Here is a 111,618-nt window from a genome sequence, read left to right on the forward strand (position 1 = left end):
GGGCTTTGGTCGGGGGCAAGGTGGGCTGTCCTTGAATTCGCAATGAGGAGGTACCGATACCTTGTAAGGCGCGGCGTCCGGTGCAGCGAAGGATACCGCGCGAAGTGCCGTCGACAGAGTGGAATTGCCACTTCGAAATCTACGGGAAAAGCCTAAGTTACCGGTATCTCTTGCGGTGCCAGACTGCGGCATGGCCCCTCCACCCCTGCTGCAGTTCCAGGCCGTCAGCAAGCGCTTCGGCGGCACGCAGGCGGTCGACAGTGTCACGCTCGACGTGTGCGCCGGGGAAATCCTGGCGCTGCTCGGCGAGAACGGCGCGGGCAAGTCGACGCTCATCAAGCTGCTTGCGGGCATCTACCCCGCGGACCAGGGCGAGATCGTGTTCGACGGCCAGCCGCAGGCCGTGTGGCGGCGCAGCGACCGGCGCGAGCAGCCCGTGGCCTTCATCCACCAGGACCTGGGCCTGGTCGAATGGATGACGGTGGCCGAGAACGTGTGCCTGGGCACCGGCTACCCGCGCCGCTTCGGGCTGATCGACTGGCGCGCCGCCCACGAGACGGCACGCCGCGTGATGGCGCGCGTGGGCTGCGACATCGACCCTGGCCGGCGCGTGTTCTCGCTCACGCGCGCCGAGAAATCGCTGCTGGCCATCGGCCGCGCGCTCGAGGTGAAGGCGCGGTTGCTGGTGCTCGACGAGCCCTCGGCCAGCCTGCCGATGAGCGACGTGGAGCGCATGTTCGGCGTGCTGCGCGAACTGCGGCGCCAGGGCATGGCCATGCTCTACGTGTCGCACCGGCTCGACGAGGTGATGGCCATCTCCGACCGCGCGGCCGTCATGCGCGACGGCAAGCTGGTGGCGGTGAAGGCCACGGCGCAAACCAACGAAGGCGAGCTGGTCGGTCTGATCGTCGGCAAGGCGCTGTCGGCCTCGGTGGCCAAGGCCAAGGCGCCCGCGCGCAGCGAGCCCGTGCTGCAGCTCGACGGTGCCGCCAGCGGCAATGCGGGGCCGTTGAGCCTTGCGGTGCATCGCGGCGAGGTGCTGGGCCTGGTCGGCCTGCGCGGCGCGGGCCACGAGGCCATCAGCCGCGCGATCTTCGGGCGCGAGCCGCTGTCGGCCGGCCGCATGCAGCTGCTCGGCAAGCCCTGCGGCTTCACCTGCCCGGCCGATGCCATCCGCGCCGGCGTGGCCTACGTGGCCGGCGAGCGGCTCGAAGAAAACCTCTGCGGCGCGATGAGCGTGCTGGAGAACCTGTTCCCCAACGCCGCGTTGCACGGCGACCGCGGCCTGGCCTTCGACCGGCCGCGCCGCGAGAACGAGCGCGCGCTGGGCCTCATCCGGCGCTTCGGCATCAACCCGCCCGCGCCGTCGGCCGAGGTGCAGCAGCTCTCGGGCGGCAACCAGCAGAAGGTGGTGCTGGCGCGCTGGTTCCACCTCGACAAGCCACTGGTGGTGCTCGAAGAGCCGACCGCGGGCGTGGACGTGGGCGCCAAGCGGCAGATCTACGGCGTGCTGCGCGAGCGCGCGGAGGCCGGCACCGCACTGGTCGTCGTCTCCACCGACTTCGAGGAAATCGCGACCGTGTGCACCCGCGTGCTCGTGTTCCGCGACGGGCTGATCGCCGCGGAACTGACGGGCGAGGCGATCACGGTCGAAAGACTCCTGGCATTGGCAGCAGGCGCGGCAACGCGCGAGGAAGTTTTGACATGAGCAGTTCCATCAAGTCCACCGCGCTGGAGCCCGACAAGTCCCTCGACGGCGAAGCCGCGTCCGTTGCGCAGCGCATCGGCCGGGCGCTGCCGGTCTACGGGCTCGTGATGCTCACGGTGGCGCTGGCGCTGCTGTTCTCGGTGCTGCTGCCCGACACCTTTCCGACGCTCTTCAACCTGCGCGCCATATTGGCCGACAAGTCGGTCATCGCGTTGCTGGCGCTGGCCGCGACCATTCCGATGATCACCGGCAAGATCGACCTCACGGTGGGCTACGGCATCGTGCTGTGGCACATCCTGGCCATCAGCCTGCAGACGCAGCTGGGCCTGCCCTGGCCGGTGGCGGTGCTCGTCGTGCTGCTGTGCGCGGCGCTGTTCGGCGTGCTCAACGGGCTGCTGGTGGAACTCGCGCAGATCGACTCGTTCATCGCCACGCTGGGCACCGGCACCGTGATCTATGCGGTGGCCATGTGGCACAGCGGCGGGCGCCAGGTGGTGGGCGAGCTGCCCGACGGCTTCGTCGGCATCGCGGGCGGCAACCTGCTGGGGTTGCCGGTCGGCGCTTTCTATGTGCTCGCGGTGAGCGTCACGCTGTGGGTGGTCACCGAATTCACGCCGCTGGGCCGCGCGCTGTACGTGATCGGCGCGAACCCGAAGGCGGCGCAGCTCAACGGCATTGCGGTGCGCAAGCATGTGATGGGCGCCTTCGTCGCGTCGGGCCTGCTGTCGGGCTTTGCGGGCGTGCTGCTGGCCTCGCGGCTGCAGATCGGGCAGGCCAGCGTGGGGCTCGAGTTCCTGCTGCCCGCGCTGGTCGGCGCGTTCCTGGGCTCCACCACCATCCGGCCGGGGCGCGTGAACGTGTGGGGCACGCTGGTGGGCGTGGCCATCCTGGCCATCGGCATCTCGGGCATCCAGCAGTTCGGCGGGGCCTTCTATGTGGAGCCGCTCTTCAACGGGCTGACGCTGCTGGTGTCCATCGGCATCGCGGGCTGGGCGCAGCAGCGGCGCAACCGGTCGATCAAGCGGCGCATCGCCGAGCGGCAGCTCGACCAGGCGGACCCCACGGCGCAGGTGCAACCTGTTTCCCCCGCGCCGTCGAAATGACGACGGCGATTCACCACAACGACTGGAGACAAGCAATGAAGAAGAGTGTTCACGCACGCACGGCCGCCGCCGTGCTGGCCCTGTGCGCCGCCACGCTGGCGCCCAAGGCCATGGCCGACGACTTTCTGGACGCCGCGAAGAAGAAGGTCGAGGTCGCGACCATGACCAAGGAGAAGTGGGACGGCCCCACCACCGGCCCCAAGGCCGTGGCCGGCAAGACCATCGTCTTAGTGGCGGGCGACATGAAGAACGGCGGCATCGTGGGCGTGAGCAAGGGCGTGGAGGAGGCGGCGCGCGCCATCGGCTGGACGGTGCGCGTCATCGACGGGCAGGGCACGGTCAGCGGGCGCACCGCGGCGCTCAACCAGGCGCTGGCCGTGAAGCCGGCGGGCATCGTGGTCGGCGGCTTCGACACCACCGAGCAGAAGGCCGCGTTCTCGGGCGCGGCCACCTCGGGCATTCCGCTGGTCGGCTGGCACTCGGGCGAGCAGCCCGGCCCCAACGACAAGGCCGGCCTGTTCGCCAACGTGACCACCGTGACCGACGACGTGGCCGATGTCGCGGCCTCGTGGGTGGTGGCCGACTCGGGCGGCAAGGCGGGCGTGGTGATCTTCACCGACTCGCAGTACGCCATTGCCCTGTACAAGGCGCGCGCCATGGAGGCGGTCATCAAGAAGTGCGGCGGCTGCACGGTGCTGAGCTTCGAGGACAGCCCCATCTCCGAAAGCTCCACGCGCATGCCGCAGCTCACCACCTCGCTGCTGCAGCGCTTCGGCGACAAGTGGACGCATTCGCTGGCCATCAACGACCTGTACTTCGACTTCATGGGCCCCTCGCTCACGTCGGCGGGCAAGAAGGGCGACGGCGCGCCCAAGGCCGTGTCGGCCGGCGACGGCTCCGAGGCCGCCTACCAGCGCATCCGCACGCAGCGCTTCCAGGCCGGCACCGTGCCGGAGCCGCTGAACATGCAGGGCTGGCAGATCGTGGACGAGCTCAACCGCGCGTTCTCCAAGGAGAAGTGGTCGGGCTATGTGCCCAAGGTGCACCTGGTGACGGTGGGCAACGTCGGCAAGGACGGCGGGCCGAAGAACGTGTTCGACCCGGACAACGGGTATCGCAACCAGTACAAGACGGTGTGGGGCAAGTAGGGCGCGCAGCCCGCCTGCTTCGTTAGCGCAGTTCCTCGTGCTCGAACGTGGCGTTGTCGATCACGTCGTGGTGTTCGAGCCCGTTCTTGTCGAACAGCCGGATGTCGGTGGCCGCCGGCGTGTAGTCGAGGATGCCGAAGTTCTCGCGCGTGCCGACGAGCTTGTACTTGGTGACGCAGGCGCCCGAAGAGATGACCTCGAACATCTTCGTGGCGCCCGCCGGCGGCAGGAAGGCGTTCTCGTGGATGTCGCCCGACAGGAAGATGATCTTGCGCCCCTGGATGAGCTGACGAAACCTGGCGTACTCGTCGCGATAGCGCATCCAGCCGTTGCCGGTGGCGCGAATCGGCATGCCCGCGCAGATGAGGATGAAGCCGTTTTCCGCCTGCAGTTCCTGCGCGAGGAACGCGAACTGCGCTTCGCCCAGCAGCGTGTTCTGGTCACCCGGCTCTTCGCTGTACCAGCGCGTGTCGAGAAAGATGGCCCTGCCGATCCGCTGGCCCTCATGGCTCAGCGGCACCGAGTAGTACAGGCCGGCGACCGGCGGGTCGATGTGCATGAACTGCGCGAACAGCGCGCGTGAAATGTCTTTCTTGGTGGTGCTGACTTGCGTGCCGCTCGCGTTGTTCCAGGCAAAGTCATGGTCGTCCCAGGTGCCGTACACGCCGCCTTGCGGGCCTTGTTTCGCGCGCATGCTGGCGAACAGCTCCTTGAAGCCCGGCGTGTTCCATTGCGCGGTGTACTTCTCGGCCATGACCTGCCGGAAGTAGGCGTCGGCCCACTGTCTGGGCTCTCCCAGGTGGGGAAAGAAGTCCATGTAGATCTGGTCGCCGAGCAGAAAGAGGTAGTCGGGCTGGTGTGCCGCGATGCGTTCCCAGACCGCTTGCGCATGGCCGGCTTGGAGGTTCATGCACGAGGCGAAGGCGATTTTCATGGGGCTCCTCTTTCTGCGCTCCGGCCTGCGGGCCGGGGTGAGGCGCATCTTAGGGAGCGGCCGGGCGCTGTCTCTCCGCAGAACATGGGATGGCGGGGGACGGGCTCGTACGGCAACAGGCTGGGTTCAGGGCATGTCCATGCCCTGAAAAAAAAGCCCCCGAAGAACAGGAGCCCCGCAGAACAAGCGCTCAGTGAATCAGAGCCAGTTCCCGCTCTGCGGCATCTGCACCTTCTCCGCCGGATCGTTGCTCGTCACGAAGGAGCCGATGACGATGCTCAGCAGCGAGATGAAGATGCTCGCGAACAGCGCCGTCCAGAAGCCCGACACCCGGAACCCCTTCACCAGCGCCGCCACCAGCAGGATCATCAGCGCGTTGATGACCAGCAGGAACAGCCCGAAGGTCACCAGCGTCAGCGGCAGCGTGAGCACGATCAGCAGCGGCTTCACCACGGCGTTGGCCAGGCCCAGCAGCAGCGCGGACACCACCAGCGCTCCGGTGCTGTCGAACTTCAGTCCGCGAAAGAGATGGCTCGCCACCCAGAGCGAGACGGCCGTGATGGCCCAGTGAATGAGGAAGGGGGTCAGGTTGTTCAGCATGTCGGGGAGGGGCAGGTGTGACGGGAAGGAACCGGGATCAGCCGGGAGCGTGGCAGCAGACACAGAGCTTGTTCCCGTCCGGATCGCGAAAGTACGCGCAATGTCAGCCCCAGCACGGCCATGAGCGGCGAACAGAAGGCGAAGGCACGTTCGAAATCGTTCACGCCGAGGTTGACATGGGACAGCATCAGTGGAATTTTTCGCAAGACGGCCCAGGATTATCACGGGTGGTGTTTGATTGTTACCCGGTGAAACAATGGCGTACAGCCCGTTAAGATCGCCGCTTTCGCGCCCATGGTCGACAGACACGGGGTTTTCTTTGTCGCCTGATCAACAAGGATCGTGCGCCCCATGGCCAATGCGTCGATCGCCAGCTTGACTCCCGCCCCGGCTTCGGCCGACGAGGCTGAATCGTGGGTCCGCGGCGAGCTCATCCGCAGCCTGATGCGCTCCGCGAAGGGGTCGTACCTGGTGTCCGCGCTGCTGATGCCGGCGATGGTCGGGCTGAACTGGGGCTATGCGGCCCGCTGGGAGCTTCTCACCTGGCTGGTGGCCGGCATTCTGGCCACCGCCTGCCGCGCCTGGGGAGCGCGCGTCTACGCAGTGCGTTACGCCGGGCGCAGCGCCCTGGCGCAGCAGCAGTTCACCGAGCGCTACGGCTTCGTCTGGAGCACCAGCGCGGTGGTCTGGGGCTTCTCGGTGCTGCTGTTCTTCGAGCGTTCGCCGCAGGTCAACCAGTTCATGAGCTGGCTCATCGTGGCCGGCGTGGGCACCTTTCCGCTCAACGGGCTGGCGCTGCACCCGCCGCTGCTCAAGCGCTACGTCAACACCCTGTTCATCACGATGCTCGGCGCGGTGGTGCTGCGCATGATCAGCCTGCAGATGCAGCACCCGCAGTTCCAGTACGGCTACCTGATGCCGGTGCTGCCCGTGCTGCACTGGTTCCTGCTGCTGCGTGCCGGCCGGCACATCCACGAGACCGCGCGCAACAGCCTGGAGCTGCTGTTTCACAACCACATCCTGATCAAATCGCTGACCCAGCAGCGGCAGGCGGCGGTGTCGGCCGTGGCCATGAAGAACCGCTTCCTGGCCAGCGCCGCGCACGACATGCGCCAACCGGTGCTGGCGCTGTCGCTGTACGCCGACTGGCTGCGCAACGAGCCGGAGCTGGTGCTGGAACTCGCGCCGAAGATCGTGCGCGCCACGCACGCGGTGAATGCGCTGTTCGACTCGATGTTCGACCTGGCGCGCATCGACTCGGGCCAGGTGCGCCTGCACGTGGAACGGGTCGACGTGCCCGAACTGCTGCACGACCTGGAGCTGCAGTACCGCCCGGTGGCGGAAAGCCGCGGCCTCGACTTCCGCGTGCACGTGTGCGAGGGCTCGTTCCTGACCGACCCGATCCGCGTGCGCCGCATGATCGGCAACCTGCTGGCCAACGCCATCAAATACACGAGTGAAGGCGGCGTGCTGCTGGCCGCGCGCCATACCCGCGACGGCCTGCGCGTGGAGGTGTGGGACACCGGCATCGGCATTGCGCCCGAGCACCTGCGCGACGTGTTCCTGGAGTTCTACAAGGTGGCCGACCATGCCGGCACCTCCGACGGCTTCGGCCTCGGCCTGGCCATCGTGGCGCGGCTGTCGCACGTGCTGGGGCACCCTGTGAGCGTGCGTTCACGCGTGGGCAGCGGCAGCGTGTTCCGCGTGGCGCTGCACGATGCCGACGAGGCCGTGGCGCAGGCGCGGGTGACGGCGTCGGGCGGCTAGCCAGGACAGGAGCGCGCATAAAAAAACCGCGCCGTTGTGCGCGGTTTTTTCTTTCCTGCACCGAGGAGCCGGTTTCGCCGGGGCTCAGGTGGTGCCCCTGCAAGGGGGGCCGGGAGAAGCGATGCGACGCAGCGCGCGAAGCCTGAAGGTCAGGAAAGCAGCCCGTTCGTGCGCGCGTAGTGCAAGGCCTGCGTGCGGCTCTTCACGCCCAGGCGGCGGAACAGGCGCCACAGGTGCACCTTCACCGTGTGTTCGCTGATCTCCAGGTCGGTGGCGATGTCGCGGTTGCTCATGCCCTTGTCGAGCATGGCGATCAGCTGCGTCTGGCGCTTCGACAGCTTGCCGCTGTTGGCGGCCGGTATGTCGGTTTCCTCTTCTTCCGAACCTGCCATCAGCAGGCCGCGAAGGGCGGCCGCCAGCTCGTTGGAGCTGGCCGACTTCTCGATGTAGGTGTCCGCGCCGGCCTCGATGCAGGCGTCTTCCATGTCGGCAGCCGGTGCGGCCGAGTACACGGCGATCGGCACGTTCGGATAGACCTGCTTGACCGCAATCACGCCCGACACGCCGTTGGTGTCCGGCAGCTTCAGGTCCAGGCAGAAGAGCGTGGGCGCGCCACGCTGCTGCACCGAGCCCGCGAGCTTGTCGAGGCGCTCGAGCTCGACGATGTTCTCGGCCGGACGCAGGCGCCGCAGGACCATCACGATCGCGTCGCGCATCAGGGGGTGGTCGTCGATGACATAAATGCTCATGTTTTCTTCCTTTGTGATCGCACCGTCTTCTCTTTTTCTGCTCACCGGCAGGCAAGCCGATGGGCTTGGCCGGGTCAACTCCCTTGGTGGGTGGGCGTTGCCTCCACCAGTGCCTCCAGCGCCTCGGTGATGGCGCGTGTTCCTTCGGTCGTGTCGATGGGTTCCAGCTGGTCGGCCAGCGCGGTCAATGCCTCGCCACGCTGCGCCTGCAAGAGCGCGATGGTACGGCCCGCTTCCTGCGGCGATGCGAACCCACGGCTTTGCAGCAGGGTCTCGCCGCGCGCGTCCAGCAGCTTGAAATAGAAGAGGCCGTCGGCCTTCTCGCGGTACTGCTTGAAGCTGGGCTTTGCAACCTTGGCCGCCTTGGCGCCGGCCTTGTCCTTGCCCGCCGCGAGGTTGCGCAGGCCCACGGCATGGCGCAGGCTCGTCATGAACGGCTTCGACAGCGCGCGGGCCTTCTCGGCACCGATGAGCAGGATGCGCTCGATCTCGGCCGGGTCGTTCATCAGCGCGTCGTAGCGCGCGCGCAGCGGCGCCACTTCGCGGTCGATGCGCTCGAACAGCGTGTGCTTGGCGTCGCCCCAGCCGATGCCCTCGGCGTAGGCCTTGCGCAACGCCTCGGTTTCCTCGGCGCTGGCAAAGGCCTGGTAGATCTGGAACAGGGCCGAGCCTTCGGTGTCCTTGGGCTCGCCGGGCGCGCGCGAGTCGGTCACGATGCTGGCGATCTGCTTTTGCAGCTGCGCGCGCGGCGCAAACAGCGGGATCGTGTTGCCGTAGCTCTTGCTCATCTTGCGGCCGTCCAGGCCGGGCAGGGTGGCGACGGCATCGTCGATCTCGGCATCGGGCAGCGTGAAGTGCTCGCCGTACTGGTGGTTGAAGCGCTGCGCCATGTCGCGCGCCATCTCGATGTGCTGCACCTGGTCGCGTCCCACCGGCACCTTGTGGGCGTTGAACATCAGGATGTCGGCGCCCATCAGCACCGGGTACATGAACAGGCCGGCCGACACGTCGGCGTCGGGGTCCTCGCCCTTGGCCACGTTCTTGTCGAGCTGCGCCTTGTAGGCATGCGCGCGGTTGAGCACGCCCTTGCCGGTGACGCAGGTGAGGAACCAGGTCAGCTCGGGAATCTCGGGAACGTCCGACTGGCGATAGAAGGTCACGCGCTCTGGGTCGAGCCCGCAGGCCAGCCAGCTGGCCGCGATTTCGAGGGTGGAACGCTGGATCAGCGCCGGCTCCTGCACCTTGATGAGCGCGTGGTAGTCGGCCAGGAAGAAGAAGCTCTGCACGCCGGGCGCGACGCTTTGCCGCACCGAGTGGCGGATCGAGCCGACGTAGTTGCCGAGGTGCGGCGTGCCCGACGGGGTGATGCCGGTCAGGACGCGCAGAGGAGCTTGGGAAGACGTAGCCATGGAGCGAAAAAGAAGAACCTAGAGCAGCAATGCCTTGAGCGGGGTGATGAGCATGTTGATGACGTAGTAGCCCACGTCCATCAGCGGGCGCAGCCAGTAGTTGCTGACCACGCCGGCGATGACGAGACCCATCACGATGAAGAAGCCATAGGGCTCGATGCGTGCCAGGAACTGCTGCGCCGGGCCGTTGGGCAGCAGGCCCGCCAGCACGCGGCCGCCGTCGAGCGGGGGCAGCGGGAACAGGTTGAAGGCCCACATCACCAGGTTGACCAGAATGCCGCCCTGCGCCATCTTGATGAAAAAGGTTTCATCGACGCCGGCCGCCACCATGGCGATCAGCGCCACTGCCCACAGGATGGCCTGGATGAAATTGGACACCGGCCCGGCCAGCGCCACCCAGATCATGTCGCGCTTCGGATGGCGCAGCCGCCCGAAGTTGACGGGCACCGGCTTGGCATAGCCGAACAGGAAGGCACCCGAGGTTGCGAAGTACAGCATCAGCGGCATCAGGATGGTGCCGATGGGGTCGATGTGCTTGAGCGGGTTGAGGGTGACGCGTCCCATGACCTCGGCCGTGTTGTCGCCGAAATGGCGCGCCACATAGCCGTGAGCCGCCTCGTGCACGGTGATCGCGAAGATCACCGGCAGTGCGTAGATCAGTACGGTCTGTATCAGATTGGAAATATCCACGGGGCGATTGTGTCAGACGGGAGTGCTTCTCAGCCCCGATTTCAGAGGCCGAGCACGGCCAATGCACCGCGCCCCTGGCGCACCACGACCGGCTCGTCGCCCGTGCCCATGGGCGTGAGGTCGACCACGGTCGTGGGCTGCGACGGACAGGCGCCGGCATCGATGACGCCGCCGATCTGCTTTTCGAAGCGCTCGCGAATCTCGGCGGCGTCGTTCAGTGCCTCGGTCTCGCCGGGCGCGATCAGCGTGGTGGCCAGCAGCGGTGCGCCGTGCAGCGCCAGCAGCTCCAGCAGCACCGTGTGGTCGGGCACGCGCAGGCCGATGGTCTTGCGCTGCGGATGGCTCACGCGGCGCGGCACTTCCTTGGTGGCTTCGAGCAGGAAGGTGTAGGGCCCGGGCGTGGCGGCCTTCAGCAGGCGGTACTGCTTGTTGTCGACGCGCGCGTAGTTGGCCAGTTCGCTCAGGTCGCGGCACAGCAGCGTGAGGTGGTGCTTGTCGTCGACCTGGCGGATGCGGCGCAGCTTGTCGACCGCGTCCTTGTCGTCGAGGTGGCAGGCCAGCGCGTAGCTGGAGTCGGTGGGCACGGCCACGATCTCGCCGCGCGCGAGCAGCGCCACGGCCTGCTTGAGCAGGCGCTGCTGGGGGTTTTCGGGGTGGACTTCGAAGTACTGGGCCATGATTACCTGGAGGAATGGTTGAACATACTTGACCTCGATACGACCGGGAACCGAGCGCCGCCGGGCCGCCCCAAGGCGCGAGCGGCCCCCTTGGGGGGCAGCGAGGACACGAAGTGCCGAGCGTGGGGGCTCATGACTCCGCGGGTTCTATGGGCACGCGGCGCTCGCGCACCGTGAGCCAGGCGCCGGCGGCGCCGCAGACCGCGATCATCGCCATGCCGATGAGCGAGAAGCGGTCGGGCACATGCGAGAAGATGAGCCAGCCGCCCAGCATCGCGAACGCGATCTGCGCATAAAGATAAGGGGTGAGCGTGGACGCCGGCGCGCGCTGGTAGGCCAGGATCAGCATGAAGTGTCCCACCGTGCCCATGAAACCCATGAGACACAGCAGCGCCCACCATTCCCACGAGGGCAGCGCCGTCCACGCGAAGGGCACCGCCACCGAGGCGATCAGCGTGCCGACCCAGCCGGTGTAGAAGTGCATGGTCAGCGGGTTCTCGGTCTGCGCGAGCTTGCTGGTGAGCACCTGGAACCAGGCGTTGGTCAGCACCAGCCCCAGCGGCAGCAGGATGGCCCAGCTGAAGGCGCTGCCGCCCGGGCGAAGAATGACGAGCGTGCCCGCGAAGCCGCCGGCCACCAGCGTCCAGCGCAGCGGCGACACATGTTCCTTGAGCGTGGTCGCTGCCAGCAGCGTGATCACCAGCGGCGCGATCAGCACGATCGACGTGAACTCGGCCAGCGGCATGTAGCGCAGGCTGAAGAAGGCGAAGACGCTCGACGCCAGCAGCAGCGTCCCGCGCAGCACCTGGTAGCGCGGATGGCGCGTGCGCAGCAGTGCGGTGCCGTGCAGCGGCAGCAGCACCAGCGTGGTCGCCACGGCCTGGAAGGCGTAGCGGAACCACACGCCCATGAGGATCGGAACGCCGAGGGTGGAAAACTTGGTGGCGGTGTCGAGCGTGGCAAAGCAGGCCACCGCCAGGATCACCAGGCCGATGCCCGCGAGGATGCGTTCGGACTCCCGGCTGCGGCTTTCCTGCTCGGCGGCGCGTGCATTGGCCAGCGCAACGGTTGCCGCACTGTCGCTGCCGGGCCGCGCGCTCTGGCTCACTGCTGGATGCGGTCGCCGAGCAGTTCCCACACAGGAGTGAGTGCACCGGGCAGCGGCGGCAGCTTGCCCAGGTCGCAGTGGCTTTCGTCGGGGCTGTGGAAATCGCTGCCGCGCGAGGCGGCGAAACCGAACTCGAGCGCCTTGTCGGCGTACTCGACAAATTCAGCCGGCGTATGGCTGCCGGTGACCACCTCGATCGCCTTGCCGCCATGCGCCTGGAATTCGAGGAACAGCGCGTACTCCTCGTTGGCCGTGAACTTGTAGCGGCCCGGGTGCGCGATGACAGCCATGCCCTTGGCGGCCGTGATCCAGTGCACCGCGTCCTTCAGCGAGGCCCAGCGGTGCGGCACGTAGCCGGGCTTGCCCTCGGTGAGGTACTTGCGAAACACCTCGGGGGTGTCGCGGCAGTGGCCTTGTTCGACCAGAAAGCGCGCGAAGTGCGTGCGCGAGATGAGCTCGGGGTTGCCCACGAACCGCAGCGCGCCTTCGTAGGCGCCCTGGATGCCGACCTTGGCCAGCCCCTCGGACATTTCCTGCGCGCGCTTGCCGCGGCCGCCACGCGTGTCGTACAGGCCCTGCGACATGGCAGCGTCGTCGGGGTCGAAACCCAGGCCGACGATGTGCACCGTTTCGTTCGCGAAGGTCACCGAGATCTCCGTGCCCGTGAGGTAGCGCATGCCGTTCGCGCGGGCCGCCGCAGCGGCGCGGTGCTGGCCGCCCACCTCGTCGTGGTCGGTGAGGGCCCAGAGCTCGACCCCGTTGGCGGCTGCGCGCGCGGCCAGTTCCTCGGGCGTCAATGTGCCGTCGGAGACCACGGAGTGGCAGTGAAGATCGGCGTTGAGTATGGAGGACACCCCTGCATTCTATGGGGTCTGGAACATCGGTGCGGGCGCATGGATGCTGCGCCATGTGCTACTAAATAAATAGCATTACCGCACCGCTGCATGCGGCTCAGCGCTTCTTGCGAAAAGCCGCCCATGCCGCCACCGCGGTGAAGGTGGCCACGATGGCGACCACGATCCAGAAGCCGTGCTTGTGATCGGCCAGCGGAATGCCGCCCACGTTCATGCCGAACAGGCCGGCCAGGATGTTGATCGGCAGCGCCAGCACCGTGACCACCGTCAGCACGAACAGGCTGCGGTTGTTGTCCTCGTTCACGTTGGCGGCAATTTCTTCCTGCAGCAGCTTGATGCGCTCCTGCAGCGCCTGCATGTCGCGCAGCACCACCGAGAACTCTTCGGTCGAGCCGCGCAGTTCCTGCGCGTCGGCCTCGGACATCCAGGCCGGCGGGCCCTGCAGCAGGCGGAAGAGGGCGGCCGGCTCGGGTGCCAGCAGGCGCTGCAGCCGCACCAGCAGGCGCCGCAGCACGCCCAAGCGCGCGCGCTTGTGGTCCAGCCGGCCGGCGAGCAGCTCGTCTTCGATGCGGTCGATGCGCGAGGTGACGCCGCGCACGATCTTCACCAGCACGTCGGCCTGTGCGCGCAGCAGGTGTTCGAGCAGCTCGGTGCTCGAGCGCGGCGCGTCGCCCGCCTTCACCGCGGTGCGCAGCGCATCCACCGAGCGCAGCGGCTTGGTGCGCGCCGTGACCACCAGGCGCGGGCCCACGCTGATCCACAGCGTGGAGATGTCCGAGGGCTCGAAGCTGAATTCGAAGTGCACGTCGTTGATGACGGCGATCAGCGAGTCGTCCGCGCGCTCGATGCGTGTGGAGGGCAGGCCTTCGTGCAGCGTCTCGTAGAAGGTGTCCGACAGGTTGGCGTGCCGCAGCAGCCAGCGCTCCGCATGCGCATGGCTCAAATTGAAGTGCAGCCAGACATAGGCCGGATCGTCTGCGGTGCACTCCCGTTCGCGCTCCTGAGCCAGCCACGCCGCGGCCTGCGCCGAGTCGATGGCACGCGCGGGCTCCGGCGCCGAGGCGTCGAACAGGTAGCCGGAAATCAGCCCGGCTTCGTCGCCGCCATAGGACTGGGCGGCGAGGTCATGGAATGCCGACAAGGTGCGTGGTCAGAAAAAGCGGGTGAACAGCCAGTACAGCGACCCCGACAGCAGCATCGCCACCGGCAGCGTCAGCACCCAGGCCAGCGCGAGGTTGCGCAGCGTGGACATCTGCAGGCCCGAACCGCTGGCCGTCATGGTGCCGGCCACGCCGGACGACAGCACGTGCGTGGTCGACACCGGCAGCCCGTACATGTCGGCCGCGCCGATGGTGACCATGGCCACCAGTTCGGCCGAGGCGCCCTGGGCGTAGCTCAGGTGCGTCTTGCCGATCTTCTCGCCCACGGTGACCACGATGCGCTTCCAGCCGATCATCGTGCCCAGGCCCAGCGCAATGGCCACGGCCACCTTGACCCACAGCGGAATGAAGCGCGTGGCGCTGTCCAGCTCCTCGCGGAACGCGTTCACGCGCATCTTCGTCTCGGCGTCGAACTTCGCGGCGCCGCTCTTGTCGAGGTGGCGAATGGCTTCCGAGGCCAGGTACATGTCGTTGCGCACGTTGGCCACGGCCTCGGCCGGCACCGCGGCCAGCGAGCCGTGCCTGCGCACCTGCTCGCCGATGCTGCCGGCGGTGGCGGCCAGCGCGGGCACCACGGCCGGCGTGAACTCGCGGGTGCGCACATAGGTGGAAAGCGTGTCGCGCGCCGCGGCGGGCTGCAGCGCCGGCAGCGAGGTCGGCACGCTGCGGCTCAGCGTGTTCTGCGCCATCTCGGCCACGGCCACGAACTTGATGGTCTCGTCGGCGGGCATCGCGCGGTTCAGCGCATAGGCCATCGGCACCGTGCCCACCAGGATCAGCATGATCAGCCCCATGCCCTTTTGCCCGTCGTTGGAGCCGTGCGCGAACGACACGCCCGTGCAGGTCAGGATCAGCAGGCCGCGGATCCACCACGGCGGCGGCGCGCTGCCCTTGGGTTCCTCGTACAGCGCGCGGTTCTTCACGAAGGCGCGCAGCGCCAGCAGCAGCAACGCGGCGCAGCCGAAGCCCACCAGCGGCGACAGCAGCAGCGAGTAGCCCACCTTGGTGGCCTGTGCCCAGTCGACGCCGCTGGTGCCGTCGCGCCCGTGCATCAGCGCATTGGCCACGCCCACGCCGATGATCGAGCCGATCAGCGTGTGCGAGGAAGAGGCCGGCAGCCCCAGCCACCACGTGCCGAGGTTCCAGATGATGGCGGCAATCAGCAGCGCGAACACCATGGCGAAGCCGGCGCCCGAGCCCACCTGGAGAATCAGCTCCACCGGCAGCAGCGCGATGATGCCGAAGGCCACCGCGCCGCTGGACACCAGCACGCCCAGGAAGTTGAAGAAGCCCGACCACACCACCGCGAAGTTGGGCGGCAGCGAGTGGGTGTAGATGACGGTGGCCACGGCGTTGGCCGTGTCATGGAAGCCGTTGACGAACTCGAAGCCCAGCGCAATCAGCAGCGCCACGCCCAGCAGGATGTAAGGCACCCACGTGGTGACCGGCGCGCCCGAGGCGGTGACGTCGCCCACCAGGCTCCAGGCCGTGAAGAGCAGGCCCGCGGCCAGCAGCCCCACGAAGGTGATCAGCGTGACCGGGCCGGGCTTGGCGTCGAGCTTGGGCCGGTGCGCGGCGGGCGCCGGCGGCATCTCGGCGTGGGGGGCGGCGAGGGTGTTCATGGCGGCATTTTTTAGGCTGTTGGTATGCCGCGGATGGTGTTCCGGCCATATGACAACTTTGTGTCGGGACCTGTAAAAGAGCGTTCGTCCGTCACGCAGCGGTCATATGTGCAGCGCAGCATGCTTTTTCCTTCGCCTTCCCATTCGAGCTTTCCATGATGCTGAACAGCGCCCTCCCGGACCACGAAGACCTGATGCAACGCATCGCCCGCGACCTGATCGACAGCTACGACGAAGAACTCGAGCTGGAAATCGAGGACCGCAACATCGACGGGCTCGACCCCGCCGCCAGCATTGCCAGCAGCAGTGCCGAAAAGGCCGCCCGCCAGGCCTACTTCAAGGAACTGTTCCGCCTGCAGGGCGAGCTGGTCAAGCTGCAGGACTGGGTGCAGCACAGCAAGCAGAAGGTGGTCATTCTTTTCGAAGGCCGCGACGCGGCGGGCAAGGGCGGCGTCATCAAGCGCATCACGCAGCGCCTGAATCCGCGCGTGGCCCGCGTGGCCGCGCTGCCGGCGCCCAACGACCGCGAACGCACGCAGTGGTACTTCCAGCGCTACGCCGCGCACCTGCCGGCGGCGGGCGAAATGGTGCTGTTCGACCGCAGCTGGTACAACCGCGCCGGCGTCGAGCGCGTGATGGGCTTTTGCAGCGACGACGAGTACGAGGAGTTCTTTCGCACCGTGCCCGAGTTCGAGAAGATGCTCGTGCGCTCGGGCATCAAGCTCATCAAGTACTGGTTCTCCATCACCGACGACGAGCAGCACATGCGCTTTCTCGGCCGCATCCACGACCCGCTCAAGCAGTGGAAGCTCAGCCCCATGGACCTGGAAAGCCGCCGCCGCTGGGAGGAATACACCAAGGCGAAGGAAATCATGCTGGAGCGCACCCACATCCCCGAGGCGCCGTGGTGGGTGGTGCAGGCCGTCGACAAGAAGAAGGCGCGCCTGAACTGCATCAGCCACCTGCTGGGCCAGCTGCCCTACAACGAAGTGCCGCACCCGACGGTCGAGTTGCCCGAGCGTGTGCGCCATGCCGATTACCTGCGCCAGCCCGTGCCGGCCAACATGATCGTTCCGGAGATCTACTGAGGCGCACCCCGGCGGGCGGTCGCCGTTAGGCCGGTCGGCGCTTTGCGTTCACACTGCGCCATGGCCCGTCGTTCCACCGCTTCCGTCTTCGCCCGCGCTTACCAGCGCAACCTGCGTGCGCTGACCAAGGTCACGCTGACCAGCAGCAAGCGCATTGCGGGCAAGGTGCAGCGCGCCGCCGCCCAGCGGCTCAAGCCGCCGCCCGGCAAGGGCGACTGGCTCAGCGGCATGGCCATGGGGGCGGGCGGGGCGCGGGGCTATCACCTGTTTCGCCCGGCCGACCTGCAGCTTGCGCCCGGCGAGAAGCTGCCGCTCATGGTCATGCTGCACGGTTGCGGCCAGACCGGGCGCGACTTCGCCGCCAGCACGCGCATGAACGCGCTGGCCGTGCGCCAGCGCTTCCTGGTGCTCTACCCCGAACAGGACCGGCTGGCCCATCCGCAAGGCTGCTGGAACTGGTACGAGCGCCGCTCGGGCAAGGCCGACGCCGAGGCCGCGACGCTGATGGCCGCGGTCGACCAGGCCTGCGTGCTCTACCCGGTGGACCGCGACCGCGTGGCGGTGGTCGGGCTCTCGGCCGGCGCCAGCATGGCAGCGCTGATTGCCACGCGCTATGCGAACCGCTTTCGCGCGGTTGTCATGCACTCTGGCGTGGCGCCCGGGGCTGCCAAGTCGTCGGCCACGGCGCTGGGCGCGATGCGTGGCCAGAACGTGCCGCCCATGCCCACCACCGCGGTCGGCAAGGCCATGGGCGCGGCCGCCGTCTTCGCCACCTTGCCGCCGATGCTGGTGCTGCATGGCGATGCCGACGCCGTGGTGGCGCCGAGCAATGCCGTCAGCAGCGCCGTGGTGTGGGCGACGGCCCTGGGCGCGAAGCCCGGGCCGCCGCGCGGCATGCAGCGCGGCAAGCGGCGCGCGATGCGCGTGACCGATTTCAAGCGCAAGGGCCGCACGGTGGTCACGCTGTGCGAGATCGCGGGGCTGGGCCACTCGTGGAGCGGCGGTGCGTCCACGCTGATGTTCAGCGACCCGACGGGGCCCGACGCCACGCGCATGACGTGGGCGTTTGCGGCTGCGCAGTTCAAGGCTGCGGCGAAGGGCTGAGCGGCGTCAGCCGCTGGGCGGCAACGGGAGCTCGCCCAGCTTCGAGGCCACGCGCTGGCACGCGGCGATCAGGTCGCGAACGATGCGTTCATCCACATTCAGATCGCCTTCGTATTCGCCGAGGTTTCGTATCTCGTGGCCTTTGGCCAGCACGCGCCACACCTCCGGACCGAGCGCCAAGGTAAGCGGCAGCACCTGGAAGACGATGAAGCGGTTGCTCGACCGGTAGCCATGCCAGCGCCGCGCCGCGAGGCACATCGCATGTGCTGCGTTGTAGCCAGATCGAACCGGCCTTCGACGGAGAGTTGCATCACCTGGGCATCCGCCAGGCGCGCGAGGCCGGAGCGCATCAGGCCCGCGAATTCGCGGGCGTCTGGCGGCTCCGCGGCGAGCGGCTTGGTCGGGCCGCAGAGGTTTTCAAGCGGGGAGGGCATCCGCGTTGCCGATGACCCAGAGCTTGGGCTGTTCCATGACGCGCCTCACGAACGATTCGCCATCCTTGTTTTTTCGCATGAGTTCCTTCTGGGTGAACAGGGTCGGGTTCACTGTTCGGCCGAGTTGCGCCGACACTGCGTCGAGCGCAAGAAACAGATCCGAATACGCAAGTTCCTCACTGATCAGCAGCAGGTCGATGTCGCTCGCGGCCGTGTCGCTCTTCTTCGCGACCGAGCCGAACACGAAGGCAGCCTCGATTTTTTCAGCCAATGGTTGCAGCGCTTCGTACAGCGGGCCGGCGAGCCCGAAGGTCTTGCGCACGATGCCGCACAGCTCTTCGTAGATCGGTGCCTGGGCGTTCGCCTGGTAGTGCTTCTGATTGCCGACGCGAGACATCGTGAGCAGCCCGCTGTCCGTCAGTTGCTTGAGCTCGCGCTGCACGGCGCCGGAGCCTGCGCCGGTAAGCTTGATCAATTCGGTGAAGAAGAAGCTTCGATCCGGTTGACCGAAGAGATAGCCGAGCACGCGTTGCTGCGTGGTCGTGAACAGGGCGTCCGCCAGGCCTGCGGATTTCCCGGTCTCCGGCGTCGGTGATGGAGATTTACCCATTTTGGGTAGTTTAAAGCCCAAAATGGGCTTTTGTAACCCCTGCGCACACGAGCCATGACCAACGAATTGCAATCGCTCACCCAAGCCCTGCGCGACTTCGCCCAGGCGCGCAACTGGGAGCCGTACCACTCCCCGAAGAACCTCGCCTCCGCGCTGTCGGTGGAAGCCGCCGAACTGCTCGAACACTTTCAGTGGCTCACCGAGGCGCAGAGCCGCTCGCTGCCGGCCGACAAGCGCGCGGAGATCGGCACCGAGATCGCCGACGTTTTTCTCTACCTGCTGCAGCTGGCCGACAAGCTCGGCATCGACGTGATCGAGGCGGCCAGAAGCAAGATGGTGCTGAACGCGCAGAAGTACCCCGCCCCGCCGCCCGCCTGAATTCGTTGAACGGCGCGAACCGGCTGAGTACCTCCGTGTACGCCACCCGGCGTATTTCACCTTGATGGTGCATTCCGCAGACTCCTCTCCACGCCAGCACAGCGCTGGCGACAGGTTCAACCCACCCCGGAGCAGGAGTCCACATGCAACGTCGTTTCACACTCAAGGCGCTCACCGCCGCCGTCGCGCTGGCCAGCATTTCTGCTGCGCCCGCATTTGCCGCCGACACCATCAAGGTCGGCGTGCTGCACTCGCTGTCGGGCACGATGGCCATCTCGGAAACCGTGCTGAAAGACACGGTGCTGATGGCCATCGAAGACATCAACAAGAAGGGCGGCGTGCTGGGCAAGCAGCTCGAGCCCGTGATCGTCGACCCCGCCTCCAACTGGCCCCTGTTCGCCGAAAAGACCAAGCAGCTGCTCGGCCAGGACAAGGTCTCGGTGATCTTCGGCTGCTGGACCTCGGTGTCGCGCAAGTCGGTGCTGCCGGTGGTCGAGGAAATGAACGGCCTCTTGTTCTACCCCGTGCAGTACGAAGGTGAAGAACTCTCCAAGAACGTGTTCTACACGGGCGCGGCACCCAACCAGCAAGCCATTCCGGCGGTCGACTACCTGATGAGCAAGGAAGGCGGCGGCGCCAAGCGCTGGGTGCTGCTGGGCACCGACTACGTGTACCCCCGCACCACCAACAAGATCCTGCGCGCCTACCTGAAGAGCAAGGGCGTGAAGGACACCGACATCGACGAAAAGTACACCCCCTTCGGCCACAGCGACTACCAGACCATCGTCGCCGACATCAAGAAGTTCTCTGCCGGTGGCAAGACGGCCGTGGTGTCGACCATCAACGGCGACTCCAACGTGCCCTTCTACAAGGAACTCGGCAACGCCGGCCTGAAGGCCAAGGACGTGCCCGTGGTCGCCTTCTCGGTGGGTGAGGAAGAACTGCGCGGCGTGGACACCAAGCCGCTGGTGGGCCACCTGGCCGCATGGAACTACTTCATGTCGATCAAGAACCCGACCAACACCGCGTTCATCAAGCAGTGGAGCGACTACGCCAAGGCCAAGAACATCGCCGGCCACAAGGACAAGCCGCTCACCAACGACCCGATGGAAGCCACCTGGATCGGCATCCACATGTGGAAGCAGGCCGTGGAGAAGGCCAAGTCGACCGACACCGACAAGGTGATCGCCGCCATGGCCGGCCAGACCTTCACGGCCCCCTCGGGCATCGTGTCGAAGATGGACGAGAAGAACCACCACCTGCACAAGAGCGTGTTCATCGGCGAGATCAAGGCCGACGGCCAGTTCAACGTGGTGTGGAAGACGCCCGGCCCGGTCAAGGCCAAGCCGTGGAGCCCGTACATCGAAGGCAACGACAAGAAGCCGGATTACCCGGCTGGCAAGTCGATGTAAGTGTGTTTCTCCCTCCCCCGCTGGGGAGGGCAGGGGTGGGGGCTGCGGCGGTCGATTCGAGCACTGCGCTTGTCCGGGCGCCGCGTGCCCCCACCCCGACCCTCCCCCGGAAGGGGAGGGAGCCAAAACCCAACTTCCACTTTCACCATGCTTCGACGAACCCTTCACTGCGCACTCGCCGCCATGCTGCTCATGGCAACGGCCGCCCACGCGCTGACCGCCGACGAAGCCCGGGCCATCGCCTCCGGCGAGTCCGAAGCCCGCATCGCCGCGCTCAACAAGGCCGTGCTCACGGCCGACGACAAGACCGCCGCCTTCATCCAGGCCATGTCCGACGACGCGGTCAAGTACACCGAAGACAAGGTCTTCGTGATGAAGGACGACAAGGGCTACGACCCCGTCACCGGCACCGAACTGAAGGTGCCCGACACCGCCGAAGACGTCGTCAACAACAACCTCATGCGCGGCGCGCTCGACGCCGCGCAAGCCGCGCTCAAGCTCACCAGCAAGGACGACGCGGTGCGCGCGGAAGCCGCGCAGGCGCTGTTCAAGGACCCCGATGAGTCGCGCATTCCGATGGTCGACAAGGCGCTGGCCGCCGAGACCAACCCGAAGATCCGGGCGCAGCTCGAACTCGTGCGCGCCGTCGGCATGCTCACCAGCGCCGACAAGGCCAAGCGCCTCGCCGCCGCCAAGGAGCTGGGCAACAACCGCAACCCCGACACCAAGCTGCTGCTCAACCAGCGCTTGGCCGACGAGACCGAGGCCGACGTCAAGGCGGCCATCGTCGCCTCCATTGCCAGCATCGACAGCTCGCTGGTCTGGGGCGACCGCATCAACGCCGTCTTCAGCGGCATCAGCCTGGGTTCGGTGCTGCTGCTGGCCGCGCTGGGCCTGGCCATCACCTACGGCCTCATGGGCGTCATCAACATGGCGCACGGCGAGCTGATGATGATCGGCGCCTACGCCACCTATGTGATGCAGGGCATCTTCCAGAAATACCTGCCGGAGTCGGCATTCGGCTGGTACCTGGTGGCCGCCATTCCGGTGTCGTTCATGGCCTCGGCGCTGGTGGGCGCGGTGCTGGAGCGCGGCGTCATCCGCTTCCTGTACGGCCGCCCGCTCGAGACGCTGCTGGCCACCTGGGGCATCAGCCTGATGCTGCAGCAGCTGGTGCGCACGCTGTTCGGTGCGCAGAACGTGGGCGTGGAAAACCCCGGCTGGATGAGCGGCGGCTTCACCATGCTGAGCAACGTCACGCTGCCGTGGAACCGCATCGGCATCATCATCTTCGCGGTGCTGGTGCTGCTCGCCATGGGCTGGCTCATCGGCCGCACGCGCCTGGGCCTGTTCGTGCGCGGCGTCACGCAGAACCGCCCGATCGCTTCCTGCATGGGCGTGAACACCGCCCGCATCGACACCTACGCCTTCGCGCTCGGCTCGGGCATCGCGGGGCTGGCCGGCTGCGCGCTGAGCCAGATCGGCAACGTCGGCCCCGACCTGGGCCAGAGCTACATCGTCGACAGCTTCATGGTGGTCGTGATGGGCGGCGTGGGCCAGCTCGCGGGCACCGTGTATGCGGCGCTGGGGCTGGGCATTCTCAACAAGTTCATCGAAGGCTGGGCGGGCGCGGTGCTCGCCAAGATCGCGGTGCTCGTTTTCATCATCATCTTCATCCAGAAGCGCCCTCAAGGCATCTTCGCGATGAAAGGCCGGAGTGCGGAAGCATGACCGCCCCCAGTCTGCGCGCACTTCGTGTCGCTTCGCCAACCCCCTCGCGGGGGCAACACCTGCGGCCCGGCAAAGCCGGTTCCGCGGTGTTCCTGGACCGATCCATCAAGGCCACGCTTCTATGACCACAGTGACTCTTCCCTCGAAAGGCCCGCTGCTGAGCGGCAAGGGCTGGACGGCCTTCTTCGTCGCGCTGATCGTGGTGTGCGCGGTGGCGCCGGTGCTCAACATCTGGGTACCCGCCGACAGCCCGCTGCACATGAGCGACTACGCCGTGGCGCTGGTCGGCAAGATCATGTGCTACGCCATCTGCGCGCTGGCCATGGACCTGATCTGGGGCTACACCGGCATCCTGTCGCTGGGCCACGGCCTGTTCTTCGCGCTCGGCGGCTACATGATGGGCATGTACCTCATGCGCCAGATCGGGCGCGACGGCAACTACAAGAGCGACCTGCCCGACTTCATGGTGTTCCTCGACTGGAAGGAACTGCCCTGGCACTGGACCTTCAGCGGCAGCTTCGTCATGACGCTGGTGATGATCGTGGCGGTGCCCGGCATCATTGCCTTCGTGTTCGGCTTCTTCGCCTTCCGCTCGCGCATCAAGGGCGTGTATTTCTCGATCATCACGCAGGCCATGACCTTCGCGGCCATGCTGCTGTTCTTTCGCAACGAGACGGGCTTCGGCGGCAACAACGGCTTCACCGACTTCAAGCGCATATTGAACATTCCGATCGCCACGCAGGAAATGCGCATGACGCTGTTCGCCCTCACGGGCATCACGCTGCTGGGCTTCTTCCTGTTCGCCAAATGGCTCATCGGCAGCAAGTTCGGCCGCGTGCTGCAGGCCATTCGCGACGCGGAAACGCGCGTGATGTTCTCGGGCTACAACCCGCTGCCCTACAAGCTCACGATCTGGGTCATCTCGGCCGTCATGTGCGGCGTGGCCGGTGCGCTGTACGTGCCGCAGGTGGGCATCATCAACCCGGGCGAAATGAGCGCGGCGAACTCCATCGAGATCGCGATCTGGGCGGCGGTGGGCGGGCGCGCCACGCTGATCGGGCCGATCATCGGCGCCTTCATCGTCAACGGCGCCAAGAGCTGGCTCACCGTGGCGTACCCGGAGTACTGGCTGTACTTCCTGGGGGCGCTGTTCATTGCTGTCACGCTGTTCCTGCCGAACGGCATCGTGGGGTTGGTCCGCAAGTGGATGTCTCGCGAGAAGACGCCCGCTGCCGCCGTGAGCGATGGGCGCGAAGAAGCGCAACGTGCACTCGCGGCCGCGCAAGGCATGGAGCCTGAGTCGCTGCTCGCGCCGCTGGCCGCCGAACCGAAGGGAGCACGCGCATGACGCCCGATCTGATGGAAGCCGGTGCCGAGCGCGCCGCGCGTGCCCACGGCATGCCTTACGACAGCGGCAGTACCGAGTCGGGCGGCCGCAGCGCCGACTTCGGCCGCCACGTCACGCCGGGCGAGGTGGACGTCACGCACGGCCGCATCCTGTACCTGGAAGACGTGAGCGTGAGCTTCGACGGCTTCAAGGCCATTAACAAGCTGTCGCTCGACATCGCGCCGGGTGAGCTGCGCTGCATCATCGGCCCGAACGGTGCGGGCAAGACCACCATGATGGACATCATCACCGGCAAGACGCGGCCCGACTCGGGCACCGTGTTCTTCGGCAGCACCATCGACCTGCTGCGCCACCGCGAGGCCGACATCGCGCAGCTGGGCATCGGCCGCAAGTTCCAGAAGCCGACGGTGTTCGAGCACCTGACCGTGTTCGAGAACCTCGAGCTTGCTTTGAAGACCAACAAGGGCGTGCGCGCGTCGATGCTCTTCAAGCTCGACTCGGCGCAGAGCGACCGGCTGGCCGAGGTGCTGGAGACCATCCACCTGGCCGACAGCGTGTCGCGGCTGGCGGGCAACCTGAGCCACGGCCAGAAGCAGTGGCTCGAAATCGGCATGCTGCTGATGCAAGACCCCAAGCTGCTGCTGCTCGACGAGCCCGTGGCCGGCATGACCGACGAGGAAACGGCGCGCACGGCGGAGCTGTTCCTCACCCTCAAGGGCAAGCATTCGCTGATGGTGGTGGAGCACGACATGAGCTTCATCCGCACCATCTCCGAGATCGTCACCGTGCTGTGCGACGGCTCGGTGCTGGCGCAGGGCACGCTCGATGAAGTGCAGGCCGACGAGCGCGTGATCGAGGTCTATCTTGGGCGTTGAGCTTTTCGCCGCTGTCAGAGCAGTGGTGCATCCCCTGCCTTGCTCCCTCTCCCCCTGGGAGAGGGCAGGGGTGAGGGCAGACGTCATCAAAGCCACGACAAGCGCCCGGTACGTGGCGCGGTGTGGGCGGTCCCTCTGTGCCGCCGAGGAGCGCAGCGTTTCGCGGACAAGGGCTCGCAGCTGTTTGAGCGAAGCGAGTTCTGCGAGACCCCGCGAAACGCGAGCACCGCAGGGGAGCCCGAAGGGCCGGCATAGTGGGGCCGACCGCGCCGTGCCGCGTACCGGGTGCTCCCCAAACGAAACCAGAGAAGGAGCCCAATAAATGCTGACAGTCAAAAACATCCACCAGTACTACGGCGGCTCCCACATCCTCAGAGACGTGAGCTTCGAAGCCAAACTAGGCAAAGTCACAGTACTGCTGGGCCGCAACGGCGTAGGCAAGACAACACTGCTGAAATCGTTGATGGGCCTGGTCCCCATCAAGAGCGGCAGCATCGAGCTCGAGGGCAAGCCGATCCAGAAGTCGACGCCTTACGACCGCGCCAGAGCCGGCATCGGCTTCGTCCCCCAAGGCCGTGAGATCTTCGCCAGGCTCACCGTCGAGGAAAACCTGCGCATGGGCCTGGCCTACAAGAGCGGCAGCACGCCCATCCCTTCGGAGCTGTACGAGCTGTTCCCCGTGCTCAAGCAGATGATCAACCGAAGAGGCGGCGACCTCTCCGGCGGGCAGCAGCAGCAGTTGGCCATCGCGCGTGCGCTGGCGCCGAAGCCGCGGCTGCTGATCCTCGACGAGCCCACCGAAGGCATCCAGCCCAGCATCATCAAGGACATCGGCCGCGTCATCCGCATGCTGGCCGACCGCGGCGACATGGCCATCGTGCTGTGCGAGCAGTACTACGACTTTGCCCAGGAACTGGCGGACGACTACCTCGTGATGGAGCGCGGCGAAGTCATTGCGCGCGGCCTCGGCAAGGACATGGAAGCGCAGGGCGTTCGCCAGCTGGTGGCCATCTGAGCCGCTTGGCCGGGCTTGCGTCGCCAAGCCGGTACCGGGTTCCTGGCAACTCCGTATCGGCAGAAATTCAGGGTTTACCCTAAAATCCGGCTTCTGCCCGCGGCCGCCGGGCACCTTCCCAGGAGCCTGGCCTTGAACGCCTCCCCACCCGCGCTGGACAGCGCGGACACCGACATTTCCGTTTCTTCCCCTTCCCCTGCCGCACCCGTCAACTTCCTGCGCGCGGTGCTCGCGCTCGGCGTCGGCGGCTTCGCCATCGGCACCGGCGAGTTCGTCATCATGGGCCTGCTGCCCGAAGTGGCGAACGACATCGGCGTGAGCATTCCGCAGGCCGGCCACGTCATCAGCGCCTATGCGCTGGGCGTGGTCATCGGCGCACCGGTGCTCGCGGTGCTGGCCGCGGGATGGCGCCGCCGCGCGCTGCTGATCGCGCTCATGGCCGTGTTCGCCGCGGGCAACTTCGCCAGCGCCGCGGCCCCCACCTACCTGCTGCTGAACCTGCTGCGCTTTGCCACCGGCCTGCCGCACGGCACCTACTTCGGCGTGGCCGCGCTCGTGGCCGCCACCCTCGCACCGCCGGGGCGCCGCGCGCGGGCCGTGGGGCTCGTCATGCTGGGGCTCACCGGCGCCACGCTGGTCGGCGTACCCATCGCCGCCTGGCTGGGCCAGGTCTTCGGCTGGCGCGCGGCCTTCGTGTTCGTCGGCGTCATCGCGCTGGTGGCCATCGTGCTGCTGCGCCGCGACATTCCCGACCTGGCACCGCCGGCCGGCGCCAGCCCCTGGCGCGAGCTCGGTGCGCTCAAGCGCAAGCAGGTGTGGTTCACGCTGGGCATCGGCGCCATCGGCTTCGGCGGCATGTTCGCGGTGTTCAGCTACATCAAGCCCACGCTCATCGAAGTGGCCGGCCTGCCGCTGGGCGGCGTGCCCTTCGTGCTGGCGCTGTTCGGCCTGGGCATGGTCATGGGCAACCTCGTGGGCGCGCGCCTGGCCGACAAGTCGCTGATGCGCACCATCGGCGGCCTGCTGGTCTACGCGGCGGTGGTGCTTGCGCTGTTCACCTTTGCGGCGCACAACGTCTACACCGCGGCCTTCAACGTGTTCCTCATCGGCACCACCGTGGCCATCGGCCCGGCGCTGCAGATCCGCCTGATGGACGTGGCCGGCGACGCGCAGACGCTCGCCGCGGCGCTCAACCACTCGGCCTTCAACATGGCCAATGCGCTCGGTGCCTGGCTCGGCGGCGTGGCCATTGCCTCGGGCCTGGGCTGGACCTCGACCGGCTGGGTCGGCGCCTTGCTGGCGCTGGCGGGCATGGGCGTGTTCGGCTGGGCGGTGACGAGTGCACGCGCCGATGCGCGGCAGCCCGCGGCCATCGCCTGCTGAGCCTTGGTGGAAGCGCCCGCTCGGGGAGCGCATTGCATTGCAGCGCCAGTCCGTGACAGGCTTGGTTGACAGCAGCGAGCGAAGCGAACGACAGTGCCGGGGATGATCTTCTCCACCTTGGCGCGCCAATGAACACATGGCCGCTCTCGCGCCGGCGCCTGCTGTGCGGCGGTCTGGCCGCCGCATCGCTGGGCCACCCCTTCCAGCGGCTGCAAGCGCAACCTGCTTCACGCGAGTTGTTCACGCTGGGCGTGGCTTCGGGCGCGCCGCGTGCCGACGGCTTCGTGCTGTGGACGCGGCTGGCGCCCGATCCGCTGCAGGGCGGCGGCATGGGCGATGTGCCTGTCGAGGTGCGCTGGGAGGTCGCGCACGACGAGACCTTCAGGCGCATCGTGGCGAAGGGCACCGCCACGGCAGCGGCCGAACTCGCGCACGCCGTGCATGTCGAGGTGCAGGGCCTCTTGCCGGGCCGGCCGTACTGGTACCGCTTCACGGCCGCCGGTGCGCGCAGCCCGGTCGGCCGCACGCGCACCGCGCCGGCCGACGCCGACGAATCGGCGCAGGCCGTGCGCTTCGCCGTCGCCTCCTGCCAGCACTACGAGCAGGGCTTCTACGCCGCCTACCGCGACATGGCCGCGCAGCCGTTGGACTTTGTCGTTCACCTGGGCGACTACATCTACGAGAGTTCGCGCGGCGCGGACCGCGTGCGCCAGCACCAGGGCGGCATCCCGACGCAGCTGGCGGGTTTTCGCGAGCGCTACGCGCTCTACAAGACCGACCCGCACCTGCAGGCCGCGCACGCCGCCTGCCCCTGGCTGGTGACCTGGGACGATCACGAGGTGGCCAACGACTACACCAACGACGTGTCGCCGCGCACCCCCGATGCCGCGCGGTTCCTGGCCATTCGCGCCGCGGCCTACCAGGCCTGGTACGAGCACATGCCCGTGCCCGCGAGCATGCGTCCGCGCGGCGCCGACGCGACCATCCACGGGCGCCACCGCTTCGGCCGCATGCTCGACCTGCTGCTGACCGACGGGCGCCAGTACCGCTCGCACCATGCCTGCCTTTCGCGCCGCAGCGCCTCGCCGCTGGCCGACTGCGCCGAGCGCTTCGCGCCCGAGCGCAGCCTGTTCGGCGCGGCGCAGGAGGCCTGGCTGGCGCGCGAGCTCTCGGCGCCGCCCGCACGCTGGACCGTCATCGCGCAGCCCACGCTGCTGGCCGAGGCCGACCGCAAGCGCGGGGCGGAACATGGCTACTGGATGGACGGCTGGGACGGCTACGCCGCGGCCCGCGCGCGCCTGCTCGACGGCATCGCAGCCAACAAGGCGAACGGCGGCAACACGCTGGTGGTCAGCGGCGACGTGCATGCCTTCTGGGCGGCCGACCTGCGGCGCGATGCGCAGGAGCCGGCCATCGCGACCGAGTTCGTCGGCGGCGCCATCACGTCCGAAGGCCCGAGCGCCGCGAGCGTGGCGAACATGCTCGCCAAGAACCCGCACCTGCGCTACGGCCGCGCCGACAGGCGCGGCTACGCGCTCATGACGCTCGATGCGCGCGGCTGCGCGGTCGAGTTCCGTGCGGTGGACGACGAGAAGCTGGCCGACTCGGGCGTGCAGGCCATGGCCCGCTTCAGCGTGGAGCGCGGCGCGCCAGGCGTGCATGCCGAGACGGCCTGAAACCCGCGCCGCCTGCAGGATCGCGCGGCCGTGTCTATGATGGCCGCCGCCCTTTCCCTCACTCTTGCAGAGCGAAAACACCATGAGCATTCCCACCACCCGTCTCGGCCGCACGGGCCTCACCGTGTCGCGCCTGGCCCTCGGCACCATGACCTTCGGCCTGCAGACCGACGAGACGGTGTCGCACCAGATCCTCGACAAGGCGGCCGAAGGCGGTATCAACTTCCTCGACACCGCCGACGTGTACCCGCTGGGCGGCACGGTGGAGACCACCGGCCGCACCGAGGAAATCATCGGCCGCTGGCTGCAGAAGCAGGGCCCCGCGGGGCGCCGCCGCTTCGTCGTCGCCACCAAGGCGGTCGGCAAGGTCGGCCCGAACAGCTGGGACCAGGGCGCGTCGCGCAAGCATTTGCTGGACGCCATCGACGCCTCGCTCAAGCGGCTGCAGACCGACCACGTCGACCTGTACCAGCTGCACAGCGACGACCGCGAGACGCCGCTCGAAGAGAGCCTGGAGGCGCTGGACATCATCGTGAAATCGGGGCGTGCGCGCTACATCGGCGTGTCGAACTTCCTGGCGTACCGGCTGGCGCGCGCGCTGGGCAAGGCCGAGCTGCACAAGCTCACGCGCTACGTGTCGGTGCAGCCGCGCTACAGCCTGCTGTTCCGCGAGATCGAGCGCGAATTGCTGCCGCTGGTGGGCGAAGAGGGCTTGGGCGTGATTCCCTACAACCCGCTGGCCGGTGGGTTGCTGACCGGCAAGTACAAGCCCGGTGCGAAGCCCGAGGAGAACACCCGCTTCACGCTCGGCACCGCCGGCAACATGTACCAGGACCGGTACTGGAACGAGCGCAGCTTCAACACCGTGACGCAGCTGCACAAGCTGGCGGACGAAGCCGGCGTGCCGCTGGCGACGCTGGCGGTGGCGTGGGTGATGGCGAATCCGCTGATCACCGCGCCGTTGCTCGGGGCGAGCCGGCCGAATCAGCTGGACGCGACCCTGGCCGCGGCTGAATACAAGCTGGACCCGGCGTTGAAGCAGAAGCTGGACGACCTGACCGCCGAGTACCGCAAGGGCGACGCGCCCCGCTGATCTCGGGTGTTCCTCCTTCCCCCTTTGGGGGAAGGCCGGGTTGGGGGCAAGCGGCCTCCGCGTGGACGCTGCGCTTATGCAGACGCCGCCGTGCCCCCACCCCAACCCTCCCCCGGAAGGGGAGGGAGGCAATCCGTCTTGCTCCTTCCCCCTTTGGGGGAAGGCTGGGATGGGGGCAAGCGGCCTTCGAAAAGGCGCTGCGTTGTTGCGAGCGCCGCCGTGCCCCCACCCCAACCCTCCCCCAGCGGGGGAGGGAGCAAAAGCCACAACCGGAAACTGTCAGAACTGTCAGTTGACCGACAGCGAGCGGTTCGATGCAGGTACCTAGAGTGCCTTCATCATGGATTCTTCCGCCGCAATTCCCCCATCGCGCAAGGCCTTCGCGCCGTCCGCCATCGCGCTGGCCGCCTTGCTCCTCGCAGGCTGCGCCGTCGGCCCCGACTACGTTCGCCCGCAGATGGACGTGCCGGTCGCCTACAAGGAAACCGGCGGCCCCTGGAAAACCGCCGCCCCGCAGACCATCGACGCCGCCCACCCCTGGTGGGATGCCTACGGCGACAGCACGCTCGGCGACCTGATCGTGCGGGCCAATGCGGCCAACCAGAACATCCGCGTCGCCGAGGCCCAGTACCGCGAGGCGCAGGCCATCACCGCCGCGGCGCGCGCCAGTTTCTTTCCGACCGTCGGCCTGAACGCCGGCGCGAGCCGCGCGCAGACCAACAGCACCGGCACCGTCAAGCTCGGCACCACCGACACCCTGGGCCTGGGCGCAAGCTGGGAGCCCGACATCTGGGGTGCCGTGCGCCGCTCGGTCGAGGCCGGCAGTGCCAGCGAACAGGCCAGCGCCGACGACCTGGCCGGCGCGCGCCTGAGCATCCAGACCACGCTCGCGCAAGACTACCTGCAGGTGCGCGTGATCGACCTGCAGCGCGACCTGTACGCCAGCACCACCGCCGCCTATGCCAAGGCGCTCGAGCTCACGCAGCATCAGTACGCCGCCGGCACCGTGCTGCGCTCCGACGTGGCGCTCGCGGAAAGCCAGCTCAAGACCGCGCAGGCCCAGGCCGTGGACCTCGAGGCCCAGCGCGCGCAGCTCGAACATGCCATCGCGGTGCTCACCGGGCAGGCGCCTTCGTCGTTCTCGCTGGCGCGGCTCGAATCGCCGGCGCAGCCGCCGACGGCCGAGTCGCTGTCTTCTTCCGCCGCGCTGCGCGTGCAGTTGCCGGTCACGCCCACGGGGCTGCCGTCGGATCTGCTCGAACGCCGCCCCGACATCGCCGGCGCCGAGCGCCGTGTGCAGGCCGCCAACGCCAACATCGGCGTGGCCAAGGCCGCGTACTTTCCGCAGATCGTGCTCAGTGCGAGCGGCGGCTTCAGCGCGGCCAGCATGGCCACGCTCTTCAACACGCCCAGCCGCGTGTGGTCGCTGGGCGCCGCGCTGGCGCAGACGGTGTTCGACGGCGGCCTGCGCAAGGCGCACAGCGACCAGGCCGTGGCCGCCTACGACGCGTCCGTCGCGCAATACAAGCAGACCGTGCTCGGCGGCTTCCAGCAGGTGGAAGACAACCTGGCCACGCTGCGCGTGCTCGACAGCGAATCCGCCCTGCAGGCCGACGCCGTGCGCGCCGCGCAACTCGCCGAGCGCCTGGCGCTGAGCCAGTACCGCGCGGGCACCGCCACCTACCTCAGCGTGGTGACCGCGCAGACGCTCTCGCTCACCAACCAGCGCACCGCCGCGCAGGTGCTGGGCCGCCAGCTGGCCGCCAGCGTGTCGCTGATCGCGGCCACGGGCGGCGGCTGGAACGCCGCCGACACAGCCGCCGCCGCCACGACCGCGGCCGCATCCAAGACTTCCGGGAACTGACGCCATGACGACCACCGCAACGCATCCCCTTCTTCAGCGCCGCTCCACCTGGCTCGCCGCCACGCTCGTGGTGCTATTGGGCGGCGGCGCGTGGGCGCTCGCGCCCCATGCGGCCCACGCCGCCAAGCCCGACGCGCCCAAGACGCCGCCGGTGCAGGTGACCACCGCGCGTGTCGCCTCGCAGAGCGTGCAGGTCTACCGCTCGGGCATCGGCACGGTCGCCTCCATGGCCACCGTGACCGTGAAGGCGCGCATCGACGGCCAGCTCGACAAGGTCGGCTTCGTCGAAGGGCAGGACGTGAAGGCCGGCCAGCTGCTCGCGCAGCTCGACCCGCGCACGCTGCAGGCACAGCTCGCGCAGGCGCAGGCCACCAAGGCCAAGGACAGCGCCCAGCTCGCCAACGCGCGCGCCGACCTCCAGCGCTACACCACGCTGCTGGGGCAGGACGCCGCCACGCAGCAGCAGGTCGATACCCAGAAGGCGCTGGTCAACCAGCTGCAGGCGACGGTGCAGAACGACGCCGCGCAGGTGCAGTACGCCGAGGTGCAACTGAGCTTCACGCGCATCGCGGCGCCCATGAACGGGCGTGTGGGTGCGCGGCTGGTGGACCCGGGCAACATCGTCCACGCGACCGACGCCAACGGCCTGGTCGTCATCAACCAGATCGATCCCATCGCCGTGCAGTTCACGCTGCCCGAAGACGCGGTGCAGGACATCAACCGCGTGCAGCAGCAAAGCAACCAGCCGCTCGCGGTGGTGGCCTACGACCGCAGCGGCGCGCAGATGCTGGGCACCGGCAAGCTGATACTGCTGAACAACCAGATCGACACCACCAGCGGCACCGTGCAGCTCAAGGGCAGCTTCGCCAACCCGCAGCACACGCTGTGGCCCGGCCAGTACGTCAACGTGCGGCTGCAGCTCGACCGCCGGGCCGACTCGCTCACCGTGCCCGCGGCCGCCATCCAGCGCGGCCAGGACAACACCTACGTCTGGGTGGTCGATGCCGAGAACAAGGCCGAGAACGTGCCCGTGCACGTGGTGCAGATCGCCGACGGCACGGCCGTGATCGACAAGGGCCTCGCGGCCGGCCAGCGCGTGGTGACCGACGGGCAGTACAAGCTCAAGCCCGGCGTGAGCACGGTCGAGCCGCCACCCGCCGCGAAGAATGCGAACGGCAAGACGCCAGTCGCCGGGAGCGGCAATTGAGCATTTCCGCCGCCTTCATCAAGCGCCCCATCGGCACCACGCTGCTGGCACTGGCCATCCTGCTGGTCGGTGCGGCGGTGTTCCCGCTGCTGCCGGTGGCCCCGCTGCCGCAGGTCGACTTTCCGACCATCCAGGTGTCGGCCAACCTGCCGGGCGCCAGCCCGGAGACCATGGCGTCGAACGTGGCGCAGCCGCTGGAGCGGCAGTTCTCGCTCATTGCGGGCCTGTCGCAGATGACCTCGACCAGCGGCCTGGGCTCCACGCAGATCACGCTGCAGTTCGACCTGGACCGCAGCATCGACGCCGCCGCGCTCGACGTGCAGGCCGCCATCAATGCATCGACCGGCCAGTTGCCCGCCAACCTGCCGAGCCCGCCGACCTTCCGCAAGGTGAACCCGGCCGACTCGCCCATCCTCATCCTTTCGGTGCAGTCCAAGACGCTGCCGCTGACCGAGGTGAACGACTACGCCGACAACATCCTGGCGCAGCAGATCTCGCAGATCTCCGGCGTGGGCCTGGTCAACATCGGCGGCGTGCAGAAGCCGGCCGTGCGCATCCAGGTCGACCCGGCCAAGCTCGCCGCGCTGGGCCTGAGCCTGGAAGACGTGCGCACGGTGCTCGCGTCGGCCACCGTCAACGCGCCCAAGGGCACCATCGACGGGCCCAACCAGAGCTTCACCGTCTACACCAACGACCAGCTGCTGAAGGCGCAGCCGTGGAACGACGTGGTGCTGGCCTACCGCAACGGCGCGCCCATTCGCGTGCGCGACCTGGGCGTGGCGGTGGACGGCCCCGAGAACGCCAAGATCGCCGGCTGGGCCTACGCCGGCGCCGCCGCGCCCGAGGGCAGCACCGTGCAGAACGGCCGCTCCATCGTGCTGGCCATCACCAAGCAGCCGGGCGCCAACGTGATCGAGACGGTGGACCGCATCAACGCGGCGCTGCCGCGGCTGAAGGCCTCGATTCCGCCGACCGTGGAGGTCAACGCCATCATCGACCGCACGCAGACCATCCGCGCGTCGGTGAAGGACGTGGAGTTCACGCTGCTGCTGACCATCGCGCTGGTGGTGGCGGTGATCTTCGTGTTCCTGCGCAACGTGCCCGCCACGCTCATTCCCAGCGTGACGGTGCCGCTCGCGCTGCTGGGCACGGTGGCCGTCATGTACCTGCTGGGCTACAGCCTGGACAACCTCTCGCTCATGGCGCTGACCATCGCGGTGGGCTTCGTCGTGGACGACGCCATCGTGATGCTGGAGAACATCTACCGCTACGTGGAAGAGGGCATGACGGCCATGGAGGCCGCGTACAAGGGGGCGAGCGAAATCGGCTTCACCATCATCTCGATCTCGGTGTCGCTCATCGCGGTGTTCATTCCGCTGCTGCTCATGGGCGGCATCGTGGGGCGGCTGTTCCGCGAGTTCGCCGTCACGGTCACGCTGACCATCGTGGTGAGCGTGGTGATCTCTCTCACGCTCACGCCCATGCTGTGCTCGCGCTTCCTGAAGAACGAGCATGGGCGCCGGCACGGGCGGCTCTACCAGCTGTTCGAGCGCGGCTTCGACGCCCTGCTCAACGGCTACAAGCGCGGGCTGCACGTGGTGCTCGACCACCAGTTCCTCACGCTCATGGTGTTCATCGCCACGGTGGCGGCCACGGGCTTGCTGTTCGTGATCATCCCCAAGGGCTTCTTCCCACAGCAGGACACCGGCTTCATCTCGGGCTTTGCCGAGTCGGCGCAGGACGCGTCCTTCGCTTCCATGAACGCCCGCATGCTGGCGCTGGCCGACGTGGTGCGCAAGGACCCCGACGTGACCGGCTTCGGCATGAACGGCAGCTCGTCCACCTACAACACCGGCAACTTCTTCATCAGCCTGAAGCCGAAGGACGAAGGCCGCACGGCCACGGCCGACGAGATCATCACGCGGCTGCGTCCGCAGCTGGCCAAGGTGCAGGGCGTGAACCTGTTCCTGCAGGCGGGGCAGGACATCCGCGTGGGCGGGCGCTCGTCGCGCACGCAGTACCAGTACACGGTGACCGACGCCAACCTCGACGAGCTCAACACCTGGGCGCCGCAGCTGCTTGCGCGCTTCAAGCAGTTGCCCGAGATCACCGACCTGGCGTCCGACCAGCAGAACGCCGCCGCGTCGGCCGTGCTCACCATCGACCGCGACCGTGCCGCCAGCTTCGGCATCACGCCCGCCACCATCGACGCCACGCTGTACGACGCCATCGGCCAGCGCCAGGTGGCGCAGTACTTCACGCAGCTCAACAGCTACCACGTGGTGCTGGAAGTGACGCCCGCGCTGCAGCAGGACCCGGCGCTGTTCAGCAAGCTGTACCTCAACTCGCCGCTCACCGGCCAGCAGGTGCCGCTGTCGACCTTCGTGAAGGTGGACACCAGCAAGACGGCCTACCTGTCGATCAGCCACCAGGGGCAGTTTCCGGCCGTGACCATCTCGTTCAACCTGGCGCCGGGCCATGCGCTGGGCGACGCGGTGGACGCCATCAACAAGGCGCAGGCCGACATGGGGCTGCCGCAGTCGCTCACCGGCTCGTTCCAGGGCACGGCGCAGGCGTTCCAGGACTCGCTGGCCTCGCAGCCCTACCTGATTGCCGCGGCGCTGGTGGCGGTGTACATCGTGCTGGGCCTGCTGTACGAGAGCTACATCCATCCACTGACCATTCTGTCGACGCTGCCCTCGGCCGGCGTGGGCGCGCTGCTGATCCTGATGGCGGGGGGCTACGACCTGAGCGTGATCGCGCTGATCGGCATCATCCTGCTGATCGGCATCGTGAAGAAGAACGGCATCATGATGATCGACTTCGCGCTCAAGGCCGAGCGCGAGCAGGGCATGTCGCCGCACGACGCCATCTACCAGGCCTGCCTGCTGCGCTTCCGCCCGATCATGATGACCACCATGTGCGCGCTGCTCTCGGGCCTGCCGCTGATGCTGGGCCACGGCTCGGGCTCCGAGCTGCGCCGGCCGCTGGGCTACGCGATGGTGGGCGGGCTGATACTCTCGCAGGCACTCACCCTGTTCACGACCCCGGTGGTCTACCTGTACCTCGACCGCGCCCACTACTGGTACCTGAGCCGCAAGGAAGCGCGCAAGGCCCGCAAGGCCGCCCGGGCCGGCGAGGCCCCGCCGGTGGCCGAAGCGCACGGCTAGATGCCGGCAGGGACGGAGAGAGACAGGAGCACAAGAAATATGAAGATCCTGATTGTCGAAGACGAGCTCAGAACCGCGGACTACCTCTCCAAGGGGTTGACCGAGCAGGGCTGCACGGTCGACACGGCGCACAACGGCATCGACGGCCAGCACCTGGCGCTCACGCACGACTACGACGTGATCGTGCTCGACGTGATGCTGCCCGGGCAGGACGGCTTCTCGGTGCTGCGCGGGCTGCGCGCCGTGAAGCAGACGCCGGTCATCATGCTCACCGCGCGCGACCGCGTGGAAGACCGCATCAAGGGCCTGCACGAGGGCGCGGACGACTACCTCGTCAAGCCCTTCTCGTTCCTGGAGCTGCTTGCGCGCCTGCAGGCGCTGAACCGGCGCGGCCGCAAGCAGGAGCCGATGCAGCTGCGCATGGCCGACCTGCAGGTCGACCTGCTCGCGCGCAAGGCCTTCAGAGGCAGCACCCGCATCGACCTCACGGCCAAGGAGTTCGCGCTGCTGGCCGTGCTGGCAAGGCGGCAGGGCGAAATATTGTCGAAGACCGCCATCGCCGAGCTGGTGTGGGACATGAACTTCGACAGCAACACCAACGTGGTCGAGGTGGCCATCAAGCGGCTGCGCGACAAGATCGACGTGCCCTTCGGCACCAAGCTGCTGCACACCATCCGCGGCATGGGCTATGTGATGGAGGTGCGCGACGGTGGCGAAGGGGAGGGTGCCGCCCTGTGAAGCGCTCCATCACGGCGCGCCTGGTCCTGATGTTCGCGGCGGTGGCGCTGGCCACCTTCGCGCTCACCGGCGCCGCGCTGCACGGCGTGCTGGCACGCGAGCTCGACCGCCACCAGTACGACGAGCTCAAGATCGGGCTCAAGAACATGCAGTACTCCATCGACCGCGTGGGCACCGTCGACCGCTGGGCCCGCGTGCAGGCCAAGATGGACACGCTCACGCCCGAGGACGGCAGCGTGCGCTTCTGGGTGCTGTGCGACGACCCGCGCTTCCAGTACGGCAAGGGCCTGGCCGAGATCGAGCGCATGAGCCACGACGCCGACGGCCGCGGCAGCATCCTGTTGCCGGGCCGCGCGGAGCCGATGCACACTTTGTCGGTGCACATCGAGCCGTTGCTGGACCGCCCGGCCGTGCGCTTGATCGTCGGCAGCGACTCTGCTCCCTACACCCACACGCGGCATGCATTCCTTACCGCGCTGGTGGCACTCGGCCTGGGCGCCGTGCTGGTGGTGGCGCTGGCCGGCTACTGGATCGCCCGCGTCGGGCTGCAGCCGGTGAAGCAGCTCTCGCGCGAGGCCCAGGCTTTGCGGCCCAAGACCTTGTCCCAGCGGTTGCAGTCCGGGGCGCTGCCGGTGGAGCTGTCGGCGCTGGCCGAAGCCTTCAACGGCGCGCTCGGCCGGCTCGAAGAAGCCTACGGCCAGCTCGAGTCGTTCAATGCCGACGTGGCGCACGAGCTGCGCACGCCGCTGGCCAACCTCATCGGCAGCACGCAGGTGGCGCTGTCGCGCCAGCGCAGCGCGGGCGAGTTCCAGGAGGTGCTGCAGGCCAACCTGGAAGACCTGGAGCGGGTGCGCTCCATCGTCAACGACATGCTGTTCCTTGCGCGCGCCGACCGCGGCGAGGTGGCCACCGGGCTGGTGCTCACGCCGGTGGCGCAGGAGGTGCGCAAGACCATCGAGTTCTTCGAGTTCGTGCTCGACGAGACCCGCACGCAGGTGGCCATCGAAGGCGACGTGCTGGCGCAGGCCCGGCTGGAAAGCGCGCTGTTCCGCCGTGCCATGTCCAACCTGCTGCAGAACGCCATCGAGCATTCGAAGCCGGGCGCGCAGATTGCCGTCACGCTGCGCGAGGAGGCCGCCTCGACCTGGATCACCGTGTCCAACCCCGGCGCGCCCATCGACGCGCAGCACCTGCAGCACCTGTTCGACCGCTTCTACCGGGTGGACGCCGCGCGCAACGACGGCGGCGGCGAGCACCATGGCCACGGCCTGGGGCTGGCCATCGTGAAGGCGGTGGCGAGCATGCATGGCGGGCAGGTCTTTGCGTCGAGCGAAGACGGGCTGAATACGTTCGGCTTCAGCGTATCGCGCGCCGCTTGAGAGAGCCGCTGTCCACAGCCGTCCGCCAATGGCCTGCCCCGGGTACGTTCTTGGGCCATGCCGGACAATCGCCGGTGGCATGAACCCCCCACCCATCCCGCGGCATCCCGCCGCACCCCCAGCACTTCCAGGACACCCGGCATGGCACAGCTGATGTCATTGCTCGTGCAGAACGCGATCCTTGTGGTGTTCGCCGTCAGCTTCGCCGCCCGCCTCGGACTGCCGGTGCCGGCCGCGGCGGTGCTGGTGCTCACCGGCGCGCTGCTGGCGGCGGGCGATGTGTCGGTGCCCGGCGTGGTGCTGGCCGCGGTGGTGGCCAACCTGCTGGGCGACGCGGCCTGGTTCTATGCGGGGCGGCGCTTCGGCTATCGCTTCATGCGCATGCTGTGCCGCATCTCGCTGTCGCCCGACACCTGCGTGCGGCGCGGCGAGTCGCTCATCACCGACTGGGGCGGCCTGTCGCTGGTGGCCGCCAAGTTCGTGCCGGGCGTGTCGGTGGTGGCCCCGCCCATGGCCGGGGCGCTGGGCATGTCGGTGCGGCGCTTCATCGGCTTCGACATCGGCGCCGCGTTGGTCTGGACGGGGCTCTTCCTCGGGCTGGGCTGGGTGTTTCGCAACCAGATCCAGGAGGTGCTGGCCGTGATGGCGCAGGCCGGCGGCATCGCCACCATCGCGCTGGCGGTGCTGCTGGTGATCGTTCTGGCGGTGCGCTACTGGCGCCGCCGCGCCTTCATGCGGCTCACCGGCATGCCGCGCATCTCGGTGGACGAGCTGCACGCGCTGCTCGAAGGCGAAACGCCGCCGCTGGTCATCGACGTGCGGGGCAAGGCCGGCACGCAGGTCGACCCGCGCCGCATCCCGGGCGCGCAGTCGTACACGCTCAAGGCGCTGCAGCAGCGCGGGCTCGACCTGTCGCATGCCGAGGGGCGCGACGTGGTGCTGTACTGCAACTGCCCCAACGAGGTGTCGGCCGCGCAGGCCGCCCGCGTGCTGCTGTCGCGTGGCGCCAGGCGGGCGCTGCCGCTCACGGGCGGGCTCGATGCCTGGGTGGCGTCGGGCCGGCCGACCAGCACGGACTGAGCGCCAACGCCCGCCGGCCTGCGCAAAGCGGTCGGCCGTGCTAAGGTGCCCCGGCCCGGGTTAACCCTTGGCCACCCCTCTTTCTCCCGATATTTTCCGACACCCGCCAGCCAGCGAGGCCCTTCGTGCCACTTCCCGACGCCCCCCTTCCCACTGCCGCGCAGAGCGCCCGCGCCGATGCGTCGGACAGGGCCAATGCGCAAGCCCAGGCCCATCACGCGCCCGGTCTCAGCCCGGCCCTCACGCTGGTCTTCGCCATCGCCTGCGGCCTGTGCGTGGCCAACATCTACTACGCCCAGCCGCTGATCGGCCCCATCTCCGAGACGCTGCAGCTGCATGCCGGCCTGGCCGGGCTGATCATGACGCTCACGCAGCTCGGCTACGGCGCCGGCCTGCTGCTGCTGGTGCCACTGGCGGACGTGGTGGAGAACCGCCGGCTCATCGTCGGGGCGCTGTTCGGCGCGGTCATCGGGCTGGTGGGCATTGCGCTGTCGGACTCGGCCGTGACCTTTCTTGCAGCCTCGTTCCTCGTGGGCACGTGCGCCGTGGCGGCGCAGGTGCTGCTGCCCTTCGCCTCGCACCTCGCGCCCGAGTCCTCGCGCGGCAAGGTGGTCGGCAACATCATGGCCGGGCTGCTGGGCGGCATCATGCTGGCGCGGCCTTTCGCCAGCCTGGTGGCGTCGGCACTCGGCTGGCGTGCGGTGTTCTGGCTGTCGGCGGCGCTGATGGCCGTGCTCATTGCCGTGCTGTGGCGCGCGCTGCCCGAGCGCCGGCCGCATGCGTCGGTCGGCTATGCGCGCACCATGGCCTCGCTGCCCGGCATCGTGTGGAACACGCCGCTGCTGCGCCGCCGCGGCTTCTACCAGGGAATGATGTTCTCCGGCTTCCAGGTCTTCTGGACGGCCGTGCCGCTGGCGCTGGTGCACGAGTTCGGCATGGGCCAGCGCGGCATTGCGCTGTTCGCGCTGGCCGGTGCGGCCGGTGCCTTGCTCGCGCCCGTGGCGGGCCGGCTGGCCGACCGCGGGCTCACGCGCCCGGCCACCGGCTGGGCCATCGTGGTCGCGCTGCTGTCGTTCGTGCTGGGCGCGGTGTCCATGCACTTCCATTCGCTGGCCGGGCTGGTGGTGGCGGGCATCCTGCTCGACGGCGCGGTGCAGCTGTGCCAGGTGCTGAACTTCCGCAGCCTGTTCATGCTGGCGCCGGAGCTGCGCGGTCGGCTCAACGGCCTGTTCATGACCTTCATCTTCATCTGCGCGGCGGTGGCCTCGGGCATTGCGGCGGCCGTGTATGCCTTCCATGGGTGGACCGGGCTGTGCCTGCTGGGCGGCGGGTACGTGACGCTGGCGCTGCTGTACTACGCGACCGAGTTCCGCAGCCAGCCTGCGGCCGTCGCCGTGGGCCGATAGCCGGGGTCCACGCCTATGCTGCAGTCAGCGGGCAGCCCGCCGGCCTTTTCGCGGCACATCCAGGTCACCCAGCTCGACGGGGTGCGCATCTGGCCGACCCTGCTGGTCTGCGCGCTCTACACCGTGCTGATCTGCGCGGCCACGGCATGGGTCATCGACATGGAGGCGACCGGCTGGCACATCGCGCTCGGCATGGTGGCCTGGCTGGCGCTCTTCGCGCTGTGGCTGGTGGGCCTGGTGTTCGTGGTGCGCGCATGGATCTGGGTCGAAACGCACTGGCTGCGAGCGGGTGAGCGCAAGCCGGAGCCGTTCAACGCGAGCACCCAGGTCGAGGTCGGCGAAGACGGCCTCCGCGTGCAGGGCCTGGGCTGCATCGCCTGGATCGACGTGCTGGCCCTCGAGGGCATTCCCGACAGCGACAACTACCTGATCGTGCACACCCGGCCGTTCAGGAAGCTGATGCTCACGGCGCCCGTCGACGAGCTGGCCCCGGCCATCCACCACCACCTCGAACGCGCAAGCAGCGCGCAGGCAACGCCCAAGGCGGCGTTGAAGGGAGCACGCACCGCCGCCCTGCAAACCCGTGCCATGGTGTTCTGCTGGCGGTGCTTTCTTGCCTGGGTCTGGGCGGGATACGCGCTGGCCGGCGCCGCGGGCATCGCGTTGCTGCTGAACGCCTCCGACGCCGGTTTCCTGAAGACCGTGGTGGGGCTGTGCGTGCTCATGCCGTTGATCGCGTGGCTGGTGTGGGCCGTTCCTTTCTCGCGCATCAGCACCTTCTCGCATTCGCGGGTGCGTGCCTTCGAGCTCGATGGCACGCGCCTGTTCAGCATCGACGGCGAATGGCAGGCCGACTTGCTGCAGGCCCGCGTCAGCCATCGCCATGTGAGCGGACTCGGCTACGAGTTCAGCTTCCTCTGCGTTCGGCCGAAGGACGGCAAGCGACGAGACCTGCTGCTGCAGGGCGGCGCGGATCAAGAGGCGCTGCTGGACGCCCTGGTCGAGCGGGGCGCGCTGCCGCAGGCGAACGCCGGGCGCTGACCGGCCCGTGGCCGTGGCCACGCCCCGGTGGTAGCCTTGCCCCCCGATGAACCTCCGCTCCAAGATCGTCGCGCTGGCCGTGGCCCCGCTGCTCGTCGCGCTGGTGCTGGTGGCCCTGGCGGTGCGCCACCAGGAACACGACCTGGCGCAGCGCGAGCGGGCTCTCATCGAGCGCAGCTACATGGCCCAGCGCCGCAGCGAGTTGCGCAGCTACGTCGACCTGGCCGTGAGCAACCTGCTGCCGCTGTACGAATCGGGCCAGGACGACGAGGCCACCCGCAACGAGGCGCTGCGCCGGCTGGCCGCGCTGAACTACGGCGACGACGGCTACTTCTTCGTGTACGACCTGGAGGGCAACTCCCTCATGCACTCGCGCCAGCCCGAGCTGGTGGGCCAGAACCTCTGGGACATGCGCGATTCGCACGGCCGCTTCACCATCCAGGACCTGATCAAGGGCGCCAAGGACAACGGCGGCGGCTACGTCGAGTACGAATGGCGCAAGCCCTCCAGCGCGCAGATGGCGCCCAAGCTCGGCTACGTCACCGCCATGCCGCGCTGGAACTGGATGGTCGGCACCGGCCTGTACCTGGACGACATCCAGTCGACCATGGACACGCTGGACCGGCAGATGAACGCCAACGTCACCGCCACGCTGCTGTGGATTGCCGGCATCGCCGCGCTGTGCCTGGGCACCGTGAGCGCCGCCGGGCTGCTGCTGAACCTCAGCGAGCAGCGCACGGCCGAGGCCAAGCTGCGCCTGCTCGCGCGCCGCGTGGTGCAGTCGCAGGAAGAAGAGCGCGGCCACCTCGCGCGCGAGCTGCACGACGGCACCAGCCAGACGCTGGTGTCGGCCAAGCTGCTGATCGAGTCGGCCGTGGAGCAGCTCGACAGCCAGCGCCAGGGCACGCCGCCTGCGCTGGGCAAGGCGCTGCAGCGGCTGAACGACTCGCTCATCGAGGTGCGCCGCATCTCGCACCGCCTGCGCCCCGCCTTGCTCGACACGCTGGGCCTGCCTGCCGCGCTGGAGCGGCTGGTCGACGAGTTCCGCGAAGAGGGTGCCGTCGATGCGTCGATGATGATCGGCGGCGAAGCCTTCGAGCTGCAGCCCGAAGTGAAGACCGCGCTCTTTCGCCTGACGCAGGAGGCGCTGACCAACGTGCGCAAGCACGCGCAGGCGCAGCACGTGAACATCGAGCTGAACTTCGACGAGGAAGAGGGCGTGCGGCTCGAGGTGAGCGATGACGGAACCGGCTTCGACATCGACGCCGTGCAGCTCGACCCGCGCCGCGGCATCGGCCTGCGCAACATGCGCGAGCGCATGGAGGCCATCGGCGGCAGGCTCGTGGTGCGCTCCAACGACGGGCGCACCGCCATCGAGGCCGAGGTGCCGGTGCGCAATGCGCGGGCCGAGGCGGCGGTGCCCGCATGACGAACAGCGTTCGCCTCTTTCTGGTCGACGACCACCCGCTGGTGCGCGACGGCCTGCGCGCGCGGCTGGGCTCCATGCCCAACCTGGAGATCGTCGGCGAGGCCAGCAACGCGGCCGAGGCGCTTGCGCAGATCGACAGCGTGCAGCCCGACCTGATGCTGATGGACGTCGGCATGAAGGACATGAACGGCATCGACCTTGCTGCGCTGCTGCTGCAACGCCGGCCCGCCACGCACATCGTGATGCTCAGCATGTACGACAACCCCGAGTACGTGCAGAAGGCCTTGCAGGTGGGCGCGCGCGGCTATGTGCTGAAAGACGCGCCGGCGGCGGAGATCGTCGCCGCGATCGAGGCCGTGTCGGCGGGCGGTACCTTCCTGAGCCCGGCCGTGTCGAAGAAGCTGTTTCGCACGCAGGCGCCGCGGCCCCTGCTCACGCCGCGCGAGAGCCAGATTCTTTCGGCGCTGGGGCGAGGGGAGTCGAGCAAGCAGATCGCGCGCGACCTGTCGTTGAGCGTGCGCACGGTGGAGGCGCACCGCCAGAGCATCAAGCGGCGGCTGGGCATCGAGGGGCAGGCGGAACTCATCAAGTACGCGGTGGAGCATGCGCGGGAGTTCGGGCAGGGCGGTTGATTCGGCCGCGTGGCGACGTGTATTGCCGCTGCTGCGCGTTGATTGCCCGCGTATTTCGAATATCAAGAGTCAGACGCGAGAGCCTTGAGCATGACCACACCTGTTGTTCCTGAAATTGTCGTCGGGCTGGCGCTGGACGCTGCTGCAGACGGCGGCAGACAACGCCCCTTGAATGAAGGTGAATACCGCGGCGTCTTTCTTGTCGGCGAGCAAGGCTTCTCGATTCGATTCTTCGTGGCCCTGCCATTCGACGCAGGCACGCCGCAGAGATTCGGTATTCAGTTTCTGTCCCCGAAAGAGGCGTTGCCGCATTTCGCAGTGGGCACGTCCTTCTCGATGTGGGAGGGACGGGTTGTCGGACATGGCCGCGTGCTGGAGGTCCTGGCGACATGAGGCCCGGCGCCGAAGCGGGGCACTTGCGCCAAACCCTGTCTGGCGCGCTCGCCTCACGCCTTGCCGATGCGCAAAGACGGCAGCAGGCACAACGCCGCACAGGTCGCACCGGCCCCCACGAGAAAGGCCGTTGATATCCCGAACCACTGCGTCGCAAGACCGACCGCCGGCCCGGTCACGCCCAGCGCGATGTCGGCGAAGGCGATGAAGTTGCCCACCGCACGGCCGCGTTGTTCAGGCGGAACGGACTGGGTCGCGATGACGCCCATCGCCGGGAACACGAGCGAGAAGCCGAGCCCGGTCAATGTCGCTCCGAGCACGGCCATTGCCGGCGTGGGCGCGCACCAGATCAGCGCCTGCCCCACGGCCTCGAAGGCCAATGAACCCACGGCGACTTTCGTTGCGCCGAAGCGGTCCGGCAGCCCCGACCCGACCAGCCGCACGAAGACATAGGCGGCACCGAAACCCAGCAGCGCCGTGCCGGCATGCGGCCAGCCGTGCGCCGCGTAGTCGAGCGTCAGGAAGGCCGCCATCGCGGCATAGGGAACCGTCGCGAGTGCCAGCACCAGGCCCGGTCGCCAGATGAGGCCGAGCACACGATGGAAGGCCACTCGCTGGCCACCGGCGGCGGGAACAGCCGGCAGGCGCAAGGCGATCGTCCAGGCCAGCATTGGCGTCAGTACCGCAAGAGCGCCGACACCGGCAAAGCCGTAGCGCGCTTGCACGGCCAGGCCCAGCGGTGCGCCAAGCCCGAGTGCGGCGTAGATCGCAATGCCTGCCCACGACATGACCTTGCCGGTGTGCGCGGCGCCCATGCGCGCGATGCCCCAACTCATCAGGCCGGTCAGGAACAGGCTCTCGCCGAAGCCCGCCACCAGCCGTCCGAGCAGCAGCACGGCCAGTTTGGCAACGGGGTCGATGGGCAGCACGCTCGACAGGGCATACGCCAGGCCCGAGCAGGCGGTCAGTGGAAGCCCGAGGAGCACTGCAGCGCGCGGCCCGCGCTGGTCGCAGAGGGTGCCCGCCTGATGGCGGGTCAGCAAGGTGGCCAGCGACTGCGCGCCGATGACCCAGCCCACGGTGAGTGCGCCGAATCCGAGGTGATCGCGCACCTCGAGTGCCAGCGCGGCCAGCGGAACACTGATTGCAAGAAAGCCCAGGAACACCGCGAGCACCACGGGCACGAGGCCGGTGAAAGCTGAGGGGGTCCCGAGCGGGCGAACGGATACGGGTGAGAAAAGTGATGTCATGCCAATGCGCGTCTTTATGGATCGAGATATTCCCCACTGGGATCCTCTCGACAAAGGACGCGTTGGATGACGGTAACGCTTACGGCAGCACCATTGCGGGCTGCGGCGGCGACTATAAACGCGGCGCTGCGCGATCGTCAATACGCCTGGAACGGATGCATCGATATGTCTCGAACGCCTACACGAACAGAGGACACCCGGCCCTGGCAAGGTGATCCGGGCTTCGATCACGATGTTTCAATTTCGAAGCCCCTGCGAATCCGAATCTCCCCGGCAGGGCGTTTAAAGTTCGTCCCCCCGTAGCGATTTGGCGCTACGTACTTTTCCCCATCGTTTCACTCACTGAAAAAGGAACCCCTCGTTTTGAACAAGACCGAACTCATCGCCGCCATTTCCACCGACACCAACCTCAGCAAGGTCGATGCCGCCCGCGCTCTGGACTCCGCCCTCGACAACCTGTCGCGCGCCCTGGCCGGTGGCGACACGGTGCAACTGATCGGCTTCGGCGCCTTCTCGGTGGCCGCACGCCCCGAGCGCACGGGCCGCAACCCGTCGACCGGCGAGCCGATGACCATCAAGGCCAGCAAGGCGCCCAAGTTCACCGCCGGCAAGGCGCTGAAGGACGCGGTCAACGCTGCGCCTGCTGCGTAAATCGCACCCTCGTGTGCATGACGCCCTTTGGCGGCCCCGGTGCAGCGGCACCGGCCGCAAAGGGCGTTTCGTTTTCAGGAAGGCGGGTCTGGTGGGCGTTCCGCGATAGAGTTCGCGAACGCCCACCAGACCCGCCTTCCGCCATGCAAGACGCACTCCGGCCCACGTCATCTTTTCGCATGCTGCAGCAGTGGCTGCCCAGGCTGTTGCCCATTGCGGCTTGCGTCCTCATCGTCGGCTGCGCCGGCCCCACGGGCCCGAGGCCGCGCCAGGGGCAGCCGCCCGTCGTCACAGGCATTCCATTGACGGACGAACAATCGAACAGCATCGCGATTCATGCGCTCGGGCTTGTAGGCACGCCGTACCGTTACGGCGGCAACACGCCCGACGGCGGCTTCGATTGCAGCGGGCTCATCGGCTACGTGTACCTCAACAGCGTGGGGCAATCGCCGCCGCGCACGGTGGCGCGCATGTCCGCCTTCGGGCATCCGGTGGACATGTCGCAGTTGCGCACCGGCGACCTGGTGCTCTTCGGTTCTTCCACGCCCTCGCACGCGGGCATCTACGTGGGCGGTGGGCGCTTCGTGCATGCGCCGTCGACCGGCGGCGAAGTGCGGCTCGACAGGCTCGACGGGGTCTACTGGTCGCGGCAGCCGCAGCAGGCGCGGCGGCCCGGCGCGTGAGGGCTTCGCTCGCCGCCGTGGGCGTTGGCTGCCGTGCGGCCGGCTGCGTCTTCAGTCTTCCAGATCGCGCTGCTTTCTTCGGCGCCACGCGATCCGTTCGTCGATAGAGCGTGGCGGCTTGCATGCCGGTCGCGCGGCGGATGCCGTGTTGCGTGCCAAGGGCTGCCAGTCGCTGGTGTGCTCCGCCTGCGACAGACTGAACCACTCCGCCCCGCAATGGCTGCATGAAGCGACCAGCACGTCGCGCCCGCCATGCCGCCCGAGCAAGGTCTGCTCGCCGAGCGCGGGTGTGCCGCAGCACGACCAGAGCAGCGTCATGTCGGGCCGTGCCTGCGCCTGCCGGGCCCAGGCCGCCGCGCGATACCAGAGCGTTGCGTTCAACGCCATGTCACACCTTGGTGGTGCGCCGGCCCGAACCATCGAGCTTGCGAACCCGTACCAGCGTTTCAGCCGAAATGACCCACACGGCCGCGATGACGGCCAACCAGACGATGTCCATTGCTCACTCGTGCATTTGCAAGGCATCGAGTGTCTGAAGACCGGCATAAAAACGGCATCGAATGTTCACGCGCGCGCGTAAACAAGCCGTAAAAAACGCTCAGGCGCGCGGCGACTGCACATGTTCCGGCCGCACACCGAGGCCCACAGCGCGCGCCGGCAGCCTGCGCAGCAGCGGCCAGCGCGACAGCAGCCGCAACGGCCACGGCACATGGCCCGCCTTCGTGTTGACCTTGCCGCCCAGCACCGGCACCAGCACACGGTCCTGCACCATGCGCTGCGCCGCCTGCGTCAAGCGCACGGGCCATTCCCTGCGGCGCTGCAACTGCGGGAGCAGGGTGTCGATCTGCTTGTCGGTGGCGCTGCCCGCGAGCGACGCGGCCAGCAGGTTGGCGGCGGCCACCGCGTCCTGCACGGCCAGGTTGATGCCCACGCCGCCCACCGGCGACATGGCATGCGCCGCGTCCCCGATGCACAGCATGCCTTTGCAGGCCCACGATTCGAGCCGGTCGACCGTCACTTCGAGCAGCTTCACCGCGTTCCAGTCGGGCAGCGCCTGCGGCAGCCGCTCGCCCATGAAGGGCGCGATCTTCGCGATCTCGGCATGGAAGGCGTCGATGCCGCGCGCCTTCAGCGCCTCGTGGCCGCCCTTGGGAATGACGAAGGCGCATTGCCAGTAGTCGCCGCGGTTCAGCGTCACCAGGAAGTGCCCGCCGGCAATGTGGCCCGCGGTGGCATCGGGGTCGCCGGGCTGTTTGGGAATGCGCATCCACAGCACGTCGATGGGCGCCCCGTAGCTGATGTGCGGCAGGGCCGCGGCATCGCGCAGCGTCGAATGCCGGCCGTCGGCCGCCACCACCAGCGAGGCGCGCAGTTCGACGTCCTGCGGCTTGCCGCTTCGCGCACCGCGCCTCACCTTCACGCCGCTCACCCGTCCGTTGTCGTGCAACAGGCCCACGGCCTCGGCGTCGGTCCACAGCTCGAAGCCCGGATAGCGCCGCGCCTCATCGCACAGGAAGTCCAGAAACTCCCACTGCGGCATGAGCACGAGGAACTTGCTGTGCGAGGGCAGGTGGGTGAAGTCGGCGACCGGAAAGTCCCGTCCTTCGAAGGTGGCGCGCAGCTCATCGACACGGTCGTGCGGGCGCTGAAGAAAGGCGTCGAGCAGGCCCAGCTCGTGCAGGATTTCCAGCGTCGACGGATGCACCGTGTCCCCGCGGAAGTCGCGCAGAAAGTCCAGGTGCTTCTCCAGCACCACGACGTGGACGCCTGCGCGTGCCAGCAGCAGGCCCAGCACCATGCCGGCCGGCCCGCCGCCTGCAATGCAGCAGCGTAGGGGGGTGTCGAATGCGTTGATCTCTCGTGCTCCCTGGCGTCAGGGCGACATCTTCAGGTCTGGCGTGGTTCGTGCGTGTAGGCCCAAAGGCATTGAAACGCGCAGCGGTTGGCGCGCGATGCGGGTTTTCCATTACGCAAAGCCACGCACATGCACCGCGCGGTGCGACGGATGCGCATCGGCTCCAGTCCCGCAAGACTCTGCGGGTTCAATCTTGGAGACAACCGCATGCACAGCATCCGACGCCATCTGGTGTGGCTGGTCGTGGCCGTGGTCGGCGCATTCGCGCTCGGCACCGTGGCCCTGACCCGTGGTGAAAGCGTCAACGCCCTCTGGGTGGTGGCTGCCGCGATCTGCACCTACCTCATTGCCTACCGCTACTACAGCCTGTTCATCGCTGAAAAGGTGCTGGGCCTGGACGGCAACCGCAAGACGCCCGCGCACCGCCACAACGACGGGCTGGACTACGTGCCGACCGACAAGAACGTGCTGTTCGGCCACCACTTCGCGGCCATCGCGGGGGCAGGCCCGCTGGTGGGCCCGGTGCTCGCCGCGCAGATGGGCTACCTGCCCGGCCTGCTGTGGATCCTGGCGGGCGTGGTGTTCGCAGGCGCGGTGCAGGACTTGATTATCCTGTTCATCTCCACGCGGCGCGACGGCCGCTCGCTGGGCGACCTGGTCAAGCAGGAGATGGGCGTGGTGCCCGGCATGATCGCGCTGTTCGGCACCTTCATGATCATGATCATCATCCTGGCGGTGCTGGCGCTCATCGTGGTGAAGGCGCTGGCCGAATCGCCGTGGGGCACCTTCACGGTGGCGGCCACGGTGCCGGTGGCGCTGTTCATGGGCGTGTACCTGCGGTTCATTCGCCCGGGGCGCATCGGCGAGGTGTCGCTCATCGGCTTCGTGCTGCTGATGCTGGCCATCTTCGGCGGCCAGGCCGTGAGCCAGAGCGCCGAGTGGGCGCCGTTGTTCACCTTCGACGGCAAGGCGCTCACCTGGATGCTGGTGGGCTACGGCTTCGTGGCCGCGAGCCTGCCGGTGTGGCTGCTGCTGGCGCCGCGCGACTACCTGTCGACCTTCCTGAAGATCGGCACCATCATCGCGCTGGCCATCGGCATCGTGTTCGTGATGCCCACGCTGCAGATGCCGGCCATCACGCAGTTCGCGCAGGGCAACGGCCCGGTGTGGTCGGGCAGCCTGTTCCCGTTCCTGTTCATCACCATCGCGTGCGGCGCCGTCTCGGGCTTTCATGCGCTGATTTCTTCGGGCACCACGCCCAAGATGCTCGACAACGAACGCCACGCGCGCTTCATCGGCTACGGCGGCATGCTGGCCGAGTCGTTCGTGGCGGTGATGGCGCTGGTGGCGGCCTCGTGCATCGAGGCGGGCGTGTACTTTGCGATGAACAGCCCCGGCGCGCTGGTCGGCACGACCGCGCAGCAGGTGGCGGCCACGGTGTCGAGCTGGGGCTTCGTCATCACGCCCGAAATGCTGCTGCAGACCGCCAAGGACGTGGGCGAAACCACCATCCTCGGCCGCGCGGGCGGTGCGCCCACGCTGGCGGTGGGCATGGCCCACATCCTCCACCAGGTGATCGGCGGGCAGGCCATGATGGCCTTCTGGTACCACTTCGCCATTCTGTTCGAGGCGCTCTTCATCCTGACGGCGGTGGACGCCGGCACCCGCGCCGGCCGCTTCATGCTGCAGGACCTGCTCGGCAGCTTCGTGCCCGCGCTCAAGCGCACCGATTCGCTGCCGGCCAACCTGGTCGCCACGGCGCTGTGCGTGGCGGCCTGGGGCTACTTCCTGTACCAGGGCGTGGTCGATCCGCTGGGCGGCATCAACACGCTGTGGCCGCTGTTCGGCATCTCCAACCAGATGCTGGCCGCGGTGGCGCTGCTGCTGGGCGTGGTGGTGCTGTTCCGCATGAAGCGCGAGCGCTACGCCTGGGTGGCGGCCGCACCGGCCGCATGGCTGCTGGCCTGCACGCTCACCGCGGGCTGGCAGAAGATCTTCTCGGCCGACCCCAAGATCGGCTTCCTGTCGCATGCGGCCAGGTACACCGAAGGCATCGCCAACGGCGTGCTGGTGGCGCCGGCCAAGACGCCGGAGGCCATGTCGCGCATCGTGTTCAACGACCGCCTCGACGCCGCGCTGTGCGCGCTCTTCATGTTCGTGGTGCTGAGCGTGCTGGTCTACAGCATCAAGGCCTGCCTGGCAGCGCGCGCGGCCAACCGGCCGACCACGCACGAGACGCCGTTCGAGCCGATGGGCGCGGCTTCGTCCGTGGCCTCCGCGGCGCACTGACGCCATGGGCCTCGCATTGCCGGAAGCGGGGCGCTACATCGCGCGCTCCGTCAAGCAGTCGCTGCGGCTCATGGTCGGGCTGCCCGACTACGACGTGTACCTGACGCACATGGCCGCCACGCACCCCGACCGGGCACCCATGAGCTACGAGGCCTTCTTCCGCGAGCGGCTGGAGGCGCGGTACGGCGCGGGCAAGGGGCGCTGCTGCTAGGGCAGCACAGCGTCGACCCCGCTCCTCGAATAGCGCCCGGGCGGCACGCCCACATGCCGCGTGAACGCCACGCCGAAGGTGCTGACCGAGCTGTAGCCCACGCGCTCGGCGATCTCCGAGATTGCCAGCTCGCGCTGCCGCAGCATCTGCCTGGCGAGCGCCATGCGCCATGCCAGCAGGTACGCCATCGGTGCGATACCCACCGCGCGGCTGAAGCGCGCGAAGAAGGCCGAGCGCGACATGCCTGCTTCTCGCGAGAGCTGCGCCACGGTCCAAGCGCTTGAAGGGCGCTCGTGCATGCGCCGCAGCGCCAGCGCGAGCTTGGTGTCGGCCAAGGCGCGCACCAGTCCCGCGGACGCCGCGGTGCTGGCCGACGAGCGGAAGGCCTCGATCAGCAGCACCTCCAGCAGGCGGGCCATGACGATCTCGCGCGCCGGCCGGTCGGCGCGAGACTCCTCGCCCACCAGCTGCACCAGCGTCGACAGGCGCGGCTCGCCGCGCACGTGCAGCCACTGCGGCAGGAGCGACACCAGCAGCGCCGCGTCCGGCGAGCCGAACACGCAGTTGCCGACCCGCATGCGCACGTCCACCGCGCCGGCCGGATCGCCCACGCGGGCACCGCCGGGCATCTGCGCGATCGGCGTGGTGACTGCTTCTCCTTCTCGCGGCGGCTGCCGGTCGAGGCTGGACGTGGCGAAACTGCGCGCGGCGGGAATCAGCGCGAAGTCGCCCGCGTTCAGCGTGAGGGTGTCGCTGTGCGCCGGGCCGTCGACGGTCAGGTGGCAGCTGCCTTCGAGCACGACCAGGTAGAAGGGCCGGCCCGTTTCGGTGCGGCGCACCGCCCAGGGGGCCGACGCGACGACGAGCTTCGAGAACGGCGCCTCCGGGCGCAGCAACGCCACCACTTCCGCCAACGGGTCGACCATGCTGGACTCTCTCGACAAATGAATGGACCTTCGAGTGTAGTAAGTCCTGCTTGCGGCCCGTATCGTCAGGGCATCGTCAACCCCACGGAGTCACCCGATGTCCACCGCTTCCACCGTCCTGATCACAGGCTGCTCTTCCGGCTTCGGCCTCGAGACGGCGCGCTTCTTCCTCGACAAGGGCTGGCATGTCGTCGCGACCATGCGCACGCCGCGCGACGACCTGCTGCCCCGCTCGGAGCGGCTTCGCGTGCTGCCGCTCGACGTGACCGACGCGCAGAGCGTGCAAGGCTGCATCGAGGCGGCCGGGCCGATAGCCGCGCTGGTCAACAACGCCGGCGTCGGCCTGCTGGCGCCGCTGGAAGGCATGGCGCTGGCCAGCGCCCGCGAGGTGTTCGAGACCAACACGCTCGGCACCATCGCGATGACGCAGGCCGTGTTGCCGCAGTTCCGGCAGCGGCGCTCGGGCGTGGTCGTCAATGTCACGTCGAGCGTCACGCTGATGCCGCTGCCGCTGCTGTCGGTCTACACCGGCAGCAAGGCGGCGGTGAATGCGTTCACGGAGTCGCTGGCCCTGGAGCTGGCGCCCTTCGGCGTTCGCGTGCGCCTGGTGCTGCCGGGGCGCGCGCCCGGCACGAGCTTTGGCGACAACGCGCGCCAGCGGATGGGCGACGGCGTGCACGAAGCCTATGCGGACTTCCGGCAGCGCGTGTTCGCCGCGGTGCGCGACACCGGCACGCCGGTGACGCACGCCCAGGACGTCGCCGAGGCCGTGTGGCGCGCCGTGACCGACCCCGCGGCGCCCATGCGGATCCCGGCGGGCGCCGATGCTGTCGCGCTGGCGGGGGCATGAAGCGGACGCTGCAGCGGCATCGCGTTACGCTTCTTTCGCGCGGTGGCTAGGCCGCCGTGCGCCCGAGGTCTACAGTGCGCCCACGTCCGCACCTTCGCGGCCGGCATGGAGGGCTGCATGTCCACCGATCCGTTCGCAGAGTTCAAGCAGCGGCAACGCCAGATGTGGTCGACCTTTGCGCCGACCGCCATGTTCACGCCGCCGGTGGCCGGCCACCTTGTGCGCTTCGCGCAGATCGCCAAGGGCGAGGCGGTGCTCGACGTGGGCACGGGCACCGGTGTCGTGGCCATCACGGCGGCGCGCCAGGGCGCCAGGGTCACGGGGCTGGACCTCACGCCCGAGCTGCTCGAGCTGGCGCGCGACAACGCCCGCATCTCGAAACACGAAGACATCGTGTGGACCGAGGGCGATGCCGAACAGCTGCCGTACCCCGACGCCTCGTTCGACGTGGTGCTGAGCCAGTTCGGCCACATGTTCGCGCCGCGTGCCGAAGTGGCCATTGCCGAGATGCGGCGCGTGCTCAAGCCCGGCGGGCGCGTGGCCTTCGCCACCTGGCCACCCGAGCATTTCGTGGGCCGCATGTTCGCCTTTGTCGGGCGCAACTCGCCGCCACCGCCCGCGGGCGCCTCACCGCCGCCGCTGTGGGGCAACCCGGCCGTGATCGCCGAGCGCCTGGCCCCGCATTTCGAGGCGCCCTTCTTCGAGCGCGGCACCATGAACTACCCGGCGCTGAGCATCGACCACTTCCGCATGTTCATGGAGCGCTCGATCGGCCCGATGCAGAAGCTCGTCGAAAGCCTTGCCGCCGATCCCCAGAAGCTGGCCGCGCTGCGCGACGAATTCGACGCCATGGCCGCGCCGTATTTCGTCGACAACGTCATGCACCAGAACTACCTGTTCACGCGCGCCCGGGTGCGCTGAGCCTCCAGCAGCTCGACCATCTTGAGCGCCGCGGGCGCCAGCGGCCGGCTCTTCAGCGCCAGCCGGTAGAGCGGGCGCGACAGCACCGCGCCACCGTCGAGCTTGAGCTTCAGCTCGCGCAGCGTGCCCAGCGCCAGCATGTCGGCCACCACCACGCGCGGCAGCATCGACACGCCCACGCCGCTGGCCACCGTGCGCGCAATGGCCTCGTTGCTGGCCATTTCCATCCAGGGCTGGGCGGCAATGCCGTGGGCCGCGCACAGCGCCTCGGTGGCCTGCCGGGTGCCCGAGCCTGCTTCGCGCAATATCCAGTTCTGCCGGCTGAGCACCTCGGCCTCAGGCGGCCACTGAGGCGGCCTGTGCGAATTCCAGCTTCTGTCTTCGGCGCTGTCGCGAGACGATGCTCCCCACCTTGTTCGTGGAGAACGCCGATGCCATCCGAACTCAACCAGATCGCCAGCTGGTCGCTGCGCTGGCGCATCTTTCTGTCGGGCGTGCTGTGCCTGGTGGCCGCGCTGTGCGCGGCAAGCCCGCCGGATGCGAGCGCGCAGGTGCATGCGCAGCAGCGCTACCAGATGGCGCTCGAGGCACAGGCCGAGCGCGACTACCGCGGCATGCTCGCGCTGCTCAGGCAAGCCGCGCAGGAGGGCAGCGCCGAGGCGCAGGAAATGCTCGGCATGGTGCTGCTGACCGGGCCCACGCTCTACGGCATGGCCGTGCAGGCCGACCGCTGCGAGGCCGGCGAGTGGATGCGCCGCGCGGCCGCGCAGGGCAGCGAAACCGCTAAGGTGCAGCTGGGTTTCCTGAACCGGCTGCGCGCCTCGCCGGAAGGACGAAACGCCTGCGAGTGAAGCACCGGGCGCCGGGCGCGCGCCGCTACGCCGCCGCAGGCCGAACGGCCGGCTCGCGTACCGCCGCCCGCGCAAGGCGCCACGCCATGAACAGGAACACCAGCGGCAGCACGATGGTCTGCAGCACGAACAGCGCGATCAGCTTCACGATGCGCTCGGCCCAGTCGGACGCCGACTTCAGGATCTGGTCGTAGGTCGCTTTGAGGTTGGGCAGCTTCGGCAGCCAGCGCTCGACGCGGTCGCGCCAGCCTTCCTGAGCCACAGGCGCTTCCTGCGCGGCATCGACCACGGCGGTGGGCGACTTCTCGATGCCCGACAGCGCCGTCTGGTAGTCGCTGGCCATGAACGCGCGATAGAGCCCTTCGTTCGCCACCGCGCTCAGCGGCACCGCGAAGCGCACCAGCAGCAGGCCGATCAGCAGCGACTGCAGCCAGCGCGGCGAACGTCCGCGCTGCCAGCGCCACACCACCCACGCCAGCGCCACGCCGCTCACCAGCCACGACATGAGATGGTGCGCGCCGATGTTCAGCAGCATCAGCTGAATGCCGAACGACACGCTGGCCGCCAGCATGATGGCGGCGAACTGCTCGATGAGCTCGTTCAGCGGCTTCAGCGCCTGGCCCGGCGCAAAGCTCACGCCGACGCCCCCCGGCGTGGCATCGACCTGCGTGCCCTGTGCCACCGACACCACGGCGCCCAGCGCGCGCGCCGCGGCAAAGGTGGTCAAGGCGCGCTTGAGCCCGTCGTTGACCTGCTCGCGCGCCGGTGTGTCGATGGGCGCGACCCAGCAACCGACGAGCACCACCACGGCGACCAGCAGCAGGTAAACGCGCTGCGGCATCGGGTTCTTCACGGTGCTCATTTCCTGGCCCCTCCCTGCATGCGCGCGATGATCTTGCTCGTCTCGTTGCCCTCTTCGCGGCCGTCGGGGTGGCGGCGCGCGTAGTCGAACACCTTGGCCTGCGAGACCTTCACCATCTGGCCGGCGTGCAGGCTGGGCACGTCGACCGGCTCGTTCTTCAGCAGGCCTTCGATGGTGTCGCCGTTCCATTTCGCCACCTCCACCCACATCCATTCGTTGCCGCCGTCGCGCGTGGTGAAGGGCGCCTTCACCAGGATGTATTCGCCGGGCTGCAGGCCCTTGGCGAAGGCGTCGCGCAGCCTGGGCAGTTGTGCGTTGGCGGCCTTGCTGGCGGCGAGCAGCTCGTCGTTGTGCCTGAGCCGCGTGACGGAGTCTTCATCAGCGCCGAAGGCCGCGGTGAGCATGGCCGTCTGCTGCGCGTAGCGGTCGGGGCCGCTGTAGCGGTCGAAGCGAATCTCGTACAGCCGGTTGCGCGGGTCGCCGTCTTCCCACTTGCCGTTGACCAGCGAGAGCCTGGCCACGGCGGCTGCGTTGGGCTTCAGGTTCGCGAGCATCGGGTCGCGCGCCGCGGCATGCCGCAGCGCGCGCAGGTCCAGGTCGTACTGGCCGGGGCGCGGCAGCGTGGCGCCTTCGCCCAGCGCCTGCGCGAACATGTTCACCAGGCTGCCGATCGGCCGGTTGCTCGACCACGAGAAGTCGCTCACCACCACGTCGGGCAGGCCGAACTTCGCCATGCCCAGCGTGATCGCGCGCACCAGCGCGTCGCTGCGGTAGGCGTGGATGACGGTCTGCTGCGACATGTCGGGCACGCTGCCCGACCATGAGTCGATGCGGCGCGCCTGCCATGCATCGGGCGTGAAGACTTCGCGTGTTTCCTCGTCCCACAGCAGGCCGTTGGTGTCGCGCGCCACCTGCTGCGCGAGCTGCAGCGCCTTCAGCATTGCGGCGGACGACTGCTGCGCCGGGTGCGCGAAGTCGAGCACCAGCGCGCGGTCGGCCTTCTGCAGGGCTTCGGCCTGCTCGCGCGACAGGCCCCGGCCGAAGCGCTGCAGCATGTCCAGGCTGGGCGCGCGGTAGTCCTGCAGCACGGTGGTGGTGTTCCAGTTGGCGAACACCACGGGCTCGGTCGCCTGCGCCGGCGTGGGCATGGCCGCGAGCAGCTTCGGACCGCCGCCCAGCTTGGCGAGCCGGCTGCGCAACGCGGCCATGGGGTCGGTGGCCGGCGGCTTGGCGTAGTAGATGGCGAACTGGAAGTGAATGGGGCCTGCCTGCGGCGAGCCCGCGGGCACGGGGGCGCCGGGCACGGCCTTGCTTGCGCCTTGCGTCGCCTGCTGTTGTTGCGAGGCGGATGTCGCGGGCGTCGCTGCCATGGACAGGGTGCTTGCACAGAGAACGAGTGCGCCGATGGCGATGCGATGAAAGGAAGTCTTTGGCATGGGCATGTGTGAACGTCGTCGATGCTGCGGGAGAGCGCATTCTCGGTGCGACGCCAATGAAATTTACTGTGCGAAAAGCGCACCCCGACACACAACGATACGCAACGCCGGTTCTTGCGCGATCGCGCGATCAACATCACGGCCTTCAACCCCCGATGCCTGATTCGCAAGGAGATCCCGATGCCTGCTCCCTTTCATTTGCCCCGCCGGTCGTTCCTGGGAACCGCCGCGCTCGGCGTTGCCGCTGCCCAGCTCGCCGTGGCCCTGCCTGCCTTCGCCCAACCCGGCCCGTCGAAGAACGCGCAAGGCGCGAGCCCGCTGCGGCGGCTCGAGCCGCTCAAGCGCATCGACGCCGGCGTGCTGAACGTGGGCTACCACGAAGCCGGCCCCGCCAACGGCGCGCCGGTGATTCTTCTGCACGGCTGGCCTTACGACATTCACATGTTCGTCGACGTGGCGCCGCTGCTGGCTGCCGCCGGCTTTCGCGTGATCGTGCCGTACCTGCGCGGCTACGGCACCACGCGGTTCCTGTCCGACGACACCCCGCGCAACGGGCAGCAGGCGGCGGTCGCCGTCGACATCATCGCGTTGATGGACGCGCTGAAGATCGAGACCGCCACGGTCGCGGGCTGCGACTGGGGCGCGCGCACGGCCTGCATCATGGCGGCGCTGTGGCCGCAGCGCGTGAAGGCGCTGGTGTCGGTCAGCGGCTACCTCATCGGCAGCCAGGAAGCCGGCAAGGTGCCGCTGCCGCCGCAGGCCGAGCTGCAGTGGTGGTACCAGTACTACTTTGCCACCGAGCGCGGCCGTGCGGGCTACGAGAAGAACCGGCACGACTTCGCCAAGCTGATCTGGCAGACCGCATCGCCCAAGTGGAACTTCGACGACGCCACCTTCGAGCGCAGCGCCAGTTCGTTCGACAACCCCGACCACGTCGCCGTGGTGGTGCACAACTACCGCTGGCGCCTGGGCCTTGCGGAAGGCGAAGCGAAGTACCTCGACCTCGAGTCGAAACTGGCGAAGGCGCCGGTCATCGCCGTGCCGACCATCACGCTCGAAGGCGATGCCAACGGTGCGCCGCACCCCGAGCCTGCCGCCTATGCGAAGAAGTTCTCGGGCCCCTACGAGCACCGGACGGCCAGCGGCGGCATCGGGCACAACCTGCCGCAGGAAGCGCCCGACGTGTTCGCGACCGCGGTGATGGACGTGGCGCGCCGGAGCTAAAACTTTTGGCTTTGTTCGCCCGGCCCGCGTGTCGGCGAACCGCGCGAAATTGCGGCTGAACACGCAATAGCGACCCTCGAACGCTCGAATGCAATCGATCTGTCACGGTTGACACGGAACATGGCGGCGCAGACCGCAGGCCTGCACACCGCAGCCGTCCATTCGAACGTCAGGGAGAGTCTCATGCCAACAGGCCCGGCGCGGTCCGTCCGCGTACTGAGCGCGTCCTGCGCCGCCATGCCGACGCTGGGCGGCGAGCCGGCGCTGGAGCCGGTGCGCATCGAGGGCGACGAGGCGCTCAGCAGCCTGTTCCGCTACACCGTGACCCTGGCCACGCCCGAGCAGGCGGGCTACAACCCCCGGCAGGCCGCCAACGTCGACATCAAGAGGCTGGTGGGCGAGGTGCTGACGGTGCACATCGTGCTCGACGGCCGCCCGGGCGCGGACGGCGACCGGCGCCACGTCAGCGGACTGGTCACGCGCGTGCGCTTCGTGCGGCTGGAGAACCGCCGCGCGCTGTACGAGGCCGTCATCGAGCCCTGGCTCACGCTGGCCACGCGCACCAGCGACTACCGGATCTTTCAGCACAAGCGCGTGACCGATATCGTGGGCGAGGTGCTCGGCGAATACGACTTCGCGCACGAGATCAAGGCCACGCGCAGCTACCCCGCGCGCGAGTTCCAGGTTCAGTACGGCGAGAGCGACTTCGACTTCGTCGCGCGGCTGCTGCACGAGTGGGGCCTGTACTACTTCTTTGCGCACGCGGAGGGCGGCCACAAGCTGGTGATCGTCGACGACATGGCCTCGCACCAGCCCTTTGCCAACGCGGCCTACCAGAAGGTGCCCTTCCACGGCGCCGAAGACACCGTGCGCGAAGAGCACTGCGACCGCTTCAACGCCTGCGAAACGCTGCAAAGCGGCCGCTGGGTGACCGACGACTTCGACTTCACGCGCCCCCGGGCCCGCCTGCAGCAGGTGAGCGCCATGCCGCGCAAGACGGCGCACAGCGGCATGGAGCGCTACGGCTGGCCGGGCGACTACGCAGTGGAGTCCGAGGGCGAGCAACTGGCGCGCACGCGCATGGAAGAAAGCGGCAGCCAGGGCGAGCGCGCCAGCGGCGCGGGCAACCTGCGCGCGGTGGTGCCGGGCTGCCTGCTCACGCTGGAGCGGCATCCGCAGAACGAGGCCAACCGGCAGTACCTGGTGACGGCCGCGCACCTGCGGCTCCAGGACATCGGCGACGCCAGCGCACAGCAGCCCTTCGAGTGCCGGGTCGAGTTCGAGGCGATTCCCGCGAGCAAGGTCTTTCGCGCGAATGCGCCCGCCGTGCCGCGCCCGCGCACCACGGGGCCGCAGACGGCCATCGTCACCGGCCCCGCGGGGCGCGAGATCTGGACCGACGCCTACGGCCGCGTGAAGCTGAGCTTTCACTGGAACCGCTATTGCACCAAGGACGAGAACAGCTCGTGCTGGGTGCGCGTGTCCTCGCCCTGGGCCGGCACCAACTTCGGCGGCATCCAGATACCGCGCATCGGGCAGGAGGTGATCGTCGATTTCGAGCACGGCGACCCCGACCGCCCCATCGTCACCGGCCGCGTCTACAACGCCGACAACATGCCGCCGTGGCCGCTGCCGGACAACGCCACGCAAAGCGGCCTGCTCACCCGCAGCTCCGAAGGCGCGAGCGACGCCAACGCCAACGCCCTGCGCTTCGAGGACAAGAAGGGCGCCGAGCAGCTGTGGCTGCATGCGGAGCGCAACCAGGACATCGAGGTCGAGAACGACGAGACCCACTGGGTGGGCCGCGACCGCAGCAAGACCGTCGACCGCGACGAGACCGTGCACGTGAAGCACGACCGCACGGAGACGGTGGGCCACGACGAGACCATCACCGTGCACAACGACCGCACCGAGACGGTGGACGGCAACGAGACCATCGCCATCCACAAGAACCGCACGGAGACGGTGGACCTGGACGAAACCATCACCGTGCACAGGAACCGCACCGAAACCGTCGACCTGAACGAGACCATCGGCATCGGCATGAACCGCAGCGAGCGCGTGGGCCTGAACGAGACCATTCATATCGGCGAGCACCGCAGCGTGACCATCGGCGGCGCCAAGGTGGAGACGGTGGCGCTGGCCAAGGCCGAGACCATCGGCCTGGCCAAGGCGCTGACCATCGGGCTGGGCTACCAGGTCACGGTGGGCGCGGCCATGAACACCACGGTGGCGTTGATGCAGACCGAGCAGGTGGGCCAGTCCAAGCGCGTGGATGTGGGCAAGACGCTCACGCTGCAGGCCGGCGACCGCATCGAGCTGCTGTGCGGCAAGAGCTCGCTGGTCATGACCTCGGAGGGCGTGGTGACCATCAACGGCTCGTCCTTCGACTTCTCCGCCAGCGGGCCGGTGCAGGTGAGCGGCAAGGACATCGACCTCAACTGAGGCCGCGCAAGCACGCACCGTGGAGTTCCGCAACCTCACGCCCTTCGACGCCCTGTGCTTTCGCGCGGCCACGCCGAGCGACCGCGAGTACCGGGTGGTCGCCATGAAGGTCGGCTACCGGCTCGTGCGCGGGCCGTACGGCGGGTGGCGGGCCGAGGTCAACGACGACGACCCGGTGCCGCTGCGCCTGGCCGATGCCTACTGGGGCGAGGAGGGCGCGTCGAGCCCGCGCGAAGAGAGCGACCTGGCGCCCTTCAAGCCGCGCTGCGACGTGATCGTGAACGCCACGGCCCATGCGCCGCGCGGCATTCCGGCCCCCGAGTGGGAGGTGCGCCTGCAGGTAACGGCCGGCCGCCAGTGGGTGCAACTGCCGGAGCCTCCCAGGCCCCTGCACCCGGGCGCACGGCTCACGCCGCAGCAGCAGGCCGCATGGCACGACGAGCGGCAGCGCGCGCAAGCCGAGGCGGCCCCGCGCGCGGTGATCGACAAGCGGCTGCGCGTGAGCGGCCCCTCGCTGCTCTACCTGCGCAACAAGCGCGAATGGGCGCGCACGGCCAGCGAGCCCATTGCACGGCTGCCCATGCGTTGGGAGCACGCCTTCGGCGGGCGCAGCCTGCTGCGCCGGCCCGGCGCGCCGGACGACGAACCGCCGGTGCTGAACGAGGTGTGCTTCGCCAACCCGCTGGGCCAGGGCTGGCTGGAGCGCCGTGCCATCGAGCAGGCACGCCACCTGGGGTTGGCCGACATCGAGCGCCTGCCGGCGCCGCAGATCGAGCCCTTGCACGAGCCCATGCAGCAGCCCGTGCTCGCAAGGCACACCGGCGTCGACCTCGATGCGCGCGCCATGGCCGAAGCGGCGTGCGGCTACGGCCGCGAACCCGCCGGCCTGGGCGTGGTGGGCCGCGCCTGGGCGCCGCGGCTGGCGCTGGCCGGCACCTACGACGACACCTGGCTCGCGCAGCGCCATCCGTGGCCGCCGCACGACTTCGACTTCGGCTACTGGAACGCGGCGCCCGCGGACCAGCAGACGGCGTACCTGCCGCCGGACGCATGCATCGCGCTGTGGAACCTGACCGACCCGGCCGCCACGCCCGACGGCCACCTGCGCGTGACGCTGCCCGGCCACCGCGCGCTGGTGCTGCTGCGGCTGGACAACGGCGTGCTGCTGCCGCTGCCCATGGTGACCGACACGCTGCTCGTCGATGCCGAGGGCCTTGCGCTTTCGCTGGTGCACCGCGTGTGGCTGCCGTCCGATGCGCCGGTGCGGGTGATCGAGGCGCGCTTCGAGACCGACCCCGCCGCGCCGCTGGTTCGCGCGGCATCGCCCGCCAAGGCCCTGGAGCCCGCGCCGTGAGCGCCAACGTCGCTGCACGCAAGCAGGGCGGCTGGAAGGTCGTGAGCCTGGCGCCCGACGTCTGCAAGACGCCCATGGGCAGCGCCATTCCGCCCGTGCCCTACCCCGTGACGGCGCAGCTCGACAGCACCACCGCCGTGGCCCGCAGCGTGCGCGCCAACGGGCACCCCGTGGTGGTGTACGACATGAGCGTGGTGCCCACCACCCTCGGCGACGCTGCGGGCGCGGCCAAGGGCGTGAAGAGCGGCACGGTGCAGGGCAAGTGCTACCCCCTGGAGCACAGCGGCACCGTGCGCGCCGAGGGCAAGCTGTTCGTGCGGCACGACGACCTGTTCTGGATGAACGGCCAATGAAGGCGCCGCTGCGCGAACTCGCTCGCAGGAGGCGCCATGGGCTTTCGTGAAGGCTGGTACGCCACGCCGTCCCAGGGGCCGCAGTCGTTCCAGTATTTCAAGACGCCCGAGCTCGTCACGGCGCAGGGCTACTTCTCGGGCAACGACCAGGTCCTGCAGTGGGGCAGCGAGCAGTTTCCGCAGGGCAAGCCCGGCCACTGGACACCCGAGCTGCAAGCGCTCGACAAGACGACCACACCGAACGACTGGTGGGACAACCCCGAGACCAAGGACGAGCCCAAGCCCTCGCCAGTCGCCGCACTCGCGACCAGGGCCGGCGGCACCAATGCCAACGGCAACACCGTGGGCCCCGTCGTCGGCGAAACGCCGTCCACGCAGGTGCCGGCGCGCCAGGCCAACCCGCCGGTGGAGCCCGAAACGCCGAAGGAAGAAAGCTGGTGGGGCAGCTGGGGCAGTTCCATCACGCACACCGTGCTGGACGTGGGCGGCGTGATTCCCGTGGTGGGCATCTTCTCGGACGGCGCCAACGCGGCCATCTATGCGGCCGAGGGCGACTATGTGAACGCCGCCATCTCCGGCGCATCGGCCGCGGCCAACCTGGTGCCAGGTGGCGGCATCGCGGCGAAGGCGGGCAAGCTCGCGCTCAAAGGGGCGGTGAAGGGAGGCGAGCGCGCGGCTGTCAAGGAGGCCGAGAAGCTGGTGGCCGAGCGCGTGCTGAAGCGGGAGGCCGAAGAGGCCGCCGAGGCCACGGCAAAGGCCGGCGCCAGAAAGACCGGCAAGAAAGCCGAGGCCGAGGCCGGCGGGTCGAAGAAGAAGGACACCCAGGTCAAGAAGAAGCCCAAGCCCAAGCCGAAGTGCGGGCAGAAGGGCCCCTACAGCGACCGCGCCAAGCACGACAACGAAGGCGTCAACTGGGACCACGTGCCCTCGCAGAAGGCGCTGCTGGAGCGTGCCGCCGACATCAAGGGCGCGCCGCTCACCAAGGCCGAGAAGACCGCCATCGTCGACAGCGCGCCGACCATCGCCACGCCCGCCGCGCTGCACCGCGACCACAGCGAGACCTACGGCGGCCGGCAGCACCAGACGGTCGACGGCCTCAAGCGCCCCATGCGGGACGCGCAAGACCTGCAGCGGGCCGCGAAGGAGAACACCGACAAGATCCTCGCGCAGATCGACAAGTACGACCCCGGCTGCAAGGGCAAGTACCGCGAGGCCGCCGAGGAGATCACCCGCATGACGCACGACGAATGGACGAAGTGGCTGAAGAAGGCCATGAAATCGGCTAGAAAATGACCGCCAACGCACAGGAGCGCAACGCATGACACTGAACGACCTACTGCCCCTGCTCGGGCACTCCGAACTCGACGCGAACCTCGAGCGGCTTCTGAAATCCGCCGGCGCGAGCGTTCAATCGCTCTCCGCCAAGACGCTGCGCACCGAAGGCTCCGACGCCATCGAGCTCAAGGCACTGGGGCTGGAGCTGGCCTTCTGGGAGCGCGAGGGCTATGAGCGCAAGGTGGGCGCCCCCAAGGACGCGGGGCAGGCGATATTGGTGGCAGTCTTTGCCTACGGCCGCGCCAGCAAGAGCTTCAAGCCCTATGCTGGCCCGGTGCCGTTCAGCAGCGGCCCCATTGCCACGCGCGAAGACGCGCTGCGCGAGTTCGGCACGCCCGAGCTCACCGAGGAAGACGACGACGTGGTCGAGTGGGACCAGTGGACCCGGCAAGGCCTGCAACTGCGCGCGACCTACCAGGACGACACCTCGCTGTGGAACCTGTCGTTCTCGGTGCCCTTCAAGTAGCGCCTCGCGCGCCACGCTGCTGCCGATGACCCGCCCGCCTCACGACTTCAACATGGCCTTCGACACGCCCGGCGACCTGCTGGGCCACGCCTGGGAAAGCGCGGGCGTGCAGGCGCTGGTCCAGGGCTGGGAGCAGCTCGCGTGGATGAACGACGAAGACCTGAACCAGGCGCGTGCCGACCACCGCCTGTGCCTGATGGACCGGGGGCGCGGCATCTACCTGTTCTTCACCGATGCGGACCGCCACGAGGCGCGCTACGGCGCGCCTTGCAGCAAGGGCAGCCTGGTGCTGAGCCGGGTCTCGCTGCAGCTGCACTTCAACGCGCCATGGACCCCGTATGCGGGCCGCTTGCCGCTTGCGCTCCACGCCGGGGACATTGCCGGCGACGTGCTGCAGCGCCTGGGTCCGCCCGCCGAGCTGTGGCGCATGGGGCTGAACGTGTCGAAGGCGCGGTGGCCGTCGCCGCTCGCCGATGTGGACGTGAGCTTCGAGCGCGGCACCGGCCGGCTCAGGCTGGTGACGATGACGCGGCCGCGCGTGGCACCCGCGCTCGCGCGTGCGGTGCCGTCGCCCGAACAGTTCGCGCAGCAGTTCGGCCGCCCGCTGGCCGAACTGCTGCATGACGCGCGCTTTGCGCCGTTCGCGCTAGGCAGCAAGGCTCGCGAGATTGCCACGTACGGCGAGGCCGATTGCGCGCGCGAGCTCGGCATCGAGCTCTACTTCAAGCCCGGTGCCGACATGGCCGACGCAGTGCCCGCCGCCCCTCGCAGCGCCGAGCCCTGCCTGAGCGGCGTGCGCTACCGCGCCGACCTCGACTTTCAGAGCAGTGGCTACACAGGCCCCTTGCCGTGGGGCCTGCTGATGAGCGACACGCTCGACGTGGCAACGGCGAAGGCCGCGGCGCGCCCGTTCAGGCAGGTGCTGGACCCCGACGACGGCTACCAGCTGTGGCGCACCGACCTGTGCGACGTGCATGTGCTGCACAGCTTTCTGGAAGACCGCATCTACCGCGTCACGCTGCTGGCGCACGGGTGCTACGAACAGGCCGCGTGACACGTCTGCAGTGCTTGTGCAGTGACGTCTGCAGAGTCTGTAGTGCTTTTTGCGCATTACTTTCGGCACTGGCCGCGCCCCTGCGCATCGCCTACCGTTCGGGCCTTGCAAGCCCGAGTGCGCGCCGACCACCACCACCCCACGCGCCCTTTGGCTCATTGCATCTTTGCAAGACGCGGCAACTTAAAACTTATTGTTTTGTTTCGCGCACGCGCTGAAAAAATCGACAAAAAGATCAGCGCCACGCGTCGATAAAACAGGAAAAGTTTGTTAAAAACCGAACGCCATGTCACGCATGCGTTGCGATTCGAGCGAACGGACAGTGGGCAAGAATGAATTCGAAGGCGCGATGTAACGCTAAAGCGTTGCGCCTCGCAAAGGGCCCCGTGCCGCTGTGTCACCAGCACCCGGGTGCCGTCAAGGTTTGTTTTAGCTGCCGCCTTCCTGCGAGGGAAGGCGGCTGGTTCCACAGTGCCCGGCCGGGCACGCAACAACTGAGGGAGTTGATCTCATGGCAGTAGACATGTTCATGCGCGTCGAAGGCGCAGGCGGCGAATCCAAGGACGCGAACCACAAGGAGTGGAGCGACATCAAGTCCTTCGCCTGGGGCGCGACCCAACCCGGAAACATGGTCAGCGGCGGCGGCGGCGGCGTGGGCAAGGCCAGCTTCAACGACCTGCAGGTGCTCGCGCGCATCGACAAGGCCGCGCCCTCCGTGCTGAAGAACTGCGCCAGCGGCAAGCACCTGTCCAAGGTCGAGGTGTCGGTGTGCAAGGCCGGCGGCTCGCAGATCGAATACACCCGCGTCACGCTCGAGGAGGTGCTCGTCACCTCGGTGCAGTACACGGCGGAGCAGGGCTCCGACGTGGTGCTCGTGCAGTACGCCTTCCAGGCCGCCAAGGTCAAGCAGCAGTACTGGGAACAGACCGACAAGGGCGGCAAGGGCGCCGAGACGGTGCTGGGCTGGAACATCAAGGAAAACAAGGAAGCCTGAGGCTGCCTTCGTTGCGTTGATGCCTCGCGCCGCGGCATGACCGGGCGCGGGGGCGGTGGCATTGCAGTTGCCTTTGCACGCCGCGCGTGTTGTCCAGGGAGCAGTACAAGAATGAATCGAAGCTTCATCGCCCACAGTGCGTGGGGCGAGCGCCTCAAGTTCCGTTCGATGACGGGGCAGGAGCGCATCTCCGCACTGTTCGAGCACCGCGTGCGGCTCGTCGGCGACGTGCCGAACATCCCAGCAAAGAGCATGCTGGGCGAGGACATGAGCATCGAGGTGAACCTGGCCACCGAGCTCGGCGGGGCCGGCAAGCGCTTCCTGAGCGGGCAGGTCACGCGCTTTGCCTACGTGGGCAAGGACGACGGCGACATGTGCGTCTACGAGGCCACGCTGCGGCCCTGGCTGTGGTACGCCACGCGGCGCTCCGACTTCAAGATCTTCCAGTTCAAGACGGCGCCGCAGATCCTGCAGGAAGTGCTCGCGCCCTACGGCTTCGCCATCGATGCGCGCCTGAGCGGCAACTACCGCACCTGGGAGTACTGCGTGCAGTACTCGGAAAGCGACTTCAACTTTGTCAGCCGGCTCATGGAGCAGGAGGGCATCTACTACTTCTTCTCGCACACGCAGGGCAGCCACCAGCTGGTGCTGTGCGACGGAGCCGACTCGCACACGAGCCTGCCCGCCGGCCCGGTGAAGGTGCCCTACCACGCGGGCGTGCTGGCCGCGCAGATCCTGGAGCAGGACTTCATCGACACCTGGGCCCACGCCGAGGACATTGCCTCGGGCAACTTCGCGGCCGACGACTACGACTTCAAGAAGCCCAACGCCGAGATCGACACCGTGCGCCAGCAGCCGGCCGGGCACAGCCGCGACAGCTTCGAGATCTACGACTGGCCCGGCGGCTACACCGAACTGGGCGACGGCGAGAACTACGCGCGCCTGCGGCTGGAGCAGATCGCCGGGCGGCGCGAACTCGTCAGCGCCGAAGGCAACCTGCGCCACATGGCGCCGGGCTACCTGTTCGAGCTGGCGCGCCACCCCAACGCCGAAGACAACCGGCGCTACCTCATCGAAGCCGTGCGCTACGACTTCCAGGAGAACGCGCTGCGCGTGGTCGGCGCGGTGGACGCGGCCTACAGCGAGTCGACCAGCAGCACCAGCTACCGCCAGACCTTCGAGGTGCTGCCCGACAGCGCGCCCTACCGGCCCGCGCGCGTCACGCCCCGGCCGCGCACCACCGGCCCGCAGACCGCCGTGGTGGTGGGGCCCGCGGGCGAAGAGATCCACACCGACGAGTACGGCCGCATCAAGGTGCAGTTTCACTGGGACCGCTACGGCCAGCGCGACGAGAACGCATCGTGCTGGATCCGCGTGTCGCAGACCTGGGCCGGCAGCAACTACGGCGCCATGCACATCCCGCGCATCGGGCAGGAGGTGATCGTCGACTTTCTGAACGGCGACCCCGACCACCCCATCGTGACCGGCTGCGTCTACAACGCCGCGCAAATGCCGCCGTGGGAGCTGCCGCGCCACAAGACCCAGACCGGCTTCCAGACGAACTGGAGCAAGGGCGGCGGCGGCAAGCACATGCTGCGCTTCGAGGACAGCGCGGGCACCGAGCACATCGAGCTGTCGACCGACCACGGCAACACCCACCTGCACATGGGCTACCTCATGAACCAGGGCTCGGGCGTGCAGCGCAGCTACGGCTTCGAGCTGCGCACCAACGAGTGGGGCTCCATCCGCGCCGACAAGGGCCTGCTGCTGACCACCTACACGCAGGACTACGCGCAGCGCACCTCGCGCGACAACCCCGACGGCCATGCGCACATGGGCGCCACGCTGGCGCAGAGCAATGCGCTGATGCAGGCCTCGGGCCAGGCCGTGGCGGCCACCAAGGCGCTGGTCGGCGCCATGGCGCAGGGCAAGAACCAGACGCTCATGGGGCTGGTGCAGGGCGTGCAGTCCGCAGGGGGCGCATCGCAGGCCGTGGCGGCGCTGGCCGCCGGCGGCCTGGGCGAGGCGGGCGTGTCCGACAACGCCGACCCCGCAATGGCCGACGCGCAGCAGATGCTCGACCTGTCGCGCAAGATCGACAAGCCCGTGGTCTCCATCGTCAGCCCCGAGGGGCAGACCATGATCAGCCCCAAGCCCATCGTGCTGAGCTCGGGACAGAGCGTGTCGGTGCGCGCCAGCTCGGCCATGACGCTGACCACCGGCGCGCAGCTCACGCAGCTGGTGGCCGGCGGCATGCTCACGCAGGTGAGCGAGGGCGGCCAGGTGAACGTGGTGACGGGCGGCGACATCGTCTCGCATGCGAGCGCCGGCGCCATCAACCTGGTGTCGAAGGCCGACGCCTCGGTCACGTCCACCGAGAGCAACGCCAACGTCACCGGGCGCAAGTCGGTGGTGATCCAGGCGGCCGACCAGGACGTGTTCGTCACCGGCAAGACCAGCATCTCGCTGATCTGCGGCAAGGCCTCCATCGTGCTGCTGGCCGACGGCACGGTGCAGATCAACGGGGTGAAGGGGCTCGTCAACTTCACCGGCGAGCTGGACCAGCGCGGCAGCAAGATCTTCCTGAACTGCGAGGCGCCCATCGGCAGCCAGGCCGAGGAGGCCGTGATGGAAGACGGCGTGCCCGCGGCGCCCGCGGCCGCCGCCACATCGGCCGAGGCCGCCGAGAAATCCGCGCCTGCAGCCGCGCCGCCGGGCTACGTCACCACCGGGCTGGGCAAGGGCGTGGACGCCATCGCGGCCCGCTCGCCCACGCTGCAGCGGCAGCTCAGGTACTTGAAGAACCACGGCTGGAGCATCGGCTACGGCCCCGCGGGCGGAGGCACCTATGCCGACACCAACTCGCGCGGCAAGAAGATCGTGATCGACAGCAACAGCGCCGACAAGCCCTACACGGCCGCCGCCTCGCTGTCGCACGAGGTCGGGCACGCGATGTACTCGTACGGCTTCAAGCCCAACACCTCGTCCAAGACCGCCTTCGTCAACAGCATGCTGGGCTCCGAGGGCGAGGCCGCGCTCAACCAGATCCAGGTGCAGCGCGAGGTGTGGCGCGCCGCCAAGGTCGACATTCTGCAAAGCGCCGACCCGCAGAACGTGGCCGCCTTCAACGAGGCCTACAACATCCTGAACAAGGGCGGCACCCGGGCGGCCGCGCGCGCCGCCGCCGGCCGGTACTACGGCACGCTGAGCACATCGACAACCGGCCAGCAATACACGCAGTACTACGGCGACGCCTACGACAGGCGCTTTGCCGGCGGGCACTAGGCCATGACATTCCAGGAGACGCCCCCGTGAACCCGACGGCAATGACCCTGTGGCAAGCGATCGACGCGCTGGCCGCGCAGATACCCTTTTCAGCGCAGAAGGTCGGCCACACGCTGTCGACCACCTTCAACGACACGCACGCCGCGGGCGGCGACGTGTTCCAGTTCTTCGAGGGCACGCCGGTGCGCCTGGCGGACGGCACGGAGCTGTCGCGCATCGACCTGCGCATCAAGCGCGAGGGGCCGCACCCGGGCTTTCTGGTGCTGGACCTGCAGGGGCGCTGCGTGCCGCTGGCCGAAGTGCGGCAGCACCATGGTGCGCTGGAGATCACCGACGTGCCGCGCGGCCGCTCGCCCGACGAGTCCACCAGCTACACCGCCACGCTCGGCTGGGGCCGGCTGTCGTTCGGCTTCACCGAGCGCAACCCCGACTGCCTGGCCCACGTGGCCTTCGACCCGGCCTAGCGCCCACCCAGAAAGCAGCTCGAATGAAGTACCACATCCAGGAAGGCCGGTTCGACGTGCCCGACGACGGCCGCATCGACCGCTCGATGAACGTGCTGGCCATGCCCGACGGCGCGGGCACCACGCTCATCGTGAGCCGCGATGCGCTGCGGGCGCAAGAGAACCTGGCGCAGTTCGTCTCTCGGCAGATGAACGACCTCACGCGGCAGGTGAGCCAGCTGAAGGAGCTGTCGCGCGACGAGATTGCCGTCGGCCCCGCTGTGTTGAACCTGCGCGCCATCGAACTGGCGACCCAGTTCAAGCAGAACGGCCAGGCGCTGCACCAGCGCCAGGCCGTGTTCCTGCTGCCGAACGAGCGCGACGGCAAGGCGGTGCTCATCCTCACGGCCAGCAGCCCCGTGCCCTTCGACGCCGAGGCGCTCGCGCTGTGGCAGCGCACGCTCGCGAGCTTTGAACCGAGGGCGTGAAGCGCGCATGACCCATGGCCGGTAAACCCGCGGCGCGGCTGCACGACCCCATTGCCCACACCAACGCCCACGCGCGGTTCTGGGCCAAGTTCGCGGGCGGCCTGATCGGCGGCATTGCCGTGGGCTTCGCGGTGGGCGTGGCCGCCGCCGCGGTGGTCGGCACCGGCGGCCTGGCGGGGCCCTTGGTCGCGGGTGCGATCGTGGTGGGCGCGCGCATGGCCGGAGGCTACGTCGGCGCGAGCCTGGGCGAATCGATTGCCGATGCGCTGGTGCCCGAGACGCTCACCGTCACCGGCATGGTCACAAGCGCCTCGCTGGACGTGTTCATCGACAGCAAGGCCATCGGGGCGGCACGCGCATCGCCCGACATGCCCATGGACACGGTGAGCTGTGCCAAGGACTCGCCGCAGGTCCTGCTGGCCGAGGGCGCGGAGACCGTGTTCGTCAACAGGGGCGTCGCCTCGCGCAAGGACGACCAGACCGAGTGCGGTGCCAAGGTGAGCGAAGGCTCGCCCACCGTCTTCATCGGCGGGCCGACCGCGCGCGTGCGCGAGGTGGCCGACGAGGTGCCGCTCATCTCCAAGGTGCTGGTGACCGTGTTCAACCTGGTCATGATCTACCGCGGCCTGCGCTGCCTGCCCAAGCTCGCGCGCCAGGGCAAGAACGCGCTGCCCTGCCTGATCGAAGGCGCGGTGGGGCTGGGCATGGGCATCCACGGCATGGTCAGCTCCTTCGGCAACCCGGTGCACGCGGCCACGGGCGGCAAGTTTCTGGGCGGCGAGAGCGAGCTCGACTTCACCTTGCCCGGGCCGCTGCCCATTGCATGGCAGCGCTTCTACAGCAGCCACGACCTGCGCCGCGACGGCGCGCTGGGGCAGGGCTGGAGCCTGCCTTATGCGATGGAGCTGCGGCTGGGCCAAGACGCCGCTGGCCAGCCCATCGTGACGCTCATCGACGAGCAGGGCAGGCCGCTGGTGCTGCCCGACATCGAGCCCGGCGAGCGGCAGTACAGCCTGCGCGACGGGCTGGACCTGTGCCGCACCGAGGGCGGCCACTACTTCATTCACGTGCCCGGTGGGCTGTTCTTCCTGTTCGAGGCGCAGGCCGAAGACCCGCCGCGCGCGCAGACGCTGAAACTCGCGCGGCTCGAAGACCGCAACGGCAACTTCATCGACCTGCGCCACGACGCGCAAGGCCGCCTGAGCCAGCTGAGCGACAGCACCGGGCGCCTGCTGGCGCTCGACTACGCGGGCGACAGCCGCCGGTTGAGCGGCGTGCGCCTCGCGGCGGGTGCGCCCGGCGAGCTGCCCGGCCTGCTGGTCGCCTACCGGCACGACGCCGAAGGCCGCCTGCTCGACGTGACCAACCGCAACGGCGAGGTGGTGCGCCGCTTCGGCTACGACGCCCAGGGCCTCATGAGCTTCCATGCCGATGCGGCGGGGCTGGAGTGCCACTACGAATGGCGCGGTGCAGCCGAGGATGCGCACGTGGCCCGCCACTGGACCAACGACGGCGAGAGCTACACCGTGCGCCGCATGCCGCCCGCCGCGGACGATGCGCTGTCCCATGGCCAGACCCTGGTCGTCGACCAGCTGGGCCGCGAGTTCGCCTGGCACTGGAACGCCGACCACCAGGTCACCGACTACATCGACGCATTGGGCCGGCACTGGCAGGCGCAGTACAACGAACTTCGCCAGCTCGTCGCCATCACCGAGCCCGGCGGCGCCACCACGCGCTGCGCATACGACCCCATGGGCTTCGTGAGCAGCCGCACCGACGCGCTCGGCCGTACCCAAAGCACCGGCTGGACCGAGTTCGGCGAGCCCTGGCGAGAAACCCTGGCCGACGGCAGCGCGTGGACCTATGCCTACAGCGACCAGGGCAACCTGGTGCGCGAGACCGATCCGCTGGGCCACACCTCCGAATACAGCTACGACCGGCGCGGCCTGCCCATCGTCATCACCGACGGCAAGGGCGGCACCAACCGCATGGCCTGGAACGAGTGCGCGCAGCTCGTCACGCTGACCGACTGCTCGGGCAAGACCACGCGCTACGCCTACGACGGCTGGGGCCACCTGCAGACCGTGACCGACGCCGCGGGCCAGCGCACACGGCTGACCCACGACGCCATGGGGCGGCTGCTGTCCGTTTCGCAGCCCGACAACAGCCACCAGTCGTTTCGCCATGACGCGGCCGGCCGCATCGTGGCCGCCACCGATGCGCTGAGCCGCAGCACGCAGTTCGCGCTCGGCCGCCGCGGCCAACCGCTGGCGCGGCAGGACGCCGAAGGCCGCCGCATTGCGTGGCACTACGACAGCGCCCAGCGGCTGCAGTCGCTGGTCAACGAGAACGGACTGCACTTCGAGTTCGTGCGCGACGCCGCCGACCGGGTGGTGGAAGAGCGCCGCGTGGGCGGCACCCGCGTGCTGGTCGACTACGACGCCCAGGGCTGGCCGGTGCGCATCACCCACGTGCCGGGCATCGGCGACGACGACCTGGCACTGGGCAATGGGCACGGCGATGGCGATGGCGCCGAACCGCAGCGCGCGGCCGGCCCCTTGCGCACCGAACTGCTGCGCGACGCCGTGGGCCGCCTCGTCGAGAAGCGCACCGCGAGCCACCACTACCGGTACCGCTACGACGCGCTCGACCGGTTGACCCAGGCCGTCAAGCTGGAGGTGGTGCACGCCGGAGCACCCGACGAACTGCGCGCGCTGCATCGCACCGAGTTCGCCTACGACAAGCTCGGCCGCCTGGTCGCCGAGACCGCCATCGACGAGCTCACCGGCGAAACGCACACCCTGAGCCACACGCACGACGAGCTGGGCAACCGCACGCAGACGGTGCTGCCCGCGCTCGGTGGGCACGCGGGGCAGCAAGGCGTGCAGCGCGCGCTGAACTACCTGTACTACGGCTCCGGCCACCTGCACCAGGTCAACCTGTCGCAGCAGCGCGGCGATGCGCCTGCGGTGCACCAGCTGATCAGCGACATCGAGCGCGACGACCTGCACCGCGAGGTGGGGCGCAGCCAGGGCGCGCTGCACACCCGCTTCGCGCTCGACCCGCTGGGCCGCCGCGCCGCGGCATGGTGCCGGCCCGGCGCGTTGAACACCGCCTTCACCCCCCGCGACAACGCCTGGCGCCAGGCCATCGACAACGCCGGCACGCCCGAGGCCCGCCTGCTCGACGGGCTGATGAAGGAATACAGCTACGACCCCGTGGGCGAGCTGCGCCAGAGCCGCCATTCCCTGCAGGGCACCACGGCGCACCGCTACGACGCCACGGGGCGCATCGAAGAGAGCGTGCGCGGCGCGGCGAATAGCGAACGCTTTGCCTACGACCCGGCCGGCAACCTGCTCGACGCCTCGCTCGCCGGTCTGGCGCCGCGCGGTGCCGCGCCCGCTCATATGCCCGGTTATGTGCGCGACAACCTCGTGCGCGTGTTCGAAGACAAGCGCTACAGCTATGACGGCCACGGCCGGCTGGTGCGCAAGCTGTCGGGCAGGCACACCGCGCAACGCTTCGAGTGGAACGACGAGAGCCGCCTCCTGGCTGTGCACACCACGCGGCGGCCGAACACGCCCGAGGCCACCACGCAGGTCACGCGCTTCGACTACGACGCCATGGGGCGGCGGGTGGCCAAGCACGATGCGTTCGGCAGCACGCGGTTTGTCTGGGAGGGGATGCGGCTCATCGAGGAGCGCCGAGGCGCGCAGGTGGTGAGCTATGTGTACGAGGCCGGCGGCCACGTGCCGGTGGCCCGGCTCGATGCCCGGGCCGAGCCCGCGCACGACGACACCGCGGTCGCTCAGGTCTTTCACTTTCACAACGGCCCTGCGGGTCTGCCCGAAGAGCTGAGCAGCAACGACGGCAATCTGTGCTGGCGCGCGAGCTACCGTACCTGGGGAGCGACCGTTGCGGAGCAATGGGAAGTCACATCGCTGAACGGCCGGCCCGTCAGTGCCGCCGAGAAAGCAACCGATGCCGTCGCGCAGAACCTGCGCTTCCAGGGGCAGTACTTGGACCGGGACACGGGGCTGCACTACAACACCTTCCGGTTCTATGACCCGGACATCGGGCGGTTCATCAGCCCCGATCCGATCGGGCTGGAAGGTGGCGACAACCTCCACAGTTATTCACCCAATCCGATCAGATGGATCGACCCGTTGGGGTGGATCTGCGGGGAGACGCTGGCCCGGCCGGTCGGCTTCAACCGAGGGAGCCGCAAATTCTCCCTGGAGCAGGGCAATGCCACTTCGGGGTGGAAGCACATCTACGATCGCCACGTGGACCCGACCCGATTCACCAACAAGTCGAAGTTCGACGCCAGCATGGACCAGGGAAAAATTTCTTCTCTGCTGGGCAAGACGCTCAAGCATGGCAAGGAAACGAGCTACGAGGGCAAGGCCGTGTTCGAATCCAGGTTGAAGTACGACGGACAATACAAACGCTACCGCGCCACCGTCAACGAAGACGGAACCGTTCGAACCTTCCATCCGCTGGACTGACTATGCTGGACCTTTACTACACGGACCCGTCCACCCTTGGCATGCCCGACGACCCCGGTCGCCTGGAACTGGCGGGTTCCATCGACCTTGATGCGCATCGTTCGCTGGCGGTGTTGTTCGACAAGTGCAGCAAGGCCGGCGCGGGTCTCAAATACTTCGAGGATTCTTTTTTGAAGCCCGCCCAGGTCGCGACGCTGTTGCAGATATTCACGGCGAACTCGCATGAACTGCGCGGCAACCGGCAGGCGCTCGCGGCATTCGAGGCGATGCACAGCGTTTTCGAGGCGGCAGCGAGCAAGGGCGCGGGCCTGGTCGCTTTCAGTGACTGAGCTTGCGATGGCTCTTTGCGCCTACGGCGCTCGAAGACATGCTGCTTGCCGTGCGCACCGAGTTCCTGAATGCGCTCGGGCAACTGGCACCCTCCCTGGCCGCCCATCCATGGATCGTCGCGAACCAATACAGGAAAGAAATGAACCGTCCGGGTGCTTTCCCTGAGGAATGGCGCGCTGCGCGAGAGAAATCTCTTTCTTCACCAAGTACCCCTCCGGGGAAGGTTCCAAGGACGAGTACCCAGATCAATGCCGCAACCTGAAGAAAAGCGTCGGATGTTGAAGCAAACCATCGCCGCGCATCTCGACCTGCTGCACTACCTCGAGCGAGGCGCTGTGCATCTCGCCGCTGGCACGAGCACGCCAGAAGAGACAGCCTGCGCGCAAGAGGCCGACGAGCAGTGGCGCACGGGGGCGGGGGTCGTCTACACCTTCGATTACGACGGCTGGAGCCTCAACCTCCACTTCGACCCCGAAAAGAATTTCTCGCACGACACCATCGACTTCTTCGGCCATTGCGAACTGCCCGGTTTCTCGGACATTGCCGGGCCCTCGCAGGCCGCCAGCGCCTTCGAGGGCGCGACACGCTTCGACCTGGGCGACGAGCAGGTGGTGCTGCTTCCCTCCAGTGTCACAGTCCATTTCCGCAAAGAGGAGGGTGACGTGCCGGTGGTGACGAAGATTGCCGGCGCTCTGCTTCCGCACGGCGCGCTCATTGAGTACTACCGCTCGATGCAGCGGCGTTGAGTGCGGCCAGCATGCAAGCGCCCATGACGCTCGAAGAACTGCGCGAGGCTGCGGCAAAGCTGCCCACCATCTTTTCGCTGCACGAAGAGTTGCGCCTCATCCGCGGCCTGCGGGCACTGGACCTGGCCGACATCGAGGAGGACCTGCCGTCTTTCATCGCACTCGTCGAAGCCGTTCAGAGGTCGCATGCGGACAATGGAATTTTCGAGATGCGTGAAGCTGAAGAAGCCCAGGCCATCGGCTTTTTCAACTGGCTCAAGACGCTCGGGACCAAGCTGGGTGTGCCGCTGACCAGCTACGCCGACGGGCTCGACCTGAGCTGTGCCGAGGTGGCCAGGACCATGCCCCGACAACCATAGCGGCGACCCATGCTCGACATCTACTTCGTCCCACCTTCATGCACGGCCATGCCCAAGGATCCGCGCGGGCTGGCGCTTGCGGGCGCTATCGACTTCGATGCGCATCGCTCCTTGGCCGCTGTGCTCGACCAATGCAGGCAAGCGGGCGCAAACCTCACGTACTTCGACGACTCCCTGCTGCGCCCCGAGCAGGTCGTGACGATGCAGCGTGTGTTCGACGCGAACACCGGCGCGCTTGGCGCAAATCGCGGGCAGATCGCGGCCTTCAAGTCGATCCGCGGGATTCTTGATCGCGCCGCAGAACAGGGCATGGGGCTTGCGGCGTTCTGCGATTGAGGCCGGAGGCGAGCACCTTGACGCGCACGCAGTTGCGATGCTTCCACCGTTCATCCTGGATGCGACAGCGCAGCCCATCGGCTGCGTGCATGACCACGCCGGGTTGGTCGCCGGCCTGGGCGCTGCGCTGTCGAACGCTTCGGGCGTGGCGTTCGTTCTGGACGACGACATGAACTACAACGCCGCACAGTCGCTGACGTGCAAGCTGTCGGGCCAGGACGCGGTGTTGAAGAAGCGCTTCGAGTTCGAAGTTCGCTTCTACATCTCGTCGAAGGCGCCGCTGTTTGCCGTCTACTGCTTCGACAGGAAGTGGGGCATGGTCGACCGGGGCAATGTCAATCACCCGATCGATCCCGCGAGGTTGCCCGAAGCGGCGAGGGCTTCGATAGACAAGGGCCGGGCCGTGCTTGCGGCGCAGGGTCTGCAGGAAGTGGCGCACGCGTATTTCTTTTTGCCTGCACCGGGCTGCACCACGCAGCTCGACGGCTTGCCGGCGACCGTGTTCGAAAGCCTGTTCGCCGAGATCGTTTGACCGGCCCCTGAACCTGCCATGACGCCGACCATCCAGAAACTCGAAGCCTTCGCCGCGGCAAGAGACTTCGAGCCGCTGCCCGACGCACCCACACGCGAGCTCGGTGATGTGCTCGACGCGTTCGGCGCGGCCCATGTGCACGCGACAGGCCACGGCCCCGCCAACGATCTCTACGCGTACCTTGTCGAATGCACATTCGGCCGTGCCTTGCAGGCGCGGTTCTTCATTCGCTTCGACCTTCGGGTCTTCGTGGTGCTGCCCTATGCGCTGTCAGGCGGCGCGTGGCAGCTCAGCGCGGGCCATGCCGAACTGCACGCGCTCTGCGCGCCGCTCGTGAAGGTGCTCGAAGCGCGGCAGTTCGAGCAAGTGGCGTTCGAGGCTGCGATGCAGCCGCTGTCGGGCACCATGCTGCTCAAAGGTTTCGTCGACAACACCTTGATGGCCTATTTCTTCGAGAGCCTTTGAGGCGCGGCCCATTTCCCAAGAGAACGATGTTTCGAGCGAGGGGCATCTTCAATCTGGACCGAAGCAACAATGAACCCCAAAGCACCAAGGCCGCCAAGCGACCCAGACCAGGATGTCAGTGCCGCCATCCAGCGCATTCTGGACAACAAGAACGACGAGGTCGAAGGCACCTTCTGCCATGCGCTGTTCGAAGAGGGCCTCTTCGACGAAGCGCTGCTCGCCGCACTCATCGACGACATGGAACTTGTGCTGGGTCAGGACGAGGTGAGCCCCGCGCATGGCAGGGTCGTCAGCTGGGTGGTGCTCGGCACGTCGAAGTGCTTCTTCTCGCACTTCGATGCCAACGATCTCTACAAGATCAAGAACTTCGACGAGGCGCTTTACGCGCGATGGTGCGACCACCATTTCGAGCGCTTGCGCGGTCTGATGACCCGCTAGCCCACGGGCCAATTTTTTGGTTTCCGGATACGGGCAAAGTTGCGCGATTGCGCATTTCTTCGCTGCGCCGAGGCTTCCATTGCGCTGCTTCTCTTCATACATTGGATGACCGCCGCGCCTCACGGCGGGACATCGAAGCACCCCGCGGCGATGTCGATGTGAGGCACAAAAGGCGACGGCCAAGGTGCGCGAACACCCTGACCGTCTGACCACTCAACGTGCAAACACTTTGGAAAGAGAGCACATCAAATGGCTGATCGAATTATCGCCGGGCAAAACACGCCCTCATCCAACGACACCCCCCACGGGCCCGACGCGTCGGACATTCTTGAGAACAAGTTGACCCAATTGCAATCTCTGCTGAGTTGCTGCTACGGCGACTGGAGCGAGTGGTTCGAAGGCATAGGGGAGCGGCACCGAGACAACATCATGTGGATCGCGTCCGATCTGGCGGACGACATTGCCCGGCTCGCCCAAGAGGTCTTGAAGCGCCTCAACGCGATGGACCAGCCGAGGGCCTGAGGCCATCGGCGTGCGGCAGGCGTCCTCGATGATGAGGTTCGCCTCCGCATCAGGCCATTGCGGTCGGAATGTGCTGCACGAGGTGGTCCACCAGCGACCGCACCGAGGGCAGCATGCCGCGGCGGCTCACGTAGACCAGGTGAATCGACTGCTCTGCCGTGCCCCAGTCCTTTGCCACCCGCACCAGCGCGCCGCTCTCGAGCCCGCGCCACGCAATGCGCAGCGGTAGCAACGCGATGCCCACGCCGCCCGCCGCGGCTTCGAACTGCACCGTGTAGTCGGAGCAGAGCAGCCGGGGCCGGTGCTGCAGCTTCGCGGTCCGGCCGTCGGTGGCGACCAGATTCCAGCTTTGCTCGGCGCCATCGTGCAGCCCGCTGATGGTGTGCTGCGCCGGCACCTGCGCGGGTTCGACGATCGGCTCGCGTTCCGCCAGGTAGGCCGGGCTCGCCACCAGCACCATGCGCCCGGACGCGATGCGCCGGGAGATCAGGCTGGGGTCTTCCAGGCCTGCGTCGCGCACGCGCAGCGCCACGTCGACCCGTTCCTCGATCAGGTTGACCAGCCGGTCCGTGGGGTCGATCTCGACACGCACATGGGGCTGCTGGCGCATGTAGTCCGCCACGATGCGGGCCAGGTAGAACTGCGCGATGGAGACGGGGCAGGTCATGCGCACCGTGCCCGACGGCGCCGCGCGCAACTGCTCGACCGCCAGGCGCGCCGCGTCGGCCTCGACCATCATCGCCGCGCAGTGTTGGTAGAAGGCCTGCCCCGCCTCGGTGAGGGACAGGCGCCGCGTGCTGCGCTGGATGAGCCGCACGCCCATGTGCTCTTCGAGCAGCGAAACGCGCCGGCTGAGCTTGGACTTGGTGATGTGCGTCACGCGCTCGGCGGCGCTGAAGCCACCGTGCTCCACGATGAGGGCGAAGTACCGCAAGTCGTTCAGGTCCACGGGGCTGTCCTGTTTTTCGTCCTAGAAATAGAACAATCCTTCATGAAATGGCCGTCTTATCAAGGATTGCCGCCATGCGTATCGTAGCCCCATCAGCAACCGGCCCTGTCAACCAGGGCACTTTCAAAGGAGCTACGCCATGGACCCCCGCCTGAATTTCTACAAAGCCGGCCCCGAAGCCATGAAGGCGATGAGCGCGCTGGAGCAGCGCATCGCCAAGTCCGGCCTCGACAAGCCGCTGGTCGAGCTCGTGCGACTGCGCGCCTCGCAGATCAACGGCTGCGCCTATTGCATGGACCTGCACAGCAGCGACGCCCTGAAGGCGCACGAAGACCCGCGCCGGCTTGCAACGCTGGCCGTCTGGCACGAGTCGCCGTTCTTCAGCGACCGCGAGCGCGCGGCGCTGGCGTGGACCGAAGCGGTCACGCTGGTCGCCGAGACCCATGTGCCCGATGCCGTGTGGGACCAGTTGCGCCCGCAGTTCACCCCCGAAGAAATCGTCGACCTCACCTTGCTGGTCGCAACCATCAATGCGTGGAACCGCTTCGCGATCGCCTTTCGCAAGCTGCCCGCCTGAAGCGTCACCGACGCATCCGCTCGACAACCGCCACGAAAGACCGCCATGAAAGCCACCGCACTCGCCTCTGCCCTCAGCCTTGCCCTTGCAGCAAGCCTGCTGACGGCCTGCGCCAGCACCGGCAACCTGGAAACGCACGGCAAGCCGCTGGCGGTGAATGACCTGGCCGCGCAGCGCAGCTTGGCTGCCGCGCCGCTGTCGCCCGCGGCCTGGCCGAAAGACGACTGGTGGGCGCCATGGGGCGACCCGCAACTCGACCAGCTGATGCGCGACGCGCTAGACGGCCAGCCGAGCCTGCGCATCGCCGATGCCCGCGTGCGCCAGGCGCAGGCCGTGGCCGGCGTTGCCGGCGCCGCGCTGCTGCCGCAGGTGAACGCCACGCTCAAGGGCACGCAGCAGCGCTTCAGCGAGAACAGCATTTACCCGCCGGCCCTGGCCGGAAAGGAGCGCTCGATCAATGACGGGCAGATCGGCGCCAGCTACGAGCTCGACTTCTGGGGCAAGAACCGCGCGGCGCTCGATGCGGCGCTCGACCGCGCACACGCCGCTCAAGTCGACGCGCAGGCGGCGCGCCTGGTGCTGACGACGGGCATCGCCCGTCTCTACCTGCGCCTTGACACGGTCTACGCGCAACGCGACCTGGCCGGCGACACGCTGCGCCATCGCCAGGAGATCCTGGCGCTGGTGAAGCGTCGGGTGGCGGTGCAGATCGACTCCGCCCTGGAGCAGGCCCAGGCCGAAGCGGCGCTGCCCGCGGTGCGCGCTCAGATTGCCGCGCTCGAAGAAGCGATTGCGCTGGCCAACAACCAGATCGCCGCCCTGCAGGGCAAGGGCCCGGACGCCGGCCTGGCCATCGAGCGGCCGCATCTGGCCAGCGTCGGGCCGGTGGCGCTGCCGACCGACCTGCCCGCCGAGCTGCTGGGGCGCCGCCCGGACATCGTGGCCGAGCGCTGGCGCGTCGAGGCGACGACGCAAGACATGGCCGTGGCGCGCGCGGGCTTCTACCCCAATGTCACGCTGAATGCCTTCGTGGGGTTCCAGAGCATCGGCCTGGCGGACTTTCTTGCTGCCGGAAGCCGCATGCTGGGCATCGGGCCGGCCATCTCGTTGCCGGTGTTCGACGGCGGCCGGCTGCGCGCCAATCTCGCGCTGCACCAGGCCGACCACGACGCGGCCGTCCAGACCTACAACGCGACGGTGATCGCCGCGCTGCACGACGTGGTCGCGCAGCTGGTGTCGCTGAAATGGTCTGCCGACGAAAGCGCCGAGCAGGACCAGGCGCTCACCCTCGCGCGGCACGCCTACGAACTCGCGCAAGACCGCTATCGCAGCGGCCTTGCGAGCTACCTGCAGGTGCTGTCAGCCGAAACCCAGGTGCTCGCGCAGCAGCACCAGGTCATCGATTCCGCCGGCCGCCAACGCGAGTTGCGGCTCAACCTGATCCGCGCGCTCGGCGGCGGCTACGTGCCGGCCGCCTCGCCTGAACCGCACGCCGCGTCCTGAAGCCACCCTTTTCTGAAGGAACACCGCCATGAATGCCAACCTGAATGAACCGGTCGCGGCCTCACCCGTGCCATCCCCCGCGCCCATCCCCACACCTGCACCTGCACCCGCACCGTCGCCCGTGCCCAACGCGGTCGCCAAGCGCCGCTTCTCGCCCGCCCTCGCGGCAGGTGCTGCGGCCGTCGCGTTGGGTGCCGTCGTGGCGGTCTACGCGGCCTCTCTCAGCCTGCACGGCGAGACCACCGAAGACGCCTTCGTCAACGGCAACGTGGTCATGGTCACGGCGCAGGTCGGCGGTGTGGTGACGGCGATCGAAGCCGACACCACCGACCACGTCATCGCCGGCCAGCCGCTCGTCCGGCTGGACGATGTGGACGCACGACTCGCGCTCGACCGGGCCAAGGCAGGGCTGGCCCGGGCGGTTCGCCAGGCGCGTGCGCAGGTCGCGGCCGCGGGGCAGGCGAGCGCCACCGTCGAACTGCGGCGGGTCGAGCTGTCGCGCGCGTCGGCCGACCTGGCGCGGCGCCGCGAGGTATTGGCCAGCGGTGCGATTTCGGGCGAAGACGTGCAGCACGCCGAGGAGGCGATGCGCGCAGCCCAGGCCGGGCTCGACGTCGCGCGCCAGCAGCACACCGGCAGCACCGCGCTGGTCGATCGCACGTCGATCGACACCTACCCCGACGTGATGGCCGCCGCCGCGCAGGTGCGCGATGCGGCCATTGCCGCCGCCCGCACCGAAGTGCCGGCGCCGGTGAGCGGCCTGGTCACCAAGCGCACCGTGCAGCTGGGGCAGAAGATCAGTCCCGGCGTGGCGCTGATGTCGGTCGTGCCGCTGGACCGTGTGTGGGTCGACGCGAACTTCAAGGAGTCGCAGCTGCGCGACATTCGCATCGGCCAGCCGGTGACCCTGACGGCCGACGTCTACGGCCGCGGCGTTGTGTTCCGCGGCACGGTGATCGGGCAGGACGCCGGCACCGGCGGCGCCTTCGCGCTGCTGCCCGCGCAGAACGCGACCGGCAACTGGATCAAGGTGACCCAGCGCGTGCCGGTGCGCATTGCGCTCGACCCCGCGCAGATGGCGGCGCATCCGCTGCAGCTAGGGCTGTCGATGAAGGTCACGGTCGACACCAGCCAGCGCAACGGGCTGCGGTTTGTCGACGCCGGCGGGGCCGACCACGCCGACCGCAGCGACGTGCTCGGTACGCCGCTTGCGATGGCCGACGCCGAAGTGCGCTCCGTGATCGATGCCAACCGCTGAAAGCCGAGGCCATGAACAACAAGACAACTTCCAACCGCCTGCTCTACGCGACCATCTTCCTGCTGTCGCTGACCGAGTTCTTGCAAGCCGGCATGACGGCCTTTGCCGCCGCGCCCATCATGGGCGAGCTGGGCATCAGCCCCGAGGAATTCAGCCTGGTCGCGGCGGTGTATGCGAGCGTCGCGATCTTCGCGATCTCGATGCAGCGCTGGTTCGTCGAGCGCATCGGCGCCCGGCGCTTCATGCAGATCAGCGCCGCGATCTCGGTGCTGGGCTCGCTGCTGTGCGCCACGAGCGTGGACTTGCCGAGTTTTCTGGCGGGCCGGGCCTTGATGGCGCTCGGCGGGGGTGTCTTCTTCACTGCTTGCCGCTTGATCATTCACCACACGCTGGCCGGCCCGAAGCGTTTCGTCGGCATTCGCTGCCTAGCCAGCGGCCTGGCCATCGGCATCGCCGCGGCGCCATGGCTCGCGTCGATCAGCGTCGCGCATGAGACCTGGGTTGCAATCTACGGGCTGCTGGCCGCATTGGGCGTTGTGGTGTTCGTGCTGGCCGGTGTGGCGCTTCCCGCAGCCCCGATCGGCCCGGCGCACACGCGCTCGCAGGCGGGCGCAGGTGCGCAGCTGTTGCTGATCGGCTCGAGCTTCTTGCTGTTCTATGTGCTTCAGCGTTCGTACTACGACTTCTATGGCAACGCGCCATCGGTCGCGCTCATTTTGTTCGCCGCCATTGCCGGCCTGCTTGCCTGGCTGTGGCACCAGCACCGCAGCGAACGGCCGCTGCTGCGCGTTCGGCAGATGCTGCGCCTGCGCTACTTCGTCGGCCTTGGGCTGTTCTTCTTCGCCTACCTGATGCTCGGCGCGAACAACTACGTGGTGCCGATGATGTTGCAGGGCACGCTGGGTTTTGCGTGGGAGACGGTCGGGCACGTCGAGGCGCTCGGCTTCGGCCTTGCGCTGTTCACCTGGATCGTCATGTCGCGCCTGCTGCCGCGCTACCCGGAGCCGCGCAAGTTCCTCGTGGTCGGCTTCGCGTCGCTCGCGCTGTTCGGGTGGCTGCTGGCGCGCATCGAAACGGGTGCCAACGTGTGGCTGCACGTGCTCCCCGCGCTCGCCTTCAACAGCATCTTTCTGCTGACCGTGCTGCCGGTGACCGCGATGCAGACCTTCCGCGACATGGAGCGCGACGAGCCGGTGTTCTCGAACGCCCAGCAGCTCAAGAACATGATGGCGCAGGCAGCCACCGCGCTCGGCATCACGCTCGCGACGCTCGGGCAGCAATGGCGTGGTGCCACGCACTGGGCCGTGCTGGGCGCCGAGGTCAACGCCTTCAACCCGGTCTATGAAGCGACGCTGCAGAGCCTGCAACAGGCGCTGGCGGCGAGCCTGCCGGCAGGCGAGGCGGCCAAGGTGGCACTCGCGCGGGTGGCGCAGCTGGTGGCGCAGCAGTCGTCGATGCTGGCGAACATTGATCACTTCAGGGCGGTTGCGGTGTTGGGGGTGCTCGGCGTCGTTGTGGTGGGATTGCAGCGGGTGTTTCGCTGAAGGCTCCCAACGGGCCGGACGCGTGGGAGATTCTTGAGAACAGGTTGACCCTGGTGCAGTCGCTGCTGAGCCGCTGCCGCGGGGACGGGAGGGAGTGGGGCGAAGAGCAGGGGGGACCAGCCTATGGCCATCAGCCGGCGAGCGTTGCCGCCCGCCGCTGATCCTTCATGGCTCGACGACCGCAGCAGGCGCGCCGGGTGACAGCCGGTCGCGGAAGTAGCTTGCAGTCTCTTCGTCGCTGCAGTAGACATAACACCCTTTCATGCCGCGCGTCATCAGCGTGCGGTAGGTGTTCTTGATGATGAGGTCCGCTTCTGCAGCGGCGCTTTCGGGATTGGCCTTGTGCCGCGTCTTGTAGCCGCGCAATGTCTTGTCGAATCGGTCCCGTGCTGCTGGCACTGTCTTGACGTGTCCGTCGCGCACGATCAGGTCCGGCCCGATGATGACCCCGATGTAATCCACCTCCAGGCCCTGGCAGGTGTGAATGCAGCCCACCTCGTTGATCGAGTTCGGCGCAATGATCCACAAGCTGCCGTCGACGTCGAGGTTCCAGCGCTTGCGGTAGTCACCGATGACGATGTCGAAGGCCTTCGGGTCTTTCTTGCTGGTCCATGGCCAGCAATAGCCCGCCACGACGCGCGCTGTACCGGTTGTGTTCTTCGATGCGATCGACGCATGGAGCTCTTCGGGTGTGCCGAAGACTTGAAAGTCGAACTCGGCGGGTGTGAGCGTCTTGTTGGCGGTCTCTCGCACGTCGAGCGAGTCGTCCAGCCACGCGATGTAACCGTCTGAGCCGCTGCACCTGAACTGCGAGGCCAGCTCGTGCTCCGACACTTCCGCGCCCTTGCCGATGCCGAAGTCGCGAATCGTCTTTTTGGTACCGATGTCGCTCAGCGTCACGCGCTGGTCCTCGTCGATGAAGAACACCGTGCACTTGGCGGCGGCAATGAGTTCCTTGACCTGGTTCTCGCCCAAGTTGCCATACAGGCCGCTCTTCTCGTTCAAGCGGTGGGCCTCGTCCACGATCAAGACATCGAACTGATCGGCGGGCGTATCGATGAAGCCGCCCGAGCCTGTGAAGAGGTTGGCGTAATGCGTGCGCTTCATCGTGCCGACGAGCTTGGTCTCGTAAACGCGCCTGGGCGCGGCGTTCTTCGAGACGTACTTGCAGTTCAGGCCGGCACCCATCAAGGTGACTAAAGCGTTGATGGCGAGAACCGTCTTGCCAGTTCCCGGGCCACCTTCGACGATCACCACCTTGGGGCTCGCGCTCGATGCGGATCGGCCTGCAGCCAAGATGTGTTCGTAAACCTCTTTTTGGTCATCGATCAAGATGAACTCGGCGTTTCCCTTCAGCAGGCCCGCAAGGCTGTCGCTGAGCGCCTTCGATGGCCTAATGCGGCCGTTGGCCAGTTCGTAGAGCACCTTCGAGTCGCCGAACTTGATGTGCTGCTTGATAAAAGAGCGCAACAAGCTGCGCTCTTTCTCGCCCTTCAGGAAGAGCGGCGCCTTTGCGATGTAGTCGGCGTAGTGGGCCGAGTCGATGACGCCGTCGCGCTCGTAGTTGTGCAGGTAGGCGCAGGCCTGTACGGAGATGCCGCCGGAGTAGACGGCTTCGTTGAAGCCTTCCATCAAGGATGCATAAGACCACGCTTGGTACGAAGGGTGAACGACCTCGCGGTTTCCGCCGCCGAGGTAGGTGCTGACCAGTGCGTCTTTCAGCGAAGACTTCACCTTATCCCATTGCTTGAGCTCGACGATGACGACGTTCTTGGCGTTGTCGTGACCTCGACCGGTCAGGCTGATGTCGATGCGCTTGGAGCTTTGCGGAATATGAAGTTCGACGGCCACGCCCACGTCATTCGGAATTTCGGAGTCGCTGAGGACCTTCGACATGTACCCGAGCGAATCCCGCCATGACCTCATCTCTGACGCCGGCACCTTGCGGCCGGTGGCGCTGAAGTACTTGGCGAGGATGACGTCTTCGATGTCCCTGTCGTTGTTGTCGCTGAGAAATTGCGTCTTGTCGGCCTCGTAGACGATCACGTCAGTCCTTCCTGGATTTGCCGGCTGGAGGCTGGCTGTGCTTCTGGCTGCTGCCCCGCACCTTGTCTGCGGGGTAGCGCAATGCGTTGGCCTTCAGCTTTTGCTGGACGGCGGCGTCGAGGTCCACGCCCAAGACGGAAGACAGGCGCACGAGGTAGAGCAGAACGTCCGCAAGTTCGTCTTGCACGGCCTTCGCCGTTTGCGGGTCTCGGCCGGCTTCCTTGGAGGCCTCTTCCGGCATCCACTGAAAGATTTCGTTCAGCTCCCCAACCTCGCCGGTCAGGGCCATCACCAAGTTCTTTGGGGAGTGGAACTGAGCCCAGTCGCGATCCGTGGCGAATTGCTCAAGTTGATCGGCGAGCCGCGTGACATCGATGAGAGGGCTGTTTTGCCCGGCGCCGTGTTGATCGCTCACGCAGATGCTCCTAGCTTGGCTGGTAAAGCAGCCGCTCCCGCCTGCCGCACATCCCGTTTGGCACGGAGTAGGTAGCAAATGTCACATGGGGTGTCATGAAACAAGTGTAGCCAGCGCATGTCGTCGGCGGCCCGATGCTCTTGGAGGCTGGCCCGTAAGTTAGGCTCGGCCAGTTCAAGATTGTTAAATTAAATGCTCGTGCGCTTATCGGCAGCGCGCTGTTTACGCCCAGACCGGACACGCCTCTTCGATATGACTCGCATCTTCAGCTTCGACGATCTACCGACTGCCGACCTTGTGGTGGACGCGATCTATGAAGGGGGCAGCGCTGGCAACACGAGCAGCGACCCGATTGCCAAGCTGCTTCCTGGCGCGGGCAACCAAGGCGGTTTTAGAGCTGCGGGGAAGAGTTCGAAGAAGAGATTTGTCGTCCTCTATTCCAGTGGCGAAGAAGGCGATTGGCCTGATCGTTTGGACCTGAACACGGGGCAGTTCGTGTACTACGGCGATAACCGCACGCCGGGCCACGATCTGCACGACACCACGCGGCGCGGCAATCTGCTTCTTAAGGCCGCTTTCGATAGCGCGCATGGTGACGCGGAAAAAAGGGTAGAGGTGCCTCCGTTTTTTGTCTTTACCAAGCGCCCAACGGCGAAGAGCAATAGGTCTGTTCAGTTCAAGGGGCTTGCGGTGCCGGGGTTTCCAGGTCTGCCTATGACGGAGGATCTGGTGGCCATATGGAAGACGACGGCCGGGGAGCGATTTCAGAACTATCGATCTGTCTTCACGGTGCTAGACGCGGCGACCATCCCGCGCTCGTGGATCGACAGCCTTTCCCCCTCCGCAGATCCACTGGCAACTGCGCCAAGTGCATGGCGCTCGTGGATCGAGTCAGGCGTCTACCTGCCTTTGACCTCCGAGCCCACGAAAGTGATTCGCTCGGAAAGCGAGCAGCGACCCGATACCGCGCTCAAAGTCGCCATCTTGGAGCAGGTCTGGGCGCACTTCAAAGACTCGCCGCATGCGTTCGAGTCTTTCGCGGCTCGGATCTATCAGCTGTCAGATCGGCGCGTGATCATTGACGAGATCACGCGGGGTAGCGTCGATGGCGGTCGGGACGCGATTGGCAGGTACTTGCTTGGATTGAGTGGCGACCCGGTGTACGCGGAGTTCGCTTTGGAAGCGAAGTGCTATCGCCCTGCGTCAGAAGGCGTAATGGCGAATACGGTCGGCGTCCGTGAGGTGGCACGTTTGATCTCGCGCATCAGGCATCGTCAGTTCGGCATCTTGGTTACGACGTCGGTCATTGCTCGGCAGGCCTACGAAGAGGTGAGAGGCGATCGGCACCCGATCGTTTTCATCAGCGGACGGGACATTGCTGAGATATTGATTCAGGCAGGTTACGGCTCCGTGGAGCGTGTCGGCGAGTTGCTAGGCGAATGGCCAGCCTGACCAGCCAGTAGCGCGGCGAGAAGTCGGAAAACGAAAAAGCCCGCTATCTTTTGGATAGCGGGCTTTTTGCTTTTTTGGTGCCGGAGAGATGAATCGAACACCCGACCTTCTCATTACGAATGAGCTGCTCTACCGACTGAGCTACACCGGCGAAGCCTCAGATTATAGCCAACAAATCACGCCTTCTCGGCGTGGTACTGCGTCAAACGCTCAACTTCGTTACGCGAACCCAACAGCACGCTCACGCGCTCGTGCAGTTTCGTGGGCTGCAGGTCAAGAATGCGCTGCTTGCCGTTGGTGGCGGCGCCGCCGGCCTGCTCGACCAGCCAGCTCATGGGGTTGGCCTCGTACATCAGGCGCAGCTTGCCGGCCTTCTCGGGCTCGCGCTTGTCCCACGGGTACATGAACACGCCGCCGCGCATCAGGATGCGGTGCACGTCGGCCACCATGCTGGCAATCCAGCGCATGTTGAAGTCCTTGCCGCGCGGGCCTTCCTTGCCGGCCAGGCACTCGTCGATGTAGCGCTTCACGGGCTCGTCCCAGTGGCGCATGTTGCTCATGTTGATGGCAAATTCCTTGGTGTCGGCCGGAATCTGGATGTCTTCCTGCGTCAGCACGAAGCTGCCTTGCTCGCGGTCGAGCGTGAACATGGCCACGCCGTTGCCCACGGTCAGCACCAGGGTGGTCTGCGGGCCGTAGATGCAGTAGCCGGCCGCCACCTGCTGGGTGCCGGGCTGCAGGAAGTCGCTTTCCTGCACGCCGGGGTGGTCGTCGGGCTTCTTCAGCACGCTGAAGATGGTGCCGATGCTCACGTTCACGTCGATGTTGCTGCTGCCGTCCAGCGGGTCGAACATCAACAGGTATTCGCCCTGCGGGTAGCGGTTGGGCACCACGTGGATGGTCTCCATCTCCTCGCTGGCCATGGCCGCCAGGTGACCGCCCCATTCGTTGGCCTCGATGAGCACTTCGTTGGCAATGATGTCCAGCTTCTTCTGGATCTCGCCCTGCACGTTCTCGCTCTCGGCCGTGCCCAGCACGCCGCCCAGCGCGCCCTTGTTGACGGCCTGGCTGATGCTCTTGCAGGCACGGGCCACCACTTCGAGCAGCAGGCGCAGCTGGCCGGGAATGAGGCCGTCGGCGCGCTGTTGTTCGACGAGGTAGCGGGTGAGGGAAATCTTTTGTTGAGCCATATGCTTTCTGTTGAGTCTCTTTTTGTTCAGTTGCCGGCCAGGGCGCGCGTGACAACCTCGTGCGTGTCCTTGCTCAGGTCGGGCTTGGCGGCAATGCGGGCGATGGCTTCGCGCGCGGCGCTGCGGTAGGGCTCGGCCAGCTTGCTCCAGCGGTCGAGCGCGCGCGCAAGGCGGGCGGCCACCTGGGGGTTGATGGCGTCGAGCTCGATCACGCGCTCGCTCCAGAACACGTAGCCGGCCGCATCAGGGCGGTGGAACGCACCGGGGTTGGCACTGCAGAACGCGAAGATCACGCTGCGCGCGCGGTTGGGGTTCTTCAGCGAGAAGTCGGGGTGCTTCATGAGCTGCTTCACCAGCGGCAGGATGTCGCCGCCGCGGTCGCTGGCGCCGGCCTGCAGGGAGAACCACTTGTCGATGACCAGCGCCTCGTCCTTGAAGATGGCGTGAAAGCGCGCGAGCGCCTGCGCCGCCAGGGTGTGGCCCGACGACACCAGCGCGTTGAGCGCGTTGAAGCGGTCGGTCATGTTGCCCGCGTCCTTGAAGCGCTGCAGCGTCTTGCCCGGCCACACCGCGTCGCCCGAGGCGCGCGCCGCCAGGCACAGAAAGTTCAGCGCCATGCCGGCGAGCGCGCGGCGGCCCGACGACGTGGGGTCGGGGCTGTAGGCGCCGGTGTCCTTGTTGTCTTCGTACACCTGCTGCCAGTCGGCGAAGAGGGCGGCGGCCAGCTGGGCGCGCATGGCTTCGCGCACCAGGTGCACGCGCTGCGGGTCGACCACGTCGAGCTGCTCGGCAATGTAGGTTTCCGACGGCAGCGTGAGCACCAGCTCCTTGAAGGCGGCGTCGAGCTGCGGGTTGCGCAGCACGCTGCGCATGGCGTCGATGTAGGCGTCGTTCAGCACCGGGGTGGTGTCGGTGGCCAGGGCGGCAATGCCCTGTAGCGCGGCGCGCAGGCCCAGGCGCTGGCCGGCCTCCCAGCGGTTGAACGGGTCGGTGTCGTTGGCCAGCAGGGTCAGCAGCTGGGCGTCGGTGTACGCAAAGTCGAGCACCACAGGCGCGCTGAAGCCACGCAGGATGGAAGGCACGGGCTCGGCGTCCAGCCCCACGAAGGTGATCTGCTCGCCGGCGCGCGACAGCACCAGGGTGCGCGTGCCGCGGGTGACTTCGCTTTCGCCTTCGAGCTGCAGCGGCAGCTCGCGGCCGTTGGCGTCGAGCAGGCCCACGTTCAGCGGAATGACGAAGGGTTCCTTGGTCGGCTGGCCGGGGGTGGGCGGGCAGCTTTGCACCACGCTCAGGGTGTAGCTGCGGTTCTGCGCGTCGTACACGCCGTGCGCGGCCAGGCGGGGCGTGCCGGCCTGGCTGTACCAGCGCTTGAACTGGGGCAGCAGGCGGGCCAGTTCCGATTCGGGGTTGGCGTCGGCAATGGCCTGCGCAAAGTCGTCGCAGGTCACGGCCTGGCCGTCGAAGCGTTCGAAGTACAGGGTGATGCCCTTCTCGAAGCCCTTGCGCCCGACCAGCGTCTGCATCATGCGGACGACTTCGGCGCCCTTTTCGTAGATGGTGACGGTGTAGAAGTTGCTGATCTCGATGTAGCTGTCGGGCCGCACCGGGTGGGCCATAGGCCCCGCATCTTCGGGGAACTGGGCGGTGCGCAGCACGCGCACGTCTTCGATGCGCTTCACGGCGCGGGCCGAGGCGTCGGCGCACAAATCTTGGCTGAATTCCTGGTCGCGGAAGACGGTGAGGCCTTCTTTCAGCGACAGCTGGAACCAGTCGCGGCAGGTCACGCGGTCGCCGCTCCAGTTGTGGAAGTACTCGTGGCCGACCACGCTTTCGATGTTGCTGTAGTCGGCGTCGGTGGCGGTGGCCTGGTTGGCCAGAACGTACTTCGTGTTGAAGATGTTCAGGCCCTTGTTCTCCATGGCGCCCATGTTGAAGTCGCTGGTGGCCACGATCATGAAGCGGTCCAGGTCCAGCGGCAGGCCGAAGCGGGCCTCGTCCCACAGCACGGAGTTGATGAGCGAGTTCATCGCGTGCTCGGTCTTGTCGAGATCGCCGGCACGCACGTACACCTGCAGCAGGTGGTCGCGGCCGTTGCGCGCCTTGATGCGCTGCTCGCGCGCCACCAGCTTGCCCGCCACCAGGGCGAACAGGTAGGCCGGTTTCTTGAAGGGGTCGACCCACTTGGCGAAGTGGCGGCCCTCGGGCAGCTCGCCCTGCTCGACCAGGTTGCCGTTGGACAGCAGCACCGGGTAGGCGGCCTTGGCGGCGCGCAGCGTGACGGTGTACATCGCCATCACGTCCGGGCGGTCCAGGAAGTAGGTGATGCGGCGGAAGCCCTCGGCCTCGCACTGCGTGAAGAAGGTGTCTTCGCTCACGAACAGGCCCATCAGCTTGGTGTTCTTGATGGGGCAGCAGGTGGTGAAGATCTCGAGCTCGAAGGCGTCGGGCAGGCCGTCGATGACGAGCTGGTCGCCTTCCATGCGGAACGACGCGCCCTGGCCGTTGACCAGCACGCGCGCCAGGTTCAGCTCGTCGCCGTCCAGGCGCAGCGGCTGCACCGGCACCTCGGGGTTGCGGCGCACCTGCATGCGGTTGAGCACGCGGGTCTTGGCGGGGTCGAGGTCGAAGGTAAGGTCGACGGTGTCGATCCAGTACGCCGGGGCGGCATAGTCTTCGCGGCGAATGGCAATCGGTTGCCCTTGAGCGTCACGCAGCATCATCGAGTGTCTCCAGAAAATTCGAGTGGGCGAGTTCGTCGTAGTCGCGAACCGCGGCAATCACATGGGGGCCGGCAAGCTCGGCGGCGGTATGGGTGCTGCACACGGCCACGGCACGCATGCCGCCGCGGCGCGCGGCCTCGATGCCGAAGGGGGCGTCCTCGAAGACGATGCAGCGCTCGGGCGCAACGCCGATGCGCCGCGCGGCTTCCAGGAAGATGGCGGGCGTGGGCTTGCCGCTGAAGCCTTCGTCGCCACCGACTATTGCCAGCGGCAGCGGGTCCATCTTGAGGCGCGACATGGCGAACTCGATGTTGCCCTTGTCGCCAGCCGTGCCCACGGCCACCTTGAGCCCGCGCGCAACGGCCGCCTTGGCAAAGGCCGTGAAGCCCGCCACCTCGGTGAAGTTGTCGCTGAACATGGCGCGGTAGATTTCTTCCTTCTCGTGCACCAGGGCCTGGCACTCGTCGTCGGGGAGTTCCCGGTCGAACAGCTCGCGCATGCACTCGGTGCCGGTGCGGCCCGTGGTGCGCGCGAGGATGTCGCTCACGTCGAGTTTCAGGCCGTGGCGTTCCACGAATTCGACCCACGAGCGCGCATGCCAGGGCATGGAGTCGATCATGGTGCCGTCCATGTCGAAGATGAAGGCTTCGACCTTGCCGTGTTTCGGGCTCGTGAGGCTCATTCGGTTCACACGCCTTGCTTCAAAGAGGCTTCGATGAACACGTCCAGGTCGCCGTCCAGCACTTTCTGAGTGGCCGAGACTTCGACGTTGGTGCGCAGGTCCTTGATGCGGCTGTTGTCCAGCACGTAGCTGCGGATCTGGTGGCCCCAGCCCACGTCGGTCTTGCTGTCCTCGAGCTTTTGCTGCTCTTCCTGGCGCTTGCGCATCTCGAAGTCGTACAGGCGCGAGCGCAGGCGCTTCCACGCCACGTCGCGGTTGCTGTGCTGGCTTCGGCCGTCCTGGCACTGCACGACGATGCCGGTCGGAATGTGCGTCAGGCGCACGGCCGAGTCGGTCTTGTTGATGTGCTGGCCACCCGCGCCGCTGGCACGGAAGGTGTCGGTGCGCACGTCGGAAGGGTTGATGTCGATCTCGATCGAATCGTCGATTTCCGGGTACACGAAGATGCTGGCAAAGCTGGTGTGGCGCCCGCCCGACGAGTCGAACGGCGACTTGCGCACCAGGCGGTGCACGCCGGTTTCGGTGCGCAGCAGGCCGAAGGCGTAGTCGCCCTCGACCTTGATGGTCGCGCCCTTGATGCCGGCGGTGTCGCCCGGCGTTTCGTCTTCGATCTGCGTCTTGAAGCCCTTGCGCTCGGCGTACTTCAGGTACTGGCGCAGCAGCATGCTGGCCCAGTCGCAAGCCTCGGTGCCGCCGGCGCCGGCCTGGATGTCGACGAAGGCGTTCAGCGGGTCGGCCGGGTTGTTGAACATCCGGCGGAATTCGAGCTGCTTGATGTCGGCTTCGAGCGTGGCGGCGTCATCGGCAATGGCCTGCAAGCCGTCCATGTCGCCGTCGGCCTTCGACATTTCGAAGAGCTCGGTGTTGTCCGAGAGCCCGTTGGTGAGCTTGTCGAGCGTGACGACCACGTCGTCGAGCGACTTCTTCTCCTTGCCGAGTTCCTGGGCCTTCTTGGGGTCGTTCCAGACGTTCGGGTCTTCGAGCGATGCGTTGACTGTCCTCAGTCGTTCAGCTTTGGCATCGTAGTCAAAGATACCTCCGTAAATCGACCGTACGGACGCTCAGGTCCGCGAGCATTGCGCCGATTTGGTTGATTTGTTCTGCGTCCATGGGGTGTCCTGACTGTGGAGGGTTGGTGTTCGGGGGGAACCCGGCATTTTCTCACGGGTGCAAAGCAGCCCCGGAAGCGGTGCTTTTTGGTCGGAAAGACTTACTCCAGCACGGCGGTCGCGGCCTCGGGGTACAGGTTGGGGAACAGGATGTTCAGCGAACCGAGCGGAAAACCGATGTTCAGCGCCGAGCGATGGCCGTCGCTCTTCAGGAGCCCGTCCTTGGTGAACCGGGAGATCACTTTTCGGGCGGTGCGCTCTTCCAGCCCTGTCATCCGGATGAAGTCTCCGCGCGAGACCGCGCCACCCACGGCAATCGTGTGCAGTGGAAGGAGCGCTTCCTCGCGGTACTCCGTGATGCCTTGCGTCGCACCGCGTACCAGCAAGTAAGCGCGCATGCGGTCCTTCAGCTTGGACAGGTCCAGCATCGAGGCCATGAAATCGACCTGGTCTTCGCACAGTTCCAGAAAGAAGCGGCACCACGCCAAGAGCGTTGCTTCGCTGAGGTTTCCTCGGCCGTCGAGGTCTCCTTGCCTTGCGCTGTCGGCGTTGTCCAGCAACTCGTAGTAGCGATCTCGGTGGCGGGCCAACCCGCGGTTGACGGACCACAGGCCTCCGCTCATCCAATGCAGGGCGCAATGGGTCTGGAGGCGGACGGCACGTCCGTTCCCATCTTCGAAGGGATGCGTCCAGGCCATCCTGTGGTGTGCGGCGGCAACGGTGTAGATCACAGCGTCCACACCCTTGAGGCCGCCGTAGACCTGGTCCATCCTCTCCAGGAACCGCGGGACCGACGTCCATGTGGGCGGCTGATGCCGTCCCACCGCGACGTCGTGCGTGCGCAGTGCCCCCGGGACGATGAGGCGGCCGTCGTCGGTGAACCGATCCGGCTCGGGCAGGCGGCCGTACAGGCTCTCATGTGCCTTCTTGAGAACGCTGCTGCTCAAGGCGCCGGCTTCGGTGGTGGCCACCCCTTCCAGTTCCCGTTCGGCCTCGATGTGCGCTAGTGCGACGCGCTGACGCTTGGCGACGTCGGGTTTGTCGGAGAAGTCTTTGTTCAGGGCCCGTTCGATGTTCACGGGATGCGTGCTTTGCCCCTCGATGCGATTGGAGTAATACGAGTTCATCGATCGCACGATCTCGCGCAGCGCCGCCCGCGCTTCAGGGCTCGCGGAGCCTCTCAGCTGGGACGACTTCTCGAAGATGCGGCGAGTGATTTCGCTCAGTTCGCCGAGTTTTTGCGTGGGCAGCAGCGGCTCGAACTGATGGGGTTGGTCATAGACCAGTACGGAATTGGGTTTGACGGACATCGGTTCCGGTTTCGGTTCTGCGAAATTTAAGACAAAAACTCTTATTAATCAATAAGTTAATGGTGATGTTACGGGTTGAGTTTCCGGTTGCGATTCCGGTTGATTTGCCGCATGCACCACGTCATGCCCAACGAAAGCAAAAAGCCCCCGACGCGCGGGAGTGCGCATCGGGGGCCATGGGGAGCTACAGCCGGATCAGAACGCGGGAACGAGCGACCCCTTGAACTGCGTCTCGATGAAGCTCTTCACCTCCGGCGACTGGTAGGCCGCCACCAGGCGCTTGGCCCAGGGCTTGTCCTTGTCGGCGCGGCGCACGGCGATGATGTTGGCGTAGGGGCCCTTGGGGGCTTCCTTGATCACGGCGTCCTTCTCGAGCGTGAGGCCGGCCTTGCCGGCGTAGTCGTTGTTGATGGCGGCAATGGTCAGGTCGTCCAGCGAGCGCGGCAGCTGGGCGGCGTCCAGCGCCACCAGCTTCAGCTTCTTGGGGTTGGTCACCACGTCCAGCGGGGTGGCGGTGTTGTTCTTCACCGCGTCGGGCTTCAGCGTGATCAGGCCGGCCTGCTGCAGCAGCAGCAAGGCGCGGTTGCCGTTCGACGGGTCGTTCTGGATGCCGACGGCCGCGCCGTCAGGCAACTGGTCGATCGACTTGAGCTTGCGCGAGTAGAAGCCCAGCGGCGCGGTGATGGTCAGGCCCACGGGCACGATGTCGAAGCCGCGTGCCTTGTTCTGGTTGTCCAGGAAGGGCTGGTGCTGGAAGGCGTTGGCGTCCAGGTCGCCCGAAGCCAGGGCGGCGTTGGGCAACTGGTAGTCGTTGAACACCACGAGCTGGATGTTCAGGCCGTCCTTGGCGGCAACCTTCTTGACCACTTCGAAGATCTGCTCGGCGCTGCCGACGGAAACGCCCACCTTCAGCGTGTTCTTGTCCTGCGCAAAGGCGGCGCTGCCAGAGAAAAGGGCGGCCGCCAGGGTGGCGACAAGGGCGGTGCGGCGGCGAAAAGTGGTGTGCATGGTGGCGCTGAAAAAACAAAAAGCAAAAAATGAAGGCGCGAATGTGACAGGGCGTGACGCGTTTGAGAACGAACGAATAGGCATATCGATATGGCGTGTTTGGTTCGCACCCCGATTTCCATATGCGCATTGCGATATAAACACCCTCCTTTTTCTTCGTTCTCTTTTGCCGCTTTTGTTTTCATACTCGGCACCTTTTTCGCGAACCTTCGTGTTCGGCCTTGTCGCCGGACGCACTTCTTTCCCATGAGCCATCCTTCGCCCGATGCGGGCCGCGACGCCGCGACGCCCGTCATCCGTCTTCAATCCGTGCAGAAGTCATTCGCACTGCCCAGCGGCGAGGTGTTCGACGCCGTGCAGTCGCTGTCGCTCGAGATCCAGCAGGGCGACGTGTTCGGCCTGATCGGCAAGAGCGGCGCGGGCAAGTCGACGCTGCTGCGCCTCATCAACCTGCTGGAGCGGCCCGATTCGGGCCAGGTGCTGGTGGGCGGGCGCGACCTGACCACGCTCTCGCGCCGCGAGCTGCGCGACACGCGCCAGAACATCGGCATGATCTTTCAGCAGTTCAACCTGCTGCAGAACGCCACGGTGTTCGACAACGTGGCCTTTCCGCTGAAGATCCACGGCCACCATTCGAAGGCCGAGATCGACACGCGGGTTCGCGAGTGCCTCGAACTGGTCGGCCTGGCCGAGAAGATCGACACCTACCCGGCCCAACTCTCGGGCGGGCAGAAGCAGCGCGTGGCGATTGCCCGCGCGCTGGCGCCGCGCCCGCAGGTGCTGCTGTGCGACGAGCCCACCTCGGCGCTCGACTCCGAAACCACGCGCTCGCTGCTGGAAACGCTGCGCGACATCAACCAGAAGATCGGCGTGACCATCGTCATCGTCACGCACGAGCTGTCGGTGGTCGAGGTGCTGTGCCGCAACGTGGCCATCCTGGAGAAGGGCCGGCTGGTGGAGCAGTTCGCAGTCGAAGACGCGCCCAAGGCCGAGCGCAAGACCGCGCTGGGCCGCGAAATCGACGAGCTGGTGCGCCGCCGTGAACGCGATTCGCGAGAAGCCGCGGCCCTGCGCACCGCGCCGGGCCTCAACGCCCAGGAGCCCGCTTATGTTTGAGAACATCGCCCCCATCCTCCCCGAGCTGTGGATCGCCACGGGCCAGACTTTCATGATGCTGGCCATCGGCCTCTCGGCCGCGGTGCTCATCGGCGGGCCGCTGGGCATCCTGCTGTTTTTGCTGGGCCCGGGCCAGTCGCTGGAGAACAAGCCCGCGTTCCTGGTGCTGAACTGGATCGTGAACACGGTGCGGTCCTTTCCTTTCATCATCCTGCTGGTGGCGCTGGTGCCGTTCACGCGGGTGATCGCGGGCACGTCGATCGGGCCGCTGGCCGCGGCGGTGCCGCTGTCGTTCGCGGCCATTCCGTACCTGGCGCGCCTGGTCGACCAGTGCCTGCGCGAAGTGCCGCGCGGCGTGATCGAGGCGGCGCATGCCATGGGCGCCTCGGAGCTGCAGATCGTCTGGCGCGTGCTGCTGGTGGAGGCCCGTTCGGGCCTGGTGCTGGCGCTGACGGTGCTGGCCGTGAGCTTTCTCTCCTACTCGGCGGTGGCCGGCGTGGTGGGCGGCGGCGGCATCGGCGACCTGGCCATCCGCTACGGCTACTACCGTTTCCAGACCGACGTGATGGTGCTCACCGTGGCGCTGCTCGTGGTGCTGGTACAGATCCTGCAGTTCGTGGGCAACACCACGGCACGCAGGCTGGACAAGCGTTGATCTTTTTCTCTCTCTAGCTTTTTGCTCTATCTCATGAAGACCGTTTTCCTGCGCCGTTCCGTTCTTGCCCTTTCTCTGGCTGCGCTGTCGCTCGGCGGCCTCTCGCTGCAGGCCCACGCGCAAGACCCCGCCAAGAAGAACCTGGTGATCGGCGGCACCGCCGGCTCCAATGCCGACCAGCTCAAGCAAGGCATCGTGCCCCTGCTCCAGAAGAAGGGCTACACCGTGAAGGTGGTGGAGTTCAACGACTACGTGCAGCCCAACCTGGCACTGGCCCAGGGCTCGCTCGACGCCAATTTCTTCCAGCACCAGGTCTACCTGAAGAAGTTCGCCGCCGACCAGAAGCTGGACATCACCGAGCTGGTGCAGGGCCCGATCGCGCCCATGGGCGTGTACTCGACCAAGCGCAAGACCCTGGCCGAAGCCAAGGAAGGCGACCGCGTGACGCTGCCGAACGACCCGAGCAACCTGGCCCGCGCGCTGGTGCTGCTGGAGCAGAACAAGCTGGTCACCATCAAGGCCGGCGTGGACCCGATCCGCGCGTCTGAAAAAGACGTGGCCGAGAACCCGAAGAAGCTGAAGTTCATTCCGCTGGAAGCCGCGCAGCTGCCGCGCTCGCTGGGCGACACCGAGTACGCCATCGTCAACGGCAACTTCGCGATCTCGTCGGGCCTGAAGCTCACCGAGGCGGTGGTGCTCGAGAAGACGCCCGACTACTACCTCAATGTGGTCGCCGTGAAGACGGCCGACAAGAACACGCAGTGGGCCAAGGACATTGCCGAGGTCTACCGCTCGAAGGAATTCAAGGCGGTGGTCGACAGCAAGTTCCAGGGCTACGCCAAGCCCAGCTTCCTGCAATAACGCTTTCTTTCTCTCTTTCCCGAAAAAGGACGCTCCCATGCCCGTTCTGGCCGTATTCGATGCCCAAGGAAGCTGGCGCGACACGCACGTGTGCGACGGCTGGATCACCGATCACCTGGCGGGGCAGGGCGTGAGCTGGGGGCGAGGCAACAAGAAGGGACAGCAGGTGCTCGACAGCGCCGGGCTGTTCTATTTGCCTGTCACCGACGGCTATCTGGGTTTGCTGGTCGAGGCCGGCGAGTGGGTGTCGGTGCCTGCGGACAAGCCGCATTTCTTCGATGCGGGCGAGGCAGAGTCTTTCGACGCCTTGCCGGCTTCTTTGCCGCTGTTCGAGGCCTTCGTCGAGGAAGTGCTCTCTCTGACGGGCAACGACGCCGACGAGGAGTAAAGCGTCGCGTTGCTCCTTCCCCCAGCGGGGGAGGGAGAAAGAAAAAACCAGCGCTCCGAGCCCCGTGTTGCTCCTTCCCCCTTTGGGGGAAGGCTGGGATGGGGGCACGACGGCGCTTGCAAAAGCTGGTGCATATGCGTAGGCCGCGTGCCCCCACCCCAGCCCTCCCCCAGCGGGGGAGGAAGAAATGCACATCAGGCCGCGAGTTGCTGTGCCACTCGCCCGCCGGGCCGCGCCAACCCGAGGTGATCACGCAACGTGCGCCCCTCGTACTCCGTGCGAAAGATCCCGCGCTTCTGCAGGATCGGCACCACGCCGTCCACAAAGTCCTGCAACCCATGCGGCAGCGCATCGGGCATCAGGTTGAACCCGTCCGCCGCACCGGCCTTGAACCAGTGTTCGATGTCGTCCGCAATCTGCTCCGGCGTGCCGACGATCACGCGGTGCCCGCCGCCGCCCGCCAGTTCGCGAATCAGCTGGCGCACCGTGTAGCCGTGCGTACGCCCCGCCGCCACCACCGCGTTGAAGAAAGTGTGGTTGCCGTTGCCATTGCCGGGCAAGGGCAGGTCTTCGGGCAGGCGCTCGTCGAGCTTCAGGCGCTCGGGCGTGATGCCCAGCGTGCCGGCGATGCGCGTGAGGCTGTAGTCCCACGGAATCAGGTCGACCAGCTCGTCGCGGCGGCGGCGCGCTTCGGCCTCGGTGCTGCCGACGATGGTCGTCAGGCCCGCGAGCACCTTCACCGCGTCGGGGCCGCGGCCCAGTTCTGCCGCGCGTGTCTTCAGCGCGCGGGCGTACGCCAGCGATTCCTCGAACGACTGCGAGGCCGAGAACACCGCCTCCGCATGGCGCGACGCCAGCTCGCGCCCGTCGGCCGAAGCGCCCGCCTGCACCAGCACCGGGTGGCCCTGCGGTGCGCGCGGCAGGTTCAGCGGGCCCTGCACCGCGAAGTGCTCGCCGCGGTGCGCAATGGCGTGCACCTTGGCCGGGTCGATGAAGCGGCCCGTGGCCTTGTCGCCGATGAAGGCGTCGTCTTCCCAGCTGTCCCACAGCGCCTTCACGATGTCGGTGAACTCCGAGGCGCGCGCGTAGCGCTTCGCATGGTCGGGCGTGGCGTCCAGGCCGAAGTTGCGCGCCGAGGGCAGGTCGGCCGTGGTCACCACGTTCCAGCCCGCGCGCCCGCCGCTCACATGGTCGAGCGTGGCGAAGCGGCGGGCGATGTTGTAGGGCTCGTTGTAGCTGGTCGAGGCGGTCGCGATCAGGCCGATGTGCGTCGTGGCCGCGGCCACGCAGGCCAGCAGAATGGTCGGCTCCAGCGCGGTGATCGGGCGAAAGTGGACCTGGTCGACGATGGCCGCGTTGTCCGCGAGGAACACCGCGTCGAGCTTGCCCGCTTCCGCGATCTGCGCCGTGCGGATGTAGTGCTGGATGTCGGCAAAGGCCCAGGGGTCGCTTTCGGGCAGGCGCCAGGCCGAGGGCACGAAGCCCGAATGCAGGATGTTGACGTTCAGGTGCAGCTGGCGCGGCCGAGGTGACGTGGGGCTGTGGTTCGAAGCGCTCATTGGGCGAAATAGTCGGGCAGGCGGTAGCCGGCCCAGGTCGGGTTGGCCTTGAAGAAGCGCTGGAACTCGGGCGACTGGTAGGCGGCGGCAATGTCTTTCGCGAACTTGGCGTTCTCGTTGCTGCGCTTGACGGCCACCACGTTCACGTAGGGCAGGGTCATGTCTTCGAGCTTCAGCGCTTCGGTGAGCTTCAGCCCCGAAGCCACGGCAAAGTTGCCTTGCACGGCAGCGATGTCGCTGTCGGCCAGCGAACGCGGTGCCTGCGCGGCGTCCAGCGGCACCAGCTTCAGCCGCTTGGGGTTGTCGACCACGTCGCGCTCCGACACGGCGAGCGGGCTCACGCCCTGCTTCAGCGTGACCCAGCCGACGGCCGCGAGGATGTTGAGCGCACGCGCCGCGTTCACCGGGTCGGCGGGCAGCGTGACGGTGGCGCCGTCGGGCACCGCGTCGAGCGACTTGTGGCGCTGCGAGTACAGGCCCATGGGCGGCGTCGGCACATGCACGATCGGCACCAGGTCGAAGTTCTGCTGCTTGTTGGTGGCGTTGAGGTACAGCGTGTGCTGGAAGATGTTGGCGTCGATCTGCCCGCGCTCCACCGCGTCGTTGGGCTGCACGCCCTGGCTGAACTCGACGTACTTGACGCTGTAGCCCAGCTTCTTCAGCTGGGGCTCGATGCCGTGGGTGAACGCGTCGCGGTAGGGGCCGGGCATGAAGCCCACGCGCAGGTCGGCGGCTTGGGCGGACACGTGCAGCAGCAGGCTCAGGGCGAGGCCGCCCAGCAACGGCACGGACCAGCGCGCCAGCAAGGGCGCGCGCGAAGAAATACGCATAGCAGGCAACTCCGGGGAGGCAAGGGAGCTGCGCACTCTAGGGCGCGGTGCCTGCGCCGCGAACGAAGATTCGCGCGCTTGGATATCCGCTCGCCGAATATCGGCGGCGCTGGCCCTCGCGCTTTCTTTGGGAAGTCGGCGAAGCGGCCCGCGGCCCGGCCGGCTTTAGCCTGCGGTGAATTCCTCGATCATCCGCGCCACGCGCTGCGGCTGGTCGTGGTGCAGCATGTGGCCTGCGTCCTCCAGCCGCTCGATGCGCGCGGTGGGCACGGACTTCAGCCGCTCGTGGAATTCGTCGAGCGTGTAGCGGTTCTTCCACCAGCCCTGCAGGCTGTCGTCCGAGGCCTCGACCATCAGCAGCGGCGCGGTGATGCGCGCGTAGAGCGCCAGCGTCTCGTCGACGCGGAAGATGTGGGCGTTGACGATCTTGTGCGCCGGGTCGCCAAGAATCTGCCAGCGCTCGCCGCCGTCGGGATGCCCGTGGTTCACCGACCAGTGGCTGGCGAGCCAGTTGGCCTTGTCGGGCGTGAGGCGGGGGTTGGTCTTCATGAGGCGGCGCGCCACGCCGTCCACGCCCGAGTAGCCGGCCAGCGCCATTTCGCCGCGGTGCAGGCGCTTGAGCTCGTCGATCCACTGGCCGTAGCGCGCGGGCGCTTCCTCGGGCTTGCGCGCGGGCATGCCGAAGCCTTCGAGGTTGACGAGGCGGCGAATGCGCTCCGGGCGCACGCCGGCGTAGTGCATGACGACGTTGCCGCCCATGCTGTGGCCGACGAGGTCGACGGGCCTGGCGCTCTCGCCTTCGCCCGCCTCGCCAACGTAATGGTCGAGCAGCCATTCGAGGTCGGCCAGGTAGTCGGCGAGCCAGTAGTTGTCGACGCCGCCGCCTTCGGTCAGGCCGAAGCCGCGCCAGTCGGGGGCGATGATGAAGCGGTCTTCTTCCATGGCGTCGACCACGAACTGCCACGAAGCCGCGACGTCCATCCAGCCGTGCACGAGCACGAGCGGCGGGCGTGTATCGGAGGGCTGGCCCCACAGGCGCACGTGGTAGCTGAGGTTGCGCACGGGCACGAATTCACTGCGGGAGGGGCGAAGGGCTTGGTACATGGCGACCGATGATAAGGAGGCCCCTGTGCCGGCGCAGTCCGCCACACGACAGCGGCAGGGCGCGACGTGCTCGGGTTTTGCGCCGGCGGCCAGCAGCTTGCCGGGGAGGGCGGTAGCATCCCGCGCATGAAAAAGATCCAACTCGGTCAAAGCGACCTGCACGTCACCCCGATCTGCCTCGGCACGATGACCTTCGGCGAACAGGTGGACGAGCCCACCTCCCATGCCATCCTGAGCCGCTCGCTCGAGCGCGGCGTCGACTTCATCGACACCGCCGAGATGTATTCGGTGCCCACCCGCAAGGAAACCTACAGCGTCACGGAGACCATTATCGGCAACTGGTTCGCCGCCAACCCCGGCGCGCGCGAGAAGCTGGTGCTGGCCACCAAGGTGGCCGGCCCCTCGCGCAACATGCCCTGGGTGCGCGAAGGCACCGGCATGACGCCCGCCGACATCGAGGCCTCGTGCAACGCGAGCCTGAAGCGCCTGAAGACCGACGTCATCGACCTGTACCAGATCCATTGGCCCGAGCGCCACGTGCCGGTGTTCGGCGCCATGTACTACGACCCGGCGAAGGAAACCTCGAAGACCCCGATCCACGACCAGCTCGAGGCGCTGGGCAAGCTGGTGAAGGCGGGCAAGGTGCGCGCCATCGGCCTGTCGAACGAAACCCCTTACGGCGTGCACGAGTTCGTGCGCGTGGCCGAGCAGCACGGCCTGCCGCGCGTGGCCACGGTGCAGAACGTGTACAGCCTCGTGAGCCGCGCCCACGAGAACGGCTTGGACGAGACCATGCACCGGCTCAACGTGTCGCTGCTGGCTTACTCGCCGCTGGCCTTCGGCCTCCTCACGGGCAAGTACGACCAGAGCGGCATCGACGGCCCCGACGCACCCAAGGGCGCGCGCATTTCGAGCTACGAGTCGGTGCGCAAGCAGCGCTGGGGCAAGCCCGATTCGCTGCGCGCCGCCAGGCGCTACAACCAGCTCGCCCGTGACAACGGCCTGACGCCCACGCAGCTGGCGCTGGCCTTCTGCTACACGAAATGGCAGGTCGCGAGCACCATCATCGGGGTGACCTCGGTGGCGCAGCTGGAGGAAGACCTGGACGCGTACGGCACCACGCTGTCGCCGGAGATCCTGGCCGAGATCGACAAGATCCGCCTGGAAATCCGCGACCCGGCGGCGTGAGCGCAGCGCCGGGCCGACCCAAGCAAGCGCGTACCGCAGTGCGAAGCACGAAGGTACTTCGATGAGCAAAAAGACGCACGTGTCCGAAACGCCCGCAACGCAGCTGTTGCGGGCGCACAAGGTCGCGTTCACCGAGCATCCCTATGAGTACATGGAGCACGGCGGCGCCCAGCGCGGCGCCGAGATGCTGGGGCTCGACCCGTTCACCGTCATCAAGACGCTGGTCATGCAGGACCAGGACGCCAGGCCGCTCATCGTGCTGATGCACGGCAACCGCACCGTGTCGACCAAGAACCTGGCGCGGCAGATCGGCGCCAAGTCGGTCGAGCCCTGCAAGCCTGAGGTGGCGCAGCGCCACAGCGGCTACATGGTGGGCGGCACCTCGCCCTTCGGCACGCGGCGCGAGATGCCGGTGTACGTGGAAGCGACCGTGCTCGAGCTGCCGCGGATCGTGCTCAACGGCGGTCGGCGCGGCTACCTGATCGGCATCGATCCGCGGGTGTGCGTGGAGCTGCTGGGCGCCACGCCCGTGCAATGTGCGCTGGCAGAATAGCCGGCGCCATGACGCACCCGCCTTCCGACTTCTTCCCCTCCCGACGGGCCGCGAACCCGGGCCAGGGTGCATCGTTCGAGATGTCGTACCGCAACGACGAGCGCAGCTGGCGCGAGACGGTCGACCTGTCGGCCATGCTGCTCGAAGCGCTCGCGGCGCGGGGCCATGAGGGCCGGCTCGAACGCGAGGGCTGGGTCGTGCTGCCTGACGGGCTCTGGCTGCTGCCGCAGATACTGAGCCTTTCGGTCGAAGGCGGCGGCAAGGCCAGCAGTTCCACCACCATCGAGGTGGCGCATGCGCAACTGCTGCCGGGCGGCACCTTCGAGTTCCAGCATTCCGCCGGCGATACGGCCGCCGACACACTCGCCCGCGGCTTCGACCTGTGGGCGCAGGTGGACCTGGTGGTGTACCAGGACGCCCTTCGCAAGGACCTGGGCCACTGCACGTCGATGGACATGAGCTGGCAGGAAGGCCGCGCGCGGCGCGTGCTGTTCGGGCCCGTGGCGCACCGTGTGGCGCACCCCGAAGTCGAGGCGCACGAAGAACACCCGTTCTGCCCCTGCTGCCTGTTCACCAACACCTGGGACGCCTTCAGGCCGCTGCTCGAATCGGACGCGGTGCACGGCGTGCGCCTGTACGCTGCGCGCGACGCGCAGGGCGAGGTGCAGGCCGATTGCCGCGTCGACGGCGAAGACTGGCCGGCCGGCGCCGAGGCGCTGCGCGCCTATGTGACACAGTGGCCCGACCGCGGCCTGGAGTTTCGCAAGCAGTATGTTGTGATCCAATCGCCGCCCCAGGCGGTCGTCGCCGAATAAGAACAACTTTTCCCCGCGGAGTGCCGTCTTGAGTTTCACCTTGCCTTCCCTCATCGCCATCGTGGCGTCCTACCTGATCGGTTCGCTGTCCTTCGCGGTCATCGTGAGCAAGGCGCTCGGCATGGCCGACCCGCGCAGCTACGGCAGCAAGAACCCCGGCGCCACCAACGTGCTGCGCTCGGGCAACAAGGGCGCGGCGCTGGCCACGCTGCTGCTCGACGCGCTCAAGGGCTGGGTGCCGGTGTTCCTCATTCACCAGTTCGGCGCGCAGTGGGGCCTGGGCGCCGGCGTGGCCGCGCTCGCGGGCCTGGCGGCGTTTCTCGGGCACCTGTACCCGGTGTTCTTCGGCTTCCAGGGCGGCAAGGGCGTGGCGACCGCGGCGGGCGTGCTGGTGGGCATCGCGCCCTGGCTGGGGCTGGCGACGGGCGCGACCTGGCTGATCGTTGCGGTGTTCTTCCGCTACTCGTCGCTGTCGTCGCTGGCGGCGGCCTTCTTCGCGCCGGCCTACTACCTGATAGGCGGCAACATTGCATGGCCACTCGACCGCACGGTGCTGATTGCGATCATCATCATGAGCTTGCTGCTGTTCTGGCGGCACCGCGAAAACATCCGCCGGCTCGCGGCCGGCACCGAGTCGAAGCTCGGCGCCAAGAAAAAATCGAACTGAAGGAACACACCATGGCCACCATCACCCGCCACCACGTCGGCCCCCGCCTCTCGGAAACCGCCGTGCACAACGGCACCGTCTACCTCGCCGGCCAGGTGCCCGACGACACCGCCGAAGACATCCGCGGCCAGACCGCGCAGGTGCTCGCCATGGTCGACCGGCTGCTGGCCGAGGCCGGCAGCGACAAGTCGCGCATTCTCTCGACGCAGATCTTCCTGGCCGACATCGGAGACATCACGGCCATGAACGAGGTGTGGGACGCGTGGATTCCGGCCGGCAACACGCCGCCGCGCGCGACGGTGCAGGCCAAGATGGCCAATGCGGCCTACAAGATCGAGATCGTGGTGACGGCTGCGCAGGCCTGAAGGAAGCGCCGGCGCGCTCAGTACCGCTTTTCGAGGACCATCTGGTCCGCGTCGCGGCGCATCGAAAAGCGGGTGATGAAGCTGTTGCCCAGCAGTACGAAGGGCATGGATTCCGGCGAGACGACGGCGTCGATGTCGTACACCTCCACGTCGCCCACGCGCACCGACTGCACGCGCAGCCTGTAGCCCTGCGTCGTGCCGTTGGCGGTGCCGATCTGCACACGCTGGCCCTTGGTGTAGTCGAGCCCGATGCGCTGGGCATCGGCCATCGACAGTGCGATCGAGGTCGCACCCGTGTCGAGCATGAAGGTCACCGGCCGGCCGTTGATGGCGCCCTGCGTCATGAAGTGCCCGCGGCTGTCTGCCGTCAGCACCACGCGGCTGCCGCCGCCGCCCGTGGCAGCCCCGCCGCCGATGCTGACCGGCGTGTCCATCCGCAGGTTGACGCGCTTGCCTTCGAGCTCGACCACCGCCTGCTCGGTCTGCAGCGACACGAGCTTCACGCCTTGGTAGCTCTCGCCGACCGCCACGGTCTTGGGCGCATTGCCGTTCACGATCAGGATCGCGCGGCTGCCGATGCTGCCGGTCAGCGTGACCGAGCTGGCGGCATGCGCCACGGCAGCGGCAGCCATGAGCTGCGCTCCAACTGCCGCAAGCAGCAGCCGCTTCGCGCCAGCGTGCGCTTTCATGCAGCGGGGTTCAGTCGCGGAAGTTGTTGAAGGACAGCGGCATGTCGGGCACGTCCTTCTTGATGAGGGCCATGGCGGCCTGCAGGTCGTCGCGCTTGGCGCCGGTGATGCGCACCGCATCGCCCTGGATCGCGGCCTGCACCTTGAGCTTGCTGTCCTTGATGATGCGGGTGATCTTCTTGGCCTGCTCGCTCTCGATGCCGCTCTTGACCTTGATGACCTGCTTGACCTTGTCGCCGCCCATCTTCTGGACGTCGCCCTTGTCGAGAAAGCGCACGTCGACGCTGCGCTTGGTGAGCTTGCTGCGAAGGATGTCTTCGACCTGCACGAGCTGGAACTCGGCGTCACCGATCATGGTGATCTCCTTGTCCTTGAGATCGACGGCGGCGGCGGTGCCCTTGAAATCGAAGCGCGTGCCGATTTCCTTGGCGGTGTTCTCGACCGCGTTCTTCACTTCGGGCAGGTTGGGCTCGCAGACGGTATCGAAAGACGGCATGGACTCTCTCCTGAATTCACTGGTGCTGGATGCGACAATTCTCCCATGATCGTGGAGTCCAATGTCCCGCTGCAGCCCTACAACAGCTTCGGCATCGTCGCGCGTGCACAGCATCTTGCGCGCATTGCAGACGAGGCCGACCTGGCCGCGCTGAGCACCGACGCGCAATGGCGTGCAGTGCCGCGTTTCGTGCTGGGCGGCGGCAGCAACATCGTCATCACCGGGGACGTCAAGCAACTGGTGCTGAAGGTCGAAATCAAGGGCCTGCGGCTGGTCGAGGAGAGCGAGCGTGCCTGGATCGTGGAGGCCGGTGCCGGCGAAGTCTGGCACGACGCGGTCGAATGGATGGTGCGCAACGGCTATCCCGGCCTCGAAAACCTCGCGCTCATTCCCGGCACGGTGGGCGGTGCGCCGGTGCAGAACATCGGCGCCTACGGCGTCGAGCTCCAGGACCGCTTCGATTCGCTCGACGCCTACGACCTGGAAACCGGCCGCAGCTTCACGCTCGACGCCGCGCAGTGCGCCTTCGGCTACCGCGATTCGGTGTTCAAGCATGTGCGCGGCGGGCCGAACGACTTCGGCCTTGCGGGCCGCGCGGTCATCACCCGGGTGCGCTTTCGTCTGCCCAAGCCGTGGAAGGCGGTGGTCGGCTACTTCGACCTGGAACGCAAGATGGAAGAAACCGGCAACTTCACGCCGAGCGCCCAGGACGTGTTCGACTGGATCTGCGCCATTCGCCGCGCCAAGCTGCCCGACTGGCGCGTGCTGGGCAACGCCGGCAGCTTCTTCAAGAACCCGACGGTCACGCCCGAGCAGTGCGCCGACATCATCGCGCGCGACCCCAAGATCGTGCACTACCCGATGGACGACGGCAGCATCAAGCTGGCGGCCGGCTGGCTCATCGACGCCTGCGGCTGGAAGGGCAAGTCGGTGGGCAATGCCGGTGTGTACGAGCGCCAGGCGCTGGTGCTGGTGAACCGCGGCGGCCGCGAGAACCCCGTGACGGGCGGCGAGGTGATGACCCTGGCCAAGGCCATCCAGACCAGCGTGTACGAGCGCTTCGGTATCCGGCTGGAGCCGGAGCCGGTGGTCGTCTGACCCTGCCGGCATGGACCTCGACTTCCTGCACCTGAACTTCCGCCGGCGCATCGGCGCGCTGGTATGGGCCCGGCGCGCGGTGCCTTTGGTGGCGCTGTTGGCCGTGTTGCTGAGTTCGCGCCGCTTTGGCGTGACGGTGACCGCGATCGTGGTGGCGGTGCTGTTCTCGGCTGTGCTCAAGTTCCTCGAGATCAGCCTGCGGCGCCAGTTCATCCGCGAGGCGCGCCTGCCGCCGTTCCTGATCGGCAAGCTGCAGCAAGCCCATCCGCAGCTGAGCCGCCGCGACGCCGAACTGGTGCTGCGCGGCCTGCGACAGTTCTTCATGTCGCACCTGCGCAGCAACCGCAAGTTCGTCGCCATGCCCTCGAAGGTGGTCGACACGGCGTGGCACGAGTTCATCCTGCATACCCAGGGCTACCAGAACTGGTGCAAGGCGGCGTTCGGCGGCATGCTGCACCACAGTCCGGCCGAGGTGCTGGGCAGGGACCCAAAGCGCAACGACGGCCTGCGCCGCACCTGGTACTGGGCCTGCAAGGAGGAAAGCATCGACCCGCGCAACCCGGCGCGGCTGCCGCTGCTGTTTGCGCTGGACATCAAGTTCGCGATTGCCGGCGGCTTTCACTACGTGCCCGACTGCCGCGCGGTGGAACGCCACATCGGCTCGGACGCCCAGTGCGGCACCAGCTTCGGCGAATCCTCGTCCGACGGGGGAAGCTCGGGCGATGCGGGTGGCTTCGGCGGCAGCGAGTCGGGCAGCAGCAGCGGCGACGGCGATGGCGGTGGCGGCTCGAGCGACGGCGGGGGATCGAGCGGCGATTCCTCCGGCTGTGGCGGTGGTTGCGGCGGTGGTGGCGGAGACTGATCTTCGCCGGCGCAATGAAAAACGGGCCCCGCGGGGCCCGTTGTCTTTACGGCTTAAATCAGCGCGCGATCAGCTGTCCTGGCCGTCGTTGGTCAGCTTCGGCAGCGACGCGCCTTCGCTCGACGTCAGCAGGCCGACGCGGGTGTAGATCGCCAGCTTCTCGCGCGTGTCGACGATGTCCAGGTTGCGCATGGTGAGCTGGCCGATGCGGTCCAGCGGTGTGAACGCGCCTTCGACCTTTTCCATGCTCAGGCGCTCGGGCTTGTACGTGAGGTTGGTCGACTCGGTGTTCATGATCGAGTAGTCGTTGCCGCGGCGCAGCTCGATGGTCACCTCGCCGGTGATGGCGCGCGCCACCCAGCGCTGGGCCGTCTCGCGCAGCATGATGGCCTGCGGATCGAACCAGCGGCCCTGGTACAGCAGGCGGCCGAGCTTGCGGCCGTTGTCGCGGTACTGTTCGATGGTGTCTTCGTTGTGGATGCCCGTGACCAGGCGCTCGTAGGCGATGAACAGCAGCGCCAGGCCCGGGGCCTCGTAGATGCCGCGGCTCTTGGCCTCGATGATGCGGTTCTCGATCTGGTCGCTCATGCCCAGGCCGTGGCGCCCGCCGATGCGGTTGGCTTCGAGGATCAGCTCGACCAGGCTCGGGAAGCTTTGGCCGTTCAGGGCCACGGGCACGCCCTTTTCGAAACGCACCGACACGGTTTCGCGCTTGACTTCGACCTCGTCCTTCCAGAAGGCCACGCCCATGATGGGCTGCACGATCTGGATGCCGCTGTTCAGGTGCTCGAGGTCCTTGGCCTCGTGGGTGGCGCCGAGCATGTTCGAGTCGGTCGAATAGGCCTTCTCGGACGACATCTTGTAGGCGAAGCCGGCCTTCTGCATGAATTCGGACATCTCGGTGCGGCCGCCGAGCTCGTCGATGAAGACCTGGTCGAGCCAAGGCTTGTAGATCTTCAGATTGGGGTTGGTCAGCAGGCCGTAGCGGTAGAAGCGCTCGATGTCGTTGCCCTTGTAGGTGCTGCCGTCGCCCCAGATGTGGACGTCGTCTTCCTTCATGGCCGACACCAGCATGGTGCCCGTCACCGCGCGGCCCAGCGGCGTGGTGTTGAAGTAGGTCACGCCGGCGGTGGTCACGTGGAAGGCGCCGGCCTGCAGCGCGGCGATGCCTTCGTTGGCCAGCTGCACGCGGCAGTCGATCAGGCGGGCGTTCTCGGCGCCGTAGAGCATCGCCTTGCGCGGGATCTCGTCGTAGTCGGGCTCGTCGGGCTGGCCGAGGTTGGCGGTGTAGGCGTAGGGAATGGCGCCCTTGTTGCGCATCCAGTGGAGCGCCGCGCTGGTGTCCAGGCCGCCAGAGAAGGCGATGCCGACCTTCTGGCCGGCGGGAACGTTTTGGAGGATGGTCGACATGATGGGAGTTCCGTTGGTGGTGGCGCGGTTCAATGGTTCATGACATTCGTGGCACGACTCTCGCTCTGTGCCGTGGATACCGTGGAACCGGCTTCGCCGGGCCACTGGTATCGCCCCCTGCAAGGGGGGTGGAGAAGCGACACGAAGTGCGCGAAGCCTGGGGGTCTACCCAAAATGGCAGATGTAGCTGTAGGGCTCGCCGCTCACGCGGATCTGGAAGCTCGAGTTGCCGGGAATGCTGAATTTCTGGCCGGGGCCGGCGGCGACCCACTCGGTGGTGCCCGCAAGCTGGTATTCGCAGCTGCCGCCGGCGCATTCCATGATTTCAGGGGCGCCGGTGTTGAAGGTGAGGGTGGACGGCAGGATCACGCCGACCGATTTCTTCGTGCCGTCCGCCAGCGTGAGGTTGTGGCTCACGCACTTGCCGTCGAAGTACACATTGGCCTTGGTGGCCACTGTGGCGCTGTTGATTGTGTCGGTAGTCGTCGTCATTGGGTGGCGCCGGCGCCATGGCGGTCGGCGAATCGAGGACGCACCGCACCAGCGGCGCACCCGTCAAGGGTTGGAAAAGTCCTCGATTTTAGGGGCTGGGCCGGCGAGCGCGGCCGGCCGTCGGCTCAGCGGTGCCAGCCGCCGCGGTAGCCGCTGTATCCGCGGTATCCGCCGTACCCGCGATACCCGCCACCCCAGCCGCGCGAGTAGCCCAGGTTCAGCGAAATCCC

The 111,618-nt window shown here is 67.5% G+C and carries 107 protein-coding genes and 1 tRNA gene (1 of these 108 only partly in view); 71 read left to right on the plus strand and 37 right to left on the minus strand.

All coding sequences use genetic code 11. The features are described 5' to 3' along the window. Window positions 1–190: 190 nt before the first annotated feature. From AC0IYU_RS15805 to AC0IYU_RS15815, 3 genes are read left to right on the plus strand one after another with little or no spacing between them, the layout of a single operon-like run. Entirely contained in the window at window positions 191–1,708 is a 1,518-nt protein-coding gene (locus AC0IYU_RS15805; RefSeq protein ID WP_472118580.1) for a sugar ABC transporter ATP-binding protein, read from the plus strand. After that, window positions 1,705–2,811 carry an ABC transporter permease gene (locus tag AC0IYU_RS15810; RefSeq protein ID WP_472118583.1) on the plus strand — a complete coding sequence of 369 codons (1,107 nt, stop codon included), beginning with the start codon at window positions 1,705–1,707 and terminating at the stop codon, window positions 2,809–2,811. Before AC0IYU_RS15805 ends, AC0IYU_RS15810 begins: the two co-directional genes overlap by 4 nt. 35 nt (window positions 2,812–2,846) lie before the next feature. After that, window positions 2,847–3,959 (plus strand): ABC transporter substrate-binding protein, encoded by a 1,113-nt coding sequence (locus AC0IYU_RS15815; protein WP_472118586.1) that lies wholly within the window; start codon window positions 2,847–2,849, stop codon window positions 3,957–3,959. Window positions 3,960–3,981: 22 nt separating this feature from the next. Here AC0IYU_RS15815 and AC0IYU_RS15820 read toward each other — a convergent pair whose 3' ends face one another. Then, complete coding sequence (locus AC0IYU_RS15820; protein ID WP_472118589.1) at window positions 3,982–4,893, minus strand: alkaline phosphatase D family protein; 912 nt, start codon at window positions 4,891–4,893, stop codon at window positions 3,982–3,984. A 198-nt stretch (window positions 4,894–5,091) separates the two neighbouring features. Beyond that, the gene (locus tag AC0IYU_RS15825) at window positions 5,092–5,493 is read right to left on the minus strand and encodes a phage holin family protein (protein ID WP_116911010.1); all 402 of its coding nucleotides are present in this window, start codon (window positions 5,491–5,493) and stop codon (window positions 5,092–5,094) included. Window positions 5,494–5,844: 351 nt separating this feature from the next. Here AC0IYU_RS15825 and shkS point away from each other — a divergent pair, with 351 nt between their 5' ends. Next, window positions 5,845–7,260 (plus strand): surface-behavior sensor histidine kinase ShkS, encoded by a 1,416-nt coding sequence (gene shkS / locus AC0IYU_RS15830; RefSeq protein ID WP_472118592.1) that lies wholly within the window; start codon window positions 5,845–5,847, stop codon window positions 7,258–7,260. A 149-nt stretch (window positions 7,261–7,409) separates the two neighbouring features. Here the strand turns inward: shkS and AC0IYU_RS15835 are convergent, their stop codons facing one another. The 8 genes from AC0IYU_RS15835 to AC0IYU_RS15870 form a co-directional block, all read right to left on the minus strand. After that, on the minus strand, window positions 7,410–8,009 hold the full coding sequence (locus tag AC0IYU_RS15835; protein WP_472118594.1) for a LuxR C-terminal-related transcriptional regulator: 600 nt from the start codon (window positions 8,007–8,009) through the stop codon (window positions 7,410–7,412). A 74-nt stretch (window positions 8,010–8,083) separates the two neighbouring features. Then, window positions 8,084–9,418: a tryptophan--tRNA ligase gene (locus AC0IYU_RS15840; protein WP_472118596.1), complete on the minus strand. Its 1,335-nt coding sequence runs from the start codon at window positions 9,416–9,418 to the stop codon at window positions 8,084–8,086. Between the two features lie 18 nt (window positions 9,419–9,436). Then, complete coding sequence (locus AC0IYU_RS15845) at window positions 9,437–10,108, minus strand: site-2 protease family protein (RefSeq protein ID WP_472118599.1); 672 nt, start codon at window positions 10,106–10,108, stop codon at window positions 9,437–9,439. A 41-nt stretch (window positions 10,109–10,149) separates the two neighbouring features. After that, window positions 10,150–10,785 (minus strand): L-threonylcarbamoyladenylate synthase, encoded by a 636-nt coding sequence (locus AC0IYU_RS15850; RefSeq protein ID WP_472118602.1) that lies wholly within the window; start codon window positions 10,783–10,785, stop codon window positions 10,150–10,152. Window positions 10,786–10,915: 130 nt separating this feature from the next. Continuing rightward, window positions 10,916–11,893: a DMT family transporter gene (locus AC0IYU_RS15855; RefSeq protein ID WP_472118605.1), complete on the minus strand. Its 978-nt coding sequence runs from the start codon at window positions 11,891–11,893 to the stop codon at window positions 10,916–10,918. Next, window positions 11,890–12,747 carry a 3',5'-nucleoside bisphosphate phosphatase gene (locus tag AC0IYU_RS15860; protein WP_472118608.1) on the minus strand — a complete coding sequence of 286 codons (858 nt, stop codon included), beginning with the start codon at window positions 12,745–12,747 and terminating at the stop codon, window positions 11,890–11,892. Before AC0IYU_RS15860 ends, AC0IYU_RS15855 begins: the two co-directional genes overlap by 4 nt. Window positions 12,748–12,844: 97 nt before the next feature. Beyond that, the gene (locus tag AC0IYU_RS15865; protein ID WP_472118611.1) at window positions 12,845–13,888 is read right to left on the minus strand and encodes a transporter; all 1,044 of its coding nucleotides are present in this window, start codon (window positions 13,886–13,888) and stop codon (window positions 12,845–12,847) included. Window positions 13,889–13,897: 9 nt separating this feature from the next. Then, window positions 13,898–15,529 (minus strand): inorganic phosphate transporter, encoded by a 1,632-nt coding sequence (locus tag AC0IYU_RS15870; RefSeq protein WP_472118614.1) that lies wholly within the window; start codon window positions 15,527–15,529, stop codon window positions 13,898–13,900. A 155-nt stretch (window positions 15,530–15,684) separates the two neighbouring features. On the opposite strand from AC0IYU_RS15870, the gene ppk2 reads away from it, so the two are divergent. Both ppk2 and AC0IYU_RS15880 read left to right on the plus strand, forming a co-directional pair. Beyond that, on the plus strand, window positions 15,685–16,617 hold the full coding sequence (gene ppk2, locus AC0IYU_RS15875) for a polyphosphate kinase 2 (RefSeq protein ID WP_472118617.1): 933 nt from the start codon (window positions 15,685–15,687) through the stop codon (window positions 16,615–16,617). A gap of 60 nt (window positions 16,618–16,677) precedes the next feature. After that, window positions 16,678–17,721 (plus strand): extracellular catalytic domain type 1 short-chain-length polyhydroxyalkanoate depolymerase, encoded by a 1,044-nt coding sequence (locus tag AC0IYU_RS15880; protein ID WP_472118620.1) that lies wholly within the window; start codon window positions 16,678–16,680, stop codon window positions 17,719–17,721. 6 nt (window positions 17,722–17,727) lie between these two features. On the opposite strand, the gene AC0IYU_RS15885 is transcribed toward AC0IYU_RS15880, so the two are convergent. Continuing rightward, window positions 17,728–17,979, minus strand: a complete 252-nt coding sequence (locus tag AC0IYU_RS15885; protein WP_472118623.1) for a hypothetical protein — start codon at window positions 17,977–17,979, stop codon at window positions 17,728–17,730. 159 nt (window positions 17,980–18,138) lie between these two features. Continuing rightward, complete coding sequence (locus tag AC0IYU_RS15890; protein WP_472118627.1) at window positions 18,139–18,765, minus strand: nucleotidyltransferase domain-containing protein; 627 nt, start codon at window positions 18,763–18,765, stop codon at window positions 18,139–18,141. Between the two features lie 54 nt (window positions 18,766–18,819). On the opposite strand from AC0IYU_RS15890, the gene AC0IYU_RS15895 reads away from it, so the two are divergent. From AC0IYU_RS15895 to AC0IYU_RS15990, 20 genes are all read left to right on the plus strand, one after another. After that, window positions 18,820–19,143: a nucleotide pyrophosphohydrolase gene (locus AC0IYU_RS15895; RefSeq protein ID WP_472118630.1), complete on the plus strand. Its 324-nt coding sequence runs from the start codon at window positions 18,820–18,822 to the stop codon at window positions 19,141–19,143. Between the two features lie 143 nt (window positions 19,144–19,286). Then, the gene (gene urtA / locus AC0IYU_RS15900; RefSeq protein ID WP_435444568.1) at window positions 19,287–20,555 is read left to right on the plus strand and encodes an urea ABC transporter substrate-binding protein; all 1,269 of its coding nucleotides are present in this window, start codon (window positions 19,287–19,289) and stop codon (window positions 20,553–20,555) included. Between the two features lie 183 nt (window positions 20,556–20,738). After that, window positions 20,739–22,286: an urea ABC transporter permease subunit UrtB gene (gene urtB / locus AC0IYU_RS15905; protein ID WP_472118633.1), complete on the plus strand. Its 1,548-nt coding sequence runs from the start codon at window positions 20,739–20,741 to the stop codon at window positions 22,284–22,286. 121 nt (window positions 22,287–22,407) lie between these two features. After that, window positions 22,408–23,634, plus strand: a complete 1,227-nt coding sequence (gene urtC / locus AC0IYU_RS15910; protein WP_472118636.1) for an urea ABC transporter permease subunit UrtC — start codon at window positions 22,408–22,410, stop codon at window positions 23,632–23,634. Further along, window positions 23,631–24,509 (plus strand): urea ABC transporter ATP-binding protein UrtD, encoded by an 879-nt coding sequence (gene urtD / locus AC0IYU_RS15915; protein WP_472118638.1) that lies wholly within the window; start codon window positions 23,631–23,633, stop codon window positions 24,507–24,509. The genes urtC and urtD overlap by 4 nt, the downstream gene beginning before the upstream one ends. 322 nt (window positions 24,510–24,831) lie before the next feature. Further along, window positions 24,832–25,524, plus strand: a complete 693-nt coding sequence (gene urtE / locus AC0IYU_RS15920) for an urea ABC transporter ATP-binding subunit UrtE (RefSeq protein ID WP_472118641.1) — start codon at window positions 24,832–24,834, stop codon at window positions 25,522–25,524. 132 nt (window positions 25,525–25,656) lie between these two features. Then, window positions 25,657–26,907: an MFS transporter gene (locus tag AC0IYU_RS15925; protein WP_472118644.1), complete on the plus strand. Its 1,251-nt coding sequence runs from the start codon at window positions 25,657–25,659 to the stop codon at window positions 26,905–26,907. A 128-nt stretch (window positions 26,908–27,035) separates the two neighbouring features. After that, a complete protein-coding gene (locus AC0IYU_RS15930; protein WP_472118647.1) occupies window positions 27,036–28,583 on the plus strand; it encodes an alkaline phosphatase D family protein in 1,548 nt (515 codons plus the stop codon). 82 nt (window positions 28,584–28,665) lie between these two features. Continuing rightward, complete coding sequence (locus AC0IYU_RS15935) at window positions 28,666–29,676, plus strand: aldo/keto reductase (RefSeq protein WP_472118650.1); 1,011 nt, start codon at window positions 28,666–28,668, stop codon at window positions 29,674–29,676. A gap of 340 nt (window positions 29,677–30,016) precedes the next feature. Further along, window positions 30,017–31,540: an efflux transporter outer membrane subunit gene (locus tag AC0IYU_RS15940; RefSeq protein ID WP_472118653.1), complete on the plus strand. Its 1,524-nt coding sequence runs from the start codon at window positions 30,017–30,019 to the stop codon at window positions 31,538–31,540. 4 nt (window positions 31,541–31,544) lie between these two features. Further along, window positions 31,545–32,747 (plus strand): efflux RND transporter periplasmic adaptor subunit, encoded by a 1,203-nt coding sequence (locus AC0IYU_RS15945; protein ID WP_472118656.1) that lies wholly within the window; start codon window positions 31,545–31,547, stop codon window positions 32,745–32,747. After that, window positions 32,744–35,917, plus strand: a complete 3,174-nt coding sequence (locus tag AC0IYU_RS15950; protein WP_472118659.1) for an efflux RND transporter permease subunit — start codon at window positions 32,744–32,746, stop codon at window positions 35,915–35,917. Before AC0IYU_RS15945 ends, AC0IYU_RS15950 begins: the two co-directional genes overlap by 4 nt. Window positions 35,918–35,956: 39 nt before the next feature. Further along, window positions 35,957–36,655 carry a heavy metal response regulator transcription factor gene (locus tag AC0IYU_RS15955; protein ID WP_472118661.1) on the plus strand — a complete coding sequence of 233 codons (699 nt, stop codon included), beginning with the start codon at window positions 35,957–35,959 and terminating at the stop codon, window positions 36,653–36,655. Continuing rightward, window positions 36,652–38,034, plus strand: coding sequence for a heavy metal sensor histidine kinase (locus AC0IYU_RS15960; protein ID WP_435484603.1), 1,383 nt, complete (start codon window positions 36,652–36,654; stop codon window positions 38,032–38,034). Before AC0IYU_RS15955 ends, AC0IYU_RS15960 begins: the two co-directional genes overlap by 4 nt. A gap of 141 nt (window positions 38,035–38,175) precedes the next feature. Beyond that, window positions 38,176–39,114, plus strand: coding sequence for a VTT domain-containing protein (locus AC0IYU_RS15965; protein ID WP_472118663.1), 939 nt, complete (start codon window positions 38,176–38,178; stop codon window positions 39,112–39,114). Window positions 39,115–39,239: 125 nt separating this feature from the next. Beyond that, window positions 39,240–40,520 (plus strand): MFS transporter, encoded by a 1,281-nt coding sequence (locus AC0IYU_RS15970; protein ID WP_472118666.1) that lies wholly within the window; start codon window positions 39,240–39,242, stop codon window positions 40,518–40,520. 15 nt (window positions 40,521–40,535) lie between these two features. Further along, a complete protein-coding gene (locus AC0IYU_RS15975; RefSeq protein ID WP_472118669.1) occupies window positions 40,536–41,561 on the plus strand; it encodes a hypothetical protein in 1,026 nt (341 codons plus the stop codon). Between the two features lie 46 nt (window positions 41,562–41,607). Continuing rightward, window positions 41,608–42,990 carry a cache domain-containing protein gene (locus AC0IYU_RS15980; protein ID WP_472118672.1) on the plus strand — a complete coding sequence of 461 codons (1,383 nt, stop codon included), beginning with the start codon at window positions 41,608–41,610 and terminating at the stop codon, window positions 42,988–42,990. After that, window positions 42,987–43,622: a response regulator gene (locus AC0IYU_RS15985; protein WP_472118675.1), complete on the plus strand. Its 636-nt coding sequence runs from the start codon at window positions 42,987–42,989 to the stop codon at window positions 43,620–43,622. The genes AC0IYU_RS15980 and AC0IYU_RS15985 overlap by 4 nt, the downstream gene beginning before the upstream one ends. A 90-nt stretch (window positions 43,623–43,712) precedes the next feature. Continuing rightward, window positions 43,713–44,015 (plus strand): hypothetical protein, encoded by a 303-nt coding sequence (locus AC0IYU_RS15990; protein ID WP_472118678.1) that lies wholly within the window; start codon window positions 43,713–43,715, stop codon window positions 44,013–44,015. A gap of 53 nt (window positions 44,016–44,068) precedes the next feature. Here AC0IYU_RS15990 and AC0IYU_RS15995 read toward each other — a convergent pair whose 3' ends face one another. After that, window positions 44,069–45,265 (minus strand): MFS transporter, encoded by a 1,197-nt coding sequence (locus AC0IYU_RS15995; RefSeq protein WP_472118680.1) that lies wholly within the window; start codon window positions 45,263–45,265, stop codon window positions 44,069–44,071. 363 nt (window positions 45,266–45,628) lie between these two features. Here AC0IYU_RS15995 and AC0IYU_RS16000 point away from each other — a divergent pair, with 363 nt between their 5' ends. Both AC0IYU_RS16000 and AC0IYU_RS16005 read left to right on the plus strand, forming a co-directional pair. After that, window positions 45,629–45,916, plus strand: coding sequence for an HU family DNA-binding protein (locus tag AC0IYU_RS16000; RefSeq protein ID WP_435436261.1), 288 nt, complete (start codon window positions 45,629–45,631; stop codon window positions 45,914–45,916). Window positions 45,917–46,059: 143 nt separating this feature from the next. Then, window positions 46,060–46,599, plus strand: coding sequence for a C40 family peptidase (locus tag AC0IYU_RS16005; protein ID WP_472118683.1), 540 nt, complete (start codon window positions 46,060–46,062; stop codon window positions 46,597–46,599). Window positions 46,600–46,650: 51 nt separating this feature from the next. Here the strand turns inward: AC0IYU_RS16005 and AC0IYU_RS16010 are convergent, their stop codons facing one another. After that, window positions 46,651–46,986, minus strand: coding sequence for a hypothetical protein (locus AC0IYU_RS16010; RefSeq protein WP_472118686.1), 336 nt, complete (start codon window positions 46,984–46,986; stop codon window positions 46,651–46,653). A gap of 211 nt (window positions 46,987–47,197) precedes the next feature. Further along, window positions 47,198–48,454, minus strand: coding sequence for an FAD-dependent oxidoreductase (locus AC0IYU_RS16015; protein ID WP_472119123.1), 1,257 nt, complete (start codon window positions 48,452–48,454; stop codon window positions 47,198–47,200). 207 nt (window positions 48,455–48,661) lie between these two features. Between AC0IYU_RS16015 and AC0IYU_RS16020 the strand changes: the two genes are divergently transcribed. After that, window positions 48,662–50,743, plus strand: a complete 2,082-nt coding sequence (locus tag AC0IYU_RS16020) for a carbon starvation CstA family protein (RefSeq protein WP_472118688.1) — start codon at window positions 48,662–48,664, stop codon at window positions 50,741–50,743. A gap of 4 nt (window positions 50,744–50,747) precedes the next feature. Further along, window positions 50,748–50,954: a YbdD/YjiX family protein gene (locus tag AC0IYU_RS16025; RefSeq protein ID WP_472118691.1), complete on the plus strand. Its 207-nt coding sequence runs from the start codon at window positions 50,748–50,750 to the stop codon at window positions 50,952–50,954. On the opposite strand, the gene AC0IYU_RS16030 is transcribed toward AC0IYU_RS16025, so the two are convergent. After that, the gene (locus AC0IYU_RS16030; RefSeq protein WP_472118694.1) at window positions 50,951–51,880 is read right to left on the minus strand and encodes an AraC family transcriptional regulator; all 930 of its coding nucleotides are present in this window, start codon (window positions 51,878–51,880) and stop codon (window positions 50,951–50,953) included. The genes AC0IYU_RS16025 and AC0IYU_RS16030 overlap by 4 nt on opposite strands. 97 nt (window positions 51,881–51,977) lie before the next feature. On the opposite strand from AC0IYU_RS16030, the gene AC0IYU_RS16035 reads away from it, so the two are divergent. After that, entirely contained in the window at window positions 51,978–52,730 is a 753-nt protein-coding gene (locus AC0IYU_RS16035) for an SDR family oxidoreductase (protein WP_472118697.1), read from the plus strand. A 117-nt stretch (window positions 52,731–52,847) separates the two neighbouring features. Further along, complete coding sequence (locus AC0IYU_RS16040; RefSeq protein WP_472118700.1) at window positions 52,848–53,651, plus strand: class I SAM-dependent methyltransferase; 804 nt, start codon at window positions 52,848–52,850, stop codon at window positions 53,649–53,651. On the opposite strand, the gene AC0IYU_RS16045 is transcribed toward AC0IYU_RS16040, so the two are convergent. Next, entirely contained in the window at window positions 53,621–53,980 is a 360-nt protein-coding gene (locus tag AC0IYU_RS16045; RefSeq protein WP_472118702.1) for a LysR substrate-binding domain-containing protein, read from the minus strand. The two genes, AC0IYU_RS16040 and AC0IYU_RS16045, sit on opposite strands and share 31 nt — an antisense overlap. 102 nt (window positions 53,981–54,082) lie before the next feature. On the opposite strand from AC0IYU_RS16045, the gene AC0IYU_RS16050 reads away from it, so the two are divergent. After that, entirely contained in the window at window positions 54,083–54,502 is a 420-nt protein-coding gene (locus tag AC0IYU_RS16050; protein WP_472118705.1) for an SEL1-like repeat protein, read from the plus strand. Window positions 54,503–54,527: 25 nt separating this feature from the next. Here the strand turns inward: AC0IYU_RS16050 and AC0IYU_RS16055 are convergent, their stop codons facing one another. After that, the gene (locus AC0IYU_RS16055) at window positions 54,528–55,364 is read right to left on the minus strand and encodes a hypothetical protein (protein ID WP_472118709.1); all 837 of its coding nucleotides are present in this window, start codon (window positions 55,362–55,364) and stop codon (window positions 54,528–54,530) included. Next, window positions 55,361–56,800 (minus strand): DUF2314 domain-containing protein, encoded by a 1,440-nt coding sequence (locus tag AC0IYU_RS16060; RefSeq protein ID WP_472118712.1) that lies wholly within the window; start codon window positions 56,798–56,800, stop codon window positions 55,361–55,363. Before AC0IYU_RS16060 ends, AC0IYU_RS16055 begins: the two co-directional genes overlap by 4 nt. Before the next feature lie 180 nt (window positions 56,801–56,980). Between AC0IYU_RS16060 and AC0IYU_RS16065 the strand changes: the two genes are divergently transcribed. The 21 genes from AC0IYU_RS16065 to AC0IYU_RS16165 all read left to right on the plus strand — a co-directional run bounded on the left by AC0IYU_RS16065 (window position 56,981) and on the right by AC0IYU_RS16165 (window position 78,477). Then, on the plus strand, window positions 56,981–58,024 hold the full coding sequence (locus AC0IYU_RS16065; protein ID WP_472118714.1) for an alpha/beta fold hydrolase: 1,044 nt from the start codon (window positions 56,981–56,983) through the stop codon (window positions 58,022–58,024). 183 nt (window positions 58,025–58,207) lie between these two features. Continuing rightward, entirely contained in the window at window positions 58,208–60,469 is a 2,262-nt protein-coding gene (locus AC0IYU_RS16070; RefSeq protein WP_472118717.1) for a type VI secretion system Vgr family protein, read from the plus strand. Between the two features lie 19 nt (window positions 60,470–60,488). Then, window positions 60,489–61,823 (plus strand): DUF2169 family type VI secretion system accessory protein, encoded by a 1,335-nt coding sequence (locus AC0IYU_RS16075; protein WP_472118721.1) that lies wholly within the window; start codon window positions 60,489–60,491, stop codon window positions 61,821–61,823. Beyond that, on the plus strand, window positions 61,820–62,176 hold the full coding sequence (locus tag AC0IYU_RS16080; protein ID WP_435436276.1) for a DUF4150 domain-containing protein: 357 nt from the start codon (window positions 61,820–61,822) through the stop codon (window positions 62,174–62,176). Before AC0IYU_RS16075 ends, AC0IYU_RS16080 begins: the two co-directional genes overlap by 4 nt. 36 nt (window positions 62,177–62,212) lie before the next feature. Further along, window positions 62,213–63,469 carry a hypothetical protein gene (locus AC0IYU_RS16085; protein ID WP_472118724.1) on the plus strand — a complete coding sequence of 419 codons (1,257 nt, stop codon included), beginning with the start codon at window positions 62,213–62,215 and terminating at the stop codon, window positions 63,467–63,469. Between the two features lie 25 nt (window positions 63,470–63,494). Continuing rightward, a complete protein-coding gene (locus AC0IYU_RS16090) occupies window positions 63,495–63,977 on the plus strand; it encodes a hypothetical protein (protein ID WP_472118727.1) in 483 nt (160 codons plus the stop codon). Window positions 63,978–64,002: 25 nt separating this feature from the next. Further along, window positions 64,003–65,031: a hypothetical protein gene (locus AC0IYU_RS16095; protein WP_472118730.1), complete on the plus strand. Its 1,029-nt coding sequence runs from the start codon at window positions 64,003–64,005 to the stop codon at window positions 65,029–65,031. A gap of 511 nt (window positions 65,032–65,542) precedes the next feature. Next, complete coding sequence (locus AC0IYU_RS16100) at window positions 65,543–66,025, plus strand: Hcp family type VI secretion system effector (RefSeq protein WP_435436280.1); 483 nt, start codon at window positions 65,543–65,545, stop codon at window positions 66,023–66,025. A 111-nt stretch (window positions 66,026–66,136) separates the two neighbouring features. Continuing rightward, window positions 66,137–69,310 (plus strand): type VI secretion system Vgr family protein, encoded by a 3,174-nt coding sequence (locus AC0IYU_RS16105; protein WP_472118732.1) that lies wholly within the window; start codon window positions 66,137–66,139, stop codon window positions 69,308–69,310. 26 nt (window positions 69,311–69,336) lie between these two features. Beyond that, complete coding sequence (locus AC0IYU_RS16110; protein WP_472118736.1) at window positions 69,337–69,774, plus strand: hypothetical protein; 438 nt, start codon at window positions 69,337–69,339, stop codon at window positions 69,772–69,774. 23 nt (window positions 69,775–69,797) lie between these two features. After that, window positions 69,798–70,241 (plus strand): DcrB-related protein, encoded by a 444-nt coding sequence (locus AC0IYU_RS16115; RefSeq protein ID WP_472118739.1) that lies wholly within the window; start codon window positions 69,798–69,800, stop codon window positions 70,239–70,241. A 14-nt stretch (window positions 70,242–70,255) separates the two neighbouring features. Then, a complete protein-coding gene (locus tag AC0IYU_RS16120; RefSeq protein WP_472118742.1) occupies window positions 70,256–74,749 on the plus strand; it encodes an RHS repeat-associated core domain-containing protein in 4,494 nt (1,497 codons plus the stop codon). A 2-nt stretch (window positions 74,750–74,751) separates the two neighbouring features. After that, complete coding sequence (locus AC0IYU_RS16125; RefSeq protein ID WP_472118745.1) at window positions 74,752–75,078, plus strand: hypothetical protein; 327 nt, start codon at window positions 74,752–74,754, stop codon at window positions 75,076–75,078. Window positions 75,079–75,116: 38 nt separating this feature from the next. Further along, window positions 75,117–75,341, plus strand: coding sequence for a hypothetical protein (locus AC0IYU_RS16130; RefSeq protein WP_472118747.1), 225 nt, complete (start codon window positions 75,117–75,119; stop codon window positions 75,339–75,341). 13 nt (window positions 75,342–75,354) lie between these two features. Continuing rightward, window positions 75,355–75,825 carry a hypothetical protein gene (locus AC0IYU_RS16135; RefSeq protein WP_472118749.1) on the plus strand — a complete coding sequence of 157 codons (471 nt, stop codon included), beginning with the start codon at window positions 75,355–75,357 and terminating at the stop codon, window positions 75,823–75,825. Between the two features lie 23 nt (window positions 75,826–75,848). Further along, a complete protein-coding gene (locus AC0IYU_RS16140; protein WP_472118752.1) occupies window positions 75,849–76,184 on the plus strand; it encodes a hypothetical protein in 336 nt (111 codons plus the stop codon). A gap of 9 nt (window positions 76,185–76,193) precedes the next feature. Continuing rightward, on the plus strand, window positions 76,194–76,520 hold the full coding sequence (locus AC0IYU_RS16145) for a hypothetical protein (RefSeq protein WP_472118755.1): 327 nt from the start codon (window positions 76,194–76,196) through the stop codon (window positions 76,518–76,520). Beyond that, window positions 76,471–77,052 carry a hypothetical protein gene (locus tag AC0IYU_RS16150; protein ID WP_472118758.1) on the plus strand — a complete coding sequence of 194 codons (582 nt, stop codon included), beginning with the start codon at window positions 76,471–76,473 and terminating at the stop codon, window positions 77,050–77,052. Before AC0IYU_RS16145 ends, AC0IYU_RS16150 begins: the two co-directional genes overlap by 50 nt. An 18-nt stretch (window positions 77,053–77,070) precedes the next feature. Beyond that, complete coding sequence (locus tag AC0IYU_RS16155; RefSeq protein WP_472118761.1) at window positions 77,071–77,517, plus strand: hypothetical protein; 447 nt, start codon at window positions 77,071–77,073, stop codon at window positions 77,515–77,517. A 69-nt stretch (window positions 77,518–77,586) separates the two neighbouring features. Beyond that, window positions 77,587–77,955, plus strand: coding sequence for a hypothetical protein (locus tag AC0IYU_RS16160; protein ID WP_472118764.1), 369 nt, complete (start codon window positions 77,587–77,589; stop codon window positions 77,953–77,955). A 249-nt stretch (window positions 77,956–78,204) separates the two neighbouring features. After that, window positions 78,205–78,477 (plus strand): hypothetical protein, encoded by a 273-nt coding sequence (locus AC0IYU_RS16165; protein ID WP_472118768.1) that lies wholly within the window; start codon window positions 78,205–78,207, stop codon window positions 78,475–78,477. 49 nt (window positions 78,478–78,526) lie between these two features. Here the strand turns inward: AC0IYU_RS16165 and AC0IYU_RS16170 are convergent, their stop codons facing one another. After that, a complete protein-coding gene (locus tag AC0IYU_RS16170; RefSeq protein ID WP_435484565.1) occupies window positions 78,527–79,426 on the minus strand; it encodes a LysR substrate-binding domain-containing protein in 900 nt (299 codons plus the stop codon). Between the two features lie 139 nt (window positions 79,427–79,565). Between AC0IYU_RS16170 and AC0IYU_RS16175 the strand changes: the two genes are divergently transcribed. From AC0IYU_RS16175 to AC0IYU_RS16190, 4 genes are read left to right on the plus strand one after another with little or no spacing between them, the layout of a single operon-like run. Next, window positions 79,566–80,003 carry a carboxymuconolactone decarboxylase family protein gene (locus AC0IYU_RS16175; protein ID WP_435484564.1) on the plus strand — a complete coding sequence of 146 codons (438 nt, stop codon included), beginning with the start codon at window positions 79,566–79,568 and terminating at the stop codon, window positions 80,001–80,003. A gap of 45 nt (window positions 80,004–80,048) precedes the next feature. Beyond that, entirely contained in the window at window positions 80,049–81,506 is a 1,458-nt protein-coding gene (locus AC0IYU_RS16180; RefSeq protein WP_472118770.1) for an efflux transporter outer membrane subunit, read from the plus strand. Window positions 81,507–81,534: 28 nt separating this feature from the next. Beyond that, window positions 81,535–82,764: an EmrA/EmrK family multidrug efflux transporter periplasmic adaptor subunit gene (locus tag AC0IYU_RS16185; RefSeq protein WP_472118773.1), complete on the plus strand. Its 1,230-nt coding sequence runs from the start codon at window positions 81,535–81,537 to the stop codon at window positions 82,762–82,764. Window positions 82,765–82,775: 11 nt separating this feature from the next. Next, on the plus strand, window positions 82,776–84,308 hold the full coding sequence (locus tag AC0IYU_RS16190) for an MFS transporter (protein ID WP_472118776.1): 1,533 nt from the start codon (window positions 82,776–82,778) through the stop codon (window positions 84,306–84,308). 165 nt (window positions 84,309–84,473) lie between these two features. Here the strand turns inward: AC0IYU_RS16190 and AC0IYU_RS16195 are convergent, their stop codons facing one another. Together AC0IYU_RS16195 and AC0IYU_RS16200 are read right to left on the minus strand one after the other, a co-directional pair. After that, on the minus strand, window positions 84,474–86,354 hold the full coding sequence (locus tag AC0IYU_RS16195) for a DNA/RNA helicase domain-containing protein (protein ID WP_472118778.1): 1,881 nt from the start codon (window positions 86,352–86,354) through the stop codon (window positions 84,474–84,476). A gap of 1 nt (window position 86,355) precedes the next feature. Then, window positions 86,356–86,730: a nucleotide pyrophosphohydrolase gene (locus AC0IYU_RS16200; RefSeq protein WP_472119125.1), complete on the minus strand. Its 375-nt coding sequence runs from the start codon at window positions 86,728–86,730 to the stop codon at window positions 86,356–86,358. A 291-nt stretch (window positions 86,731–87,021) separates the two neighbouring features. On the opposite strand from AC0IYU_RS16200, the gene AC0IYU_RS16205 reads away from it, so the two are divergent. Beyond that, complete coding sequence (locus AC0IYU_RS16205) at window positions 87,022–88,221, plus strand: restriction endonuclease (RefSeq protein WP_472118781.1); 1,200 nt, start codon at window positions 87,022–87,024, stop codon at window positions 88,219–88,221. 75 nt (window positions 88,222–88,296) lie between these two features. On the opposite strand, the gene AC0IYU_RS16210 is transcribed toward AC0IYU_RS16205, so the two are convergent. The 7 genes from AC0IYU_RS16210 to AC0IYU_RS16240 form a co-directional block, all read right to left on the minus strand. After that, window positions 88,297–88,372, minus strand: a tRNA-Thr gene (locus AC0IYU_RS16210). 25 nt (window positions 88,373–88,397) lie between these two features. Then, entirely contained in the window at window positions 88,398–89,411 is a 1,014-nt protein-coding gene (locus AC0IYU_RS16215; protein WP_472118784.1) for a class 1 fructose-bisphosphatase, read from the minus strand. A 26-nt stretch (window positions 89,412–89,437) separates the two neighbouring features. After that, on the minus strand, window positions 89,438–92,131 hold the full coding sequence (pepN, locus tag AC0IYU_RS16220) for an aminopeptidase N (RefSeq protein WP_472118787.1): 2,694 nt from the start codon (window positions 92,129–92,131) through the stop codon (window positions 89,438–89,440). Beyond that, on the minus strand, window positions 92,118–92,813 hold the full coding sequence (locus AC0IYU_RS16225; RefSeq protein ID WP_472118790.1) for an HAD family hydrolase: 696 nt from the start codon (window positions 92,811–92,813) through the stop codon (window positions 92,118–92,120). Before AC0IYU_RS16225 ends, pepN begins: the two co-directional genes overlap by 14 nt. Before the next feature lie 5 nt (window positions 92,814–92,818). Further along, window positions 92,819–93,923 (minus strand): peptide chain release factor 2 gene (gene prfB, locus AC0IYU_RS16230; RefSeq protein WP_187111328.1). Its coding sequence is split into 2 segments (ribosomal slippage): window positions 92,819–93,841 and window positions 93,843–93,923, totalling 1,104 coding nucleotides; the frame shifts between segments, so codons are not numbered across the junction. A 100-nt stretch (window positions 93,924–94,023) separates the two neighbouring features. Continuing rightward, a complete protein-coding gene (locus tag AC0IYU_RS16235) occupies window positions 94,024–95,232 on the minus strand; it encodes a Fic family protein (RefSeq protein WP_472118793.1) in 1,209 nt (402 codons plus the stop codon). Window positions 95,233–95,427: 195 nt separating this feature from the next. Then, a complete protein-coding gene (locus tag AC0IYU_RS16240; protein ID WP_472118796.1) occupies window positions 95,428–96,240 on the minus strand; it encodes a MetQ/NlpA family ABC transporter substrate-binding protein in 813 nt (270 codons plus the stop codon). Here AC0IYU_RS16240 and AC0IYU_RS16245 point away from each other — a divergent pair. The 5 genes from AC0IYU_RS16245 to AC0IYU_RS16265 are packed head-to-tail and all read left to right on the plus strand — an operon-like array spanning window position 96,239 to window position 99,260. Further along, on the plus strand, window positions 96,239–96,490 hold the full coding sequence (locus tag AC0IYU_RS16245; protein WP_472118799.1) for a hypothetical protein: 252 nt from the start codon (window positions 96,239–96,241) through the stop codon (window positions 96,488–96,490). The genes AC0IYU_RS16240 and AC0IYU_RS16245 overlap by 2 nt on opposite strands. Further along, window positions 96,487–97,356: a methionine ABC transporter ATP-binding protein gene (locus AC0IYU_RS16250; protein ID WP_435484554.1), complete on the plus strand. Its 870-nt coding sequence runs from the start codon at window positions 96,487–96,489 to the stop codon at window positions 97,354–97,356. Before AC0IYU_RS16245 ends, AC0IYU_RS16250 begins: the two co-directional genes overlap by 4 nt. Continuing rightward, a complete protein-coding gene (locus tag AC0IYU_RS16255) occupies window positions 97,349–98,011 on the plus strand; it encodes a methionine ABC transporter permease (protein ID WP_124459837.1) in 663 nt (220 codons plus the stop codon). The genes AC0IYU_RS16250 and AC0IYU_RS16255 overlap by 8 nt, the downstream gene beginning before the upstream one ends. Window positions 98,012–98,044: 33 nt before the next feature. Continuing rightward, window positions 98,045–98,872, plus strand: coding sequence for a MetQ/NlpA family ABC transporter substrate-binding protein (locus AC0IYU_RS16260; protein ID WP_472118802.1), 828 nt, complete (start codon window positions 98,045–98,047; stop codon window positions 98,870–98,872). 37 nt (window positions 98,873–98,909) lie between these two features. Further along, the gene (locus AC0IYU_RS16265; RefSeq protein ID WP_435494506.1) at window positions 98,910–99,260 is read left to right on the plus strand and encodes a hypothetical protein; all 351 of its coding nucleotides are present in this window, start codon (window positions 98,910–98,912) and stop codon (window positions 99,258–99,260) included. Between the two features lie 194 nt (window positions 99,261–99,454). On the opposite strand, the gene AC0IYU_RS16270 is transcribed toward AC0IYU_RS16265, so the two are convergent. From AC0IYU_RS16270 to AC0IYU_RS16280, 3 genes are all read right to left on the minus strand, one after another. After that, window positions 99,455–100,819, minus strand: a complete 1,365-nt coding sequence (locus AC0IYU_RS16270; protein WP_472118805.1) for an LLM class flavin-dependent oxidoreductase — start codon at window positions 100,817–100,819, stop codon at window positions 99,455–99,457. Continuing rightward, window positions 100,816–101,649: a MetQ/NlpA family ABC transporter substrate-binding protein gene (locus AC0IYU_RS16275; protein WP_472118808.1), complete on the minus strand. Its 834-nt coding sequence runs from the start codon at window positions 101,647–101,649 to the stop codon at window positions 100,816–100,818. Before AC0IYU_RS16275 ends, AC0IYU_RS16270 begins: the two co-directional genes overlap by 4 nt. Before the next feature lie 165 nt (window positions 101,650–101,814). Next, window positions 101,815–102,753, minus strand: coding sequence for an alpha/beta fold hydrolase (locus tag AC0IYU_RS16280; RefSeq protein ID WP_472118811.1), 939 nt, complete (start codon window positions 102,751–102,753; stop codon window positions 101,815–101,817). A 126-nt stretch (window positions 102,754–102,879) separates the two neighbouring features. Here AC0IYU_RS16280 and AC0IYU_RS16285 point away from each other — a divergent pair, with 126 nt between their 5' ends. From AC0IYU_RS16285 to AC0IYU_RS16305, 5 genes are all read left to right on the plus strand, one after another. After that, entirely contained in the window at window positions 102,880–103,941 is a 1,062-nt protein-coding gene (locus tag AC0IYU_RS16285) for an aldo/keto reductase (protein WP_472118814.1), read from the plus strand. Between the two features lie 61 nt (window positions 103,942–104,002). Continuing rightward, the gene (locus AC0IYU_RS16290) at window positions 104,003–104,494 is read left to right on the plus strand and encodes an aminoacyl-tRNA deacylase (protein ID WP_472118817.1); all 492 of its coding nucleotides are present in this window, start codon (window positions 104,003–104,005) and stop codon (window positions 104,492–104,494) included. A gap of 8 nt (window positions 104,495–104,502) precedes the next feature. Next, on the plus strand, window positions 104,503–105,309 hold the full coding sequence (locus AC0IYU_RS16295; protein WP_472118820.1) for a DUF6348 family protein: 807 nt from the start codon (window positions 104,503–104,505) through the stop codon (window positions 105,307–105,309). Between the two features lie 28 nt (window positions 105,310–105,337). After that, window positions 105,338–105,976, plus strand: a complete 639-nt coding sequence (gene plsY / locus AC0IYU_RS16300) for a glycerol-3-phosphate 1-O-acyltransferase PlsY (RefSeq protein WP_472118823.1) — start codon at window positions 105,338–105,340, stop codon at window positions 105,974–105,976. 11 nt (window positions 105,977–105,987) lie between these two features. Further along, window positions 105,988–106,341: a RidA family protein gene (locus tag AC0IYU_RS16305; protein ID WP_435436314.1), complete on the plus strand. Its 354-nt coding sequence runs from the start codon at window positions 105,988–105,990 to the stop codon at window positions 106,339–106,341. A 17-nt stretch (window positions 106,342–106,358) separates the two neighbouring features. On the opposite strand, the gene AC0IYU_RS16310 is transcribed toward AC0IYU_RS16305, so the two are convergent. Both AC0IYU_RS16310 and AC0IYU_RS16315 read right to left on the minus strand, forming a co-directional pair. Next, entirely contained in the window at window positions 106,359–107,030 is a 672-nt protein-coding gene (locus tag AC0IYU_RS16310) for a retropepsin-like aspartic protease family protein (RefSeq protein ID WP_472118826.1), read from the minus strand. 10 nt (window positions 107,031–107,040) lie between these two features. Next, entirely contained in the window at window positions 107,041–107,526 is a 486-nt protein-coding gene (locus AC0IYU_RS16315) for a YajQ family cyclic di-GMP-binding protein (protein ID WP_435436316.1), read from the minus strand. 45 nt (window positions 107,527–107,571) lie between these two features. Between AC0IYU_RS16315 and murB the strand changes: the two genes are divergently transcribed. Together murB and AC0IYU_RS16325 are read left to right on the plus strand one after the other, a co-directional pair. Next, complete coding sequence (murB, locus tag AC0IYU_RS16320; RefSeq protein ID WP_472118829.1) at window positions 107,572–108,624, plus strand: UDP-N-acetylmuramate dehydrogenase; 1,053 nt, start codon at window positions 107,572–107,574, stop codon at window positions 108,622–108,624. A gap of 10 nt (window positions 108,625–108,634) precedes the next feature. Continuing rightward, window positions 108,635–109,486 carry a glycine-rich domain-containing protein gene (locus AC0IYU_RS16325; protein ID WP_472118832.1) on the plus strand — a complete coding sequence of 284 codons (852 nt, stop codon included), beginning with the start codon at window positions 108,635–108,637 and terminating at the stop codon, window positions 109,484–109,486. A 69-nt stretch (window positions 109,487–109,555) separates the two neighbouring features. Here the strand turns inward: AC0IYU_RS16325 and argG are convergent, their stop codons facing one another. From argG to AC0IYU_RS16340, 3 genes are all read right to left on the minus strand, one after another. Continuing rightward, window positions 109,556–110,896, minus strand: a complete 1,341-nt coding sequence (argG, locus tag AC0IYU_RS16330) for an argininosuccinate synthase (RefSeq protein ID WP_472118836.1) — start codon at window positions 110,894–110,896, stop codon at window positions 109,556–109,558. A gap of 165 nt (window positions 110,897–111,061) precedes the next feature. Further along, a complete protein-coding gene (gene ppnP / locus AC0IYU_RS16335) occupies window positions 111,062–111,388 on the minus strand; it encodes a pyrimidine/purine nucleoside phosphorylase (protein ID WP_472118839.1) in 327 nt (108 codons plus the stop codon). Between the two features lie 125 nt (window positions 111,389–111,513). Further along, window positions 111,514–111,618: the 3' portion of a glycine zipper 2TM domain-containing protein gene (locus AC0IYU_RS16340; protein ID WP_472118842.1), read on the minus strand. Its footprint extends 501 nt past the window's final position; 105 of the gene's 606 nt are visible here — the last part of the coding sequence; the start codon falls outside the window, past its right edge; it ends in the stop codon at window positions 111,514–111,516.

The organism is Variovorax sp. AC103, from assembly GCF_979254005.1.

What these genes read in the sequence shown, in the direction of transcription:
- AC0IYU_RS15805 (WP_472118580.1), top strand. Translation starts at nt 191, where the DNA reads ATGGCCCCTCCACCCCTGCTGCAGTTCCAGGCCGTCAGCAAGCGCTTC.
- AC0IYU_RS15810 (WP_472118583.1), top strand. Translation starts at nt 1,705, where the DNA reads ATGAGCAGTTCCATCAAGTCCACCGCGCTGGAGCCCGACAAGTCCCTC.
- AC0IYU_RS15815 (WP_472118586.1), top strand. Translation starts at nt 2,847, where the DNA reads ATGAAGAAGAGTGTTCACGCACGCACGGCCGCCGCCGTGCTGGCCCTG.
- AC0IYU_RS15820 (WP_472118589.1), bottom strand. Translation starts at nt 4,893, where the DNA reads ATGAAAATCGCCTTCGCCTCGTGCATGAACCTCCAAGCCGGCCATGCG.
- AC0IYU_RS15825 (WP_116911010.1), bottom strand. Translation starts at nt 5,493, where the DNA reads ATGCTGAACAACCTGACCCCCTTCCTCATTCACTGGGCCATCACGGCC.
- shkS (WP_472118592.1), top strand. Translation starts at nt 5,845, where the DNA reads ATGGCCAATGCGTCGATCGCCAGCTTGACTCCCGCCCCGGCTTCGGCC.
- AC0IYU_RS15835 (WP_472118594.1), bottom strand. Translation starts at nt 8,009, where the DNA reads ATGAGCATTTATGTCATCGACGACCACCCCCTGATGCGCGACGCGATC.
- AC0IYU_RS15840 (WP_472118596.1), bottom strand. Translation starts at nt 9,418, where the DNA reads ATGGCTACGTCTTCCCAAGCTCCTCTGCGCGTCCTGACCGGCATCACC.
- AC0IYU_RS15850 (WP_472118602.1), bottom strand. Translation starts at nt 10,785, where the DNA reads ATGGCCCAGTACTTCGAAGTCCACCCCGAAAACCCCCAGCAGCGCCTG.
- AC0IYU_RS15870 (WP_472118614.1), bottom strand. Translation starts at nt 15,529, where the DNA reads ATGAACACCCTCGCCGCCCCCCACGCCGAGATGCCGCCGGCGCCCGCC.
- ppk2 (WP_472118617.1), top strand. Translation starts at nt 15,685, where the DNA reads ATGATGCTGAACAGCGCCCTCCCGGACCACGAAGACCTGATGCAACGC.
- AC0IYU_RS15880 (WP_472118620.1), top strand. Translation starts at nt 16,678, where the DNA reads ATGGCCCGTCGTTCCACCGCTTCCGTCTTCGCCCGCGCTTACCAGCGC.
- AC0IYU_RS15885 (WP_472118623.1), bottom strand. Translation starts at nt 17,979, where the DNA reads ATGTGCCTCGCGGCGCGGCGCTGGCATGGCTACCGGTCGAGCAACCGC.
- AC0IYU_RS15890 (WP_472118627.1), bottom strand. Translation starts at nt 18,765, where the DNA reads ATGGGTAAATCTCCATCACCGACGCCGGAGACCGGGAAATCCGCAGGC.
- AC0IYU_RS15895 (WP_472118630.1), top strand. Translation starts at nt 18,820, where the DNA reads ATGACCAACGAATTGCAATCGCTCACCCAAGCCCTGCGCGACTTCGCC.
- urtA (WP_435444568.1), top strand. Translation starts at nt 19,287, where the DNA reads ATGCAACGTCGTTTCACACTCAAGGCGCTCACCGCCGCCGTCGCGCTG.
- urtB (WP_472118633.1), top strand. Translation starts at nt 20,739, where the DNA reads ATGCTGCTCATGGCAACGGCCGCCCACGCGCTGACCGCCGACGAAGCC.
- urtC (WP_472118636.1), top strand. Translation starts at nt 22,408, where the DNA reads ATGACCACAGTGACTCTTCCCTCGAAAGGCCCGCTGCTGAGCGGCAAG.
- urtD (WP_472118638.1), top strand. Translation starts at nt 23,631, where the DNA reads ATGACGCCCGATCTGATGGAAGCCGGTGCCGAGCGCGCCGCGCGTGCC.
- urtE (WP_472118641.1), top strand. Translation starts at nt 24,832, where the DNA reads ATGCTGACAGTCAAAAACATCCACCAGTACTACGGCGGCTCCCACATC.
- AC0IYU_RS15930 (WP_472118647.1), top strand. Translation starts at nt 27,036, where the DNA reads ATGAACACATGGCCGCTCTCGCGCCGGCGCCTGCTGTGCGGCGGTCTG.
- AC0IYU_RS15935 (WP_472118650.1), top strand. Translation starts at nt 28,666, where the DNA reads ATGAGCATTCCCACCACCCGTCTCGGCCGCACGGGCCTCACCGTGTCG.
- AC0IYU_RS15940 (WP_472118653.1), top strand. Translation starts at nt 30,017, where the DNA reads ATGGATTCTTCCGCCGCAATTCCCCCATCGCGCAAGGCCTTCGCGCCG.
- AC0IYU_RS15945 (WP_472118656.1), top strand. Translation starts at nt 31,545, where the DNA reads ATGACGACCACCGCAACGCATCCCCTTCTTCAGCGCCGCTCCACCTGG.
- AC0IYU_RS15955 (WP_472118661.1), top strand. Translation starts at nt 35,957, where the DNA reads ATGAAGATCCTGATTGTCGAAGACGAGCTCAGAACCGCGGACTACCTC.
- AC0IYU_RS15965 (WP_472118663.1), top strand. Translation starts at nt 38,176, where the DNA reads ATGGCACAGCTGATGTCATTGCTCGTGCAGAACGCGATCCTTGTGGTG.
- AC0IYU_RS15975 (WP_472118669.1), top strand. Translation starts at nt 40,536, where the DNA reads ATGCTGCAGTCAGCGGGCAGCCCGCCGGCCTTTTCGCGGCACATCCAG.
- AC0IYU_RS15980 (WP_472118672.1), top strand. Translation starts at nt 41,608, where the DNA reads ATGAACCTCCGCTCCAAGATCGTCGCGCTGGCCGTGGCCCCGCTGCTC.
- AC0IYU_RS15985 (WP_472118675.1), top strand. Translation starts at nt 42,987, where the DNA reads ATGACGAACAGCGTTCGCCTCTTTCTGGTCGACGACCACCCGCTGGTG.
- AC0IYU_RS15990 (WP_472118678.1), top strand. Translation starts at nt 43,713, where the DNA reads ATGACCACACCTGTTGTTCCTGAAATTGTCGTCGGGCTGGCGCTGGAC.
- AC0IYU_RS15995 (WP_472118680.1), bottom strand. Translation starts at nt 45,265, where the DNA reads ATGACATCACTTTTCTCACCCGTATCCGTTCGCCCGCTCGGGACCCCC.
- AC0IYU_RS16005 (WP_472118683.1), top strand. Translation starts at nt 46,060, where the DNA reads ATGCAAGACGCACTCCGGCCCACGTCATCTTTTCGCATGCTGCAGCAG.
- AC0IYU_RS16010 (WP_472118686.1), bottom strand. Translation starts at nt 46,986, where the DNA reads ATGGCGTTGAACGCAACGCTCTGGTATCGCGCGGCGGCCTGGGCCCGG.
- AC0IYU_RS16020 (WP_472118688.1), top strand. Translation starts at nt 48,662, where the DNA reads ATGCACAGCATCCGACGCCATCTGGTGTGGCTGGTCGTGGCCGTGGTC.
- AC0IYU_RS16025 (WP_472118691.1), top strand. Translation starts at nt 50,748, where the DNA reads ATGGGCCTCGCATTGCCGGAAGCGGGGCGCTACATCGCGCGCTCCGTC.
- AC0IYU_RS16030 (WP_472118694.1), bottom strand. Translation starts at nt 51,880, where the DNA reads ATGGTCGACCCGTTGGCGGAAGTGGTGGCGTTGCTGCGCCCGGAGGCG.
- AC0IYU_RS16035 (WP_472118697.1), top strand. Translation starts at nt 51,978, where the DNA reads ATGTCCACCGCTTCCACCGTCCTGATCACAGGCTGCTCTTCCGGCTTC.
- AC0IYU_RS16040 (WP_472118700.1), top strand. Translation starts at nt 52,848, where the DNA reads ATGTCCACCGATCCGTTCGCAGAGTTCAAGCAGCGGCAACGCCAGATG.
- AC0IYU_RS16050 (WP_472118705.1), top strand. Translation starts at nt 54,083, where the DNA reads ATGCCATCCGAACTCAACCAGATCGCCAGCTGGTCGCTGCGCTGGCGC.
- AC0IYU_RS16055 (WP_472118709.1), bottom strand. Translation starts at nt 55,364, where the DNA reads ATGAGCACCGTGAAGAACCCGATGCCGCAGCGCGTTTACCTGCTGCTG.
- AC0IYU_RS16060 (WP_472118712.1), bottom strand. Translation starts at nt 56,800, where the DNA reads ATGCCAAAGACTTCCTTTCATCGCATCGCCATCGGCGCACTCGTTCTC.
- AC0IYU_RS16065 (WP_472118714.1), top strand. Translation starts at nt 56,981, where the DNA reads ATGCCTGCTCCCTTTCATTTGCCCCGCCGGTCGTTCCTGGGAACCGCC.
- AC0IYU_RS16070 (WP_472118717.1), top strand. Translation starts at nt 58,208, where the DNA reads ATGCCAACAGGCCCGGCGCGGTCCGTCCGCGTACTGAGCGCGTCCTGC.
- AC0IYU_RS16085 (WP_472118724.1), top strand. Translation starts at nt 62,213, where the DNA reads ATGGGCTTTCGTGAAGGCTGGTACGCCACGCCGTCCCAGGGGCCGCAG.
- AC0IYU_RS16090 (WP_472118727.1), top strand. Translation starts at nt 63,495, where the DNA reads ATGACACTGAACGACCTACTGCCCCTGCTCGGGCACTCCGAACTCGAC.
- AC0IYU_RS16095 (WP_472118730.1), top strand. Translation starts at nt 64,003, where the DNA reads ATGACCCGCCCGCCTCACGACTTCAACATGGCCTTCGACACGCCCGGC.
- AC0IYU_RS16100 (WP_435436280.1), top strand. Translation starts at nt 65,543, where the DNA reads ATGGCAGTAGACATGTTCATGCGCGTCGAAGGCGCAGGCGGCGAATCC.
- AC0IYU_RS16105 (WP_472118732.1), top strand. Translation starts at nt 66,137, where the DNA reads ATGAATCGAAGCTTCATCGCCCACAGTGCGTGGGGCGAGCGCCTCAAG.
- AC0IYU_RS16115 (WP_472118739.1), top strand. Translation starts at nt 69,798, where the DNA reads ATGAAGTACCACATCCAGGAAGGCCGGTTCGACGTGCCCGACGACGGC.
- AC0IYU_RS16120 (WP_472118742.1), top strand. Translation starts at nt 70,256, where the DNA reads ATGGCCGGTAAACCCGCGGCGCGGCTGCACGACCCCATTGCCCACACC.
- AC0IYU_RS16125 (WP_472118745.1), top strand. Translation starts at nt 74,752, where the DNA reads ATGCTGGACCTTTACTACACGGACCCGTCCACCCTTGGCATGCCCGAC.
- AC0IYU_RS16130 (WP_472118747.1), top strand. Translation starts at nt 75,117, where the DNA reads ATGCTGCTTGCCGTGCGCACCGAGTTCCTGAATGCGCTCGGGCAACTG.
- AC0IYU_RS16135 (WP_472118749.1), top strand. Translation starts at nt 75,355, where the DNA reads ATGTTGAAGCAAACCATCGCCGCGCATCTCGACCTGCTGCACTACCTC.
- AC0IYU_RS16140 (WP_472118752.1), top strand. Translation starts at nt 75,849, where the DNA reads ATGACGCTCGAAGAACTGCGCGAGGCTGCGGCAAAGCTGCCCACCATC.
- AC0IYU_RS16145 (WP_472118755.1), top strand. Translation starts at nt 76,194, where the DNA reads ATGCTCGACATCTACTTCGTCCCACCTTCATGCACGGCCATGCCCAAG.
- AC0IYU_RS16155 (WP_472118761.1), top strand. Translation starts at nt 77,071, where the DNA reads ATGACGCCGACCATCCAGAAACTCGAAGCCTTCGCCGCGGCAAGAGAC.
- AC0IYU_RS16160 (WP_472118764.1), top strand. Translation starts at nt 77,587, where the DNA reads ATGAACCCCAAAGCACCAAGGCCGCCAAGCGACCCAGACCAGGATGTC.
- AC0IYU_RS16165 (WP_472118768.1), top strand. Translation starts at nt 78,205, where the DNA reads ATGGCTGATCGAATTATCGCCGGGCAAAACACGCCCTCATCCAACGAC.
- AC0IYU_RS16175 (WP_435484564.1), top strand. Translation starts at nt 79,566, where the DNA reads ATGGACCCCCGCCTGAATTTCTACAAAGCCGGCCCCGAAGCCATGAAG.
- AC0IYU_RS16180 (WP_472118770.1), top strand. Translation starts at nt 80,049, where the DNA reads ATGAAAGCCACCGCACTCGCCTCTGCCCTCAGCCTTGCCCTTGCAGCA.
- AC0IYU_RS16185 (WP_472118773.1), top strand. Translation starts at nt 81,535, where the DNA reads ATGAATGCCAACCTGAATGAACCGGTCGCGGCCTCACCCGTGCCATCC.
- AC0IYU_RS16190 (WP_472118776.1), top strand. Translation starts at nt 82,776, where the DNA reads ATGAACAACAAGACAACTTCCAACCGCCTGCTCTACGCGACCATCTTC.
- AC0IYU_RS16205 (WP_472118781.1), top strand. Translation starts at nt 87,022, where the DNA reads ATGACTCGCATCTTCAGCTTCGACGATCTACCGACTGCCGACCTTGTG.
- AC0IYU_RS16215 (WP_472118784.1), bottom strand. Translation starts at nt 89,411, where the DNA reads ATGGCTCAACAAAAGATTTCCCTCACCCGCTACCTCGTCGAACAACAG.
- pepN (WP_472118787.1), bottom strand. Translation starts at nt 92,131, where the DNA reads ATGATGCTGCGTGACGCTCAAGGGCAACCGATTGCCATTCGCCGCGAA.
- AC0IYU_RS16225 (WP_472118790.1), bottom strand. Translation starts at nt 92,813, where the DNA reads ATGAGCCTCACGAGCCCGAAACACGGCAAGGTCGAAGCCTTCATCTTC.
- AC0IYU_RS16235 (WP_472118793.1), bottom strand. Translation starts at nt 95,232, where the DNA reads ATGTCCGTCAAACCCAATTCCGTACTGGTCTATGACCAACCCCATCAG.
- AC0IYU_RS16245 (WP_472118799.1), top strand. Translation starts at nt 96,239, where the DNA reads ATGGTGGCGCTGAAAAAACAAAAAGCAAAAAATGAAGGCGCGAATGTG.
- AC0IYU_RS16240 (WP_472118796.1), bottom strand. Translation starts at nt 96,240, where the DNA reads ATGCACACCACTTTTCGCCGCCGCACCGCCCTTGTCGCCACCCTGGCG.
- AC0IYU_RS16250 (WP_435484554.1), top strand. Translation starts at nt 96,487, where the DNA reads ATGAGCCATCCTTCGCCCGATGCGGGCCGCGACGCCGCGACGCCCGTC.
- AC0IYU_RS16255 (WP_124459837.1), top strand. Translation starts at nt 97,349, where the DNA reads ATGTTTGAGAACATCGCCCCCATCCTCCCCGAGCTGTGGATCGCCACG.
- AC0IYU_RS16260 (WP_472118802.1), top strand. Translation starts at nt 98,045, where the DNA reads ATGAAGACCGTTTTCCTGCGCCGTTCCGTTCTTGCCCTTTCTCTGGCT.
- AC0IYU_RS16265 (WP_435494506.1), top strand. Translation starts at nt 98,910, where the DNA reads ATGCCCGTTCTGGCCGTATTCGATGCCCAAGGAAGCTGGCGCGACACG.
- AC0IYU_RS16270 (WP_472118805.1), bottom strand. Translation starts at nt 100,819, where the DNA reads ATGAGCGCTTCGAACCACAGCCCCACGTCACCTCGGCCGCGCCAGCTG.
- AC0IYU_RS16275 (WP_472118808.1), bottom strand. Translation starts at nt 101,649, where the DNA reads ATGCGTATTTCTTCGCGCGCGCCCTTGCTGGCGCGCTGGTCCGTGCCG.
- AC0IYU_RS16280 (WP_472118811.1), bottom strand. Translation starts at nt 102,753, where the DNA reads ATGTACCAAGCCCTTCGCCCCTCCCGCAGTGAATTCGTGCCCGTGCGC.
- AC0IYU_RS16285 (WP_472118814.1), top strand. Translation starts at nt 102,880, where the DNA reads ATGAAAAAGATCCAACTCGGTCAAAGCGACCTGCACGTCACCCCGATC.
- AC0IYU_RS16290 (WP_472118817.1), top strand. Translation starts at nt 104,003, where the DNA reads ATGAGCAAAAAGACGCACGTGTCCGAAACGCCCGCAACGCAGCTGTTG.
- AC0IYU_RS16295 (WP_472118820.1), top strand. Translation starts at nt 104,503, where the DNA reads ATGACGCACCCGCCTTCCGACTTCTTCCCCTCCCGACGGGCCGCGAAC.
- AC0IYU_RS16305 (WP_435436314.1), top strand. Translation starts at nt 105,988, where the DNA reads ATGGCCACCATCACCCGCCACCACGTCGGCCCCCGCCTCTCGGAAACC.
- AC0IYU_RS16310 (WP_472118826.1), bottom strand. Translation starts at nt 107,030, where the DNA reads ATGAAAGCGCACGCTGGCGCGAAGCGGCTGCTGCTTGCGGCAGTTGGA.
- AC0IYU_RS16315 (WP_435436316.1), bottom strand. Translation starts at nt 107,526, where the DNA reads ATGCCGTCTTTCGATACCGTCTGCGAGCCCAACCTGCCCGAAGTGAAG.
- murB (WP_472118829.1), top strand. Translation starts at nt 107,572, where the DNA reads ATGATCGTGGAGTCCAATGTCCCGCTGCAGCCCTACAACAGCTTCGGC.
- AC0IYU_RS16325 (WP_472118832.1), top strand. Translation starts at nt 108,635, where the DNA reads ATGGACCTCGACTTCCTGCACCTGAACTTCCGCCGGCGCATCGGCGCG.
- argG (WP_472118836.1), bottom strand. Translation starts at nt 110,896, where the DNA reads ATGTCGACCATCCTCCAAAACGTTCCCGCCGGCCAGAAGGTCGGCATC.
- ppnP (WP_472118839.1), bottom strand. Translation starts at nt 111,388, where the DNA reads ATGACGACGACTACCGACACAATCAACAGCGCCACAGTGGCCACCAAG.